Source organism: Pseudomonas sp. Irchel 3H9, assembly GCF_900187495.1.
GTDB lineage: Bacteria > Pseudomonadota > Gammaproteobacteria > Pseudomonadales > Pseudomonadaceae > Aquipseudomonas > Aquipseudomonas sivasensis.
In genome coordinates this window covers 167,677-283,019 of record NZ_FYDK01000008.1, presented here as the reverse complement: position 1 = coordinate 283,019, position 115,343 = coordinate 167,677, and the positions used below count along the sequence as shown (strand labels likewise).

General features: G+C 58.5%; 92 protein-coding genes, 2 tRNA genes, 1 other RNA gene and 4 pseudogenes (2 of these 99 only partly in view). 45 read left to right on the top strand and 54 right to left on the bottom strand.

Features of this window, described 5'->3' with window-relative positions; genetic code table 11:
• On the bottom strand, positions 1 to 706 hold the 5' portion of the coding sequence (locus CKW32_RS25235; protein ID WP_032884745.1) for a pyridoxal phosphate-dependent aminotransferase. 467 nt of this gene lie to the left of the window's left edge; 706 of the gene's 1,173 nt are visible here — the first part of the coding sequence; the start codon lies at positions 704 to 706; its stop codon lies off the left edge, out of view.
• Positions 707 to 1,024: 318 nt separating this feature from the next.
• On the opposite strand from CKW32_RS25235, the gene dksA reads away from it, so the two are divergent.
• The 14 genes from dksA (at position 1,025) to CKW32_RS25165 (ending at position 20,454) form a co-directional block, all read left to right on the top strand.
• A complete protein-coding gene (gene dksA, locus CKW32_RS25230; RefSeq protein ID WP_032884743.1) occupies positions 1,025 to 1,468 on the top strand; it encodes an RNA polymerase-binding protein DksA in 444 nt (147 codons plus the stop codon).
• A gap of 83 nt (positions 1,469 to 1,551) precedes the next feature.
• Entirely contained in the window at positions 1,552 to 2,439 is an 888-nt protein-coding gene (gene gluQRS / locus CKW32_RS25225) for a tRNA glutamyl-Q(34) synthetase GluQRS (RefSeq protein ID WP_032884742.1), read from the top strand.
• Between the two features lie 62 nt (positions 2,440 to 2,501).
• Complete coding sequence (locus CKW32_RS25220; protein WP_003176118.1) at positions 2,502 to 2,678, top strand: hypothetical protein; 177 nt, start codon at positions 2,502 to 2,504, stop codon at positions 2,676 to 2,678.
• Positions 2,662 to 5,616: a sensor histidine kinase gene (locus CKW32_RS25215; protein ID WP_163033263.1), complete on the top strand. Its 2,955-nt coding sequence runs from the start codon at positions 2,662 to 2,664 to the stop codon at positions 5,614 to 5,616. Before CKW32_RS25220 ends, CKW32_RS25215 begins: the two co-directional genes overlap by 17 nt.
• Positions 5,617 to 5,638: 22 nt before the next feature.
• A complete protein-coding gene (locus tag CKW32_RS25210; protein WP_032884739.1) occupies positions 5,639 to 7,069 on the top strand; it encodes a sigma-54 dependent transcriptional regulator in 1,431 nt (476 codons plus the stop codon).
• Between the two features lie 697 nt (positions 7,070 to 7,766).
• Positions 7,767 to 9,167: a polynucleotide adenylyltransferase PcnB gene (locus CKW32_RS25205; protein ID WP_032884738.1), complete on the top strand. Its 1,401-nt coding sequence runs from the start codon at positions 7,767 to 7,769 to the stop codon at positions 9,165 to 9,167.
• 2 nt (positions 9,168 to 9,169) lie between these two features.
• Positions 9,170 to 9,649 carry a 2-amino-4-hydroxy-6-hydroxymethyldihydropteridine diphosphokinase gene (gene folK / locus CKW32_RS25200; protein WP_095186257.1) on the top strand — a complete coding sequence of 160 codons (480 nt, stop codon included), beginning with the start codon at positions 9,170 to 9,172 and terminating at the stop codon, positions 9,647 to 9,649.
• Positions 9,650 to 9,894: 245 nt separating this feature from the next.
• A complete protein-coding gene (panB, locus tag CKW32_RS25195) occupies positions 9,895 to 10,695 on the top strand; it encodes a 3-methyl-2-oxobutanoate hydroxymethyltransferase (protein ID WP_095186256.1) in 801 nt (266 codons plus the stop codon).
• On the top strand, positions 10,692 to 11,543 hold the full coding sequence (panC, locus tag CKW32_RS25190) for a pantoate--beta-alanine ligase (protein ID WP_095186255.1): 852 nt from the start codon (positions 10,692 to 10,694) through the stop codon (positions 11,541 to 11,543). The genes panB and panC overlap by 4 nt, the downstream gene beginning before the upstream one ends.
• Positions 11,544 to 11,767: 224 nt before the next feature.
• Positions 11,768 to 13,432 carry a glucose-6-phosphate isomerase gene (gene pgi, locus CKW32_RS25185; RefSeq protein ID WP_095186254.1) on the top strand — a complete coding sequence of 555 codons (1,665 nt, stop codon included), beginning with the start codon at positions 11,768 to 11,770 and terminating at the stop codon, positions 13,430 to 13,432.
• Between the two features lie 105 nt (positions 13,433 to 13,537).
• Positions 13,538 to 15,475 carry an acetate--CoA ligase gene (gene acs / locus CKW32_RS25180; protein WP_095186253.1) on the top strand — a complete coding sequence of 646 codons (1,938 nt, stop codon included), beginning with the start codon at positions 13,538 to 13,540 and terminating at the stop codon, positions 15,473 to 15,475.
• 16 nt (positions 15,476 to 15,491) lie between these two features.
• Entirely contained in the window at positions 15,492 to 16,361 is an 870-nt protein-coding gene (locus CKW32_RS25175) for an oxygenase MpaB family protein (RefSeq protein ID WP_032884728.1), read from the top strand.
• Positions 16,362 to 16,416: 55 nt separating this feature from the next.
• Positions 16,417 to 17,433 carry a class I SAM-dependent rRNA methyltransferase gene (locus CKW32_RS25170; RefSeq protein ID WP_032884726.1) on the top strand — a complete coding sequence of 339 codons (1,017 nt, stop codon included), beginning with the start codon at positions 16,417 to 16,419 and terminating at the stop codon, positions 17,431 to 17,433.
• Between the two features lie 87 nt (positions 17,434 to 17,520).
• Positions 17,521 to 20,454 carry a DUF748 domain-containing protein gene (locus tag CKW32_RS25165; RefSeq protein ID WP_095186252.1) on the top strand — a complete coding sequence of 978 codons (2,934 nt, stop codon included), beginning with the start codon at positions 17,521 to 17,523 and terminating at the stop codon, positions 20,452 to 20,454.
• A 154-nt stretch (positions 20,455 to 20,608) separates the two neighbouring features.
• On the opposite strand, the gene CKW32_RS25160 is transcribed toward CKW32_RS25165, so the two are convergent.
• From CKW32_RS25160 to rlmE, 16 genes are all read right to left on the bottom strand, one after another.
• Complete coding sequence (locus CKW32_RS25160) at positions 20,609 to 21,229, bottom strand: BON domain-containing protein (protein ID WP_032884723.1); 621 nt, start codon at positions 21,227 to 21,229, stop codon at positions 20,609 to 20,611.
• Between the two features lie 294 nt (positions 21,230 to 21,523).
• Positions 21,524 to 23,629 carry a polyribonucleotide nucleotidyltransferase gene (gene pnp, locus CKW32_RS25155; RefSeq protein WP_095186251.1) on the bottom strand — a complete coding sequence of 702 codons (2,106 nt, stop codon included), beginning with the start codon at positions 23,627 to 23,629 and terminating at the stop codon, positions 21,524 to 21,526.
• 196 nt (positions 23,630 to 23,825) lie between these two features.
• Positions 23,826 to 24,095 carry a 30S ribosomal protein S15 gene (rpsO, locus tag CKW32_RS25150; RefSeq protein WP_003177875.1) on the bottom strand — a complete coding sequence of 90 codons (270 nt, stop codon included), beginning with the start codon at positions 24,093 to 24,095 and terminating at the stop codon, positions 23,826 to 23,828.
• 115 nt (positions 24,096 to 24,210) lie between these two features.
• A complete protein-coding gene (truB, locus tag CKW32_RS25145; RefSeq protein WP_032884721.1) occupies positions 24,211 to 25,128 on the bottom strand; it encodes a tRNA pseudouridine(55) synthase TruB in 918 nt (305 codons plus the stop codon).
• A gap of 3 nt (positions 25,129 to 25,131) precedes the next feature.
• Entirely contained in the window at positions 25,132 to 25,527 is a 396-nt protein-coding gene (gene rbfA / locus CKW32_RS25140) for a 30S ribosome-binding factor RbfA (RefSeq protein ID WP_003176137.1), read from the bottom strand.
• Positions 25,528 to 25,686: 159 nt separating this feature from the next.
• The gene (infB, locus tag CKW32_RS25135) at positions 25,687 to 28,212 is read right to left on the bottom strand and encodes a translation initiation factor IF-2 (RefSeq protein WP_032884720.1); all 2,526 of its coding nucleotides are present in this window, start codon (positions 28,210 to 28,212) and stop codon (positions 25,687 to 25,689) included.
• A gap of 27 nt (positions 28,213 to 28,239) precedes the next feature.
• Positions 28,240 to 29,721, bottom strand: a complete 1,482-nt coding sequence (gene nusA, locus CKW32_RS25130) for a transcription termination factor NusA (RefSeq protein WP_003212187.1) — start codon at positions 29,719 to 29,721, stop codon at positions 28,240 to 28,242.
• A gap of 47 nt (positions 29,722 to 29,768) precedes the next feature.
• The gene (gene rimP, locus CKW32_RS25125; protein ID WP_032884784.1) at positions 29,769 to 30,227 is read right to left on the bottom strand and encodes a ribosome maturation factor RimP; all 459 of its coding nucleotides are present in this window, start codon (positions 30,225 to 30,227) and stop codon (positions 29,769 to 29,771) included.
• 140 nt (positions 30,228 to 30,367) lie between these two features.
• Positions 30,368 to 30,444, bottom strand: a tRNA-Met gene (locus CKW32_RS25120).
• Positions 30,445 to 30,540: 96 nt separating this feature from the next.
• Positions 30,541 to 30,626 (bottom strand) — tRNA-Leu (locus tag CKW32_RS25115).
• A 22-nt stretch (positions 30,627 to 30,648) separates the two neighbouring features.
• Positions 30,649 to 31,032, bottom strand: a complete 384-nt coding sequence (gene secG / locus CKW32_RS25110; RefSeq protein WP_010206600.1) for a preprotein translocase subunit SecG — start codon at positions 31,030 to 31,032, stop codon at positions 30,649 to 30,651.
• 4 nt (positions 31,033 to 31,036) lie between these two features.
• Positions 31,037 to 31,792 (bottom strand): triose-phosphate isomerase, encoded by a 756-nt coding sequence (gene tpiA, locus CKW32_RS25105; RefSeq protein ID WP_032884719.1) that lies wholly within the window; start codon positions 31,790 to 31,792, stop codon positions 31,037 to 31,039.
• Between the two features lie 66 nt (positions 31,793 to 31,858).
• On the bottom strand, positions 31,859 to 33,196 hold the full coding sequence (glmM, locus tag CKW32_RS25100) for a phosphoglucosamine mutase (protein ID WP_032884717.1): 1,338 nt from the start codon (positions 33,194 to 33,196) through the stop codon (positions 31,859 to 31,861).
• Positions 33,197 to 33,212: 16 nt separating this feature from the next.
• Entirely contained in the window at positions 33,213 to 34,064 is an 852-nt protein-coding gene (gene folP / locus CKW32_RS25095; RefSeq protein ID WP_032884716.1) for a dihydropteroate synthase, read from the bottom strand.
• Between the two features lie 8 nt (positions 34,065 to 34,072).
• Positions 34,073 to 35,983: an ATP-dependent zinc metalloprotease FtsH gene (gene ftsH / locus CKW32_RS25090; RefSeq protein ID WP_027605365.1), complete on the bottom strand. Its 1,911-nt coding sequence runs from the start codon at positions 35,981 to 35,983 to the stop codon at positions 34,073 to 34,075.
• Between the two features lie 200 nt (positions 35,984 to 36,183).
• Positions 36,184 to 36,834, bottom strand: coding sequence for a 23S rRNA (uridine(2552)-2'-O)-methyltransferase RlmE (rlmE, locus tag CKW32_RS25085; RefSeq protein ID WP_003235041.1), 651 nt, complete (start codon positions 36,832 to 36,834; stop codon positions 36,184 to 36,186).
• A gap of 105 nt (positions 36,835 to 36,939) precedes the next feature.
• Here rlmE and CKW32_RS25080 point away from each other — a divergent pair, with 105 nt between their 5' ends.
• Positions 36,940 to 37,248 carry a YhbY family RNA-binding protein gene (locus CKW32_RS25080; RefSeq protein ID WP_017139256.1) on the top strand — a complete coding sequence of 103 codons (309 nt, stop codon included), beginning with the start codon at positions 36,940 to 36,942 and terminating at the stop codon, positions 37,246 to 37,248.
• A gap of 8 nt (positions 37,249 to 37,256) precedes the next feature.
• On the opposite strand, the gene CKW32_RS25075 is transcribed toward CKW32_RS25080, so the two are convergent.
• The 8 genes from CKW32_RS25075 to grpE form a co-directional block, all read right to left on the bottom strand.
• Positions 37,257 to 37,661, bottom strand: coding sequence for a hypothetical protein (locus tag CKW32_RS25075; RefSeq protein ID WP_032884715.1), 405 nt, complete (start codon positions 37,659 to 37,661; stop codon positions 37,257 to 37,259).
• 28 nt (positions 37,662 to 37,689) lie between these two features.
• Complete coding sequence (greA, locus tag CKW32_RS25070) at positions 37,690 to 38,166, bottom strand: transcription elongation factor GreA (RefSeq protein WP_032884714.1); 477 nt, start codon at positions 38,164 to 38,166, stop codon at positions 37,690 to 37,692.
• Positions 38,163 to 41,384, bottom strand: a complete 3,222-nt coding sequence (carB, locus tag CKW32_RS25065) for a carbamoyl-phosphate synthase large subunit (RefSeq protein ID WP_032884713.1) — start codon at positions 41,382 to 41,384, stop codon at positions 38,163 to 38,165. The genes greA and carB overlap by 4 nt, the downstream gene beginning before the upstream one ends.
• A 105-nt stretch (positions 41,385 to 41,489) precedes the next feature.
• A complete protein-coding gene (gene carA, locus CKW32_RS25060) occupies positions 41,490 to 42,626 on the bottom strand; it encodes a glutamine-hydrolyzing carbamoyl-phosphate synthase small subunit (protein ID WP_032884712.1) in 1,137 nt (378 codons plus the stop codon).
• Between the two features lie 259 nt (positions 42,627 to 42,885).
• Positions 42,886 to 43,692 carry a 4-hydroxy-tetrahydrodipicolinate reductase gene (gene dapB / locus CKW32_RS25055; RefSeq protein ID WP_032884711.1) on the bottom strand — a complete coding sequence of 269 codons (807 nt, stop codon included), beginning with the start codon at positions 43,690 to 43,692 and terminating at the stop codon, positions 42,886 to 42,888.
• Positions 43,693 to 43,702: 10 nt separating this feature from the next.
• Entirely contained in the window at positions 43,703 to 44,827 is a 1,125-nt protein-coding gene (dnaJ, locus tag CKW32_RS25050) for a molecular chaperone DnaJ (RefSeq protein WP_032884710.1), read from the bottom strand.
• Positions 44,828 to 45,145: 318 nt separating this feature from the next.
• Positions 45,146 to 47,062, bottom strand: a complete 1,917-nt coding sequence (dnaK, locus tag CKW32_RS25045) for a molecular chaperone DnaK (RefSeq protein WP_032884708.1) — start codon at positions 47,060 to 47,062, stop codon at positions 45,146 to 45,148.
• 102 nt (positions 47,063 to 47,164) lie between these two features.
• Positions 47,165 to 47,725: a nucleotide exchange factor GrpE gene (gene grpE, locus CKW32_RS25040; RefSeq protein WP_017139264.1), complete on the bottom strand. Its 561-nt coding sequence runs from the start codon at positions 47,723 to 47,725 to the stop codon at positions 47,165 to 47,167.
• A gap of 254 nt (positions 47,726 to 47,979) precedes the next feature.
• Between grpE and recN the strand changes: the two genes are divergently transcribed.
• Positions 47,980 to 49,653, top strand: a complete 1,674-nt coding sequence (gene recN, locus CKW32_RS25035; protein WP_032884707.1) for a DNA repair protein RecN — start codon at positions 47,980 to 47,982, stop codon at positions 49,651 to 49,653.
• A gap of 84 nt (positions 49,654 to 49,737) precedes the next feature.
• On the opposite strand, the gene fur is transcribed toward recN, so the two are convergent.
• On the bottom strand, positions 49,738 to 50,142 hold the full coding sequence (gene fur / locus CKW32_RS25030; protein WP_003194220.1) for a ferric iron uptake transcriptional regulator: 405 nt from the start codon (positions 50,140 to 50,142) through the stop codon (positions 49,738 to 49,740).
• Between the two features lie 98 nt (positions 50,143 to 50,240).
• Between fur and CKW32_RS25025 the strand changes: the two genes are divergently transcribed.
• Positions 50,241 to 50,768 carry an outer membrane protein assembly factor BamE gene (locus CKW32_RS25025; protein WP_017528805.1) on the top strand — a complete coding sequence of 176 codons (528 nt, stop codon included), beginning with the start codon at positions 50,241 to 50,243 and terminating at the stop codon, positions 50,766 to 50,768.
• Between the two features lie 63 nt (positions 50,769 to 50,831).
• Here the strand turns inward: CKW32_RS25025 and CKW32_RS25020 are convergent, their stop codons facing one another.
• Both CKW32_RS25020 and CKW32_RS25015 read right to left on the bottom strand, forming a co-directional pair.
• Complete coding sequence (locus CKW32_RS25020) at positions 50,832 to 51,134, bottom strand: RnfH family protein (protein ID WP_032884706.1); 303 nt, start codon at positions 51,132 to 51,134, stop codon at positions 50,832 to 50,834.
• Positions 51,127 to 51,561 (bottom strand): type II toxin-antitoxin system RatA family toxin, encoded by a 435-nt coding sequence (locus CKW32_RS25015; RefSeq protein ID WP_032884705.1) that lies wholly within the window; start codon positions 51,559 to 51,561, stop codon positions 51,127 to 51,129. The genes CKW32_RS25020 and CKW32_RS25015 overlap by 8 nt, the downstream gene beginning before the upstream one ends.
• A 168-nt stretch (positions 51,562 to 51,729) precedes the next feature.
• Here CKW32_RS25015 and smpB point away from each other — a divergent pair, with 168 nt between their 5' ends.
• Complete coding sequence (gene smpB / locus CKW32_RS25010; protein WP_003176160.1) at positions 51,730 to 52,212, top strand: SsrA-binding protein SmpB; 483 nt, start codon at positions 51,730 to 51,732, stop codon at positions 52,210 to 52,212.
• A gap of 37 nt (positions 52,213 to 52,249) precedes the next feature.
• Here smpB and CKW32_RS25005 read toward each other — a convergent pair whose 3' ends face one another.
• On the bottom strand, positions 52,250 to 53,017 hold the full coding sequence (locus CKW32_RS25005) for an FCD domain-containing protein (RefSeq protein WP_032884703.1): 768 nt from the start codon (positions 53,015 to 53,017) through the stop codon (positions 52,250 to 52,252).
• Between the two features lie 261 nt (positions 53,018 to 53,278).
• On the opposite strand from CKW32_RS25005, the gene CKW32_RS25000 reads away from it, so the two are divergent.
• The 9 genes and pseudogenes from CKW32_RS25000 (at position 53,279) to CKW32_RS24965 (ending at position 66,123) form a co-directional block, all read left to right on the top strand.
• Positions 53,279 to 54,973 carry a lactate permease LctP family transporter gene (locus tag CKW32_RS25000; RefSeq protein ID WP_032884701.1) on the top strand — a complete coding sequence of 565 codons (1,695 nt, stop codon included), beginning with the start codon at positions 53,279 to 53,281 and terminating at the stop codon, positions 54,971 to 54,973.
• Between the two features lie 106 nt (positions 54,974 to 55,079).
• Positions 55,080 to 57,890, top strand: a complete 2,811-nt coding sequence (locus CKW32_RS24995) for an FAD-binding and (Fe-S)-binding domain-containing protein (protein ID WP_095186250.1) — start codon at positions 55,080 to 55,082, stop codon at positions 57,888 to 57,890.
• A gap of 136 nt (positions 57,891 to 58,026) precedes the next feature.
• Positions 58,027 to 58,308 (top strand): hypothetical protein, encoded by a 282-nt coding sequence (locus tag CKW32_RS24990; protein ID WP_032884699.1) that lies wholly within the window; start codon positions 58,027 to 58,029, stop codon positions 58,306 to 58,308.
• A 94-nt stretch (positions 58,309 to 58,402) separates the two neighbouring features.
• Positions 58,403 to 58,799, top strand: a transfer-messenger RNA (tmRNA) gene (gene ssrA, locus CKW32_RS24985).
• 1,323 nt (positions 58,800 to 60,122) lie between these two features.
• Positions 60,123 to 61,055, top strand: coding sequence for a chemotaxis protein CheV (locus tag CKW32_RS24980; RefSeq protein ID WP_032884688.1), 933 nt, complete (start codon positions 60,123 to 60,125; stop codon positions 61,053 to 61,055).
• Between the two features lie 75 nt (positions 61,056 to 61,130).
• Positions 61,131 to 62,246, top strand: a complete 1,116-nt coding sequence (locus CKW32_RS24975; protein ID WP_095186249.1) for an HD-GYP domain-containing protein — start codon at positions 61,131 to 61,133, stop codon at positions 62,244 to 62,246.
• 131 nt (positions 62,247 to 62,377) lie between these two features.
• Positions 62,378 to 63,640, top strand: a pseudogene (locus tag CKW32_RS28945) (HAMP domain-containing protein); the annotation flags it as partial.
• Positions 63,635 to 64,540, top strand: coding sequence for a methyl-accepting chemotaxis protein (locus CKW32_RS28940; RefSeq protein WP_371260674.1), 906 nt, complete (start codon positions 63,635 to 63,637; stop codon positions 64,538 to 64,540). The pseudogene CKW32_RS28945 and the gene CKW32_RS28940, both read left to right, overlap by 6 nt.
• Positions 64,541 to 64,689: 149 nt before the next feature.
• Complete coding sequence (locus tag CKW32_RS24965; RefSeq protein WP_095186247.1) at positions 64,690 to 66,123, top strand: glycosyltransferase family 39 protein; 1,434 nt, start codon at positions 64,690 to 64,692, stop codon at positions 66,121 to 66,123.
• Positions 66,124 to 66,142: 19 nt separating this feature from the next.
• Here the strand turns inward: CKW32_RS24965 and CKW32_RS24960 are convergent, their stop codons facing one another.
• Entirely contained in the window at positions 66,143 to 66,631 is a 489-nt protein-coding gene (locus tag CKW32_RS24960) for a TIGR00645 family protein (RefSeq protein WP_005791582.1), read from the bottom strand.
• A 165-nt stretch (positions 66,632 to 66,796) separates the two neighbouring features.
• On the opposite strand from CKW32_RS24960, the gene CKW32_RS24955 reads away from it, so the two are divergent.
• Complete coding sequence (locus tag CKW32_RS24955) at positions 66,797 to 68,620, top strand: hypothetical protein (RefSeq protein ID WP_095186246.1); 1,824 nt, start codon at positions 66,797 to 66,799, stop codon at positions 68,618 to 68,620.
• A gap of 6 nt (positions 68,621 to 68,626) precedes the next feature.
• Here CKW32_RS24955 and CKW32_RS24950 read toward each other — a convergent pair whose 3' ends face one another.
• Both CKW32_RS24950 and CKW32_RS24945 read right to left on the bottom strand, forming a co-directional pair.
• A complete protein-coding gene (locus CKW32_RS24950) occupies positions 68,627 to 68,944 on the bottom strand; it encodes a hypothetical protein (protein WP_032884774.1) in 318 nt (105 codons plus the stop codon).
• 297 nt (positions 68,945 to 69,241) lie between these two features.
• Entirely contained in the window at positions 69,242 to 71,680 is a 2,439-nt protein-coding gene (locus CKW32_RS24945) for a Lon protease family protein (RefSeq protein WP_032884683.1), read from the bottom strand.
• A 267-nt stretch (positions 71,681 to 71,947) separates the two neighbouring features.
• On the opposite strand from CKW32_RS24945, the gene CKW32_RS24940 reads away from it, so the two are divergent.
• From CKW32_RS24940 to CKW32_RS24920, 5 genes are all read left to right on the top strand, one after another.
• On the top strand, positions 71,948 to 72,436 hold the full coding sequence (locus CKW32_RS24940; RefSeq protein WP_027605327.1) for a DUF3015 domain-containing protein: 489 nt from the start codon (positions 71,948 to 71,950) through the stop codon (positions 72,434 to 72,436).
• 92 nt (positions 72,437 to 72,528) lie between these two features.
• Positions 72,529 to 74,382 carry a DUF4105 domain-containing protein gene (locus tag CKW32_RS24935; RefSeq protein ID WP_095186245.1) on the top strand — a complete coding sequence of 618 codons (1,854 nt, stop codon included), beginning with the start codon at positions 72,529 to 72,531 and terminating at the stop codon, positions 74,380 to 74,382.
• 149 nt (positions 74,383 to 74,531) lie between these two features.
• The gene (locus CKW32_RS24930) at positions 74,532 to 74,837 is read left to right on the top strand and encodes a chorismate mutase (protein ID WP_032884681.1); all 306 of its coding nucleotides are present in this window, start codon (positions 74,532 to 74,534) and stop codon (positions 74,835 to 74,837) included.
• 159 nt (positions 74,838 to 74,996) lie between these two features.
• The gene (locus CKW32_RS24925; RefSeq protein ID WP_032884679.1) at positions 74,997 to 75,353 is read left to right on the top strand and encodes a hypothetical protein; all 357 of its coding nucleotides are present in this window, start codon (positions 74,997 to 74,999) and stop codon (positions 75,351 to 75,353) included.
• A gap of 70 nt (positions 75,354 to 75,423) precedes the next feature.
• The gene (locus tag CKW32_RS24920) at positions 75,424 to 75,921 is read left to right on the top strand and encodes a GreA/GreB family elongation factor (protein WP_032884678.1); all 498 of its coding nucleotides are present in this window, start codon (positions 75,424 to 75,426) and stop codon (positions 75,919 to 75,921) included.
• On the opposite strand, the gene gdhA is transcribed toward CKW32_RS24920, so the two are convergent.
• Positions 75,918 to 77,255, bottom strand: coding sequence for an NADP-specific glutamate dehydrogenase (gene gdhA, locus CKW32_RS24915; protein ID WP_032884677.1), 1,338 nt, complete (start codon positions 77,253 to 77,255; stop codon positions 75,918 to 75,920). The genes CKW32_RS24920 and gdhA overlap by 4 nt on opposite strands.
• Positions 77,256 to 77,604: 349 nt before the next feature.
• A complete protein-coding gene (gene ettA, locus CKW32_RS24910) occupies positions 77,605 to 79,269 on the bottom strand; it encodes an energy-dependent translational throttle protein EttA (RefSeq protein WP_032884676.1) in 1,665 nt (554 codons plus the stop codon).
• Between the two features lie 285 nt (positions 79,270 to 79,554).
• Here ettA and CKW32_RS24905 point away from each other — a divergent pair, with 285 nt between their 5' ends.
• Both CKW32_RS24905 and glyA read left to right on the top strand, forming a co-directional pair.
• A complete protein-coding gene (locus CKW32_RS24905; RefSeq protein WP_095186244.1) occupies positions 79,555 to 83,406 on the top strand; it encodes a bifunctional diguanylate cyclase/phosphodiesterase in 3,852 nt (1,283 codons plus the stop codon).
• Positions 83,407 to 83,627: 221 nt separating this feature from the next.
• On the top strand, positions 83,628 to 84,881 hold the full coding sequence (glyA, locus tag CKW32_RS24900) for a serine hydroxymethyltransferase (protein WP_032884674.1): 1,254 nt from the start codon (positions 83,628 to 83,630) through the stop codon (positions 84,879 to 84,881).
• A 185-nt stretch (positions 84,882 to 85,066) separates the two neighbouring features.
• Here glyA and yjiA read toward each other — a convergent pair whose 3' ends face one another.
• The 3 genes from yjiA to CKW32_RS24885 form a co-directional block, all read right to left on the bottom strand.
• Positions 85,067 to 86,026: a GTPase gene (yjiA, locus tag CKW32_RS24895; protein WP_095186243.1), complete on the bottom strand. Its 960-nt coding sequence runs from the start codon at positions 86,024 to 86,026 to the stop codon at positions 85,067 to 85,069.
• A 148-nt stretch (positions 86,027 to 86,174) separates the two neighbouring features.
• The gene (locus tag CKW32_RS24890; RefSeq protein WP_003176208.1) at positions 86,175 to 86,372 is read right to left on the bottom strand and encodes a YbdD/YjiX family protein; all 198 of its coding nucleotides are present in this window, start codon (positions 86,370 to 86,372) and stop codon (positions 86,175 to 86,177) included.
• A gap of 15 nt (positions 86,373 to 86,387) precedes the next feature.
• Positions 86,388 to 88,454, bottom strand: a complete 2,067-nt coding sequence (locus CKW32_RS24885; protein ID WP_095186242.1) for a carbon starvation CstA family protein — start codon at positions 88,452 to 88,454, stop codon at positions 86,388 to 86,390.
• 174 nt (positions 88,455 to 88,628) lie between these two features.
• Here CKW32_RS24885 and CKW32_RS24880 point away from each other — a divergent pair, with 174 nt between their 5' ends.
• Positions 88,629 to 88,997, top strand: coding sequence for a PilZ domain-containing protein (locus tag CKW32_RS24880; RefSeq protein WP_095186241.1), 369 nt, complete (start codon positions 88,629 to 88,631; stop codon positions 88,995 to 88,997).
• 4 nt (positions 88,998 to 89,001) lie between these two features.
• On the opposite strand, the gene CKW32_RS24875 is transcribed toward CKW32_RS24880, so the two are convergent.
• Genes CKW32_RS24875 through katB form a run of 4 tightly spaced genes read right to left on the bottom strand, consistent with a single transcriptional unit; the run spans position 89,002 to position 93,283 of the window.
• Entirely contained in the window at positions 89,002 to 89,727 is a 726-nt protein-coding gene (locus CKW32_RS24875; RefSeq protein WP_095186269.1) for a hypothetical protein, read from the bottom strand.
• Positions 89,728 to 89,743: 16 nt separating this feature from the next.
• Positions 89,744 to 91,111 carry a DNA repair protein RadA gene (gene radA, locus CKW32_RS24870; protein ID WP_032884669.1) on the bottom strand — a complete coding sequence of 456 codons (1,368 nt, stop codon included), beginning with the start codon at positions 91,109 to 91,111 and terminating at the stop codon, positions 89,744 to 89,746.
• Positions 91,112 to 91,146: 35 nt separating this feature from the next.
• The gene (locus tag CKW32_RS24865; RefSeq protein WP_032884667.1) at positions 91,147 to 91,686 is read right to left on the bottom strand and encodes an ankyrin repeat domain-containing protein; all 540 of its coding nucleotides are present in this window, start codon (positions 91,684 to 91,686) and stop codon (positions 91,147 to 91,149) included.
• A 55-nt stretch (positions 91,687 to 91,741) separates the two neighbouring features.
• The gene (katB, locus tag CKW32_RS24860; RefSeq protein ID WP_032884665.1) at positions 91,742 to 93,283 is read right to left on the bottom strand and encodes a catalase KatB; all 1,542 of its coding nucleotides are present in this window, start codon (positions 93,281 to 93,283) and stop codon (positions 91,742 to 91,744) included.
• Between the two features lie 287 nt (positions 93,284 to 93,570).
• Between katB and mscL the strand changes: the two genes are divergently transcribed.
• Positions 93,571 to 93,987 (top strand): large-conductance mechanosensitive channel protein MscL, encoded by a 417-nt coding sequence (mscL, locus tag CKW32_RS24855; protein ID WP_032884664.1) that lies wholly within the window; start codon positions 93,571 to 93,573, stop codon positions 93,985 to 93,987.
• Between the two features lie 46 nt (positions 93,988 to 94,033).
• On the opposite strand, the gene CKW32_RS24850 is transcribed toward mscL, so the two are convergent.
• Positions 94,034 to 94,810, bottom strand: coding sequence for a ferredoxin--NADP reductase (locus CKW32_RS24850; protein WP_095186240.1), 777 nt, complete (start codon positions 94,808 to 94,810; stop codon positions 94,034 to 94,036).
• A gap of 371 nt (positions 94,811 to 95,181) precedes the next feature.
• On the opposite strand from CKW32_RS24850, the gene CKW32_RS24845 reads away from it, so the two are divergent.
• On the top strand, positions 95,182 to 95,892 hold the full coding sequence (locus CKW32_RS24845; RefSeq protein ID WP_095186239.1) for a LuxR family transcriptional regulator: 711 nt from the start codon (positions 95,182 to 95,184) through the stop codon (positions 95,890 to 95,892).
• A 156-nt stretch (positions 95,893 to 96,048) separates the two neighbouring features.
• Positions 96,049 to 97,173, top strand: a complete 1,125-nt coding sequence (locus tag CKW32_RS24840; protein ID WP_095186238.1) for a methyltransferase — start codon at positions 96,049 to 96,051, stop codon at positions 97,171 to 97,173.
• A 69-nt stretch (positions 97,174 to 97,242) separates the two neighbouring features.
• Here the strand turns inward: CKW32_RS24840 and CKW32_RS24835 are convergent, their stop codons facing one another.
• The 3 genes from CKW32_RS24835 to CKW32_RS24825 are packed head-to-tail and all read right to left on the bottom strand — an operon-like array spanning position 97,243 to position 99,871.
• A complete protein-coding gene (locus tag CKW32_RS24835; RefSeq protein ID WP_081797589.1) occupies positions 97,243 to 97,410 on the bottom strand; it encodes a DUF2474 domain-containing protein in 168 nt (55 codons plus the stop codon).
• A 12-nt stretch (positions 97,411 to 97,422) separates the two neighbouring features.
• Positions 97,423 to 98,430, bottom strand: coding sequence for a cytochrome d ubiquinol oxidase subunit II (cydB, locus tag CKW32_RS24830; RefSeq protein ID WP_032884660.1), 1,008 nt, complete (start codon positions 98,428 to 98,430; stop codon positions 97,423 to 97,425).
• A gap of 1 nt (position 98,431) precedes the next feature.
• Complete coding sequence (locus CKW32_RS24825) at positions 98,432 to 99,871, bottom strand: cytochrome ubiquinol oxidase subunit I (protein ID WP_032884659.1); 1,440 nt, start codon at positions 99,869 to 99,871, stop codon at positions 98,432 to 98,434.
• Between the two features lie 317 nt (positions 99,872 to 100,188).
• Between CKW32_RS24825 and CKW32_RS24820 the strand changes: the two genes are divergently transcribed.
• The 4 genes and pseudogenes from CKW32_RS24820 to CKW32_RS28180 all read left to right on the top strand — a co-directional run.
• Entirely contained in the window at positions 100,189 to 101,436 is a 1,248-nt protein-coding gene (locus CKW32_RS24820) for an MFS transporter (RefSeq protein ID WP_095186237.1), read from the top strand.
• Between the two features lie 194 nt (positions 101,437 to 101,630).
• Positions 101,631 to 101,807: pseudogene (locus CKW32_RS28190) on the top strand (MFS transporter); the annotation flags it as partial.
• Between the two features lie 182 nt (positions 101,808 to 101,989).
• Positions 101,990 to 102,178 (top strand): annotated as a pseudogene (locus CKW32_RS28185) (MFS transporter); the annotation flags it as partial.
• Between the two features lie 182 nt (positions 102,179 to 102,360).
• Positions 102,361 to 102,549 (top strand): annotated as a pseudogene (locus CKW32_RS28180) (MFS transporter); the annotation flags it as partial.
• Positions 102,550 to 102,690: 141 nt separating this feature from the next.
• Here CKW32_RS28180 and CKW32_RS24815 read toward each other — a convergent pair.
• The 4 genes from CKW32_RS24815 to CKW32_RS24800 all read right to left on the bottom strand — a co-directional run bounded on the left by CKW32_RS24815 (position 102,691) and on the right by CKW32_RS24800 (position 106,906).
• Positions 102,691 to 104,874 (bottom strand): xanthine dehydrogenase family protein molybdopterin-binding subunit, encoded by a 2,184-nt coding sequence (locus CKW32_RS24815; RefSeq protein WP_095186236.1) that lies wholly within the window; start codon positions 104,872 to 104,874, stop codon positions 102,691 to 102,693.
• A complete protein-coding gene (locus CKW32_RS24810; RefSeq protein WP_032884656.1) occupies positions 104,871 to 105,860 on the bottom strand; it encodes a xanthine dehydrogenase family protein subunit M in 990 nt (329 codons plus the stop codon). The genes CKW32_RS24815 and CKW32_RS24810 overlap by 4 nt, the downstream gene beginning before the upstream one ends.
• Positions 105,857 to 106,363 (bottom strand): (2Fe-2S)-binding protein, encoded by a 507-nt coding sequence (locus CKW32_RS24805; protein WP_095186235.1) that lies wholly within the window; start codon positions 106,361 to 106,363, stop codon positions 105,857 to 105,859. The genes CKW32_RS24810 and CKW32_RS24805 overlap by 4 nt, the downstream gene beginning before the upstream one ends.
• A gap of 96 nt (positions 106,364 to 106,459) precedes the next feature.
• Positions 106,460 to 106,906 carry a DUF4879 domain-containing protein gene (locus tag CKW32_RS24800; RefSeq protein WP_095186268.1) on the bottom strand — a complete coding sequence of 149 codons (447 nt, stop codon included), beginning with the start codon at positions 106,904 to 106,906 and terminating at the stop codon, positions 106,460 to 106,462.
• 188 nt (positions 106,907 to 107,094) lie between these two features.
• On the opposite strand from CKW32_RS24800, the gene CKW32_RS24795 reads away from it, so the two are divergent.
• Together CKW32_RS24795 and trmA are read left to right on the top strand one after the other, a co-directional pair.
• A complete protein-coding gene (locus tag CKW32_RS24795) occupies positions 107,095 to 108,390 on the top strand; it encodes an NCS2 family permease (protein WP_032884654.1) in 1,296 nt (431 codons plus the stop codon).
• Positions 108,387 to 109,466 (top strand): tRNA (uridine(54)-C5)-methyltransferase TrmA, encoded by a 1,080-nt coding sequence (gene trmA / locus CKW32_RS24790; RefSeq protein ID WP_095186234.1) that lies wholly within the window; start codon positions 108,387 to 108,389, stop codon positions 109,464 to 109,466. Before CKW32_RS24795 ends, trmA begins: the two co-directional genes overlap by 4 nt.
• Positions 109,467 to 109,609: 143 nt before the next feature.
• Here the strand turns inward: trmA and CKW32_RS24785 are convergent, their stop codons facing one another.
• The 5 genes from CKW32_RS24785 to CKW32_RS24765 form a co-directional block, all read right to left on the bottom strand.
• Positions 109,610 to 110,926 (bottom strand): TolC family outer membrane protein, encoded by a 1,317-nt coding sequence (locus CKW32_RS24785; RefSeq protein ID WP_095186233.1) that lies wholly within the window; start codon positions 110,924 to 110,926, stop codon positions 109,610 to 109,612.
• Positions 110,923 to 112,242, bottom strand: coding sequence for an HlyD family type I secretion periplasmic adaptor subunit (locus CKW32_RS24780; RefSeq protein WP_095186267.1), 1,320 nt, complete (start codon positions 112,240 to 112,242; stop codon positions 110,923 to 110,925). The genes CKW32_RS24785 and CKW32_RS24780 overlap by 4 nt, the downstream gene beginning before the upstream one ends.
• Positions 112,243 to 112,244: 2 nt before the next feature.
• The gene (locus CKW32_RS24775; RefSeq protein ID WP_032884650.1) at positions 112,245 to 113,981 is read right to left on the bottom strand and encodes a type I secretion system permease/ATPase; all 1,737 of its coding nucleotides are present in this window, start codon (positions 113,979 to 113,981) and stop codon (positions 112,245 to 112,247) included.
• A gap of 176 nt (positions 113,982 to 114,157) precedes the next feature.
• Entirely contained in the window at positions 114,158 to 114,781 is a 624-nt protein-coding gene (locus CKW32_RS24770; protein ID WP_032884649.1) for a heme acquisition protein HasA, read from the bottom strand.
• A gap of 103 nt (positions 114,782 to 114,884) precedes the next feature.
• On the bottom strand, positions 114,885 to 115,343 hold the 3' end of the coding sequence (locus CKW32_RS24765; protein ID WP_095186232.1) for a TonB-dependent receptor. Its footprint extends 2,292 nt past the window's final position; only the last 459 of its 2,751 coding nucleotides appear in the window; the start codon falls outside the window, past its right edge; its stop codon occupies positions 114,885 to 114,887.

Below are 115,343 nucleotides of genomic sequence, written 5' to 3'. Positions count from 1 at the left end.
AATACTTCGAAAAACTATTCAGGACGAAGGCGTCATCATCGACCTCCAGCACGCTGGCGGCATCAGTGCCGTAGGTTAGGCCGTGATAGATCTCATCCACCACCAAATGGCCGTTACGCGCCTTGATTGCTTCGGAAAGCCCGGCTAATTCATCGCGCGTGAGGATCGTGCCGGTGGGATTTGCAGGGGAGGCAACCAACGCGCCCACGCTGTCTTGATCCCAGTATCTGGCCACTAGGTCAGCGGTCAGTTGATAACGCACTTCAGGGCCTACCGGCACCAGTTGCGCGGCGCCTTCCACCAAGCGCAGGAAGTGTCGGTTACAGGGATAACCCGGGTCTGCCAGCAGCCAATGCTTGCCTGGGTCCACCAGCAGGCTGCTGGCCAGCAACAACGCGCCAGAGCCTCCCGGAGTGATCAGAATACGCTCGGGATCTACATTCAACCCGTAGCGCTGCTGGTAGAAACCGCTGATGGCTTCACGCAATTCAGGCAGGCCTCGGGCTGCGGTATAGCGAGTCTTGCCATTGGCGAGCGCCGCCTGACCGGCCTGGATGATCGGCTCCGCCGTTGTGAAATCGGGCTCGCCGATTTCCAGGTGAATCACGTCATTGCCGGCGGCCTGCAGCTCATTGGCCCGCGCCAGCAACGCCATGACATGAAAAGGTTCGATGGCGCGACTGCGCGCACTGTAGGGCTGAGCCATTAGCCTTCCTTAACGGTGAGGATAAAATCGGGATTCTACCGAACCCGCGCGGTAAAACATGTTCTATTGCCTGCCCGGCCACCTGTGCGGTGCGGGCAAGCGCGCGCAAAACGACTAAAATCAACATTCGAGCCGAAACATACCCAGCCACGACGGGCCTCTGCAGTTTGCAACCCCGACGCGACAGGCTCGACAACCGGGAGTGGCGCACCCCGAATCTATCTGGTAAGTTCGCCCGCTTGCAGCCGCAGGGCCGGCAGGTGTCGGTGACGTTGCAATCCTGCGCAATGGATTAGAAGAGTGAGAGGCGGTCTATTCATGTCCACCCAAGCAAAGCAACAGCAGACTCAAGGCCTCAATGGCTTCGAACCTTACGTAGAGAAGAAAGGTGAGGAGTACATGGGCGAGCCCATGCGCGAGCACTTCACCAAGATCCTGAGCAAGTGGAAACAGGACTTGATGCAGGAGGTCGACCGTACCGTTGACCATATGAAGGACGAAGCAGCCAACTTCCCTGACCCGGCCGACCGTGCCAGCCAGGAAGAAGAGTTCGCCCTTGAACTGCGCGCCCGTGATCGCGAGCGCAAGTTGATCAAGAAGATCGACAAGACACTGCAACTGATCAAAGACGAAGAGTACGGCTGGTGCGAAAACTGCGGGGTCGAGATCGGTATTCGCCGCCTGGAAGCCCGCCCAACCGCGGACCTGTGCGTAGACTGCAAGACCTTGGCTGAAATCAAGGAAAAACAGGTCGGCAAGTAATCCTGTCGAGCTGAACGAATGGAGCGTGCAAACGCTCCATTTTTGTTTCTGGCGTTTGCCGATTTTCCAGTAGTATCCGGCCCATGACAGCCTCTACCTATATCGGGCGATTCGCCCCCACGCCCAGCGGCCATTTGCACTTCGGCTCCCTGGTCGCCGCCCTCGCCTCCTACCTTGATGCCCGCGCCAACCACGGCCGCTGGCTGATGCGCATGGAAGACCTCGACCCACCCCGCGAAGAACCCGGTGCCCAGGCGGCGATCCTGCATGCCCTGGAAAGCTATGGCTTTGAGTGGGACGGCGAACTGGTCCGACAAAGCGAGCGGCACGAGGCCTACGCCAAAGTGCTGAACGACATGTTCAACCACGGCTTGGCCTACGCCTGCACCTGCTCACGCAAGCAACTGGAACCCTACAATGGGATTTACCCAGGCTTGTGCCGCAACGCCGGTCACGAGCAACAAGATGCAGCCATCCGCTTACGTGTACCTGAGCTTTCGTACCACTTTACTGACCGTGTACAGGGTGAGTTCCGACAACACCTGGGGCGCGAAGCAGGCGATTTCGTCATCCGACGCCGCGACGGCCTTTATGCCTATCAACTGGCCGTGGTCCTGGATGACGCCTGGCAAGGTGTTACCGATATCGTGCGGGGTGCCGATTTGCTCGACTCCACCCCGCGCCAACTGTATCTGCAAGAACTGCTGGGCCTACGCCAACCGCGCTACCTGCACGTGCCCCTGATCATCCAGCCGGACGGTAACAAACTGGGTAAGTCTTACCGTTCGCCGCCGTTGACGCCCGACCAGGCCACGCCTTTGCTATTGAGAGCACTACGCGCCCTTGGCCAACAACCCGGCAGCGAATTGCTTCACGCCAGCCCTAGGGAACTGCTGGATTGGGGCATTCGGCACTGGGATGCCACACAGATCCCGCGCACACTCACCCTGGCCGAAGCGCAATTGAACTGACGGCGCTTGCAGCTTGCCAAGCATCCGTTACCATCGCCGCAGTTTTCTAATCAGAGGCCAACATGTACATCTATCGATTGGTCCTGCTGTTGGTCGTCGGGATCTACCTGTTTTCTCCCGCCATCATGGATTGGTGGATCGATGCCACGGGCGCTTGGTATCGCCCTTATCTGCTGTGGCTGATCCTGATCGTCGTGACCTTCATCCTGCAGAGCCAAAAAGATGCCGATGAGCTTTAGCCTCACTCAGATGCTGCTGATCAGCGCCGCCTACCTGGCCGCGCTGTTCGGGGTTGCCTGGATCAGTGAGCGCGGAATGATTCCGCGGGCGATCATTCGCCATCCGTTGACCTACACCTTGTCCCTGGGCGTATACGCCAGCGCCTGGGCGTTCTATGGCACCGTGGGCTTGGCCTATCAGTACGGTTACGGCTTTCTCTCCAGCTACCTGGGGGTATCCGGCGCGTTTCTGCTGGCGCCGGTATTGCTGTACCCGATCCTCAAAATCACCCGCACCTATCAGCTGTCGTCCCTGGCCGACCTGTTCGCCTTCCGCTTCCGCAGCACATGGGCCGGGGCATTGACCACGGTGTTCATGTTGATCGGCGTGCTGCCTCTGCTGGCTCTGCAAATCCAGGCAGTGGCCGACTCCATCAGTATCCTCACCCGTGAGCCGGTACAGCATCGGGTGGCTCTGGCGTTCTGTGCACTGATCTCCCTGTTCACCATCTTTTTCGGCTCACGCCATATCGCCACCCGCGAGAAACACGAAGGCTTGGTGTTTGCGATTGCTTTCGAGTCGGTGATCAAGTTGATCGCCATCGGCGGCGTCGGCCTCTATGCGCTGTATGGTGTGTTCGACGGTCCGCAACAGCTGGAACTGTGGTTGCTTCAAAACCAGACCGCCCTCGCCGCCCTGCACACTCCGTTGCAGGAAGGTCCATGGCGAACGCTGCTGCTGGTGTTTTTCGCCTCGGCGATTGTGATGCCGCACATGTATCACATGACCTTTACCGAGAACCTCAACCCGCGCTCGCTGGTAAGCGCCAGCTGGGGCTTGCCGCTGTTCCTGCTGTTGATGAGCCTCGCGGTGCCGCTGATCCTGTGGGCCGGCCTGAAACTGGGGGCCACCACCAACCCCGAGTATTTCACCCTGGGTATCGGTATCGCCGCCAATAGCCCTGCGTTGGCGCTGCTGGCTTACGTCGGCGGTTTGTCTGCTGCCAGCGGGCTGATTATCGTCACGACGCTGGCTCTATCGGGCATGGCCCTCAATCACCTGGTGCTGCCGCTGTACCAGCCACCGGCCGAAGGCAATATCTACCGCTGGCTGAAGTGGACCCGCCGCGCGCTGATCGTCGCAATCATCATGGCCGGTTACTGTTTCTACCTGCTGCTCGGCGCCGGGCAAGACCTGGCCAACCTGGGTATCGTCGCGTTTGTCGCCACCTTGCAGTTCCTGCCGGGGGTACTGTCGGTGCTGTACTGGCCGACGGCCAATCGCCGAGGTTTTATCGCGGGTCTGCTCGCCGGGATCCTGGTGTGGATCGTCACCATGCTGTTACCGCTGGTCGGCAACCTGCAGGGCTTCTACATCCCGCTGCTAAACATGATTTACGTGTTGGACGACACCAGTTGGCACATGGCCGCGATTGCTTCTTTGGCCGCCAACGTCCTGATGTTCACCCTGATCTCACTGTTCACCAATGTCAGCCCAGAAGAAACCAGCGCCGCCGAGGCTTGCGCGGTCGATAACGTACGTCGCCCGCAACGCCGCGAACTGCACGCGGCCTCGCCCCAGGAGTTCGCCACCCAACTGGCCAAGCCCCTGGGTGCCAAGGCCGCGCAAAAGGAAGTCGAGCAGGCGCTGCGCGACCTCTACTTGCCGTTCGACGAGCGCCGACCGTATGCGCTACGCCGTCTGCGTGACCGCATTGAGGCCAACCTGTCTGGCCTGATGGGCCCCAGCGTGTCCCAGGACATGGTAGAGACGTTTTTGCCCTATAAAGCCGGTGGCGAAAACTACGTCACCGAAGACATCCATTTCATCGAGAGCCGGCTGGAGGATTACCACTCCCGCCTCACCGGCCTTGCCGCCGAGCTTGATGCGCTGCGCCGCTACCATCGCCAGACGCTGCAAGAGTTGCCCATGGGCGTGTGCTCCCTGGCCAAGGATCAGGAGATCCTGATGTGGAATAAGGCCATGGAAGAACTCACCGGTATCGCCGCGCAACGCGTGGTGGGTTCGCGCCTCAACACACTCGGCGATCCGTGGAAAGAATTGCTGCAGGGCTTTATCAACCTGCCCGACGAACACTTGCACAAGCAGCACTTGGCCCTCGACGGTCAGACCCGTTGGCTCAACCTGCACAAAGCGGCCATCGATGAGCCACTGGCCCCCGGTAACAGCGGCTTGGTGCTGTTGGTGGAAGACCTGACCGAAACCCAGATGCTCGAAGACAAGCTGGTGCACTCCGAGCGCCTGGCCAGTATCGGGCGTCTAGCGGCGGGGGTGGCCCACGAAATTGGCAACCCGATCACCGGTATCGCCTGTCTTGCGCAAAACCTGCGGGAAGAGCGTGAAGAGGACGGGGAAATTACCGAGATCAGCGGGCAAATTCTCGAACAGACCAAGCGCGTATCGCGCATCGTGCAGTCATTGATGAGCTTTGCCCATGCGGGCGCCCATCAGAATCAGGACGAAGCGGTCTGCCTGGCCGAAGTGGCGCAGGACGCCATTGGGTTGCTCGCCTTGAACCGGCGCAATTTCGAAGTGCAGTTTTTCAATCTGTGCGACCCCGACCATTGGGTCGATGGTGACTCACAACGCCTGGCTCAAGTACTGATCAACTTGCTGTCCAACTCCCGCGACGCGACGCCGGCCGGTGGTGCGGTACGCGTCAAGACCGAGGCTTTCGAACATACGGTCGATCTGATCGTCGAAGATGAAGGTAGCGGTATTCCACAGAACATCATGGATAGATTGTTCGAACCCTTCTTCACCACCAAGGATCCAGGTGAAGGTACAGGTCTGGGCCTTGCACTGGTCTATTCCATCGTTGAAGAGCATTATGGACAAATCACCATCGACAGCCCGGCTGACACCGAAAGCCAACGCGGCACCCGTATTCGGGTGACCTTGCCGCGTCATGTCGAAGCGACGTCCGCTGTGAACTGAGACCGTCGAGAGAATTGAATCAATGCCGCACATTTTGATCGTCGAAGACGAAACCATTATCCGCTCTGCCCTGCGTCGCCTGCTTGAACGTAACCAGTACCAAGTCAGCGAAGCCGGCTCGGTGCAGGAAGCACAAGAGCGTTTCAGCATTCCCACGTTCGACCTGATTGTCAGTGACCTGCGCCTGCCTGGCGCACCGGGCACCGAGCTGATCAAGCTTGGCCAGGGCACCCCAGTGCTGATCATGACCAGCTACGCGAGCCTGCGCTCTGCGGTGGACTCCATGAAGATGGGCGCGGTGGACTACATCGCCAAACCCTTCGACCACGATGAAATGCTCCAGGCCGTCGCGCGCATCCTGCGTGACCGTCAGTCGGCCAGCAGCGCGCCTGCCGAGCAGCGCCCCGCCAGCAAAGCCGCCGACAAACCGGGTGTCGACAACAGCAATGGGGAAATCGGCATCATCGGCTCCTGCCCACCGATGCAGGACCTGTACAGCAAGATTCGCAAAGTGGCACCTACGGACTCCAATGTATTGATCCAGGGCGAGTCAGGCACCGGTAAGGAGCTGGTGGCCCGCGCCCTGCACAACCTCTCCAAGCGCGCCAAAGCACCGATGATCTCGGTGAACTGTGCGGCGATCCCCGAATCCCTGATCGAATCCGAATTGTTCGGCCACGAGAAAGGCGCGTTCACTGGCGCCAGCGCCGGACGCGCGGGCCTGGTGGAAGCGGCGGACGGTGGCACGCTGTTCCTCGATGAGATCGGCGAACTGCCGCTGGAAGCACAAGCGCGATTACTGCGCGTGTTGCAGGAAGGCGAGATTCGCCGGGTAGGTTCGGTGCAATCGCAGAAGGTCGACGTGCGTCTGATCGCGGCCACGCACCGAGACCTGAAGAGCCTGGCCAAGATCGGTCAGTTTCGTGAAGACTTGTACTACCGCCTGCATGTGATCGCGCTCAAATTGCCGGCCCTGCGTGAGCGCGGCGCCGACGTCAATGAGATAGCCAGTGCGTTCCTGCTGCGCCAGAGTGCGCGCATCAACCGTACCGACCTCAAGTTCGCGCCGGACGCCGAGCAAGCGATTCGGCATTACTCGTGGCCGGGTAACGTGCGGGAGCTGGAGAATGCGGTGGAGCGCGCGGTGATCCTGTCGGAGAGCCCAGAAATTTCCGCCGAGCTCCTGGGTATCGATATTGAACTCAGTGACTTGGAGGATGACGACTTCATCGGCCTCGCCCCGACACCGGGCGGCGGTAGCAATACCAGCCATGAGCCGACGGAAGATTTGTCACTGGAAGACTACTTCCAGCATTTCGTCCTTGAGCATCAGGACCACATGACCGAGACCGAACTGGCACGCAAACTGGGCGTGAGCCGTAAATGCCTGTGGGAACGGCGCCAGCGCCTGGGTATTCCACGACGCAAGACCGGTGTGGCCAGCGAAAGCTGAGGGTGCGCCCCCTTAGGTAACACCCAATGATGTGAAAAAACTGTTACCGCTGATTTTTTGCGTAACAAAAGCCGGGGCTTACGGTAACGAAGCCCCGGCTTTTTTTGGTCCGTCAAAAACCCGAAACCCCCTCAACCCCCCGGTTTTACTAGGCACTGCAAAAGTTGGCACGCACCCTGCTATATGCTTAGTACAAAAACAATAACAAGCTTTGTACAAGACAATAAAAATAAGACGAATCGACTCACGCATAATAAAAACAACACGGCGGAGGCGCAGCTAACTGATTCTTTTGGAGAGGCGTTGCATTTGGGGCTTGCCCCGCAACCAGGCCGAGAACAACAAAAACTGCCCTAAGGCAGAGCCTGAACTGGTTGGATCATAGATCAGCAACACAGCGACCAAAGCAATCCGTTTGCTCTTGACTCCCGATTGGGAGTGTCATGAAGGTGAAGCTTCGTGGCGAGGGCGATCAACAAAAACAAGAAGCCCGCAACCAATAATAAAAATAGAGCACGCAACTACTTCTGGGGGAGCTTCGGCTCCCCTTGTAGTTTCTGGAATTTGGTGCTCAAAGGCTTGTGGCGCAATGCCTGTAGCTTGTTCCTACACCATCCCCTGACTAAATGCTAGAATCCCGACCCATCATGCGGTCATTCTTCGTTATGGCCGAACATTCCTTCAAACAGTGCATCCCATGCTGAAGAAGTTGTTCCAGTCATTCCGTTCTCCCTTGCGTCGTACGCAACACATTCGCAGCACGCCTGAAGTGCTTAACAGCAATCAGCATTCATTGCAGCGCGCTCAATTCAGCCGTTATGCGGTGAACATCGTCGAACGTTTGCAGAACGCCGGCTACCAGGCTTATCTGGTGGGTGGGTGCGTACGCGACATGCTGCTCAATATCACGCCCAAGGACTTCGACGTCGCCACCAGCGCCACGCCCGAGCAGGTCCGCGCCGAGTTTCGCAATGCGCGCATCATCGGTCGGCGTTTCAAGTTGGTGCACATCCACTTTGGTCGCGAAATCATTGAAGTCGCGACATTCCGCGCCGGTCATCCGCAAAACGATGAAGAGGAAGATACCAATCAGTCTTCCCGCAACGAGAGCGGGCGCATTCTGCGCGACAACGTCTATGGCACTCTTGAAGAAGACGCGCAACGCCGCGACTTCACCATCAATGCCCTCTATTACGACCCGGTCAGCGAGCGCATCCTCGATTACGCCAACGGCGTACACGACATCCGCAACAACCTGATTCGCCTCATCGGCGACCCAACACAGCGCTATCAGGAAGACCCGGTGCGCATGCTGCGGGCCGTGCGTTTTGCCGCCAAGCTCAACTTCGGCATCGAAAAACACACCGCCGCGCCGATTCGGGAACTGGCACCAATGCTGCGGGAAATCCCTTCGGCACGTCTGTTCGAAGAAGTGCTCAAGCTGTTCCTCTCGGGCTACGCCGCCGACACCTTCGAGATGCTCGTGGACTTGGAGTTGTTCGACCCACTGTTCCCGGCCAGCGCCGAAGCACTGGAGTACAACCCTACCTATACGCACACGCTGATCAGCGAAGCGTTGATCAACACCGACCTGCGCATCAAGCAGAACAAACCGGTCACCCCGGCGTTCCTGTTTGCCGCCCTGTTGTGGCCAGCCCTGCCAAAACGCGTACTGCGCCTGCAGGACCGTGGCATGCCGCCGATTCCGGCAATGCAGGAAGCCGCGCACGAACTGATCACCGAACAGTGCCAGCGCATCGCTATTCCGAAGCGCTTCACCATGCCGATCCGCGAAATCTGGGACATGCAGGAACGCCTGCCCCGCCGCAGCGGCAAACGCGCCGACCTGCTGCTGGACAACCCGCGTTTCCGTGCAGGCTATGACTTCCTGCTGCTGCGCGAGAGTGCCGGCGAGCAGACTGACGGCCTGGGCGAATGGTGGACCGACTACCAGGACGCCAACGACAGCCAGCGCCGCGACATGATCCGCGACCTCGGCAGCAAAGGTGATGGAGCCAGCGAAGGGCCCAAAAAGCGTCGTCGCAGCGGCAGCAAGCGCAAACGCAGCGCCGATGCCTCGGGCGCCGCTGGCGAATAAACGTGGAACGTATCTACATAGGCATGGGCAGTAACCTCGCTGCCCCGGAGCAACAATTGCGCAGCGCTGTCGAAGCGCTCGCGCGTTTGCCAGACACCACCGTCTTCGGCGTCTCTGCCTTCTATCAAAGTGACTCCCTGCTCCCGGGCCAACCGCGCTACACCAATGCGGTCGCCGCCCTGGACAGCAGCCTGGCGCCCCTGGACCTGCTGGATGCGCTGCAAGCCATCGAGAATGACCACGGCCGCGAACGCCTTGAACGGTGGGGCCCGCGCACGCTTGACCTGGACATCTTGCTGTTTGGCGATCGCCTGATCGACGAGCCGCGGTTGAAGGTGCCGCACTACCAGATGCACCTGCGCGCATTTGTGCTCTACCCCTTGTCCGAATTGGCACCTGAGGCCCTGCAGCTACCCGATGGCAGGGCACTGCGCGATTTGCTCGAAGCCTGCCCATTCGTCGGCCTGGAACGCATTGTTTAATCCAGCTCACACAGCTGAAACGCGTCAGTAACAGCGGTAACACCCCACGCGTAACAATGCGGTAACACATCCAATTGACTTCCCGTGTCCTCCTCACGACTATAGGCGTCCCGCTGCCGCCAACCCGGCGCTAAAGGGCGCAATCCAGGCCTTATAAGCACTGCTCTCAAGACAGTGCGCCTGTATAAACGAAGACTCACGCGCGTAACTCGCTGTTTCCAAGCGCCTGAACGAGGACCCTTTTCATGCCAGACATTACCCTGACCACCTTGCAGAGCCTCAAGCTCAAAGGTGAAAAAATCACCATGCTGACCTGCTATGACGCCACCTTCGCCCACGCCAGCTGCCAAGCCGGGGTTGAAGTGTTGCTGGTAGGCGACTCGCTGGGCATGGTTCTTCAAGGGAATGACAGCACCCTGCCCGTTACCACCGATGAACTGGCTTACCACACTGCCAGCGTCAAGCGCGGTAACGACGGCGCCTTCATCATCGCCGACCTGCCGTTCATGGATTACGCCACCATTGAGCAGACCTTCCTCAACGCAGGCAAACTGATGCGCGCCGGCGCACACATGGTCAAAGTGGAGGGCGCACTGTGGCTCGCCGAGTCGATTCGCCTGCTGGCTGAACGCGGCGTGCCGGTGTGCGCACATATGGGCCTGACGCCACAGTCGGTAAACCTGCTCGGCGGCTACAAGGTACAAGGTCGCAACGAAGCCCAGGCACGCCAGATGCGTGCCGATGCCATCGCCCTGGAACAGGCCGGCGTTGCAATGATCCTGCTTGAGTGCGTGCCCAGCGAACTCGCCGCAGAAATCACCCAAGCCGTAAAAGTGCCGGTAATCGGCATTGGCGCGGGCTCGGCCACTGATGGCCAGGTGCTGGTGCTGCACGACATGCTCGGCCTGTCGATCACGGGTCGCGTGCCGAAGTTCGTGAAGAACTTCATGACCGGCCAGGACAGCATCCACGCGGCATTGAGCGCGTACGTTACCGAAGTCAAAGGCGTGACCTTCCCAGGCGCCGAACACGGATTCTCTGCATGAACACCGTAAGAACCGTACGCGAACTACGCGCCGCCGTCGCCCACGCCCGCAAGGCGGGTAAACGCATTGGCTTCGTACCCACCATGGGCAACCTGCACAGCGGCCATGCAACCCTGGTGACGAAGGCTGTTCAGCAAGCGGACTTTGTCGTCGCGAGTATCTTCGTCAACCCGCTGCAATTTGGCGCGGGTGAAGACCTGGACAAATATCCCCGCACCCTCGCCGCCGACCAGGAAAAGCTACTGCAAGCCGGCTGCAACCTGCTGTTCGCACCGACCGTCGAGGAAATGTACCCCGGCGGCATGACCGGCCAGACCCGCGTCAGCGTCCCGCAACTGTCCGAAGGCTTGTGCGGCGCCAGCCGTCCCGGGCATTTCGAAGGCGTGGCGACCGTGGTCAGCAAGCTGTTCAACATGGTCCAGCCGGACATGGCCGTGTTCGGTCAAAAGGATTACCAGCAACTGGCCGTGATTCGCGCCATGGTCCATGACCTGAACATGCCGATTCAGATCATCGGTGAGCCCACCGTACGCGCCGACGATGGCCTGGCGCTGTCGTCGCGCAACGGTTTTCTCAGCGAAGAGGAACGCGGGATCGCGCCGGTGCTGTATCGCAGCCTCAGCCAGATTGCAGCAGCCATCAAGGACGGTGACCACGACTTCGCCACGCTGCGCGCCGAACAGGTCAAGCAGATCGAAGCTGCCGGGCTGCGCGTGGATTACCTCGAAGTGCGCCAGGGCGTGCATCTGCGCCCGGCAACCCCTGAGGACAAGGACATCGTGATCCTGGTGGCAGCCTTCCTGGGCACGACTCGGTTGATCGACAACCTGCATTTGAGCCTCAATTAAACCTCGCTGAACACCCCGCCTGTTGCCCTGCTCGCTGTGCCGGTATAAAAAAGTACCGGCCACAGCGCAGACAAAGCCAAGACATATCGACACGCTAGGTTTAATGTAATCGCCCGGCGCTATAGTTAGCGCTGTCTGGAACCCAATGCTTGAGATAAGACTGGATGTTCCGGGCTATGAAGTGTCCTAAAGGCAGTCCCCGTAATAAAAGGAAACCCGCAGCGATGGCGTACTACCGCACCCCTCATGACGTTACCGCTCTGCCCGCCTGGCAAGCGCTCAATCAACATCGCCAAGCCATGCAGGATTTCAGCATGCGTGAAGCGTTCAATGCCGATCCTCAGCGTTTTTCCCAATTCACCTTGAGCAGCTGCGGACTTTTCCTCGATTACTCGAAAAACCTGATCACCAGCGAAACCCGCGACCTGCTGGTAGGGCTGGCGGAGGAAGTCGGCCTCAAGGACGCGATCAACTCGCTCTACGCTGGCGAACCGGTCAACTCGTCAGAAGGCCGCCCGGCCCTGCACACCGCCTTGCGCCGCCCAGTGGGTGACAAGCTGTCGGTCAATGGCGTGAACATCATGCCGGACGTGCACAAGGTACTGAACCAGATCACCGACCTTGTCGGCCGCATCCACGACGGCCTGTGGCGTGGCTACACCGAAAAGCCGATCACCGACGTGGTGAACATCGGCATCGGTGGCTCGTTCCTCGGCCCGGAGCTGGTCTCCGAAGCGCTGTTGTCCTACGCCCACAAAGGCGTGCGCTGCCATTACCTGGCGAACATCGATGGCAGCGAGTTCCACGAGCTGACCATGAAGCTGCGCGCCGAAACCACGCTGTTCATTGTTTCGTCGAAGTCCTTCAACACCCTCGAAACCCTGAAAAACGCCCAGGCCGCTCGTGCCTGGTACTTGGCCCAAGGTGGCTCAGAAGCTGAGCTGTATCGCCACTTCATCGCCGTGTCGAGCAACAACGCGGCAGCCGTGGCCTTCGGTATTCGCGAAGAAAACATCTTCCCGATGTGGGACTGGGTCGGCGGCCGTTACTCGTTGTGGTCTGCCATCGGCTTGCCAATCGCACTGGCCATCGGCATGTCCAACTTCAAGGAACTGCTGTCCGGTGCCTACACCATGGACCAGCATTTCCAGAACGCGCCATTCGAACAAAACATGCCGGTGCTGCTTGGCCTGCTGGGCGTGTGGTACGGCAACTTCTGGGGTGCGCAGAGCCATGCGATCCTGCCGTACGACCACTATCTGCGTAACATCACCAAGCACTTGCAACAGCTGGACATGGAATCCAACGGCAAGAGCGTGCGCCAGGACGGCAAACCGGTGTCCACCGACACCGGCCCAGTGATCTGGGGTGGCGTCGGTTGCAACGGTCAGCATGCTTACCACCAGTTGCTGCACCAAGGCACCCAACTGATCCCGGCCGACTTCATCGTGCCGATCGTCAGCTTCAACCCGGTGTCCGACCACCATCAGTGGCTGTACGCCAACTGCCTGTCCCAAAGCCAGGCACTGATGCTCGGCAAGACCCGCAGCGAAGCTGAATCCGAGCTGCGCGACAAGGGCATCCCGGAAGACGAAGTGCAGAAGCTGGCCCCGCACAAGGTGATTCCGGGCAACCGTCCGAGCAACACCCTGGTGGTGGAGCGCATCAGCCCGCGTCGCCTCGGCGCGCTGGTTGCCATGTATGAACACAAAGTGTTCGTACAAAGCGTGATCTGGGGCATCAACGCGTTCGACCAATGGGGCGTTGAACTGGGTAAAGAGCTCGGCAAAGGCGTCTACAACCGTCTGACCGGCGCCGAAGAAACCTTGGCTGAGGACGCTTCGACCCAGGGTCTGATCAACTACTTCCGCGGCCGTCACCGCGGCTGATGCAGGTATAGCAAGGCCAACGTCCTTTTGGACGTTGGCCTTGAACCCTCTCCACACAGGGTGCATCTTTATGACTTGTCGCAAAAACAAGAATAAGGATCGCTCATGTTCGATATCAGCACGTTTCCCATCGCCGATGCCGTCCGCCGGGCTGCGCAACTCAGTCAAGAGGACTATCACCGCCTCTATCGCCAATCCATCGAACAGCCGGACACCTTCTGGGCTGAACAGGCCAAGAGCTTTCTCGACTGGATGACCCCATGGCACACCGTTCAACACTCGGACATCAACACTGGCGCCGCCCAATGGTTTGCCGGTGGCCAACTGAACGTCAGCTACAACTGCATTGATCGTCACCTGGCGCAACGCGCCGATCAGCCGGCCTTCATCTGGGAGGGCGATGATCCGACAAAGTCTTCCAACATCACCTACCGCCAACTGCATCAAAACGTCTGCCGCCTGGCCAACGTGCTGAAAAGCCGTGGCGTGAAGAAAGGTGACCGGGTGTGCATCTACATGCCGATGATCCCGGAAGCGGCCTACGCCATGCTGGCCTGCACGCGGATTGGCGCGGTGCACTCGGTCGTGTTTGGTGGTTTTTCGCCGGACGCCCTGCGCGACCGCATTCTCGACGCCGACTGCCGTACCGTGATCACCGCCGATGAGGGCGTGCGCGGCGGCAAGCCCGTGGCTTTGAAACAGAATGTCGACAAGGCCCTGGCCAGTTGCCCGAATGTCAGCACCGTCTTGGTGGTGCAACGCACCGGTGCCGACGTGAACTGGAGCGAAGGCCGCGACCTCAAATACCAGCAGGCCGTTGACGCTGCGAGCGACGATTGCCCGCCAGAGCCGATGGACGCCGAAGACCCGCTGTTCATCCTCTACACCTCCGGTAGCACCGGTAAACCCAAGGGCGTGTTGCACACCACCGGCGGTTATCTGCTGCAGGCAGCGATGACCTTCAAGTACGTACTCGACTACCGTGACGGCGAGGTGTTCTGGTGCACCGCCGATGTAGGCTGGGTCACCGGCCATAGCTATATCGTGTATGGCCCGCTGGCCAATGGCGCGACCTCGCTGATGTTCGAGGGCGTGCCGAGCTACCCGGACAGCTCGCGGTTCTGGCAGGTGATCGATAAACACCAGGTGAATATTTTCTACACCGCGCCGACAGCCTTGCGCGCGTTGATGCGTGAGGGCCACGGACCACTGGAAAGCACCTCCCGCGCCAGCCTGCGTTTATTGGGCAGCGTAGGCGAGCCGATCAACCCGGAAGCCTGGGACTGGTACTTCAACGCCGTGGGCGAACAACGCTGCCCGATTGTGGATACCTGGTGGCAGACGGAGACCGGCGGCATCATGCTCAGCCCGTTAGTCAGCGCCCAGCGGATCAAGCCGGGCTGCGCGACCCAACCGATGTTTGGTGTGCAACCGGTGTTGCTGGATGAGCAAGGCAAGGTCATCACCGGTGCCGGCAGCGGCGTACTCGCCATTAAATCAAGCTGGCCGGGACAGATCCGCAGCGTGTACGGCGACCCGCAGCGCATGATTGACACCTATTTCAAACCCTACCCCGGTTACTACTTCACCGGAGATGGCGCGCGCCGCGATGAAGACGGCGACTACTGGATCACCGGGCGTATCGACGATGTGATCAACGTGTCCGGCCACCGTATCGGTACCGCCGAGGTGGAAAGTGCGCTGGTGTTGCATGACCAAGTGGCCGAGGCCGCTGTGGTGGGCTACCCCCACGACGTCAAGGGCCAGGGCATCTACGCCTTCGTCACGCCCATGAACGGCGTGGAACCCAGCGATGCGCTGAAACAACACCTGCTTGAGCTGGTCAGCAAGGAAATCGGCAGCTTTGCCAAGCCGGAACTGATCCAATGGGCACCGGCGCTGCCGAAAACCCGCTCAGGCAAGATCATGCGCCGGATCTTGCGCAAGATCGCCTGCAACGAACTCGACAGTCTTGGTGATACCTCGACCCTGGCCGACCCCAGCGTCGTGGACGGCCTGATCGACAAACGCCTGAACCGCTAGGAAAACCTGAGCCGCCATGGAATTTATCCGCAGCCGTATCGAAACCCAGCTGATGAGCCTCACCGGCTTGTCACTGGGGCAACTGGACCTGGAAAACCCCAAGGGCGATCCCGGCCTGTTCGGGCCAGACTCGGTCAGTTGGCAAGTCCATGGTGACTTCAGCAGCATGCTGATCGGCGGCATCAGCGCATTGATGCTGCAAGCCTTGCACCCACTGGCCCTGGCCGGCGTTTGGGACCATTCGAACTTTCGCCAGGACATGCTCGGGCGCCTGCGGCGTACCTCGCAGTTCATTTCAGGTACTACCTTTGGTTCGCGCAAAGACGCCGACTGGCTGATCGAAAAAGTGCGCACCATCCACCTGCAGGTGGTCGGGCATGCGCCGGATGGACGGCCTTATTCGGCGAGCGACCCCGAACTACTGACTTGGGTGCATGTAGCCGAGGTGAGCAACTTTATGGCCGCTCACTTGCGCTATCGCAACCCGACTCTGTCGAGCCGCGATCAAGATCGTTACTACAGCGAAATCGCCCTGGTGGCGGAGCGCTTGGGGGCGCGGCATGTACCGCGCTCGCGGCAGGAAATTTCCGATTATCTGGAGCGTATCCGTCCGCAATTGCTGTGTGACGAACGCAGCCGCGAAGTACTGCGCCTGCTGCTGAACGCCCCCTCGCCCAGTACTTTAGCCAAGCCGTTTGGCGTCTTGATGATGCAGGCCGGGATCGATCTGCTGCCAGACTGGGCCAGCACCATGCTCGATCAGCATCAGAACCCGCTGCAACGTCAGATGATCCGTGCAGGGGTCAAGCGTAGCGCGCCGTTATTGCGCTGGGCGATGCGCAATGGCTCGGTGCAACGGGCACACAGGCGGATGGGGTTGGTGTAGGCAAGGCGCCATAGCTGTTAAACTTCGCGCCCTCATTTACAGCCAGGCGCGCTCCATGTCTCCCTTGAATCAGGCGCTGCGCGCCGCCCTCGATCATCGCCAAGACCTGATCAACGAGCTGCATGCCCAGGGCACCGATTGCTATCGCCTGTTCCACGGCAGCCAGGAGGGCGCCGGCGGCCTGACCATTGACCGTTATGGCCCGCAGTTGCTGGTGCAAAGCTTCCACCAGTCGCTGGAAACCACAGACCTGCTGGACCTGCATCAACTGATTAACCAGTACCTGGGCCTGGAGTTGCTGCTCGTGTACAACGACCGCTCCCGCGGCAATTCGCGGATCGACCGCGAAGACACGGTATACCGAGCCGAACCCGCAGCACTGGAAGACATGGTCGGGCACGAATGGGGCCTCAATTACCGTGTTCGCGGGCGCCATGCCGGGCAGGATCCGTTGCTGTTCCTCGATCTGCGCAATACCCGCGGCTGGGTCAAAGATCACAGCGCCGGTAAAAGCGTACTGAACCTGTTTGCCTACACCTGCGGCGTGGGCCTGAGCGCCGCCGCTGGCGGCGCGCGTGAGGTGTGCAATTTGGACTTCGCTGAAGGCAACCTAGCGGTCGGGCGTGAAAACGGCCAGCTCAACCCACAGTTGCCGAGCATGGAGTTCGTGCAGTCGGACTACTTTCCGGCGATTCGCCAACTGGCCGGCCTGCCGATCACCCAGCGGCGCGGGCAGAAACTGCCGAGCTACCCGCGTCTTGAACAGCGCCAATATGACTTGGTGCTGCTCGATCCTCCGGCCTGGGCCAAGAGCGCGTTCGGCACCGTCGACCTGTTGCGCGACTACCAGAGCCTGCTCAAGCCCGCACTTCTCGCGACTGCCGACAACGGTGTGCTGATCTGCTGTAACAACTTGGCAAAGGTCAGCATGGAGGATTGGCGCGAGCAGGTCCTGCGATGCGCGGAGAAAGCCGGTCGCCCAGTGCGCGACTGGCAAATCATGACGCCGGGTGCGGATTTTCCCTCACAGGATCAGCAGCCCCCCTTGAAAACGCTGATACTCCAGCTGTAGGAAGCGTCCCAACGCCCCGGCTCTTCGGAACCGAAAACCCGTGCCATACTCCAAGGCACTCCTGTTCGATATAGATGGCGCCGCCCCATGCCCAAAGGATTGATTCGCGCCACTGGCGCCTTGTTGACCGCCCTTGCCCTGTACAGTTTGCTGGGCTTTTTGATTCTGCCGGGCATCGCCCTTCGCGTTGCCAACCAACAATTGGCCCATTACGCCACGGTGCCGGCGCGGCTTGAGCGCATTGAACTCAATCCCTTCAGCCTGGAAGTCACCGCATGGGGCTTAAAGATTGGCGAACCCGGCAAGGAACAGGTGGGTTTCGAGCGCCTTTACGCCAATCTGCAGATTGACAGCCTGTGGACCCGGGCACTGCATTTGGCCGATGTGCAAATGGATCAGCCCAAGACGGAGCTGCTGTTCGACAAGTCTGGCCAATTGAACCTGGCGCAGTTGTTCAAGCTCCCTGCAAGCGAACCCTCCCCTGCCGACCCCAATGCCAAGCCGTTCCCACTGCGTATCGACAGCATCAAGCTGGCAGGCGGCTATGTGCACTTTCAAGATCTGCGCCCCAGCGAACCTATCGAATTTCTCTACAACAAACTCGACTTCGAGCTGAAAAACCTCAGCACCTTGCCTGAAGACAACGCCGATATGACCCTGGTCGCGGCAGGCCCTGAAGGTGGTCAAATTGATTGGAAAGGCAACTTCAGCCTGGTGCCGATCACGTCCGAAGGTACGCTAAAGGTCACTGACGGCAAGATGAAAGCCTGGTGGCCATACGTGCGTGACGCGCTCCCCCTGGTACTCGAAGACGGTGTGCTCAACTTCAGCACCGACTACAAATTCAGCCTGGCCAAAGAAACCGAACTGAACTTGACCAACACCGCCGCCAGCATCGCGCCGTTCGCCTTAAAGGCACCAGATGGCCGCCCACTGGTGCGCCTGGAACGCCTGGACGTCAGCGAGACCACAGTGGACCTCGCCAAGCAGCAAGTGGTGGTCGGCAAGATCCGCAGTAATAAGCTGGAAACCTGGGCTGCTCGTGAGGCCGATGGGCAATTGGACTGGCAGAAACTGTTCGCCAGCCAACCGAGCAAACCAGCCAAGGCGCCGGAGCCTGCCACTGCGCCAGCTACAGCCGACTCTCCAAAGCCTGCCCCGACTGCGCCAAGCAAGCCTTGGCAAGTGCTGCTCAAAGACGTGCAACTGCGCAACTATCAAGTACATCTGGCCGACCGTCAGGCCAAACCTGCGGTAGCGCTGGAGCTGGGCCCGCTGAATGTGGATGTACAGAATTTCGACAGCCTCAACCAGAGTCCCTTTAACCTCAAGGTCGACAGCGGCTTGGGCAAGCAAGGCAAGATTCAGGCAACGGGCGTGGTCAACCTCAACCCAGTCAGCGCCAAGCTGAAGGTCACCACCAAAGATATTGACCTACGGGTTGCCCAGTCCTATATCAGCCCATTTATCCGTTTGGAGCTGCGTAGCGGCATGCTCGGCAGTGACCTCGACGTGAACCTGAAGAGCACCGAGCCCCTGGCGCTGCAGATTACCGGCCGAGCGCAGGTCGACCAGTTGCATACCCTGGACACCCTCAAGACACGTGACTTCCTGAAATGGCAGCGTCTGGTCGTCGAGGGCCTGAATTACCAGCACGGCGACAGCCTGTCGATCGACAAGGTCAACCTACTGCAGCCGTATGCGCGGTTCATGATCAACGATGACCGCACCACCAACGTCGATGACCTGCTGATCCCGCAGCCGGCCGACAGTGGCGCCAAGTCGGCCCCCAAGCCTGCGGCGAGCAAAGATAAACCCCTGGGCATTCGTATCGGGCAGATTGCGATCAACGATGGCTCGGCCAACTTTGCCGACTTCAGCCTGACACCCAACTTCGCCACTGCCATCCAACAGCTCAACGGGCAGATCGGCACGATTGACAGCCGTCAGGCCAAACCAGCCAGCGTCGACATCAAGGGCAAGGTGGACCGTTACGCGCCAGTGACGATCAAAGGCAGCGTGAACCCATTCGATCCGATGGCGGCGCTGGATATCGCCACCAGCTTCAAGCGTGTCGAGCTGACGACCCTGACGCCCTACTCAGGTAAGTTCGCGGGTTTCCGTATCCGCAAGGGACGCCTCAACCTCGACCTGCACTATGTGATCACCAAGGGCCAGCTGAAGGCCGAGAACAAAGTGGTAGTCGAGCAACTGCAACTGGGTGAGAAGGTCGACAGCGCCGATGCCGTGGACTTGCCGATTCGCTTGGCAATCGCCCTGCTTAAAGACACTGACGGCAAGATCTCCATCGAACTGCCGGTGACCGGTGACCTGAATAACCCGCAATTCAGCGTGATGCCGATTGTGTGGCAGACCCTGCGTAACCTGGTGGTGCGTGCAGCGACCGCACCGTTCAAGTTCATCGGCGGGCTGGTCACCGGCGGCGGAGCGGAAGATCTGAGCAACGTGTCCTTCGCTGCCGGCTCAAGTGAGTTGAACAAAGACGCCGAAAGCGCGCTAAACACCCTGGCTAAAGCGCTGAAGGAACGCCCTGCCCTACGCCTGGAAATTGAAGGCACGGCCGCTGCCAGCAGCGATGGCCCCTTCCTCGCAGCGCAACGTCTGGAACGTGAATACCAGTACAACTATTACAAAATCCTGCAGCGCCGTGGCGACAAGGTTCCTGCCCAGGCGTCCTTGCTGGAAGTCCCGGAAAGCGAAAAAGCGCCATTGCTCGAAGGCATCTACCGCATCCGCGTGAAACAACAGCCACCGGCGGAGTGGAAAGACCTGAGCCGCGATGACCGCACGGCCAAGCTGCGTGACGGCGTGATCAAGTTCTGGAGCAACAGCGACGTGCTACTGCGCCAACTCGGTCAGGACCGCGCAAGCACCATCAAGGACTACTTGGTGGATAAGGGCCAGTTGGAAGACGACCGCGTGTACTTCATTGATGCCCACCTGGGACAGGCGGAGAAAGATGGTCGCGTTGTAACGCCTATGCATCTGGATGCTGAATAACCATCGGCACCAGAAATAGAACAGGCCCCGACACAAGTGCCAGGGCCTGTAATGACCACATCCATATGGTCAGTCGCATGAACCTTAGAGGTGCATTTGAGTGGATATCTAACTCACTCGTGGCCGCCGCTTAATTCAAACGAACTGTCGAGCGTTACTCTGCTTTCAGGCCGTCGGCCGATACAGCTTTAACGCCTTTGATTTTCTTGGTGATTGCTACGGCGGTGGCTTTCTGTGCGTCGGTAACAGCTACAGTCGACGACAGGGAAACAACGCCTTTGTTGGTTTCGACTTTGATGTCGGTGCCAGGAATACCTTTCTCGGTAACCAGGTCAGCTTTTACCTTGGTGGTGATCCAAGTGTCGCTGGTGGTTTCTTTGGCGTCATGAGCGGCGCCTTTGGTTTTATCGATACCGTCTGCTTTGGTAGCACCGCCAGCCATCAGGCCATCAGCGGAAACAGCGGTTACGCCTTTGATCTTTTTGGTGATCGAGACAGCAGTAGCTTTCTGTGCGTCAGAGATAGCGACTGTCGAGGACAGGGAAACCACGCCTTTGTTGGTTTCAACCTTGATGTCCGAACCAGGAATGCCCTTCTCGGTCAGCAGGTCGGATTTAACTTTGGTGGTGATCCAAGTATCCGAAACGCTTTCCTTAGCCTTGGTAGCTTCGCCAGCCGCCAACGTCATAGGGGCTTGGGAAGTCTGAGCAAAGGCTACGTTAGCACCCATGGCCAGAGTCAGAGCGGTAGCAGTAGCGAGAGCGAACTTCTTCATACGAGTAACTCCTGTTTTATTAAAAGTCTGCAGTACGTAAACCTTGATGCTGCAGCGTTAACAGGGATATTGCAGGCAGTGTGCCAAGTCGAAGCTCTAAATTAAATCCTTATAAAACAATGACTTAACAATAATGCTAATTTCCGAAATCGTGCAACTTGCATGAAGCCCATCATGCCTGCATGCAAGTTGCGGCTTTTGCAGAGGGCTAAACGGCTGATTTCACTTCACTTTCCCTCGCCCATAAAAAAAGGACCCCGAAGGGTCCTTTTTTTCAGCATAAGCCAGGGGTAATTAAACGCCCGAAGCCTTAGCTGCTGCTACGTCTTTGATGGACAGCTTGATGCGGCCGCGGTTGTCCACGTCCAGCACCAGCACTTCCACTTCCTGACCTTCTTTCAGAATGTCGGTCACTTTCTCAACACGAGCGTCGCTCAACATGGAGATGTGAACCAGACCGTCTTTGCCCGGCAGGATGTTGACGAATGCGCCGAAGTCGACGATGCGCTCAACCTTACCGACGTAGATCTTGCCGATCTCGGCCTCAGCTGTGATACCCAGAACGCGCTGACGTGCTGCCTCAGCCGCTTCCTTGGTTTCGCCGAAGATCTTGATCGAACCGTCGTCTTCGATATCGATCGAAGCCTTGGTTTCTTCGCAGATCGCACGGATGGTCGCGCCACCTTTACCGATAACATCACGGATTTTGTCGGTGTCGATTTTCATCGCGATCATGGTCGGAGCATTTTCCGACAGCTCGGTGCGAGACTGACCAATGATCTGGTTCATCTGGCCGAGGATGTTCAGGCGCGCTTCCAGGGCTTGGCCCAGAGCGATCTCCATGATTTCTTCGGTGATGCCTTTGATCTTGATGTCCATCTGCAGCGCGGTAACACCTTTAGCGGTACCGGCTACTTTGAAGTCCATGTCGCCCAAGTGGTCTTCGTCACCCAGGATGTCGGTCAGGATGGCGAACTTCTCGCCTTCTTTAACCAGACCCATGGCGATACCGGCAACCGGTGCCTTCATCGGCACACCAGCGTCCATCAGTGCCAGGGAAGCACCACAAACGGAAGCCATGGAGCTGGAACCGTTGGACTCGGTGATTTCCGACACAACACGGATGGTGTAAGGGAACACGTCAGCAGCAGGCAGCATGGCCTGAACCGAACGACGCGCCAAACGGCCGTGACCGATTTCGCGACGACCAGCGCCGCCCATACGACCACACTCGCCCACCGAGAACGGAGGGAAGTTGTAGTGCAGCATGAACGGGTCTTTTTTCTCGCCTTCCAGGGTGTCCAGCAGTTGTGCGTCACGGGCAGTACCCAGGGTCGCGACTACCAGAGCCTGAGTTTCGCCACGGGTGAACAGTGCCGAACCGTGAGTTTTCGGCAGAACACCAACTTCGATATTCAGCGGGCGCACAGTGCGAGTGTCGCGACCGTCGATACGTGGCTTGCCGTTAACGATGTTCTCGCGAACGGTGCGGTATTCGATTTCACCAAATGCAGCTTTGACGTCGCTGGAAGATGGCTGACCTTCTTCGCCCGAAAGCTTGGCAACAACCTGGTCCTTCAGCTCGCCCAGGCGAGCGTAACGGTCGGCCTTGACGGTGATGGTGTAGGCGTCGGAAATGGCGGCGCCGAACTCGGAGCGGATAGCGCCCAGCAGTTCGGTAGCTTCGGCTTGCGGAGCCCAGGCCCAAGTAGGCTTGGCGGCTTCAGCAGCCAGTTCTTTAACGGCGTTGATCACAACCTGGAATTCGTCGTGAGCAAACAGTACAGCACCCAGCATCTGGTCTTCGGTCAGCTCTTTAGCTTCCGATTCAACCATCAATACGGCTTCCGAAGTACCGGCAACGACCATGTCCAGGCTCGATGCTTTCAGTTGCTCGTAAGTTGGGTTGAGCAGGTAGCCGGTGCTCTCGTGGAAAGCAACGCGGGCAGCCCCGATAGGGCCATCGAAAGGAATGCCGGAGATAGCCAGGGCAGCCGAAGTACCGATCATCGCAGCGACGTCCGGATCGGTTTTCTTGCTGGTGGAAACGACGGTGCAGACAACCTGCACTTCGTTCATGAAGCCTTCTGGGAACAGCGGACGGATCGGACGGTCGATCAGTCGGGAAGTCAGGGTTTCTTTCTCGGAAGGACGGCCTTCACGCTTGAAGAAACCGCCAGGGATCTTACCGGCAGCGTAAGTCTTTTCCTGGTAGTGAACAGAAAGAGGGAAGAAGCCTTTGCTCGGGTCAGCGGTCTTGGCGCCAACAACGGTCACCAATACGGTGACGTCGTCATCAACGGTAACCAGCACTGCGCCGGAGGCTTGACGGGCGATACGGCCTGTCTCAAGGGTAACGGTCGACTGACCGAACTGGAATTTTTTGATAACCGGGTTCACGGTGTCCTACCTTCTTTGTGGCTCTTGGGGAACTTGTTTTCTTACGAAATTCTTGGGCAATGTCGGGAATCGGCCCAACCCTTGTCCAGGGGGTAAAACGTGTATCCAGATAAAACTTGAGGCTGGGAGCCTACCATGGGCCAGCGGGAATCCCACTGACACACGGCAGACAACCAACCTCTAGCGCAATCGCTTATTAGCGACGCAGACCCAGGCGACCGATCAGAGTCTGATAACGACCCAGATCCTTGCCTTTCAGGTAATCCAGCAGCTTACGACGCTGGTTTACCATGCGGATCAGACCACGACGGGAGTGGTGATCTTTACCGTTGGCCTTGAAGTGACCTTGCAGCTTGTTGATGTTGTGGGTCAGCAGTGCAACTTGCACTTCTGGCGAACCAGTGTCACCAACAGCTTGCTGATAGTCAGCAACGATTTGTGCTTTTTCTTGAACGTCGAGAGCCATGAGGCAATCCTTTTTTCAGGAAACCACCCAAAGGGCAGTCTCAACAGGCCAGGGACAAATCCCTGTATCTAAAAATGAGTGTTGACCGTGCCTGTTAACAGCCACACTCGTTCGGTCATTCTGACCGAATCAGTCTACGTGGCGCGATGCGCCCGTCTTCGCTCACTTCACCGATACCGATAAAGCGACCGTTATGATCCTGTACTCGCACCATGCCGAACTTAGGGGCATCCGGGGCACGTACCGGCTGGCCGTTAAGCCAGTAGAACGCGCTGTGCTCCGAGAAGTGCAGCAATGGCCAATCCAGCAAACCACTGTCCGATGGCATCAGGAAGCGATCAACCGCTTCATTGCCGCCTTCGGCGTGTACCGCTTCCAACTCTTCCAGCGTAACCGTCTGGGCCAGGCTGAAAGGTCCGGCCTGAGTGCGTCGCAGTTCTGCTACGTACGCGCCGCAACCGAGCTGTTCACCAATATCTTCCACCAGGGTACGGATATAGGTGCCTTTGCTGCAGTCCACGGCCAGTCGTGCGGTTTCACCTTCACAAGCGAGCAATTCCAAGCGCGCAATAGTAACAGAACGCGGTTCACGCTCCACTACTTCGCCGGCACGTGCCAGCTTGTAAAGTGGCTGCCCGTCACGCTTGAGAGCCGAGTACATCGGCGGTATCTGACTGATTTGCCCACGAAAAGCGGGCAAAGCGGCTTCGATATCAGCACGACCAACGGTCACGTCGCGAACCTGTAAAACATCACCTTCAGCATCCGCCGTGGTGGTGGTCTTGCCCAGTTGCATCAGGGTTTCGTAACCCTTATCGGAATCAAGCAGGTATTGCGAGAACTTGGTCGCTTCGCCAAAGCACAGCGGCAGTACGCCAGTGGCCAGTGGGTCGAGGCTACCGGTATGCCCGGCCTTCTCGGCATTGAGCAGCCAGCGGACCTTCTGCAACGCCGCATTGGACGTAAAGCCAATGGGCTTATCAAGCAGAATGATGCCGCTGACGTTGCGACGGATACGTTTGACCTGAGCCACCGCTTACTCCTTGGCGTCTTCAGGTGTGGACGGATGCTGGCTGTCTTCAGCCACGGCGCGCTCGATCAATGCAGACAAGTGTGCGCCACGCACGACGCTTTCGTCGTAGTGGAAGTGCAACTGCGGAACACTGCGCAGCTTCATTTCGCGGGCCAACTGCATGCGCAGGAAGCCGGCAGCCGAGTTGAGCACTTTGATGCTTTGTGCGATTTCTTCGCTGTTGTCCTGGCCCATCACGGTGATGAAAATCTTGGCGTGACCCACGTCACGGCTCACTTCAACAGCGGTGATGGTGACCAGGCCAACGCGTGGGTCTTTGACTTCGCGACGGATCAGTTGGGCCAGCTCGCGCTGCATTTGATCGCCGATACGTTGGGTACGGCTGTATTCTTTTGCCATGTCTTGTTACCTGTTACTGCCACACGGTGAAACCCATGGGGTCTGAAAGCGGCAAACGCCCGGCCTGACAAAAGCCAGACCGGGCGTTGCGTTTAGAGTCCGTACGCTGCGCGAGGCATTTGCATGCCCACACGCGGCGTGGCTCCGGAAGTGCGCGAGTTAGAGGCTGCGAGCAACCTGAACCTTCTCGTAGACTTCGATCTTGTCGCCAGCCTTGACGTCGTTGTAGCTCTTGACGCCAATACCGCATTCCATGCCGGCACGTACTTCAGAAGCGTCATCCTTGAAGCGGCGCAGGGATTCCAGCTCGCCTTCGAAGATAACGATGTCTTCACGCAGTACACGGATTGGACGGTTACGGTACACAGTGCCTTCGACAACCATGCAACCGGCGATCGCGCCGAATTTCGGCGAACGGAACACGTCACGTACCTCGGCGATACCCAGGATATTCTCCCGAACGTCACTGCCAAGCATGCCGGTAAGGGCTTTCTTGACGTCTTCGATGATGTCGTAGATGACGTTGTAGTAACGCATGTCCAGGCCTTCCTGCTCGACGATCTTCCGTGCGCCAGCATCAGCACGCACGTTGAAACCGAACAGTACAGCGTTGGAAGCCAGTGCCAGGTTGGCGTCGGATTCGGTGATACCACCGACACCGCCACCGACAACACGCACTTGCACTTCATCGTTACCCAGGCCATTCAAGGCGCCGTTCAACGCTTCGAGAGAACCACGAACGTCAGATTTAAGGACGATGTTAAGCGTCTTCTTCTCTGCCTGGCCCATGTTCTCGAAGATGTTTTCCAGCTTGCCAGCGTGAGCGCGAGCCAGTTTGACTTCACGGAACTTGCCTTGACGGAACAGAGCCACTTCACGGGCTTTCTTCTCGTCGGACAGCACGCTCATCTCGTCGCCAGCGTCCGGGGTACCATCCAGGCCGAGGATCTCGACAGGGATGGAAGGACCCGCTTCTTTGATTGGCTTGCCGTTCTCGTCGAGCATGGCACGTACACGGCCATAGTTCGAACCGACCAGCACCATATCGCCTTGGCGCAGGGTACCGTCTTGAACCAGCACGGTCGCAACCGGGCCACGACCTTTGTCGAGACGCGATTCAACCACAACGCCACGACCTGGGGCCGATGGAGTTGCTTTCAGTTCGAGTACTTCAGCTTGCAGCAGGACCGCTTCGAGCAGTTCGTCCACGCCAGTACCGACTTTCGCCGAAACCGAAACGAATGGCGTATCACCGCCCCACTCTTCAGAGGTCACACCGTGAACCGACAGTTCGCTGCGGATGCGATCGAGATCGGCGCCCGGCTTATCGATCTTGTTCACAGCAACAACCAGTGGAACACCAGCGGCCTTGGCGTGCTGGACAGCTTCAATGGTCTGCGGCATCACGCCGTCGTCCGCTGCAACTACCAGGATCACGATATCAGTCGCCTTGGCACCACGGGCACGCATTGCGGTAAACGCGGCGTGACCTGGGGTGTCGAGGAAGGTGACCATGCCGCGCTCGGTTTCAACGTGGTACGCACCGATGTGCTGAGTGATACCACCGGCTTCGCCAGCAGCTACCTTGGCACGACGAATGTAGTCGAGTAGCGAAGTCTTACCATGGTCAACGTGACCCATTACGGTCACAACTGGCGCACGGGAGAACGTCTCACCTTCAAACTTCAGGGACTCTGCCAGGGAATCTTCCAGGGCGGTGTCGCTGACCAGGGTCACTTTGTGGCCCAGTTCTTCGGCTACCAGTTGAGCAGTTTCCTGATCAAGCACCTGGTTGATGGTCGCTGGAGTACCCAGTTTGAACATGAACTTGATGATTTCAGCAGCCTTGACCGACATCTGATTGGCAAGATCGCCAACAGTGATGGTCTCGCCAATCTGCACATCACGCACGACAGGACCGGTTGGGCTCTGGAAACCGTGGGCGTTGCGCTTCTTCAGCTTGGCCTTGCCGCGACCACCGCGACGGAAGCCATCGCTTTCTTCGTCGGTAGTACGTGGAGCAACGCGTGGAGCAGGCGCTTTCTCTTTGACCGAAGCACGATGCGGAGCGTTTTTGCGCTCGCCATCGCCACCACCACCGCGACGATTGTTATCGTCGGCACGTGGTTTGTCCGGACGACGAGGTTCCTCACGCTTACGGGCATCAGCAGCAGGTGCTGGTGCAGCGGCAACCGGAGCGGCCTCGCGCACAGCTTCCACAGGAGCGCTAGGCGCGGCGACCGCATCAGCCGAAGCAGTTTGCGCAGCAGCAGGCTGGCGACGCGCTTCTTCTTCGGCGCGACGCTTGGATTCTTCTTCAGCCTTCTGACGAGCAGCATTATCTACTGCGCGACGTTCATCCAGTTCACGCTTGCGCTCGGCTTCAATTTCTTCCGGGCTGCGCTGTACGAAGACTTTCTTCTTGCGTACTTCAACGCTGATGCTCTTGCTACCAGCAACACGCAGGGTGCTGGTGGTTTTGCGCTGCAATGTAATCTTGCGCGGTTCTTCCACTTTCGCCTTGTGGCTGCTCTTCAAGTGAGTCAGCAAAGACTGCTTCTCACTATCGCTCACACCTTCATCGGCGGCGGTGTGCGGCAGACCTGCCTCACGCATCTGCTGCAACAGGCGCTCTACCGGTGTTTTGACCTCATCGGCCAGTTGTTTCACCGTGACTTGCGTCATGCACTTCTCTCCTCAGGCCGCGCCTAATTACTCGAACCAATGGGCTCGGGCGGCCATGATCAACTTGCCGGCACGATCATCGTCAATGCCGTCGATGTCGAGCAGATCGTCAATAGACTGCTCGGCCAGGTCTTCGCGGGTAATTACGCCGCGCACCGCCAGTTCCATCGCCAAATCCTTGTCCATACCCTCAAGCGAGAGTAGGTCTTCGGCCGGATGGGCGTCTGCCAGCTTTTCCTCAGTAGCGATGGCTTTAGTCAACAAACGATCCTTGGCCCGAGCGCGAAGCTCGTTGACGGTGTCTTCGTCAAAGCCGTCGATGTTGAGCATTTCTTCCAACGGTACGTAGGCAATCTCTTCCAGGCTGGTGAAGCCTTCATCTACCAGCACCTGTGCCAGGTCTTCGTCGACTTCCAACTCGTCAATGAAGTTGCGCAGGATGTCACCGGTTTCAGCTTGCTGCTTAGCCTGGATGTCCGATTCGGTCATCACGTTCAGGGTCCAGCCGGTCAATTGGCTGGCCAGACGCACGTTCTGACCACCACGACCAATGGCCTGAGCCAGATTGTCTGCGCCAACGGCGATGTCCATTGCATGGGCATCTTCGTCAACGATAATTGCCGCCACTTCAGCAGGCGACATGGCGTTGATCACGAACTGCGCCGGGTTATCGTCCCACAGGACGATGTCCACACGCTCACCGCCCAATTCGCCCGACACTGCCTGGACGCGCGAACCGCGCATACCGATGCAAGCGCCTTGCGGGTCGATGCGTTTGTCCTTGGAACGGACCGCGATCTTGGCGCGCGAACCCGGGTCGCGGGACGCAGCCATGACTTCGATCAGGCCTTCGGCGATTTCCGGCACTTCGATACGGAACAGCTCGATCAGCATTTCCGGCGCGGTACGCGACAGGATCAACTGAGGGCCACGGTTCTCGGTGCGGATTTCCTTGAGCAGCGCACGCAAACGCACGCCGACACGGAAGGTTTCGCGAGAGATGATGTCTTCGCGGGCCAGCAACGCTTCGGCGTTGTTGCCCAGATCGACGATCACATTGTCGCGGGTAACTTTTTTCACAGTGCCGGAGATAATTTCTCCCAGCCGCTCGCGATAGGCGTCAACGACTTGAGCGCGCTCGGCTTCACGAACCTTCTGCACGATGACCTGCTTGGCGGTCTGTGCAGCAATGCGGCCGAACTCGATGGACTCGATCTTTTCTTCGACGACATCACCAACCTGGGCGCCTGGGTGCGTTTCGGCAACCTTGCTTGGCCAGGTTTCGATGGCCGGATCATCAAGATCGGCTTCTTCGACGACCGTCCAGCGACGGAAAGTCTCATAGGCACCGGTGTGGCGGTTAATTTCCACACGCAGATCAACTTCGTCTTCAAAACGCTTTTTGGTAGCAGTGGCCAGAGCCAACTCCAGCGCTTCAAAAATCACGTTTGCCGGTACGCCCTTTTCATTGGATACCGACTCAACAACCAGCAGTACTTCTTTGCTCATCGTACGCCTCGCCTTTCGCAAGCCATTGGATCCGCGGGATCCGCGTCTCAGTCAAAACTGGGAATAATGTTGGCCTTGTCGATCATATCGATCGGCAACAGGAACTCATGGTCTTCTACCTGCACCACGACATCCTGTTCTTCTACACCGCGCAGAAGGCCCTGAAAGTTGCGTCGTCCTTCAAAAGGAGATCGCAGCTTGATCTTCACTTGTTCACCGGCAAATTTTGCAAACTGATCAATAGTGAACAGTGGGCGTTCCATGCCTGGCGAGGAAACTTCGAGGGTGTATTCAACGGAAATTGGATCTTCAACATCCAGCACACCGCTGATCTGACGGCTGACAATGGCACAATCGTCCACCAGCACACCGCCCTCTTTATCGATATAAACGCGCAACATTGAGTGGCGACCTTGAGCCGAAAACTCAACACCCCAGCATTCATAGCCTAGGGCCACGACCACCGGGGCCAACAAGGCCTGCAACTCTTCTAGCTTGCTCGACACCTGAACCCCCTCGTGCATGTATGTGCATGCTGTGCAAAATAAAAAAATGGGCGAAACGCCCATCCTTGAAACGCCGTCGAACAGCGGCGTTGAAAGTGTCCAGCTAACAAAAAGCCCCTTAAAAGGGGCTCCGCTAAAACTGGTTGCGGGGGCCGGATTTGAACCGACGACCTTCGGGTTATGAGCCCGACGAGCTACCAGACTGCTCCACCCCGCGACAAAGCTGGGGCGGAAGTATACGACCGATCCCTTACAGGGTCAATGTAACCTTCCACCTACAAGAAAGCCCGCAACAGCGGGCTCTCCTGATAATTGGTACCGAGAAGGGGACTCGAACCCCTACACCCTATGGGCACAACCACCTCAAGGTTGCGTGTCTACCAATTCCACCACCTCGGCAATACAGCGCTTACAACCCTTCTTACTTCTGCTCTTGAGCTGGAGGTACGTCAGTCGCTGGAGTAGCCGACTTTTGCTCTTGAAGCACCGGGACATCATCAGAAGCCGGTTTTGCTTTTGGTACTTCCAACACTGCTGGGTTTGGCAAACCTACTTGAGTCAGCACATGAGCTTTCTCTTTAGCAAAGTAACCTAACCCTAAGCTGGTTATGAAGAAACCGGCGGCAAGTATAGCAGTAAACTTACTAAGAAAGGTAGAGGAACCTTGGCTTCCGAATACAGTATTTGAAGCACCTGCACCAAAAGACGCACCAGCATCCGCACCTTTACCCTGTTGCAACAAAACCAGGGCAACTACGCCCAGGGCTGCCAACAGATGAAAAACGACTACGACTGTTTCCAGCATTTTTTCAGTTTCCCGCGGCGCGACAAATCGCACCGAACTCATCTGCATTCAGGGAAGCTCCACCAATGAGCCCCCCATCGATATCCGGCATGCCGAACAGTTCGACCGCATTGGCCGCCTTCACGCTGCCGCCGTATAGAAGCCGCACACCTTGTGCGATTTCAGAATTCTCTGCCGCTAACTGCGCACGGATGGCTGCGTGCACATCCTGCGCCTGTTGCGGTGTAGCAGTCAGCCCGGTGCCAATGGCCCAGACCGGCTCGTAAGCAATTACCGCCTTTGCGAAAGCACCAACACCCAGCTCCTCGATGATGCTGCCAAGCTGACGCGAGACAACCTCAAGAGTCTTGCCAGATTCACGCTGCTCAAGGGTCTCCCCAATACACAGCACCGGAATCAAGCCACAAGCCTGTGCAGCTGCGAACTTGCGATTGAGTGTTCCATCACGCTCGCCCATCATCTGACGGCGCTCGGAGTGCCCAACAAGCACATAGGAACAACCCGCATCAACCAGCTGACTCGGTGCAATCTCACCGGTCAACGCACCTTGCATGGCTTCCACCGCAGAATTCTGCGAGCCGACCTGAATCGACTTACCTTTCAAGCCATCAACCACTTGGGTGATATGCAAGCAAGGCGGGAACACCGCGATGTCAACACCGCTAGGCAAGGCCAAGTGACGAAGGCCATTGATCAGCTCAGCGACACTGGCGCGGGTACCGTGCATCTTCCAGTTACCAGCTACCATAGTGCGACGCATGCTGTACCTCGTCGGTCAAAGTGGGCGCAGATGTTACCCAACCACATCATCACTGGCAAGCCGAATTCAGGCGCAAACTTCAGTTACCAGTTTTGCCAGGTCTTCGGCGTGGCCGCGAACCTGTATTTCATCGTCACCTTCGACCATAACGCGCACCAAAGGCTCTGTGCCGGACTTGCGTAGCAATACCCGTCCACGACCAGCCATTGCCAGGGTCGCGCGCTCGCAAGCCTCTTTGACAGCAGGGTGGTCGATCGGGTTTTCTCCACCTGCGAAACGCACGTTAAGCAATACTTGCGGGCATTTGCGCAAAGCCTGACGAGCCTGAGCCAGGCTCTCTTCGCGGCGACGCAAAGCCAATAGCACCTGCAACGCAGCAATAATCGCGTCACCGGTGGTGGTGTGCTGGAAGCACACCACGTGCCCGGAGTTCTCACCACCTACCTGCCAGTTACGCTCCAGCAGCTCGGCGATCACATATCGGTCACCGACATTGGCGCGAACAAAAGGAATACCCAGGTCTGCCAACGCAAGCTCAAGCCCAAGATTGCTCATCAGCGTACCGACGACACCGCCTTGCAGCTTGTTGCGCTCATGCAGGTCGCGGGCAATGATAAACAACAGATCATCGCCATCGACCACGGCACCCGTGTGGTCAACCATCAGCACGCGGTCGCCGTCACCGTCGAAGGCAATACCGAGGTCGGCATGCTCGGCCAGGACAGCAGCTTGCAGCTGCTCCATATGGGTCGAGCCGCAGTTCTCGTTGATGTTCAGTCCGTTGGGCTGAGCCGACAGCACAGTCACGTCTGCGCCCAGCTCCTTAAATACGCTTGGCGCGACTTTGTAGGTCGCACCATGGGCGCAGTCGACGACAACCTTCAGGCCGGCAAAGTTGGTACTGGTTGGCACACTGCTCTTGCAGAACTCGATATAACGACCGGATGCGTCATTGATGCGCGACACCTTGCCCAGCTTGCTGGACTCGACCACGGTCATCGGCGCATCCAACAGCTCTTCGATCATCAACTCAATCTCGTCCGGCAATTTGGTGCCCTGCCCCGAGAAAAACTTGATGCCATTGTCGTCATGAGGGTTGTGCGAGGCGCTGATCACAATACCTGCTTCAGCGTGAAACGTACGCGTCAGGTAAGCGATCGCCGGAGTCGGCATCGGGCCCAGCAACATCACATCAGCACCTGCGGCGGACAAGCCAGCCTCTAGCGCAGACTCAAACATGTACCCGGAAATCCGGGTGTCCTTGCCCACCAGGATGCGGCATGCGCCCATGCTGCGGAACGCCATGCCTGCCGCCCAACCCAGCTTGAGCATGAAATCTGGAGTAATCGGAAACTCGCCGACCCGACCACGGATCCCGTCGGTGCCAAAGTATTTTTTTGTCATAAGTGCTCCATCATTCTTATTCGGCAGATTCTACAGCGGCAATCATGCGCACCACATCCACGGTTTCTGCAACGTCATGCACACGCAAGATGCGTGCGCCTTTGGTCACTGCAAGTGCCGCCAGTGCGAGGCCACCATACAACCGCTCACCCACCGGACGGCTCAATGCCAGCCCTATCATGCTCTTGCGCGATACACCGACCAACAGGGGCCGACCAAGGGCATGCAAGGACTCCATGTGTTTGAACAAACTTAAATTGTGTTGCAGGGTCTTGGCGAAACCAAACCCCGGATCAAGGATGATCCTTTCCGGCGCAATACCTACCGCAGCGCATTGGGCAACGCGCTCTGAGAGAAAACCACTCACCTCACCAACCAGGTCATCATAGTGCGGACTGTCCTGCATATTGCCGGGCTCACCCAGCATATGCATCAAACACACCGGCAAACCGGTAGCCGCAGCTGCATCCAGAGCGCCGTCGCGCTGCAGGGACCGCACATCGTTGATCAAGCCGGCACCTAATCGCGCAGTCTCACGCATCACGGCCGGGGTGGAAGTATCAACCGAAATAATCACATCCAACTCTCGAGCGATGCGCTCGACAATCGGCGCCACGCGCTCCAACTCTTCCAGAGGAGAAACAACGCGAGCACCAGGCCGAGTTGATTCACCACCGACATCAATCAAGGTCGCGCCGGCCGCCACCATGGCTTCTGCGTGACGCAGTGCAGCATCAAGTTGGCTGAAGCGGCCACCATCGGAAAAGGAATCAGGGGTTACGTTAAGAATGCCCATAACATGTGTATGGGCCAAATCAAGAACCCGGTTGCCGCAAGGCAACCGGGGGGAGGACGAAGCAAAAGTCATTTCAAACCTTAGTGGTCAGCTGCCGGGCCACCGATTGGGGTTTCAGGGCGCTCGTTCTGAACCACAGGCGGGGTGCCCGAAGTACCCGAACCACCTTCCCAATCACGAGGCTCACGAGGTGCTCGACCGGCCATAATGTCGTCGATCTGGTCTGCATCGATGGTCTCGTACTTCATCAATGCATCAGCCATTGCATCGAGCTTGTCGCGATTATCGGTCAGGATTTGTTTGGCCGTGCCATAGCACTGGTCAATGATACTGCGCACCTCGGAGTCAATCAGCTTGGCTGTCTCACCGGAGAAACTGGCGTTTTGACCACCGCCGCCACGACCCAGGAATACTTCACCTTCTTCCTCGGCGTACATCAAAGGACCGAGCTTTTCCGACAAACCCCACTTGGTCACCATGTTTCGCGCAATCTGACTGGCGCGCATGATGTCGTTGGAAGCCCCAGTGGTCACGCCGTCGAAGCCCAATGTCATCTCTTCAGCGATTCGACCGCCGTACAGAGAGCAGATCTGACTGATCAGCGCACGCTTGGAGAGACTGTAACGATCCTCTTCCGGCAGGAACATGGTGACACCCAAGGCGCGACCACGAGGAATGATCGACACTTTGTAGACTGGATCATGCTCAGGCACGACACGCCCCACAATGGCGTGACCCGCTTCGTGATAAGCAGTGTTCTGTTTCTCTTTTTCGGACATGACCATGGATTTGCGCTCAGCGCCCATCATGATCTTATCTTTCGCCAGTTCGAACTCTTTCATTTCAACAATGCGCTTGCCGGTACGGGCCGCAAACAGCGAAGCCTCGTTCACCAGGTTGGCCAAGTCAGCACCGGAGAAGCCTGGAGTACCACGGGCAATCACAGCCGGAGCTACGTCGTCACCCATTGGGACTTTGCGCATGTGCACTTTCAGAATCTGTTCACGACCACGAATGTCCGGCAGACCAACAACAACCTGACGGTCGAAGCGACCCGGACGAAGCAGTGCAGGGTCAAGCACGTCTGGACGGTTGGTTGCGGCTATCACGATGATGCCGTCATTCATCTCAAAACCATCCATCTCGACCAGCAGTTGGTTGAGAGTCTGCTCACGCTCATCGTGGCCACCACCCATGCCGGCCCCACGATGGCGACCAACGGCGTCGATTTCATCGATAAAGATGATGCATGGCGCGTGCTTCTTGGCCTGTTCAAACATATCGCGAACGCGGCTGGCGCCGACACCAACGAACATTTCAACGAAGTCAGAACCGGAAATCGTGAAGAACGGCACCTTGGCTTCGCCAGCAATCGCCTTGGCCAGCAAGGTTTTACCGGTACCTGGAGGGCCGACCATCAGCACGCCGCGAGGAATACGACCACCCAGGCGCTGAAATTTGCCTGGATCGCGCAAGAACTCCACCAACTCGCCGACTTCTTCCTTCGCCTCATCGCAACCTGCTACGTCAGCCAGGGTGGTCTTCACCTGATCCTCAGAGAGCAGGCGCGCCTTGCTCTTGCCGAAGCTCATCGGCCCGCCCTTGCCCCCCGCACCGCCCTGCATCTGGCGCATGAAGAACATGAACACGGCAATGATCACCAGGATCGGGAAGCTTGCCACCAGGAGTTGAGTCCAAATGCTCTGCTGCTCAGGCTGCTTGCCTTCGACAACCACGTGGTTATCCACCAGGTCACCGATCAGACCGTTGTCCTGGATTGCCGGACGAATGGTCTTGAAGCTATCGCCATCGTTGCGTTTGCCGGTGATCACGTAGCCATCAACCGCTACGCGCTCGACCTTGCCATCCTTAACTTGCTGGATGAAGTCGGAATAGTTGAGGGTCTGCGGCTCGTTAGGACTGGAGAAGTTGTTCATCACCGTCACGAGGACAGCCGCGATGATCAACCACAGGATCAGATTCTTTGCCATATCGTTCAATTAACTACCCTCTGAAGCAAGCTCCGCTACTGGCGCGCGCTTCGCATGATATTCACCGGCCTAACTTACTACATTACCTACAACTCTGGCAGGCGCCGTCTGTAACCCTTTGTGAAACTTTGACTACATAATATTCGTAAAGCTTCGTGACGAAAGCGACATAAAAAAACCTATCGCCCTCCTCGAATAAATCAAAAACGCTCTTCGCTCGCCGCACCTTCAACCCCGCGGAACCCGCGGCACAGCAGATATTGCTCGCGAGACCGGTCACGGGAAGAGTCCGGCTTTCGCGTCTGCACCTTGTCGAACAGCTTGCGAATGTTCTTGTGATACTCGTCAAAACCTTCGCCCTGGAAGACTTTCACAAGGAAATCACCGCCCGGACGCAACACCCGGCCCGCCAAATCCAGTGCCAATTCACAGAGGAACATGGCCCGCGGCATATCGACGGCCGGTAATCCACTCATATTGGGGGCCATGTCGGAAATCACAAGGTCTACCTGCGAATTTCCCACGGCCTCCAGAATCTCGGCCAATACCGAGTCCTGGGTGAAGTCGCCGTGCACAAAGGTCACATCCGGGATGCTGTCCATCTCAAGGATGTCGGACGCGATCAATCTTCCCTGGCCACCAATCAGACGACTGGTCACTTGAGACCAGCCACCCGGCGCCGCGCCAAGATCAATCACGCTCATGCCCGGACGAATCAATTTGTCCTTGTCCTGGATCTCCAGGAGCTTGTAACTGGCCCGCGAACGGTAGCCGTCCTTCTGCGCCTTTTTGACGTAAGGATCGTTGAAATGCTCTTGCAGCCACTTAAGGCTAGTTTTGGAACGGGCCACGGGCCACCTCGAAAATAAAACGGGTCGTGATTAACTGGGCGGTCCCGGACTCGCTCGGGTAAACTGGCCGCCGCTTTTTACAAGATCAGACGCAGGGGTCAGATTATGCCGCTCACTCAAGAGCAGAAGAAACAGTACAAATCCATTGGCCACCATCTGAAACCAGTTCTGATTGTGGCAGACAACGGTTTGACTGAGGGTGTGTTAGCCGAACTTGAACGCGCATTGGGCGATCACGAACTGATCAAGATTAAGGTCAACATCCTTGACCGCGAAGCGCGCCTGGCCGCCATTGCAGAACTGTGCAAGGTTGGCAAAGCGGACCTGGTTCAGGTCATCGGCAAGATGGCGCTGCTGTATCGCAAGAACTTCAGCGTCAACAAACAACTGTCGAACGTTCATCGCTTCAAATGACACAAGGGTCACGGGCGTGCTTTGCGCGCCCTGCCACTCCATCCTGGCGCGGGCTGTACTACCAACACCAAGCCGGAGAACCCTAGCACAAGATAGCTGAATAGCTGCCAGCGCAACGCTTCCGGCAGCCACACATGCACGATGCAATACATTGCACACGCATACAGCGCCATCAACAGCAGTTGGCCGCGAATATCCCGCCACAAACTCACAAACCCCTCAGCCTTGACCAGCACCAATGCCTGAAGGGTCACGCACGCCGCTGCAAAACCCACCAGCAACGCACTCAGTAATCCATCGATCTCATCGATCAACAGCGGAGCCAGGCCAATAAGGCCCAGCACCGGGAGCACACCAATGTGCAGCAACCACAGGCCACCCACCCAAAGCATCTGGGAGAGCTGCCAAAGCATGGCGCCCGCACGAAGCGGGCGCCGCCTTTCAGACGTGACGAACTTCAACAATCTCGTACTCGATCACGCCACCAGGTGTTTTTACAGCGACCACATCACCCTCTTCCTTGGCAATCAAGGCGCGGGCCAGCGGCGAACCGACAGAGATCTTGCCGAGTTTGAAATCAGCTTCGTCTTCGCCAACGATGTGATAGACCACGCTTTCGTCCGTCTCGACGTTAGCGATTTCCACGGTCGTGCCGAAAATCACCTTGCCGGTTTTCGGAATGGTCGTGACATCGATGATGACCGCATTCTGCATGCGCCCTTCGATGTCACGGATCCGCGCCTCGACCATACCTTGCTGCTCGCGAGCAGCGTGGTATTCAGCGTTTTCCTTCAAGTCCCCCAGCTCGCGGGCCGTACCGATGTCCTGGCTTAACTTAGGACGTACGACCTTGGTCAGATGGGCGTGCTCCTCTTCCAGGGCCTTTGCGCCCTGGACGGTCATTGGGTATTTGATCATGCCTTCAATCCTGCGTGTAGATCCTGCAAGCGGCGCACGGTCTTTTCCGGACCGAACTTGAGCGCTTCACAGATAGCTTCGCCAGCAGCAATGGTGGTGGTGCAGTAGATCTTGTGCTGCAAGGCATTACGGCGAATAGAGTAGGAATCCGCGATCGACTGACGACCTTCGGTGGTGTTGATGATCAGAGTAACTTCGTCATTCTTGATCATGTCGACCACGTGCGGACGGCCTTCCGTCACCTTGTTTACGCGTCGCACCTTCAGGCCTGCCGCTTCGATCAGCTTGGCGGTACCTGCTGTGGCAACTACTTCAAAGCCCAAGCTGATCAGATCACGGGCAACGCCCGCAACTAGTGGCTTGTCGTCATCACGCACACTGATAAACGCAGTTCCGCCGGTCGGTAGCACTTCGCTGGCGCCCATCTGAGCTTTGGCAAATGCTTCACCGAAGGTATCGCCCACGCCCATCACTTCACCGGTGGACTTCATCTCTGGGCCTAGGATTGGGTCCACACCAGGGAATTTGGCGAATGGGAACACCGCCTCTTTCACGCTGTAGAAGTTCGGAATGATTTCCTTGGTGAAGCCGATTTCCTTCAGGGTCTTACCAGCCATCACACGGGCAGCGATCATGGCCAGGGACACACCGATGCACTTGGATACAAACGGTACGGTACGCGAAGCACGTGGGTTAACCTCAATGACGTAGATGTCTTCGCCTTGCAGCGCCAACTGAACGTTCATCAGGCCGACAACACCCAACTCAAGGGCCATTTTCTTGACCTGCTCGCGCATCTCATCTTGGATGTGCAGCGGCAACGAATATGGCGGCAGCGAGCATGCGGAGTCACCGGAGTGAACGCCTGCCTGCTCGATGTGCTGCATGATCGCGCCGATCACCACGTCGGTGCCGTCACAAACCGCATCCACGTCCATTTCGATGGCGCAGTTGAGGAAGTGGTCCAGCAGCACCGGGCTGTCATTGGACACTTTCACCGCATCACGCAAGTAACGCTTGAGCTCGTCCTCTTCGTAGACGATTTCCATCGCCCGACCGCCCAACACATAGGAAGGACGCACCACCAGCGGATAGCCGATCTTGCTGGCTGCACGGATGGCTTCATCTTCGCTGCGCACGGTAGCGTTTGGCGGCTGACGCAGGTTAAGGCGCTCAACCATTTGCTGGAAGCGTTCACGGTCTTCAGCGCGGTCGATAGCGTCCGGGCTGGTACCGATAATCGGCACTCCAGCAGCCTCAAGCGCACGCGCCAGTTTAAGCGGGGTTTGGCCGCCATACTGCACGATCACGCCTTTCGGCTTCTCAACGCGCACGATTTCCAGCACGTCTTCCAGTGTCACTGGCTCGAAGTACAGCCGATCAGAGGTGTCGTAGTCGGTGGAAACAGTTTCCGGGTTGCAGTTGACCATGATGGTCTCGTACCCGTCGGCGCGCAGAGCGAGCGCAGCGTGCACACAGCAGTAGTCGAACTCGATGCCTTGGCCGATACGGTTAGGACCGCCGCCCAGGATCATGATCTTGTCACGACCCGACGGCGCAGCCTCGCACTCTTCCTCGTAGGTGGAGTAAAGGTACGCGGTATCGGTGGAGAACTCGGCCGCACAGGTATCAACGCGCTTGTAGACCGGGAAGATGTCCAACTTATGGCGATGCGTGCGCAGGTTCTTCTCGGTCACACCCAGCAGTTTGGCCAGGCGCTGATCGGAGAAGCCTTTGCGCTTGAGGCGGAACATCATGTCGCGGTCGATGCTAGCCAGCCCCAGGGTCTTGACCTTCTCTTCTTCCTTGATCAGATCTTCGATCTGTACCAAGAACCATGGGTCGATCATGTTCATGCCGAAGATGTCTTCGACAGTCATACCGGCACGGAAGGCGTCAGCGACGTACCAGATACGCTCGGCGCCCGGCACAGTCAGCTCACGCTTGAGCACGCTCATGCTTTCCGGGTTGCTCAGGTCGAGCTTCTCGTCGAGGCCGCAAACCCCCACTTCCAGACCACGCAGAGCTTTCTGCAACGACTCCTGGAACGTACGGCCGATGGCCATAACTTCGCCGACCGACTTCATCTGAGTGGTCAGACGCGCGTCAGCCTTGGCGAATTTCTCAAAGGCAAAACGTGGAAGCTTGGTCACTACGTAGTCGATGGACGGTTCGAAGGACGCAGGGGTCTTGCCGCCGGTGATGTCGTTCGACAACTCGTCCAGGGTGTAACCTACAGCCAGCTTGGCCGCGACCTTCGCAATCGGGAAGCCGGTAGCTTTAGAGGCAAGGGCCGACGAACGGGAAACACGCGGGTTCATCTCGATCACGACCATACGACCGGTGTCCGGGCAGATGCCGAACTGGACGTTGGAGCCGCCGGTTTCCACACCGATCTCACGCAATACCGCCAGGGAGGCATTACGCAGGATCTGATATTCCTTGTCCGTCAGGGTTTGTGCAGGAGCAACAGTGATCGAGTCACCGGTGTGCACGCCCATCGGATCGAAGTTTTCGATGGAGCAGACGATGATGCAGTTGTCCTTCTTATCGCGGACAACCTCCATCTCATATTCTTTCCAGCCGATCAGGGATTCGTCGATCAGCAGCTCTTTGGTCGGAGACAGGTCCAGACCACGGGCGCAGATTTCTTCGAACTCTTCACGGTTGTAGGCGATGCCGCCACCGGTGCCGCCCATGGTAAAGGACGGACGAATGATGCACGGGAAACCGAGGGTTTCCAGAACCGCATAGGCCTCTTCCATACTGTGGGCGATGCCGGAACGCGGGCACGCCAGGCCGATGGATTTCATGGCCTTGTCGAAACGCGAACGGTCTTCAGCCTTGTCGATGGTGTCGGCATTGGCGCCGATCATCTCTACGCCGAATTTTTCCAGGACGCCTTCGCGCTCCAGGTCCAGGGCACAGTTCAGAGCGGTCTGGCCACCCATGGTTGGCAACAGGGCGTCCGGACGCTCCTTCTCGATGATCTTGGCAACGGTTTGCCATTTGATCGGCTCGATGTAGGTAGCGTCAGCCATGTCCGGGTCGGTCATGATCGTGGCCGGGTTGGAGTTCACCAGGATGACGCGGTAGCCCTCTTCGCGCAGGGCCTTGCAAGCCTGGGCGCCGGAGTAGTCGAATTCGCAAGCCTGGCCGATTACGATCGGGCCAGCGCCGAGAATCAGGATGCTTTTTATGTCTGTACGTTTTGGCATGGGTTTGTCACTCAAATCCGCAGGTCAATCGGCAAGCCGTCTTGAACAATCTTTGAAGAACCTGCGGGGGCCACCGGGTTTCGGGGCCGCCCGCAGGCCGCTCAGTCAGCGTCGCTTGGCCATCTCATTAATGAAACGGTCGAACAGCGGCGCTACGTCGTTCGGGCCCGGGCTGGCTTCAGGGTGGCCCTGGAAGCTGAACGCGCTTTTGTCGGTGCGTTCGATGCCTTGAAGGGAACCGTCGAACAGCGACTTGTGAATTGCCCGGACGTTGCCCGGCAAGGTCGCTTCATCCACCGCAAACCCGTGGTTCTGACTGGTGATCATCACAACGCCTGTATCCAAGTCCTGCACAGGGTGGTTGGCACCGTGATGGCCATGACCCATTTTCAGAGTCTTGGCACCGGAGGCCAACGCCAACAGCTGGTGGCCCAGGCAGATACCGAATACCGGAATCTCGGTTTCCAGCACTTCCTTGATGGCCTGGATGGCATAGTCGCAAGGCTCCGGGTCACCCGGGCCGTTGGACAGGAACACACCGTCCGGTTGCAGGGCCAGAACATCGCTGGCCGGGGTTTGCGCAGGAACAACGGTCACGCGGCAACCGCGCTCAACCAGCATGCGCAGGATGTTGTATTTAACGCCGTAGTCGTAAGCGACCACGTGATAAGGCAGGTCAGCCGCGTCGATGGTCTCGTGGCTATCGGTCTTCAAGTCCCAGACCGTAGAGCGCCACTCGTACTGCTCCTTGGTGCTGACGACTTTCGCCAGGTCCATGCCTTTCAGGCCTGGGAAGCCTTGCGCCGCGGCAATCGCCGCTTCTTCGGAAATATTGTCACCGACCATGATGCAGCCATTCTGCGAGCCTTTTTCACGCAGGATGCGTGTGAGGCGACGCGTATCGATACCGGCGATCGCCACGACGTTATTGGCTTTCAGGTAATCGGACAGCGACATCGTGTTACGCCAGTTGCTCGCAACCAGTGGCAGGTCACGAATGACCAGGCCGGCCGACCATACACGATCAGACTCGACGTCTTCCGGTGTGGTACCGGTATTGCCGATGTGCGGATAGGTCAGGGTAACGATTTGCTGGGCGTAGGAAGGATCGGTAAGGATTTCCTGATAGCCGGTCATGGCGGTGTTAAACACCACCTCTCCAACGGTTTGACCGTCGGCTCCAATGGCTTCGCCGCGAAAAATGCTGCCATCAGCAAGGGCGAGTATGGCTGGCTTAGTCAAGAAGACCTCCCGTAAATAAAGCCTGAAAGGGCGATCGCAGGTTGTAAAAAAGCGGAGTGACGTATGGACACGTCACCCCGCTTCTTCACTGAATTATTCTGCGCGCTTTTAGTGGACACACTAAAGCTGTAGCTTACAGAAAAAGGCTTTTTTGGTCCACCGCTAATGAGCCTTAAAGGCAGGAGAATGCGACAGGACGTCGCTTAGCGGGTAAAAACGGGGCCTTAGGATAATCCTGAGACCCCGTTTTAGCTACTGATTAGTGAAGATCCAGCACATCGCGCATGTCGTACAGGCCTGCTTCACGACCTTCCAACCAAAGCGCAGCACGCACCGCCCCCTTGGCGAATGTCATGCGACTGGAAGCCTTGTGTGTGATTTCCAGGCGCTCGCCCTCGGTAGCGAACAGCACGGTGTGGTCACCCACAACATCACCACCGCGAACGGTCGCAAAGCCAATGGTGTCACGCGCTCGCGCACCGGTATGGCCTTCACGACCGTAAACGGCCACTTTAGACAGGTCACGCCCCAGCGCATCAGCAATAGCTTCGCCCATGCGTAGCGCTGTGCCCGACGGCGCATCGATCTTGTGACGGTGATGCGTTTCGATAATCTCGATATCCGCCTCATCACCCAACACGCGCGCCGCCATATCCAGCAACTTGAGCGACAGGTTCACGCCAACACTGAAGTTGGCAGCGAAGACGACAGGAATATCCTTGCCTGCCTCCACCAACAACTGCTTCTGCTCGGCAGTCAAACCCGTGGTACCGATCACCATCGCCTTGCCCGCCTTACGGCAGAATGCGAGATTTTTCAGCATCACTTCCGGCAGCGTGAAATCGATCAGCACGTCGAATTCGTCAGCCACCTGCTCCAGGTTGCCGGACAACGACACACCGATACGCCCCAGCGAAGCCAACTCACCCGCATCCGCACCAATCAACGTGCTGCCAGGTCGAACAATCGCCGCCGTCAGCCCAGAGGCCGGCGAACGCTGCTGCACTGCTTCGACCAGCGTCTTGCCCATGCGCCCGGCAGCGCCCATTACGGCTATACGTCGCATACTCACTTCCTTACAGGTCGCCGAAGAAGCGCTTCACGCCTTCGAAGAAGCCAGTGGTTTTCGGCGAATGGGTGTCATCGCCCTCCAACGAACTGCGGAACTCTTCAAGCAGTTCACGCTGACGGCGCCCCAGATTGACGGGAGTTTCCACCGCCACACGACACATCAGGTCGCCAGCACCGCCACCGCGCACCGGCGCTACGCCCTTGCCACGGATGCGGAACTGTTTACCGGTCTGCGTCCCCTCAGGAATCTTGAGCTTGACTCGACCATCAAGGGTCGGAATCTCCAACTCGCCACCCAAGGCCGCATCGACAAAGCTGATCGGCACTTCGCAGAACAGATGCTTACCATCGCGCTGGAAGATCGAGTGCTCGCGCACATTGATCACCACGTACAAGTCACCCGTTGGTCCACCCTGCGTCCCGGCCTCGCCCTCGCCAGAAAGGCGAATACGATCACCAGTATCAACACCAGCCGGCACTTTCACCGAGAGGGTCTTGTACTCTTCGACGCGCCCCTCACCGTGACACGAATCACACGGATCGGAAATGATCTTGCCTTGGCCATGGCAGCGCGGGCAGGTCTGCTGCACCGAGAAGAAGCCCTGCTGCATACGAACCTGGCCGATACCGCCGCAGGTTGGGCAGGTAATCGGCGAAGAGCCTTTCTTAGCCCCCGAACCATCGCACGGCTTGCAGTTAACCAACGTCGGTACGCGAATATTGACGCTGGTGCCGCGCACGGCCTCTTCCAGGTTCAGTTCCAGGGTGTAACGCAAGTCGCTACCACGCTGGGCGCCACCACGCTGACCACCCCGGCCACCGCCGAAGAAGTCACTGAATACGTCACCGAAAATATCGGAGAAGTTCTGACCACCAAAACCAGCACCGCCACCACCCATACTTGGGTCGACACCCGCATGACCATACTGGTCGTAGGCTGCACGCTTGTTGGGATCAGACAGACATTCGTAGGCCTCATTGGCCTCTTTGAACATTTCTTCGGATTCTTTGCTATCCGGATTACGGTCCGGGTGGTGCTTCATCGCCAAGCGACGGTAAGCCTTTTTCAGGTCCGCCTCGCTGGAGCCGCGCTCCACACCCAATACTTCGTAATAGTCACGCTTTGCCATAAGTCTTTGCACTCTTAAGGACGTTCAGCCAGACCCTCCTGAGCCCGACTAAACTCGTTGAGCCCCAATACAGGCCCGGACCCAACTCACGTCAATTCAACGATCCTGGTCATTACTACTTTTTAGCCAGGGACCCGGCCAAAAACGCGGTATTTATTGATCGGAAAGCAGGAGCATTCCCGATCACACCGCCAGCATCCGAGCGTTGTCGCATGCTGTAAAAATTCACATACCCCAGACACGCCAACGCGGGAGCAAGCTCCCGCGCGGCGACATCCTACCAGTCACCGCTTGATAGCGGTCAACCGGGCGACCAACTTACTTGGTCTCTTTAACTTCTTCGAACTCAGCATCGACAACGTCGTCGTGCTTGGCTTCAGGCTCTGCCTGTTGCGCAGCAGCGTCAGCAGGCTGACCTTGTTCGGCGTACATCTTCTGAGCAACTGGCGCGGAGACTTTCGACAGCTCCTCAACCTTGGCATCGATAGCCGCCTTGTCGTCACCTTTTACAGCGGCTTCCAGCGCAACTACAGCGGCTTCAATTGCGGCCTTCTCTTCGGCGGTCACTTTCTCGCCAGCATCAGCGATCATTTTGCGCGTCGAGTGAACCAGTGCGTCACCCTGGTTACGAGCACCAGCCAGTTCCGCGAACTTGGCATCCGCATCAGCATTGGCTTCAGCATCACGAATCATCTGTTGAATTTCTTCATCAGACAGACCGGAGTTGGCCTTGATGGTGATCTTCTGCTCTTTGCCGGTAGCCTTGTCTTTCGCGCCGACGTGCAGGATGCCGTTGGCGTCGATGTCGAAGGTCACTTCAATTTGTGGCACGCCACGTGGTGCTGGTGGAATCTCAGCCAGATCGAACTTGCCCAAGGACTTGTTCTGAGCAGCCTGTTTACGCTCACCCTGCAGCACGTGAATGGTCACAGCACCCTGGTTGTCATCGGCAGTCGAGAACACTTGGGATTTCTTGGTAGGAATCGTAGTGTTTTTCTCGATCAGCGCAGTCATCACGCCACCCATGGTTTCGATACCGAGGGTCAGCGGACTAACGTCCAACAGCAGCACGTCTTTCACATCACCGGCCAATACCGCGCCCTGGATGGCAGCACCCATGGCAACCGCTTCGTCCGGGTTTACGTCTTTACGTGCTTCTTTGCCGAAGAACTCGGTAACCAACTTCTGAACCAGTGGCATACGGGTCTGACCGCCCACCAGGATTACGTCGTTGATAGCACCAACGTCGATACCGGAGTCCTTCAGCGCGATGCGGCAAGGCTCGATAGTGCGCTGAACCAGGTCTTCAACCAGCGCTTCCAACTTGGCGCGAGAGATCTTCACGTTCAAGTGCTTAGGACCGGTAGCGTCTGCCGTGATGTACGGCAGGTTAACGTCGGTCGACTGAGCGGAAGACAGCTCAATTTTGGCTTTTTCAGCGGCTTCTTTAAGGCGCTGCATCGCCAGCGGGTCACCTTTGAGGTTCATGCCGCTTTCTTTCTTGAATTCGTCAACGAGGTAGTCGATCAGACGAATGTCAAAGTCCTCACCACCCAGGAAAGTGTCGCCGTTAGTAGCCAACACTTCGAACTGGTGTTCGCCGTCCACTTCAGCAATTTCGATCACGGAGACGTCAAAGGTACCGCCACCCAGGTCATAAACGATCACAGTGTGGTCGCCTTTGGCCTTGTCCATACCGTAAGCCAGAGCAGCTGCGGTTGGTTCGTTGATGATACGTTTTACGTCCAGACCCGCGATGCGGCCGGCGTCTTTGGTCGCCTGGCGCTGGCTGTCGTTGAAGTAGGCCGGAACAGTGATCACCGCTTCAGTCACTGTCTCACCCAAGTAATCTTCGGCAGTCTTCTTCATCTTTTTCAAGATTTCAGCCGAGATCTGTGGCGGCGACATTTTCTGGCCGTTTACTTCAACCCAGGCGTCACCGTTGTCAGCCTTGGCGATTTTGTACGGAACCATCTTGATGTCTTTCTGTACGACTTCTTCGTCGAACTTACGACCAATCAGACGCTTTACCGCGTACAGCGTGTTATGCGGGTTAGTCACTGCCTGACGCTTGGCCGACTGACCAACCAGGATTTCACCGTCGTTGGCGTAAGCAATGATCGACGGCGTGGTACGCGCGCCTTCGGCGTTTTCGATTACTTTTGCTACGCCGTTTTCCAGCACGGAGACGCAGGAGTTGGTGGTCCCCAGGTCAATACCGATAATTTTGCCCATGATTTACTCTCCCGAAACTTGAATTTGGTTGCCGCAGCAGTGGTGGCTAACTGCGGTAGCACTTAAACGCTTGACTTATAGATGGGGGCCTTGCGGCGGATTTCAAGCCTGCTCATCAATAGAAGGTGCAACCGGTGCAGGAGCCTTGCTCACCACTACCATTGCCGGACGCAGCAGACGGCCGTTGAGCTGATAACCCTTCTGGAACACTTTCAACACACTATTAGGTTCCAGATCATGGCTTTCCTGCATGGCCATAGCCTGGTGATGCTCAGCATTGAACGGTTCGCCGCCTTGCGGATCGATGGCTTCAAGCTGATAACGCTTCAGAGTGTCCTGAAACATTTTCAAGGTCAGCTCAATACCTTCGCGCATCGGGCGGATGTTTTCGTCATCCGGATTAGACAATTCAAGACCACGCTCCAGGCTGTCGATGATCGGCAGCAAGTCATTGGCGAATTTTTCCAGCGCGAATTTGTGAGCCTTTTCTACATCCTGCTCGGCACGGCGGCGGACGTTCTGCAGATCGGCGGCAACACGCAACGACTGATCCTGCGCAGCGGCCAACTGCTCTTCGAGCACTTGCACACGAGTTGCCAGCTCATCACCGGCAGCCGAATTGGCATCTGGAGTTTGCGTATCCTGCGTCTGTTCGTCAGCCATAGATTTCTCCTTTCAAAATCATGCGCGAACTCAACTCGCGCTTCTGCTCCGGTATATGGGGCCACAATTTCAAGGTTCAAGGGCGCAGGCGTTACCAAAAGTCTTTCGCTTGCCATAGATCAATTCCCGCACCAACATTCTTCTTTGCGCTAAAAAACCTGCCGGACCGAGCAAATCGAGCTAAGCATCAGGATTGTCAGCCCCAAACAAAACACTGTATAAATAACCAGACCTAAAGCCTGGGAGCGGCCTTCATGCTCGTGCACCTGTCCGTACATAACTACGCCATCGTTGAACATCTGGATCTCGAACTGGATCGCGGGATGAGCGTAATCACAGGCGAAACCGGCGCCGGCAAATCGATCATGCTCGACGCATTGGGCCTGACCCTGGGCGACCGAGCCGATAGTGGCGTAGTGCGCCCAGGGGCGGACAAGGCCGACATCCTGGCCACCTTCGACCTCGCCGATATCCCCGAAGCCGAAGTCTGGCTAGCCGAGCGCGACCTCAATAATGACGGCCCATGTATCCTGCGCCGCGTCATCACTGCCGAAGGACGCTCGCGCGGCTATATCAATGGAACGCCCTGCCCCCTCGGCGACTTGAAAGCCCTGGGTGAACTGCTGATAGACATTCATAGCCAGCATGAGCACCAGTCCCTGCTCAAAACCGATACCCACCGCCGCCTGCTCGACGAATACGCCGGCGCCACCGACCTTGCCCGGCAAGTACAACTGGCTGCTCAGCGCTGGCGCCAGACTCGCCAGGAGCTGGAACGACTGTCCAACTCCGGCGACGAGCAGCGCGCTCGCCACCAACTGCTCAGCTATCAACTTGAAGAACTGGAAAGCCTGGGTCTTGGAGAAACTGAGCTCGAACAACTGGAGCAGGAACACAAGAACCTCACCAACGCCGAAACCCTGCTGGGTATCTGCCGCCAAGTGGTTGAGCAGTGCAGCGAGAGCGACTCCGGCAACGTGCTCAATGCGCTCACGGCGAGCCTAAACAGATTGTCCAGCGTTAACAGCGCTTCGGGCTCATTGAGTGAAGCCACAACCCTACTGACCAGTGCGCAAATCCAAGTAGAAGAAGCCGTGGGCGAGCTCAACCGCTTCCTGGATCATTTCGACGCCGACCCGGCGCGCCTGCAGGAAATAGAAGAGCGTCTTGACACCATCTACACCCTGGCGCGCAAACATCGAATCCAACCCACTGAAGTAGCAACCATGCAGCAAAAGCTGCTGGATGAAATCGAGACGCTGAACGCGAATGACGAATCCATCGAGCGACTAGGCGAAGAGCTCGGCTCTTTTGCCCGCCATTACCAGGAAAAGGCCCGCGAACTGAGCGAGCTGCGCCAACAGGCCGCCAGCAGTCTGGCAGATGCCGTTGAGCAGGAAATCCAGCGCCTGGGGATGCCGGGCGGGCGCTTCACCATTGAATTGCGCGCCAACACCACTACTGAGTTGCAGCCACACGGCCTGGAGCAGGTTGAGCTATTGGTCAGCGCCAACCCAGGGCAGCCGCTCAAGGCGCTTGCAAAAGTGGCGTCCGGTGGCGAGCTGTCGCGTATCAGCCTGGCGATCCAGGTGATTACTGCGCAAACATCCCGGGTACCTACGCTCGTGTTCGATGAGGTTGACGTAGGCATCGGCGGCCCTACCGCGGAGATTGTTGGCCAGTTGCTGCGTCGCCTGGGAGATCGAGGGCAGGTACTGACGGTCACTCACTTGCCACAAGTAGCAGCCCAGGGGCATCAACACTTATTTGTGCACAAGGTAAGAGGAAGCGATGCGACACACACAGCAGTATCTAAGTTGAGCAAGTCGGAACGCGTTGAAGAAGTGGCCCGAATGCTCGGGGGTATCGACCTGACTAAAGAGTCTTTAGCACACGCTAAGAAGATGGTCGTAACCACCAAGGCCTGACCAAGACTTTTCCTTATGTAGAAAGCACGAAGGCGACCCTAGGGTCGCCTTCAATCGTTTTGCAGAGCGAATCTGCATCGATTTTTACTTTTTCTTACGGATGTACAACACGAGATTGTGGTCAACCAAATCGAAGCCATGCTCCTCAGCAATCTTATGCTGCAGCGCTTCGATCTCTGGGCTAGTGAACTCGATAACCTCATTGGTATCCAGGTCAACCATATGGTCATGATGACCACCGTCGGCCAATTCGAACACTGCATGACCGCCGTCGAAATTATGACGAACCACCAGCCCTGCGGCTTCAAACTGGGTCAGTACACGGTAAACCGTGGCCAGGCCGACGTCCTCGTTAGACTCCATCAGCGCCTTGTAAACATCCTCGGCACTCATGTGGCGCTGCTCAGCAGAATCGAGCATTTGTAGAATCTTGACTCGTGGCAGAGTCACTTTAAGACCGGCTTTGCGTAGTTCGCTATTTTCAACCATGGTTAGCTTTCTCGCGGATGCTGCTTCGCAGCTTCTCTTAATACGGGTATGATCGGCGTTTACGTTGTCCCAGCCAAGATAGTGGAAGTCGCCCACCGATGCAAAACACCAAGCTCTTGCTAACCAGTTTCACCTTTGTGGGACTGCTCGCACTCGCCGGTTGTTCATTCCCCGGGGTTTACAAAATCGACATCCAGCAGGGCAATGTCGTCACGCAGGACATGATAGACCAGTTACGCCCGGGAATGACCCGACGGCAAGTACGGTTTATTATGGGCAACCCCCTGCTGACCGACACTTTCCACGCCGATCGCTGGGATTATCTCTACAGCCTGCAGCCTGGTGGCGGTGAACGCCAACAGGAACGTGTCAGCGTCATTTTCAATGGCAATGACCAGCTTGTCAGCCTGTCGGGTGACTTCATGCCTGGCGTAAGCCGAGATGAAGCCCTGCTAGGTAAAGACAACGGCACCAACGTGACTGCACCTGCGCAGGAAAGCGAGAAGCCGAAATCCGAAGTGCCAGCGAAGCCAGGCTCGTTGCTCGACAAGATCCAGAAGGACGTCGACGGAGTGGAAACCGTTCCGGTACCGACGCCTCAGCCACTGGACACCAGCCCGCAGTAACATTGCGGCACCTACAAAAAAGCCCGGCATGCCGGGCTTTTTGTTGCCTGATGATTAGCAATCTTATGAGTTCTGCTGCTTGATCAACGCCGCCTTGGCGGCACGCAGCCTTCGCACCTCTTTAGGGTCGACGAGCAAAGGGCGATAGATCTCAATGCGATCACCCGATTGCACAACGCGCGCTTCAGCGTCCGCGACAACCTTACCGAATATCCCCAAAGGACAATCAGCCAGATCCAACTCGGGAAACCGCACTGCAATTCCTGACGCCTGTACCGCCCCTCGCAGACTGGTACCCGAAGCCACCGTTACCGCCAGCAAGACCTGCTGATCTAGGGCAGCGTATACCACCTCAATCTCAACCATGCAGTTGCTTGGCCCGCTGACAGAACGCATCTACCAGCGTATTGGCCGCCTGATTGAACAATGGCCCCAATGTCGCCCGCACAAGCGGGCCAGCGTAATCAAACGACAGGTCCAAGCTGATCTTGCAGGCCTTGTCGGTCAGCGCCTTGAATACCCAGATACCGTGTAACTGGGTAAAAGGGCCTTCCTGCAGATTCATTTCAATGGACTTGCCCGGCACCAACACATTGCGCGTGACAAAGTGCTGGCCCAGCCCACCTTTCGCCACACCGACACTGGCGACCATGTGCTCATCAGTGCTTTCAAGCACCTCAGCCGTTGAACACCAAGGCAGGAATTCCGGGTAACGCGCCACGTCGTTGACCAGGTCATAGAGCGCCTGCGCCGGATAGGGCAGCAGGGCCGAACGTTGAATATGCGTCGTCATGTGCGCGTTATTTCCACAGCTGAGCGGCAAACATCGCGAAAGAACAGCTCGTTCCGCGAGAGAAAAAAAGCAAAGAACTGCCAGCATTGTCCGGGATTCGACCAACACGCTCAAGCACGTAGGTTGACCGTAGCCGACACGCTCGCAACTCCCTATAATGCCGCCCCTATGGCTAAACAAAAGAAACACCCCACAGGGACCATCGCGCAAAATAAAAAGGCGCGACACGATTACTTCATCGAACATCGGTTCGAGGCTGGTCTGGTCCTGGCCGGCTGGGAAGTAAAAAGTCTGCGTGCCAGCAAGCTGCAACTGGTCGACAGCTACGTATTGCTCAAGGATGGCGAGGCATGGCTGCTGGGCAGTCATATCACCCCGTTGACCACTGCGAGCACCCACGTAATTGCCGACCCGGTGCGCACGCGCAAACTATTGCTCAACGCACGCGAACTGGAAAAGCTCGCCGCTGCCGTGCAGCAGAAAGGCTACGCCTGCATCTGCCTGTCCTGGTACTGGAGCAAGCATCTGGTCAAGTGCGAGATCGCACTGGGCAAGGGCAAGAAGGAATACGACAAGCGTGATACCGAGCGCGAACGCGATTCCAACCGGGAACTGCATCGCGCTGTGCGCAACAAGGGCAAGGAAGAGTAACCCTTGTGACGATGTAGCCTCGGAATAAATCCCCCGGCTACATCCCTTTACGCCGCTCCGCTCGCGCCACGCGCTGAACCTCCTGACGCACTTCCGCCAACACTTCCTGCACGTATTCCAAATGACGCGTTGAGACTTCTCGCGCCTGCTCTGCCCGCCCCTCAATAATTGCCAGGTACAACTCCCGATGCTGACTGATCAGCATGTCGCGAGTTTCCGTACGCTGCTGATACATGCCGCCAATATTGGTCACCACGTTACGCTTGAGCAGGTCGAACAGGCCGCGAATGGTGTGCAGCAACACGGCGTTATGACTGGCCTCCGCAATGGCCAGATGAAATCTTGCATCCGCAGCACCCTCCTCGACCCGACTCACTTCATCAACGCGGCCATAGCAATCCTGCAGCGCCTCGAATGCAGCGGTCAGCCGCTCGCGATCGACCTCGGTGGCACGCAACGCAGCGTAGTAAGCACAGGATGCTTCGAGGGTCTGGCGGAACTCCAGCAGGTCACGCTGCGCCTCGGGGTTGTTTTCCAACAGGTGTAGCAACGGATCACTGAACGTCGAGCCCAGTGACTCGGCAACATAATTGCCTCCGCCCTGCCGACTCACCAACAACCCCTTGGCCGCCAGTTTCTGAATGGCCTCCCGCAGCGACGGACGCGACACGCCAAACCGCTCAGCCAAAGCGCGCTCAGCCGGCAAGCGCTCACCCGACTTCAGCGTGCCCTCAAGGATCATCCCCTCAAGCTGCTCGACAATATCGTCAGACAAACGGCGCTGACGCACCTGATCAAACCCCATAACTCACTCTCCACCATCCCGACCACTCGCCGGGCCCTCTATTCTGGCCTATCGCCGCCCTTCCAGCACCTATCAGAACAGCTTCGATTCAACCGATCAGATGGTCTTACCCAATGACCTACGACCAAAGTTTCGCGAGCGGCAAATTGACACATCCCCTGAAGGCTTTTAACCTACCCTCCAGCGATTGTAAATTGGTAATACCAATTATCCAGATCGACTAAAAAGTGCCTGACCAACAACAATTAGGGGCCACCCCATATGCAAACCTGGCAACAGCTTTACAGCCCGCTCGGCAGCCTCGGCCTGTCCGCATTGGCCGCCGTTATTCCGATCGTATTTTTCTTCCTGGCCCTGGCCGTGTTTCGCCTCAAAGGCCACGTGGCCGGCAGCATCACGTTGGCGCTGTCGATACTGGTGGCAATCTTTGCCTTCCAGATGCCAGTAGATATGGCGCTGGCCGCTGCTGGCTACGGCTTCGCCTACGGTCTTTGGCCTATTGCCTGGATCATTGTCGCGGCGGTGTTTCTCTACAAACTAACGGTCAAGAGTGGCCAGTTCGAGATCATCCGCAGCTCGGTGCTGTCGATCACCGATGACCAACGCTTACAGGTGCTGCTGATCGGTTTCTGCTTTGGCGCGTTCCTGGAAGGCGCTGCCGGTTTCGGTGCCCCCGTGGCAATTACCGCCGCATTGCTGGTAGGCCTGGGGTTCAACCCGCTGTACGCAGCCGGCTTGTGCCTGATTGCCAACACCGCGCCCGTTGCCTTTGGCGCCCTGGGGATTCCGATCATCGTTGCCGGGCAAGTGACCGGTATCGATGCCTTCAAGATCGGCGCCATGACCGGACGCCAGTTGCCCTTGTTGTCGCTGTTCGTGCCGTTTTGGCTGGTATTTATGATGGATGGCCTGCGCGGTGTGCGCGAAACCTGGCCGGCTGCGCTGGTCGCTGGCTTGAGCTTTGCCATCACTCAATACTTCACGTCCAACTTCATCGGCCCGGAACTGCCGGACATCACCTCGGCTTTGGCCAGCCTGATTTCCCTGACCCTGTTCCTGAAAGTCTGGCAACCCAAGCGCACCGCAGGCGCGCAGATTGCGGGCGCAACCTCCGGCGTAGCCATTACCGCCAGTGTTGGCGGCTTCGGCTTGCCACGCAGCACCGTCGCCTCGCCTTATAGCCTGGGGCAGATCTTCAAGGCTTGGTCGCCATTCCTGATCCTCACCGTGCTGGTCACTATCTGGACGCTCAAACCGTTCAAGGCGATGTTCGCCGCCGGCGGCTCTATGTACAGCTGGGTATTCAACTTCGCGATCCCACACCTGGACCAACTGGTGGTCAAGGTCGCACCCATCGTGACCAACCCGACTGCCATTCCAGCGGTATTCAAGCTGGACCCAATTTCAGCCACTGGTACAGCGATTTTCTTCTCCGCACTGATTTCGATGCTAGTACTGAAGATCAACATCAAGATTGGTCTTACCACTTTAAAAGAGACGTTCTACGAACTGCGCTGGCCAATCTTGTCGATCGGCATGGTGTTGGCCTTTGCCTTCGTCACCAACTACTCCGGCATGTCGTCGACCATGGCGCTGGTATTGGCTGGTACCGGTGCAGCCTTCCCGTTCTTCTCGCCGTTCCTTGGCTGGCTGGGCGTTTTCCTGACGGGCTCCGACACTTCGTCCAACGCCCTGTTCAGCTCGCTGCAAGCCACTACAGCGCACCAGATCGGCGTCAACGACACCCTATTGGTAGCCGCGAACACCAGCGGCGGCGTCACCGGCAAAATGATCTCGCCGCAATCGATCGCAGTGGCCTGCGCCGCAACCGGCCTGGTGGGCAAGGAATCCGATCTGTTCCGCTTCACCCTCAAGCACAGCCTCTTCTTCGCCACAATCGTCGGGCTGATCACGCTGGCTCAGGCCTACTGGTTTACCGGCATGCTGGTGCACTAAAGCCACAAGCAATAGGGTAATAGCCGACGCCGGGCGGTAACCTCGGCGTCGGCATTGCGCATTCGTGTCAATACGGCGCCCTGGGGGTGCTGATCCTGGAGGCCCCATGAGTCTGCCTGCCGCTTTCTTAGCTGACGTCGCACAGCTGATCCCAAAAGATCGGCGTTTCGACGATCCACTTTCCACCCTCGCATTCGGCACCGACGCCAGTTTTTACAGATTGGTCCCACAACTAGTGATCCGCGTGGAGTCGGAAGGTGAAGTGGTAGCTCTGCTGCAACTGGCCCAGCGTGAGCGCGTGCCAGTGACCTTCCGCGCGGCCGGCACCAGTTTGTCCGGTCAAGCGATCAGCGACTCCGTACTGATCGTGCTGGGAGACAATTGGAACGGCCGCGAGATTCGCGGGCACGGGACTCAGATCCGCCTGCAACCCGGCGTAATCGGTGCCCAGGCCAACGCCTGGCTGGCGCCGTTCGGGCGCAAGATCGGCCCGGATCCCGCATCGATCAATGCCTGCAAGATCGGCGGAATCGTCGCCAACAATGCCAGCGGCATGTGCTGCGGCACCGCGCAAAATACCTATCACACCTTGGCTGGCATTCGTCTGGTGCTGGCCGACGGCAGTTGCCTGGACACCGAAGATGCGGCCAGCGTCAGCGCCTTTCGTGAGCGGCACGGCGCGCTGCTTGAACGCCTGGCGACACTGGGTCGCGAGACGCGGGCAAACGCCGAACTCGCCGCGAAAATCCGCCACAAATATCGTCTGAAAAACACCACAGGACTGTCACTCAATGCCCTGGTGGATTTCGATGAACCACTGGATATTCTTAGCCATCTGCTGGTCGGCTCCGAGGGGACGCTGGGCTTTATCAGCGCAGTGACCTACGACACCGTGATCGATCATCCCAACAAAGCCTCGGCATTGATTGTGTTCCCCAATGTGGAGACGTGCTGCAACGCAGTAACCGTGTTGAAAACCCAGCCGGTCTCAGCCGTAGAGCTGCTGGATCGACGCAGCATGCGTTCGGTCCAGAACAAACCCGGCATGCCCGCCTTCGTACAACACCTGTCGGAAAATGCCTGCGCGCTGCTCATCGAATCCCGCGCGGCATCACCTTCTTTGCTGCATGAGCAAATGGCGCTGATCATGGCGTCCCTGGCCGTTTTCCCCGTCGAGAAACAGGTCGATTTCACCGAAGACCCTGTAGAAAACGCCCGACTGTGGGCGATTCGCAAGGACACCTTTCCTGCCGTCGGCGCTGTGCGCAAAACCGGCACCACGGTGATCATCGAAGACGTAACCTTTCCCGTCGAGCAACTCGCCATCGGCGTAAACCGTCTGATCGAACTGTTCGACAAACATCACTACGACGAAGCCATCCTTTTCGGACACGCCCTGGAAGGCAATCTGCACTTTGTGTTCACCCAAGGCTTCAACAGCGCCGAAGAAGTCACACGCTACCAAGCGTTCATGGATGACGTGGCGCAACTGGTGGCCGTCGAGTTCGGCGGCTCACTGAAAGCCGAGCACGGTACCGGACGCAATATGGCGCCATTCGTCGAGTTGGAATGGGGCAGCGATGCCTACCAACTGATGTGGCAGCTCAAGCGCCTGCTCGACCCCAACGGCATTCTCAACCCCGACGTAGTGCTCAGCAACGACCCGCAGATTCACCTCAAGCACCTCAAACCACTGCCTGCAGCCGACGAGCTTGTGGATAAGTGCATCGAGTGCGGCTTCTGCGAGCCTGTGTGCCCCTCAAAAGGCCTGACGTTGAGCCCACGCCAGCGCATCGTGATCTGGCGCGACATTCAGGCGAAGAAACGCGCCGGCGTCGACACCACCGAACTGGAAGCCGCCTACCACTACCAAGGCATCGACACCTGCGCAGCCACCGGGCTATGCGCCCAACGCTGCCCTGTGGGAATCAATACCGGCGACTTGGTGAAAAAGCTGCGCAGTCGTGACGCCGACCGTACGAAAACAGCCGAATGGCTCGCCACCCATTTCGCCACCGCACTGCAAGGTGCTCGCTTTACCCTGCATGTCGCCAATGGTGCTCGCATGCTGCTCGGCGCTCCTCGCCTGGCGAAGCTGTCTGCCACCGTGACCAAGCTGTCCAAGGGACAAATTCCGCAGTGGAGCAGCGCTATGCCACAGCCGGAAAAGGCGATTCGTTTCAGCCCGGCTGTGACGGATGAGCGGCCTCGAGTGGTCTACCTGGCGGCGTGCGTCTCACGCGCCATGGGCCCGGCGTCCGGCGATAAAGAGCAGATGTCGCTGTACGACAAAACCCGGGGCCTGCTGGAAAAGGCTGGCTACCAGGTCGTCTTTCCCGACAACCAAGACAGCCTGTGCTGCGGCCAGCCGTTCGCGTCCAAAGGCTATGCCGAACAGGCAGAGCACAAGCGCCAGGAGTTGATCGGCGCCCTGCTCCACGCCAGCCGCGGCGGCCTCGATCCGATCTATTGCGACACCAGCCCGTGCACACTTCGTTTGGTGCAAGACCTGGGCGAAACCCGCCTGGACCTCTACGACCCAGTACGCTTTATCCGCACGCACCTGATGGACCGCCTTGATTTCATGCCGCAGGAAGCACCGATCGCCGTACACGTCACCTGCAGTACCCAACACCTGGGAGAAAGCCAGGCGCTGATCGACCTAGCCCGTCGCTGCGCCAAAACCGTCGTGATTCCAGAAGGCATCCACTGCTGCGGGTTTGCCGGCGACAAAGGCTTCACCACGCCAGAACTCAATGCCCACTCACTGCGCACCCTCAAGGATGCCGTGCAATATTGCAGCGAAGGCATCTCCACCAGCCGCACCTGCGAAATCGGCTTGAGCCAGCATGGCGGCATTGATTATCACGGGCTGGTGTACCTCGTGGACCGCGTCACCCAGGCCCGCGCCCAATAATCCTGCAAAAAAAACAGAACCCCTGCACGCCAGCGTAGTCACTTGAATAGGCCTCGACGAACGAGGCCAATCAGTGATGTCGCTGGCAGCGCTTGAAGGCCAGCAGCGTCGAGCCCTTTGCGCAAGGAGATACCCTATGAAGCGTTCCGCTCTTGCTGGCTTGTTCGTTACCGCTGCGATGCTGGCGTCCCCGGTCTTCGCGGCCGACAGTGAAAAAGACCTGTGCCAGATCAACATAGACAAAATTAACAACGCCAAAGCGACACTCGCCACCGACACCACCGGCAAGAGTGGGGAAATCGACACGGTTGTCTCCCAAGCCAAGGCATTTCACGCGTCTGGTGATGATAAGCAGTGCATCGAAGTCACCAACAAAACCCTGCAAGACCTGCAAAACAGCAACAAAGGCGGCAAGTAAGCAGTAAGGCCAACCTTCGGGTTGGCCTTCGGTGACCGTATGGCGTACACTGCACAGGCTTGTCACTCACTATGAAACAACGAGTTACAAGCACGGGGCCGTTTAGGATTCGACGCCGGTCGCGAAACTTTAGGTGCATGCCGAGTTGGTAACAGAACTCGTAAATCCACTGTTGCAACTACTTATAGTTGCCAATGACGAAAACTACGGCCAGGAATTCGCTATCGCTGCGTAAGCAGCCTTAGACCTGAGCTTCTGGTACCTTCGGGTCCAGCAATCACAAGGGGATGTCTGTAAACCCAAAGTGATTGTCATATAGAACAGAATCGCCGTGCAGTACGTTGTGGACGAAGCGGCTAAAACTTACACAACTCGCCCAAAGCACCCTGCCAGTCGGGTCGCTGAGGGTTAACTTAATAGACACGGCTAAGCATGTAGTACCGACAGCGGAGTACTGGCGGACGGGGGTTCAAATCCCCCCGGCTCCACCACTTCATCATCTAAAGACGTCCACGGACGTCTTTTTTTGTGCCTGAAATCCACTGAGTTCAAGCATTACAGCACTTGCGACACCCGCCCAATACCCACTCCGCAAGCTGCAGCGTTCAATTTCCCACAGATCATTCGATCCATACGGGTACCGGTGAACACAGCTACGCCTTTCCCCCGTTAACCCTCCACAACAATTCCACAAACCCGTAGATCTTTTACGCCTATCAGACGGTGCCATACCCGTCCCAAAGCAACGCTCTCTCAACTGGCTCTTTGGCCAATACAAAACGGTGCCAGCCCCCCAAATCACCTTCGATTGGACGAGTGAAAAGGATTTCGTATGAAGCACCAACGGTGACGTGGTCCCGGCGTTGTGGCTCGAAGCCTCGGAAGACATTCCCGGCGACCTGACGGATAAGAACGTCAGTCAACATGCCGTCGTTTTGTACCCCCGAGTAAATAGAAAGCGACCGGTTCGCTCATCATCCATACCGTACCGGACAAACGCCTTGCAGTTGGTATGAGAGTGAGGGCTGCGCGGCCTTCTTAATGGATCCCGGTCTAAATCTCACCCGTCGGTTGCCTCCGACTCCGATTTATTGAATCGCGGCCGTTTCGGACATAGGCGGACGAACCATCCGTGATGTCACTTCCGTCAACCGAGCCAACAAGTGATGCCCCCTGACAATATTTACGCGCTGACTATGCACTGGGGCCGAGTCACCACCGGGTGACTGTCTAAGAGAAGAAAGGGCTGGCCGGTAGACCTTTCCACGCAATGGAGGTGTTGGAAAATACGCCTTGTGGCCGCTGTGCATGGGGCATTTTCGGATTCGCCGGACTCGTTGATTATTGGTCTGGCAACCCGCGTACGGTCGCCACTCCTTTCGTTTAGGAGCGTTGCATGGCGACTCCATCAATCAAGGAGGGTGCGCCATGAAAAAACTCCCCTATCCCCTTAATCCCCCTTCACCACCCTCCCCTCACTAAACACCATGACCACCAGCCAGCCCTTCGAAATCGAAGGTACTCACCGCCACGCGCCACACGCCGCTAGCCGAAAGCTGGACGCGGAACACATAAGGCGCCGTAACTTTGCTGAATCCTAGCTTCCAATCTTAATCATTCTCAACACTTAAACTAGCAAGTTAGCCAACTAACTAATTTCAAACATCCACTTGAATAGCTCATCATCCGCTTGGCTATCGCTTTAACGATTAACCTAAAAAGTATTTCGCTTTCACATATATTTTACATTCCCCTACATATGATAATGTCATTACGACATCAACGCTATTCCAACCAGAATCAAAGGGGTGTGTATGGCAGGTGTAATGGCATCCGTTAACAGCCGTACACAACTGGTCGGTCAGAACAGACTGGAATTATTGCTATTCCGCTTTAACGACCAACAGCTGTATGGCATTAACGTCTTTAAAGTCAGAGAAGTTATTCGCTGCCCCAAGCTATCTCTACTACCAAAGTCTAATAACAACATTTGTGGCGTTGCGAATATCCGTGGTGCTTGCATCCCCATTCTAGACCTTGCAATGGCTACCGGGCTGCCCGGCATCACAGATAAAGAAAGCGCTTTTATCATACTTACGGAGTACAACAACCGAGTTCAAGGTTTCTTGGTGTATGCAGTTGAACACATCGTTAACTTGAACTGGGAAGACATTCATCCGCCTCCCAAGGGCAGCGGTGACAACAATTACCTGACGGCGGTTACCCGTACCGATGATCGTCTGGTTGAAATCATCGATGTAGAAAAGGTGCTGACGGAAATCTCGCCCTCGTCCGAAGAAATCTCCATCGGCGTGGTGGATGACGCGGTCAATCAACAGGCTCGACACCTGCGAGTGCTGACCGTGGATGACTCGATGGTTGCGCGTAAACAGGTGACCCGCTGCCTGGAGACAGTGGGTGTCGAGGTCGTCGCCTTGAACGATGGTCGCCAGGCGCTGGATTACCTTCGGGCCATGCTTGACGAGGGGCGCAACCCGGATGAGGAGTTTCTGATGATGATTTCAGATATCGAAATGCCGGAAATGGACGGTTATACGCTGACCGCCGAAATCCGCAGCGACCCACGCATGGCCAAGTTGCATATCGTGCTGCACACGTCCCTATCGGGCGGTTTCAACCAGGCCATGGTCAAGAAAGTCGGGGCCGATGACTTCCTCGCGAAGTTTCGCCCGGATGACCTGGCAGGTCGTGTAGTCGCACGTATCAAGGCCGTGAGCCCTACCTGAAAGGCAAAACGACACTGCTCAAGCCAAGGAGGCTGATGAACAACGTATAAAAAGACCATCAACAGAGGGCATACCATGTTGAAGTGCAATGAACTCGATCTTCAGGCGCCTGATGGCGAGGCAAAGCCATTCTGGCGGGGCGGTGAGCCGTCGCAGGTGCCGTGCGCCTTGGGCTGCGGCGCTCAACCGGCCGCTACGGCCCCAGCGGCTGCGCCAGGCGTCCCAGCCATCCCCACATCCATGCAAAACGAATTAGTCGCCGCACAGGAAATCTGTAGTCGCGCTAAAACCGCCGTTGTCGAGATGTTCGGCCATGCCCGCATGGGCCGGGCCCTGGAGCTTGAGCACATCAGTGCATTGGTGGACGACATTTCGAGCTCTATCGCCCGCCACCCTAATGCCTTTATCAGCCTGGCACGCCTGAAAAGTATCGACGACTACACCTACATGCATTCAGTCGCCGTGTGTGCGTTGATGATTGCCCTCGGCAATCAATTGGGCCTCTCTACCGCACTGATTCGTCGCGTCGGCATGGCCGGGCTGTTGCACGACATCGGCAAAATGGCCATACCGGGCGCCATTCTCAACAAGCCTGGCCGGTTGAGCACTGACGAATTGCAGTTGGTGCGTACCCATCCACTGGAAGGGGAAAAAACCCTGCAAGCGACCTCGCAGATGTGCGAAATGGTCGTGGATGTGTGCCTGCATCACCACGAAAAAGTCGACGGCACCGGCTACCCCCATCAGTTGGTAGGGGACCAGATCAGTCTGGTGGCTCGAATGGCTGCGGTGTGCGATGTCTACGACGCAATCACCTCGGACCGCTCCTACAACCAAGGCTGGGACCCCGCCGTCGCCATCCAGCAAATGTCCACATGGGAAGGGCATTTTGATGACGAGGTATTCCGCGCGTTTTTAAAGTCCGTGGGTATTTACCCGGTCGGTTCTATCGTTCAATTGAAAAGTGGCAGTATCGGTGTAGTGATAGAACAACATCCCGAGTCGTTACTGACACCAAAAATCAAAGTGTTCTTTCTGCCCGTTCTAAATATTTATGTAACGCCGAAAATAATAGACCTGAGTGATCCCGAACAACCCGACCGAATTGTCGCGCGGGTACCGCCCCAGCGTTACGGTTTTAAAAACACCGAACGTTTATGGCTCGACGAAGAGATGCCCAAAGAGCATTAAGTAACTCCAAGCGCTGTACAGCATGCCATGCCTAAGCAGCCAATGATAAAACACCGTGCCTTGTGCAAAAGAAGTACCGAAATGTCGACATTCGATGATGTTGGCGACTATTAGCATGGGCAGGAAATATCATGAAATTCAACTCATTGCAGACTCGAATTTGCTTCACCGCCGGACTCTGCCTGTTTATCTCGTGTGCGAGCCTGGTCTCATATGGCCTTTATTCTTCAAGCGCCAATCAAGCGTATGTCGGCACTGAAGTTTCAACCCTGATTGAAAGCGCTACTATCCGCGAAGTGCAAAACCTGGCTGAGTCGCGTGCCAATGCCATCCAGGCAAAACTGCAGAACGCCTTGGACTCGGCACGCACAATGGCCAATACGCTGGGAGCGAGTAAAAGTGCGCAGAGCCCACTGACCCTCAGTCGTGAGCAGATCAATACGATGCTGCTCAGCGTGCTCAAGGACAACCCCGACTTCAACGGCACGTATTCATGCTGGGAACCGGATGCGCTGGACGGCCAGGACCAAGCCTTTCGTATCAATGAGGGCGGTAACAACCCGTTGACGGGTCGCTTCACCCCCTATTGGACACGCAGTTCAGATGGCCATATCGCCGTGCAACCGCTAGTTGAGTACGACTCCGATGCCCGCCACCCCAATGGCGTGTTGAAGGGCGGCTGGTACTCAGGCCCACGGGACACCCAGAAAGAAAGCGTGCTGGACCCACTTCCCTACGTGGTGCAAGGCAAAAATGTGTGGCTGACCACGCTATCGGTACCTATCACTGCCAATGGCAAGTTCTACGGCGTGGTCGGGGCTGACTTCGATATCTCGTTTATCCAGAAACTCAGCGAGCAAATGTCCGCAGATCTGTATGGCGGCAAAGGCTCCGTGTCGATCCTGAGCAATCAAGGGCTCGTGGTGGCTGACAGTAAACGCCCGGAATTCATTGGCCAGTCACTGAAAGGCTTGTTGCCAGGCACTTGGGAAAAGGTGTTGGCGAATGTGCAAAAAGGCCAGGGAGACAGCCGGCTCAATCAGGACTCCCAGGAAATCGAAGTACAGATGCCGATCAATCTGGGGCGCACCGGCAAGCCGTGGGCGATTTTGATCCACCTGCCCAAGGCGGTGGTCATGAGCCAGGCCTTGGCCCTGGAGCAGGAACTGCAGTCACGCGGCGTCAAGAGCAGCATCTGGCAGGTCTCGGTCGGCGTAGGTGTCTCCTTGCTGGCATTGCTGGCGCTGTGGTTTGCCACAGCGAAAATCGTCGGCCCGATTCGTGAAGCTGCCGCTCTGGCCGCGAATATCAGCCTGGGTGATTTCTCTCGCCGGCTGGTGCAGAAATCTGATGACGAAGTCGGCCAATTGTCCTTTGCCTTGAACGATATGTCGGAAAGCCTGCAACGCCAGGTGCGTGTGGCCGAGCGTATTTCCGAAGGGGACCTGGATTTGGAAGTACGCCTGTCCTCCCCCAACGACACCCTCGGCAAATCGTTGGAAAAAATGGTCGGTAACCTGAACACCCTCATTTCCCAAGTGCAGGCCAGCGCCACGCAAATCACCGGCAGTTCCGCGCAGGTCACCGAGTTGAGCCAGTCGCTTTCCGACGGCGCGTCCAATTCTGCATCGTCCATCACCGAAATCAGTGCCGTGATGACCCAGATGGCAGCGCAGACTACCGACAACGCCGCCAATGCGAAGAAGGCAGACGAGCAATCCCAAGCCTCGCGCGCCGACGCCGGGGAAAGTGACAAGTTGATGAGTGAATTGATCGCGGCCATGGCGGAAATCGACAATTCGGGCAAAGACATCACCGCGATTATCACCACCATCGACAACATCGCCGCTCAAACCAACCTGCTGGCGTTGAACGCAGCGATCGAGGCCGCACGTGCCGGAGAACTGGGGCGTGGTTTTGCGGTGGTCGCCGACGAAGTCAGAAGCCTCGCCGCCCGCAGCGCCGAAGCCGCCCAGCAAACCGCCGCGCTGATTGCCGACTCCTCGACCAAAACGCAACGCGGCATGATCATCGCCGGCCGCACCGCCGACTCGTTGAGAAATATCGTCACCGGCACCAGCACGGTTTCCAGCCTGGTGTCGTTGATCTACCAAGCCTCCAGCGAACAGGCTTCCGGCCTGCAACAGGCGAGCATCGGCCTGGAGCAGATCGACGAAGTCACCCAGCAGAATCAGGCAAACTCCCAGCAATGCGCAGTGGCGGCCAAGAACCTGTCGGAACGGGCCAACTCCATGCAACAGGGCCTGAGTCGCTTCAAAGTCAAAGCCTCGTAATGCCTCACGCGAAGCCAGGGGGTCGTCAACCTCCTGGCCCAGCGACATAACCCACGCCCATTCATGAAATATTAAGAATCATCTCCCTATACTCATCGATTGTGAGCCGTTCCCTCAAACGATCCCCCGTCTCTCGGTAGCCAGACTCCATGACGCGTCCCGCTCCTCTGCTGCTCCTGCTTGCTGGTCTGCTGTTCTTCTTGGCCCTGGGTAACCATGAACTGCAAGGCTCCACCGAGGCCCGTGTCTCGGGCATTGCCATGGCCATGCACTTGGACAATGACTGGGTCGTACCGCAACTGTTTCGTGAGCCCTTCCTGGAAAAGCCGCCCCTGAGCCTGTGGCTGGACGCCGGAGCGATTCGCCTGTTTGGCGGCACACCTGGGGCGGTACGGCTGGCTTCGGCATTTGCCGGTCTGTTCAGCGTGATGCTGCTCTACGGAATGCTGCGCAGGTTCGGACGCCCAAAGACACTGGCGTTTTGCGCAGCGCTGATCCTGGCGACCATGGCCAGTTACTGGGGCAATGTGCGCGGCGTGGGTGAAGATTCACTGCTCAGCCTAGGGGTGACCACCGCGCTGCTGGCGTTCTACCAAGCCGTGCGACCCGGACGTGAGGGTTCCAGTGCGTGGGCATGGATGCTGTTTACCGCCGGCATGGTGATCGCCACCCTGAGCAAAGGCGTGCTGGGCCTCGCGTTGCCGGGCATCGTGATCTTTGTGTACCTGACCAGCATCAGCCTGATGGACAAGCGCCTGCGTATCGGCGAGTGGCTCAAACCGGGCGTGTTCACCGTGCTGGCGTTGGTGCCGTTGATGATCTGGCTGGGCTTCCTGTTCCAGCGCGGCGGGATGCAGGCCGTGGGCGAAGTGCTGTGGACCAACAGCGTCGGGCGGTTCAGCGGGTCGTTCGTCGAGGCTGGGCATTACGAGCCGTTTTACTACTACTTCGCGAAGCTGCCGCAAGCGTTCCTGCCCTGGAATATCCTCGTGTACCTGGGCCTGTGGCACTTTCGAAAAAGCCTGGTGCGCGATCGCTACCGCCTGTTTTTCAGTGTCTGGCTGGTGGCGCAGTTCACTCTGCTGACTCTGGCGTCCAGCAAGCGCACCGTTTACCTGATGGCACTCACGCCAGCCGCCGCCGTGCTCGCAGCAGAATATGCAGGTGTGCTGTTGGAATGGCTCAAGGTGCGCAAGCCGGCGCTGTACCGCTACCACCGGGGGGTGATCATCGGCGTGTTCAGCCTGGCAATGGTCAGCTACCTGACGGCTGCGTTCTGGTTCGCACCCAAAGCAGACAAGCGCGAGTCTTTCGTACCCGTGATCAGTCAGGCCAGGGCGTTTCAAACTGAAGGTAAGAATGTGGTGATGTTCCAGCCCAATGAGCGCATCGCCGGGGCGAGCGTGTTCTATCTGCAGGCCTACTTGCCGATCCTGCAGACCGAAGCTGAATTACACAGTTTTCTGACGGCCAAGCCCGGCAACATTGCATTGCTGGACAACACCCGCCAACTGAGCGGGAAGATCACCGTGATCAAGGAGATGAAGATCGGTCGCCAGCCTTACTACTTCATCGAGCAGTAAGGCCAGCGCACCCAGGGCATCAGTGCTTGGTGAGCTTGTCTAAGTAGCCCATGGCAAAGGCCGAGACTACGAAGGTCATGTGGATGATCACGTACCACATCAGGTGCTGGGGATCGACGTTCTTGGCGTCCATGAAGATGCGCAGCAGGTGGATCGAGGAAATCGCCACGATGGACGCCGCCACTTTCATCTTCAGCGACGAAGAGTCCATGGTGCCCAGCCAGTTGAGCTTTTCCTTGTTTTCATCGATATCCAGCTGCGACACGAAGTTCTCGTAGCCGGAAATCATCACCATCACCAGCAAGCCACCCACCAGCGCCATGTCGATCAACGACAGCAGCAGCAGGATCACTTCCGCTTCCAGCATGGTGAAAATGTTGGGAATCACGTGAATGATTTCCTGGAAGAATTTCAGCGCCAGGATCAATAAACCCAGGGATAACCCCAGGTAGATCGGCGCCAGCAGCCAGCGTGAAGCGTACATAGTGTTTTCGATAAAGCGTTCCATGGGGTCTCACACAGCTTGGCTAAAAATGGCGGCGAGTATACCAGCCGCTACAAGACACCTGTAAGCGCGAGAAAACTGACCCAGGCGGCATCTGTAAGAGAATTTTTCTGCTAGTGTCGAGCCCATCTCAACTCGGCTCGATGACGTCGGACAGGAAAAACTCAGATGATGGATGTGCGATCCCCTTTGGCCAGCATTGGCCTGTGCGCGGCATTGCTGCTGGCCAGCGGCTGCTCCCCCAGCGACGAGCAGAAGCAGACGACCCTCGAAGAGAAAACCGCCAAATTCGAACAGTCCCTCGACAGCATCCAAGACCCCAAACTGCGTGACGCCGTCGCCGACCTCGGCGGTTCGCTGCTATTGCTGGAACGGGCGCGGGTCAAGCTGGCCACCAAGCCCATCGAGGCCGAGTACGGCGAAGACAACCTGGCCCTGCTCAAGCACTACCCCACGCCCCAGGCGCTGGTGGATACCTATATCAATGGCCTGTTCGTACTGCGCAAGACTTCACACTCCGACTACCTGACGGATTTGCAGCCGGTCTTCCCGTTCAGTTTCAACATGCCCGACCAATTCCCCTTCCCCCATGGCCTGGAATGGCAGTCGGTCACCTTGAGCAACAACAAAGTCATCCCCTTCCAGCCGGAATGGTCGGAGACAGACCCCGGCATTCAGTTAAGCCCCAGCAGCTCCAACCTGACCAACCCCGATGACCTGACGGTGACCTACCCCTTCATCGACGGCATCGAGACGGAAAACAAGAGCCAACCCCAGCCTGTCACCCTAAAAGGCGCGGTCGAAGTCATCGCGCCGGGCAAGGTGCTAACGTTCGACCTGTCGAAAAAGGACGTGGGTCACAAACGCACTGAGGGCAATATCACCCTCAATTTGCTGCTGCTGGAGAAGAACTACGCCGAAATCGAGCTGACCAACAGCGGGCCACTGGCCCCGCAAGTCGGCGACGAGTCGCCAAACCCTCTGCTGGTGCAGGCGCGCGACACTACCGGGCAATTCCTCACACGCTCAGGTTCGATCAACGAAAGTGCCGCGCAAGTGGCGTTCTACGAGAAACAGTTGGCCGAGATGCAAAAGCAGAAGGCCTGGTCGGAGGGATTCGAAAAACAACTGACGGATGAACAGAAAGCTTTCGAGCATAAGCAGGGCAGTCATTACGCCAAGGTGTATTTCAACGGCCTGATCGATACCCTGCAGGTCAACGTGATGGACTTTTCCACGGCGTCCGTTACCCGCAAGGACCTCGACTTGCCGGTGTTGCGCTTCGACAAAAACAGCCTGGAAAAGACCGTACAAGCCTTGCCGATGCCGGTCACCGTGTACGACGACAGCGCTGCCAGCTGGCTCAAAGACTCGGCAATGACCGAAGAACAACTGAAAAACAGCGTCAGCATCAGCCAGTCTGTCGAAGACGCCAGTGCCGCGCATATCGTGTTCGACCACCCGTTCACCTTTAATGACGACCTGGTCGGTGCAGAGCGCAACAGCAGCGAATCGCCGATTACCTTTTTTACGGCGGACGAAAAAGGTGAGCGCGGCGACCCCATTGAGCTGCCGACCGAAGCGTTCGAGCTGAATCCGGCCCGTGGCACTCTCACCTACGACCTCACCCTGTTCCCGGAAAACCCGGCGTTTGTGGTGGGCTCAATCCCGCTGTTTTTGGCGACTATCGAGAAAGGTGAGTTAGACGTGGCCAAGCTGCCCAAGGGCTTGTCGCTCAAGGACAATGCGCTGATCGTCGATCAGAAAGAATTCCCGGCCGACAGCTGGCGCTTCTACGCCAAGGACGCCAGTGGCCAGTACCTCAAGGAAATCCTTGGGGTGAGCCACCGCGCCGAGGAATACGGCACGGCGATGTTTGACGTGCATTATTTCTACGGCCGACCGACTGCACTGGAAAGCTACCAGCGCACCGACCTGAACACCGTGCAGTACGGCTTCGAGGTCAAACTGGACAAGCCCGACAGCAAGTGACCGCCACTACAGCGCAAGCGGCTCATGGTTGCCATTGAGCTGCCGCAGATGGGCTTGCATATGCAGGCACCAGATCTGTGGGTCGCCCGCCACTTCATAGCCGTGCATGGTCAGGCTATCCACAATCGATTCCAGGATGGTTTGCGCCGCAAAAGGCCCATGAAACGGGCCTTGGGACTTGATGGTGGACGGCTGTTCACCGGACATTCCGGCGGCAAATAACAAGGTCCACATCCCGTTATCCCCCGCGAGAGGGCGAATGGAGCATTCGATACGGGTGACCAGGCCAAAGCACTGGCGGGTAAGGCAAAGGTTGCGCGGCATGGCGGCGACCCTCGGCAGATCGGTGTTCAGCCCGGCCTGGGGCAAGGCTGTTTCTATCCAGCGACTCCTGTGAATATCCCTAAAGCAGAGAATAGAAGAAAAACCCGACAAACCAAGGCCGTAGGGACCAACGGACATTAGCCCCTCAGAAGAAAGTCAATTTAGTGACGCAAGCAGTTCCAAATGTGGAAGGGGGCTTGCCCCCGATGCAGTGTGTCAGTCGACATCTACATGACTGACCTATCGCAATCGGGAACAAGCCCCTCCCACATGTTTGACCCGGCCTGGCCTCAGAACTCAGGTGGGCTTGGCTTCGGCCAGCGCCTGCTGCGCCAACTCCTTCTCCGCCTCTTTCAAGTCTTCCTCGCTGATCATCTCGGCAATCGCACGCAAACGCTCGACCACTCGCGCATTGACGGTCCCTTCCGGGAACTGCCCTTCGGCGTCCGGCTCACCCGCGTCTTCACCCACCAACAGGCTCAACGCCTCATCCGCCTGGCGCACCGCGTAGATATGGAACTGCCCGGCGCGCACAGCCTGCAAGACCTTCTCATCAAGCATCAACGTGGCCACGTTGGCCTGAGGAATGATCGCCCCTTGCTCACCGGTCAAACCGCGCGCTTCACAGAGACGGAAGAAGCCTTCAATCTTCTCGTTGACCCCACCTACCGCCTGCACTTCACCAAACTGGTTGATCGAACCGGTGATGGCAAAACATTGCTTGAGCGGGGTTTTCGACAGGGCCGAGATCAAGGTGCACGCCTCGCCCAGGGACGCACTGTCGCCATCCACATAACCGTAGGATTGCTCCAGCGCGATGCTCGCCGAAATCGCCAGCGGGAATTCCTGGGCATAACGGCTGCCCAGGTAACCCGTGAGGATCATAACGCCCTTGGAGTGAATCGGCTGACCGAGGTTAACCTCACGTTCGATGTCGACAATGCCGCTGCCGCCCGGGTACACCGTGGCGGAAATCCGCGCCGGTACGCCGAATGCCGAGTCACCGACTTCCAGCACCGTCAGCCCGTTGCACTTGCCCACGGCCGCACCGGCGGTGTCGATCAGGATCACCCCGGCGAGCATGTCGTCGAGGATCCGTGCCGACACGCGGCCGGTACGGGTGGCCTTGGCTTTGAGGGCGCGCTCGATATGGCCGGCATCGGTCATCTCATCACCGGCCAGGTGGCGGATAAAGTCCGCCTCGCTCACCAGTTGAAACAAGTCACCAATACGCGCCGACAAACGGCCCTGATGCTCCGCCAGCCGCGCGCTGTAAGTCGCCAGCCGCGCCACCGCGTCCGAGGTCAACGGCGCCATGCCCTCTTCCGAGGTCCGGGTTTTGAGCAACTGGGCGAACTGCTCCAGGCTTTCGTCGACCATCGGGATGTCTTCGTCGAAATCCACCAGCACCCGGAACATCTCCTGGAAGTCCGGGTCGGCGTCCTGCAACGCGTAGTAAAGCTGGCGCGAACCGATAATGATCACCTTGACCTGCAACGGAATCATTTGCGGGTTGAGGGTCACGGTAGCCAGACGGCCCAGCTCGCCCAGAGGCGATTCCATCTTCAACTTGCGCGATTGCAGGGAGCGCTTGAGGGCGTCCCACACGAACGGCTCGCTGAGCATTTTTTCGGCTTCGAGGATCAGGAACCCGCCATTGGCACGGTGCAAGGCACCCGGTCGCAGTTGGCGATAGGTGGTGTAGAGCGCGCCCTGGTCGGTGCTGTACTCGATACGGCCAAACAGGTTGTCGTACGTCGGGTGCGGTTCAAACACCACTGGGGCGCCGCCGTTGACCGGGTGCCCAACCACCAGGCTCGGGCAGTATTGCTCTTCGAGCAGCTTGCGGGCCTGGGCGTCGGTCTTGGCGTCGTCGACCAATTGCTCGACCACAGTTTTCAGCAGGTAGACCTGCATCGCCTGCAAGTAACCGCAGACAGCTGCGTTCTCGGCGTATTTTTCCGACAGTGGCGCAAGCAAAGGTTGCAGGGCCAAGGTGATGGTTTCTTCGTTGAACTGGCGCAGTTGGTTGTTGGACTCACGCTTCCACTGCGGCAGGCTGGCCAACTCCTCGTTGAGGCGCTCTTCCAGCTCGGAAATATCTGTGTGGAAACGCTCGCGATCTACTTCCGGCAGTTGCGAAAACTCGGCTTCGTCCAGCGCCTTACCGTCGAGCATCGGCGTGAACGCGATGTTGGAACTGTCGCGGTACAGCGCCACGTCCTTTTCCAAAGCCAGGCGTTCGATCACATCGAGGGCCTTGTCGTAACGCTGGTTGAACGCGCGGTCGATGGCGCTTTTGCGCTGTTGATAAGTCGGGTGCTCAAAGACCGCCGGGAAGGTGGCCACCAGGTTGTCGACCAAGCCGTTGATATCGGCAATGAACGCCGCCGCAGCACCGCCTGGCAGTTCCAGGGCGCGTGGTTCGCGGGGTTCATCGAAATTATTCACATAGACCCAGTCCGCCGGGGTCTGCAGGCGCTTGCCTTCGGCCTTCAGGTAGCGTTTGACGAACGAGAAGCGACCGGTGCCCGGCTCGCCCATGACAAACACGTTGTAACCGGGGCGTGGCATGGCCACACCGAACTGCAACGCTTCAACTGCGCGTTCCTGGCCAAGCACACCGCGAAAGGGCTCCAAATCATTGGTGGTCGAGAAGCTGAACTGTTCAGCGGAAAAAGGACGAGTCAGCGCTTCGGGCGCTAGACGCAGGCTGGCAGCAACAGGATCAGGCATCGGGCTTCCTTACATCAGGCGGGGCAGATGACGGCATTCTGGCTCCCCGTTGCGCGCTCTGGCAAGGCGAGCCTTTGTGAAAGCGTAGACACCGAATGAGTCCTACAAAAAAATCGCGACATCTCTGATTGTTTTATAAAAACACACGGAACCCTTGGAACGTGCCTAAACTCCAAACTGCGCGGGTTGGACTAATAACCGATCCCTAGGGCGCTATGAAGTGCCTGAACCCTTGTCCATTGGTTTGCACACAAAGAGAACAAAGCTATGAAACGGATCCTTCTCGGTACTCTCTTCACCGTCGTCTCCCTCAATGCAATGGCTGAAGCACCAGGTGGCCCGAACTGCGGTTGGGGCAACATGTTGTTCGAAGGCCAGCGCGGCACTCCGGCTCACTTCCTGGCTTCCACCACCAACGGTACTTCGGGTAACGCCACCTTCGGCATGACCTCGGGCACCAACGGTTGCAGCACCAACAGCGCGCTGACCTACGGCGGCAAGTCCTGGATTGCCATGAATGGCATGATGAACGAGCTGTCCGAAGACATGGCCAAGGGTAATGGCGAAGCACTGACCACTTACGCGGTGGTACTGGGCGTTGCTCCGGAAGATCGCGAACACTTCGCTGCAGTGGCTCACGAACACTTCCAGCAAATCTTCAGCAAGGCCGATGTGACCGCTGAAGACGTACACAACAACACTCTGGCTGTACTGAAAGGCGATGCCCGTCTGGCGAAATACGCTACCCAGGCTTAAGCTCGACCTGCCCGCGCCTCCCCAGGCGCGGGTTTTATTTTTGGACCTGCTTCCCCTTTGGGTCTCTCTAATTTCCGACTTAAGTTGCCCCTATGCTCAAACGCTTTGCCTGGATGGCACTCCTCGCCTGCGCCCCGCTGTACGCGGCACCGCACCTTGATGATCAACGTTTGCAGCAATTGGCCAACGATCCGTTCTGGCTTTCGCTGGGCCATTACGAAGCCGGCAAAATCAGTGGCTGGCGCAGTTATGTCAGCGAGCAGAAATTTTTCCTCGCCCCCGATGGTGCCCACCACCCGGATGCCGAACTCAAGGCCACCGTTGAAGCACTCTATGCTCCGGCCAGCCTGGGTGAAAAACACGCCCAATGCGTCTACCCCGCACGTACCCGCTGGTTAAAGGATCAGTTGCACCTGACTGACCTGCCCGCCGTGGACTGCACCGAATTCAAGCAATGGTTCAAGGACGTCTCGCCCCATAGCGCGGTGATGATCTTCCCGGCGGCCTACCTAAACAGCCCGTCCTCGATGTTCGGCCACACCCTGCTGCGTATCGACCAGGCCGACGTGCAGAGCAACAAGACCGCGCTGCTCAGCTACGCGATCAACTTCGGCGCCTATATAGAAGGCTCGGACAACAGCATTCTCTACGCCTGGAAAGGCCTGATGGGCGGCTACCCCGGTCTGTTCGCGCTGGTGCCTTACCAGGAAAAACTCTCCGAGTACCGCAGCCTCGAAAACCGCGACCTGTGGGAATATCGCCTTAACCTCACCCAGGTCGAGACCGAGCGCATGGTCGAGCACGTGTGGGAGCTCAAGCAGATCCAGTTCGACTATTTCTTCTTCGACGAAAACTGCTCCTATCGCCTGCTGGAACTGCTGCAAGTGGCCCGCCCCGGCCTGCGCCTGACCGAGCAATTCCCGCTGACCGCCATTCCTACCGACACCGTCAAGGCAGTGAAGGACGCGGGCCTGGTCGAGAAGATCGACTACCGACCGTCCCGCGAGCGCGAGTTGCTGGAGCGCGCAAAGCCGCTGGACAGCGACGAGCAGCAATGGGTACTCAAGGTCAGCGATGACCAGCAGCAACTACAAGAGCCTGCTTTTAAAGCATTACCCCGCGAGCGTCAGGCCCTGATCATCGACGCCGCCTATCGCCTGGGCCGCTACCGTGCCAATGGCCTTGAACGGGACACCGCACGCTCCCAACGCAGCTTCGAACTGCTGCGCGCGATCAACCAGAACCCCGCGCCCGATCTAAAGATCACGCCTCCCGGCCTGCCGGAAAACGGCCATGAGTCGCGTACCTGGCAAGCTGGCATCGGCACCCGGGGCGACAAAGCCTTCGGTGAATACGGCCTGCGCATGGCCTACCACGACCTCAACGACAACGCCGAAGGCTTCCCCCTCGGCGCCCAGATTGAAATCCTGCAAATGAAACTGCGCCAGTACGAAGGTAACCACTGGCAATTGCAGCAACTGGACCTGGCTACCATCCGCTCCCTGACCCCACGCAACGCCCTGCTGCAACCCTGGTCCTGGCAAGTCACCGGTGGCCTGGAACGCGTGCCGGGCAAACACGACGACGAAACCCTGGTCGCCCACGTCAACGGCGGTGCCGGCGGCACCTGGCAACTACGCGACGACATGCTCGGCTTCGCCCTCGGCACCGTGCGCGTGGAACACAACAACGACTTCAACGAAGCCATCTCCCCCGCAGCCGGCTTCAACACCGGCGTGCTGTGGAAAAACCCGCTGGGCAACTTGAGCCTGGAAGCCAAGGGCGATTTCTTCACCAATGGTGAAGTGCGGCGCAGCATCAGCCTCAACCAACAGTGGGAACTGTCCCGTAACCTGGGCCTGCGCCTGAGCGCACAGCGCGAGTACAGCCACCTGTCGACGCCAGTGAATGAAGTGATGCTTGAAGTGAAGTGGTATCACTACTGACCAAAGCCTGGTGAAAATCAAAAATGTGGGAGCGGGCTTGCCCCCGATGGCGGTGTTTCAGTTAAGCATTGACTGACACTCTGCTATCGGGCGCAAGCCACCTCCCATATTTTGTTAGCATTGCCCGCACAATCAGGAGTTCACTCGACATGGCCGTTACCTGCACCACCCTTGAAGACGTTCGAAACAACATCGACCGCCTCGACCAGCAAATCGTCACCCTTCTGGCCGAACGAGGCCGCTACGTATCACAGGCAGCACGCTTCAAAAAAGACACCGATGGCGTCAAGGCCCCACAGCGGGTTGAGCAGGTGATCACCAAGGTGCGGGAATTATCGGAGACCGTGGGCGCAAACCCCGAGGTAACCGAGCAGGTCTATCGCGCAATGATTGCGGCATTCATTGAGCAGGAATTGGCGGAACACAGGGCTTTGGCGAACAGCCAGGCCACATAGTCTTTTGTGATGAGGGAGCCCAGCTTCCTCATCACCGGTTCGGCACTCACCGACCGATCTCATCGTGCTCCACACCTTTCTCACACCCCTTTCACACCTCCCCGACAAATCCCTATCTAGACTTGCCCTATCAGCCGTTAAACGGCCAGGGAGCAAGCAATGTGGCGGTATGCAGTAATACTGTGTGCGATGGTGTGGCTGGCGGGTTGTCAATCGACTCATCAGGAATTGCTGGCCAGAGGTTATCCACCGGCCTTCGCCGATGGATTTGACGATGGCTGCAGCAGCGGTCGCCAGGCCGCCGGGGTGATTTCCGGGGAGTTTCGCAAAAATGTCCCGCGCTACCTGAAAGACCGGACATACGCCGAAGGCTGGGAGGACGGCTTTCGCCAGTGCAAGGCCATGCGTGAAAACGAAGAACTGCGCGACTACAAGGACAATCACTGGGACGACCGTGAGCGCGCCTGGCAGCACGAGAAGGATCGCGATGCCGCTCGGGCCTATCGCTCGCAATAGGTCGCTTTCAGACATCCATCGAAACTAAAGCGCAGCGAACATGGCCCAAGCTCCATAGAGGGAGAACGTCATGAGCCGAGCTTTTGTAAATGAGGATAACGCCGCCGCCCAAGCTGATCAGCCAGTGGAGCGTCAGGTCAGTGAGCAACCCAATCACTTGACCGCGCAAGGGCTGGCGCAGTTACAGGCCAAGGTTGCGCAGTTGAAGGCTGAGCACAGTGCCGAATCTGCCAAGGGTGAGCAGGCCGATAAGCAGCGCCAGGCCGATCTTGAGCGGGATTTACGCTACTTCAACCAACGCGTCCAGAGCGCCCAGGTCGTGGCGCTGGCCACCGGCACCGACAAGGTGCAGATCGGCAGCTGGGTGACCTTCGCCAATGAGCATGACGAGCAACAGCGCATCCAGTTGGTCGGTGAAGACCAGGCCGACGCCAGCACAGGCCTGATCAACTGGGGTTCACCCCTGGGCCGCGCGTTGCTGGGCGCCCAGGTGGGTGATGAGGTGCTGTGGAAGCGCCCCGTTGGCGATCAGCTGATCGAAGTGCTGCGTATCGAAGCCGAGACCTAGACGATGCCTTGGGCCAGCATCGCGTCGGCGACTTTCACGAAGCCTGCGATGTTCGCGCCCTTCACGTAGTTGATGCGGCCGTTTTCTTCGCCGTAGTGCACGCAAGCGTGGTGGATCGACTGCATGATGTTGTGCAGCTTGCTGTCCACTTCACCAGCGGTCCACAGCAAGCGCATGGCGTTCTGCGACATTTCCAGGCCACTCACCGCAACGCCGCCGGCATTGGATGCCTTGCCCGGTGCGAACAGAATGCCCGCCTCGATAAAGATATCCACAGCCTCAAGCGTTGTAGGCATGTTGGCGCCTTCGGCCACGCAAATACAGCCGTTGCGCAGCAAGGTGCGGGCGGCGTCGGCGCCGAGTTCATTCTGGGTGGCGCATGGCAGGGCGATATCGCAAGCCAGGTCCCACGGCGTTTGCCCCTTGCGGAACTCCAGGCCGAAACGCTCGGCCAGTTCGCTGATGCGCCCACGCTGAACGTTTTTAAGCTCCAGCAGCGCCGACCATTGTTCCTCGGTCAAACCACTTTCGGCGTACAGGGTGCCTTCGGAGTCAGACAGGGAAATCACCTTGCCGCCCAGGTCCATAACCTTGCGCGCCGCGTATTGGGCGACGTTGCCTGAGCCGGAGACCGCCACACGCTTGCCCTCGACCCGTTTACCGTCGCGCTTGAGCATCTCTTCGGCGAAGTACACGCAACCAAATCCGGTCGCTTCCGGACGGATCAGACTCCCGCCGTAGGTCATGCCTTTGCCGGTCAACACGGAGGTGAACTGGTTGCTCAGGCGCTTGTACTGGCCAAACAGGAAGCCGATCTCACGTGCACCCACGCCGATATCGCCAGCCGGCACATCCACATCCGCACCGATATGGCGGTACAGCTCGCTCATGAATGCCTGGCAAAAACGCATGACTTCGGCGTCGCTCTTACCTTTTGGATCAAAGTCCGAGCCGCCTTTGCCGCCGCCCATTGGCAACGAAGTCAGGGAATTCTTGAAGGTCTGTTCGAAGGCGAGGAATTTCAGCACGCCCAGGTTCACCGACGGGTGGAAACGCAGGCCACCTTTGTAGGGGCCGATGGCGCTGTTCATCTGGATACGGAAACCGCGATTGACCTGGACCTTGCCGTGATCATCGACCCACGAAACCCGGAACGTTATCGCTCGTTCCGGCTCGCAGATGCGCTCCAAAATACCCGAGGTCAGGTAATGGGGATTGGCTTCAAGAAACGGCCACAGACTGCGTAGGACTTCTTCTACAGCCTGGTGGAATTCTGGCTGGTCTGGGTCGCGTTTTTTGAGGCGGGCAAGGAAGGATTCGACGGATTCGATCATGAAAAGTCTCGGCAAATTGATTGTTTTTAAGGGAGATTGAGCCGGACTTTATCAATTCATGTCGCACCGCGACAGGGCAAAATGTCGCCTTTGTGAATTTAAATGGTGCATTGGATATAAATAAACACAGGAAACAGGGATTTTTTGCACTTAAAAGAGGATTACCAAGGCAGGTTACGCACCAGCAGGGAAATAGCTATCGGGGGCAAGCCCCCTCACACATTTTGGATGTGTTCACAAATCAAATGTGGGAGGGAGCTTGCTCCCGATAGGGCCATCAAAAACACTGCAAAACCCCAGCGCAAAAAAAAGCGGAGCCCGAAGGCCCCGCTTTTTTCAACCAGCCGGATCAGGCCAGTTTTTTGTGCCGTACACGGTGCGGCTGGGCAGCAGCTTCGCCCAAACGCTTTTTACGGTCCGCTTCGTACTCGGTGTAGTTACCTTCGAAGAACACCGCTTGTGAGTCGTCTTCGTACGCCAGGATGTGGGTCGCGACGCGGTCAAGGAACCACCGATCGTGAGAGATCACAATGGCGGCGCCAGGGAAGTCCAGCAGGGCTTCTTCCAGGGAACGCAGGGTCTCAACGTCGAGGTCGTTGGATGGTTCGTCGAGCAGCAGCACGTTGCCGCCCTCTTTCAGAGTCAGGGCCAGGTGCAAGCGACCGCGCTCACCACCGGACAGGTCCTTGACGAACTTCTGCTGATCGCCGCCTTTGAAGTTGAAGCGGCCAACATAGGTGCGCGACGGAATTTCATAGTTGCCGATGCGGATCTGGTCAGAGCCGTCGGAGATTTGCTGGAACACGGTCTTGCTGCCGTCGAGGTCATCACGGCTCTGGTCCACACAAGCCAGTTGCACGGTTTCGCCGATCTCGATGCTCCCCGAATCCGGCGTTTCCTTGCCCATCAGCATGCGGAACAGCGTGGATTTACCCGCACCGTTACCGCCGATAACGCCGACGATCGCGCCTTTTGGCATGGAGAACGACAGGTTGTCGATCAACACGCGGTCGCCATAGCCTTTGGAAACGTTCTTGAATTCGATGACCTTGTCACCCAGGCGCGGACCGGCCGGGATATAGATCTCGTTGGTTTCGCTGCGCTTTTGGAATTCCTGGGACTGCATTTCTTCGAAGCGTTGCAGACGTGCCTTGGATTTGGACTGGCGGGCCTTGGCGCCTTTGCGCACCCACTCCAGTTCTTCCTTCATGGCTTTTTCATGGGCCGATTGCTGCTTGGATTCGGCGGCCAGACGATCGGACTTGGCTTCCAGCCAACCGGAGTAGTTGCCCTCGTACGGGATACCGGCGCCACGGTCGAGCTCAAGAATCCAGCCGGCCACGTTGTCCAGGAAGTACCGGTCGTGCGTGATCGCAACCACGGTGCCCGGGAAATCGTGAAGGAAATGTTCCAGCCAGGCGACGGAGTCGGCGTCCAAGTGGTTGGTTGGTTCGTCGAGCAGCAGCATGTCGGGGGCCGACAGCAGCAGACGGCACAGGGCCACACGACGCTTTTCACCACCGGACAAGAATTCGACCTTGGCATCCCAAGCCGGCAAGCGCAGCGCATCGGCGGCGACTTCCAGTTGGCGTTCCAGGTTATGACCGTCACTGGCCTGCAGAATGGCTTCGAGCTTGGCCTGTTCGGCGGCCAGCTTGTCGAAGTCGGCATCCGGCTCGGCGTAGGCGGCGTAGACTTCGTCCAGGCGCGCCTGGGCGTTTTTGATCACGCTGACCGCTTCCTCGACCACTTCACGCACGGTCTTGGTTGGGTCCAGGATTGGTTCCTGCGGCAGGTAACCGATGTTCAGTTCCGGCATCGGGCGAGCTTCGCCTTCGAACTCGGTGTCGACGCCGGCCATGATTTTCAGCAGCGTGGACTTACCCGAACCGTTGAGGCCGAGCACGCCGATTTTGGCGCCGGGGAAGAAGGACAGCGAAATATTTTTCAGGATTTCCCGCTTCGGCGGAACAACTTTTCCCAGCCGATGCATGGTGAAGACGTATTGAGCCATGGTGAACCTAGCGTCAGTGACTGATGAATTAAGCGGGCGAAGCCCGTGCCAAGCCATGCGCCGCGCGGGCCGTTGACTATCATCAATGCCAGCGAGCGAAAAAAGCCTGAGTATCTGGGGCTGGAACGCCCCCGCGTAACCGGCAAAGCTACCTCAATGCGCTTGGTCAGTCCAGCCAAGCAGGGCTGGCACTTTGCCACAAGTCAAGGCATGCTAGCCGCCCTCCGGGCGTCCGGCTTATAGTGCACGTCGCGCGCCAGTCCAGCCAAACCGCAGGATCACAGCTTGTCCAAAGTCACGCCGCCAACTCCCTTGCGCGCCGCTCATATAGCGCCGGGAGCGCCCCTGCACGGCACCCTCAAAGGCGCATTGGCGACGCTCGTCCTCATGCTGCTCGCCTTATTGTTCTGGCAACTGCTGGACCAACTGCAGCAAAACCAGAAAAACCAGCAGCAATACACCATCGACTACAGCGCCGACCTGGCTGAGCAGATCAGCCTGAACATGGCCCTGAGCGCAAAAATCGCCTTGAACCTGCTACCGATGGTCGAGCCGCCGCGCGACATTGAACAGCAACAGGCCCTGACGCGCACGCTGCAGCGCTCGCTGCCGGAGCTGCGCAGTATCGCCCTGCTCGCGCCCAGCGGCGCGATGATCAGTGACAGCGCCAACGACAGCCAGGACAGCGCCTGGCTGGAAGAACTGGTGCAGCGCAGCCACGGCCAACCGTATTACCTGAGCAATAACGAAGACGGCACCATCATCTATCTGCTGCTGCACCAGCCCAGCGGCGGCTCAAGAATGTACTGGGCGCTGCGCCTGGCACCTAACTACTTGGTCAACCTGACCCGCCAGGACAGTCAGGGCCAGCGCCCCATGTGGGCCATCGAGAACAGCCTGAACCACCGCGTCGTCAGCCGTGACAGTGGCATGCCGGCGCAATGGTCCAGTGCCCTGACCCCGGATGACTTGAATAAAAGCGTGCTGGTCACCCCCCTGAGCAAAAGCGACTGGCAGTTGCGCGGCATGTTTGACCGCGCAGCCGTGCTGGAACAACTGCTGCCGGCGTTTATCGGCAAATGCCTGTTGGGCCTGGCCTTCTCGCTGATCCCCGTAATCGTGCTGCTGAATATGCGTCGCCGCCAGCGCCAGGTGCATGAAGGCCGGCGGCGTTATCAGGATATTTTCGAAGGTACCGGCGTCGCCCTGTGCGTCCTGGACCTGTCAGGCCTGAATGCGTTTTTTGCCAAGACGCACTTGCAGACCCGCGAACACCTTCACGCCTGGCTCCAAAACAAACCTGAAGAATGCAGGCAACTGCTCGCCGAGCTGCGCATCACCGAGATCAACCAAGTGGCGGTGCGCCTGCTCAACGTGGACTCGTGCGAGAAGGCTTGGGAGCGGCTGATCGATGATTGCCCACACAACAGCACGTCCATCGGCCATCAAATACTCGAAGCGGTCCTGACCCAGCAGAGCCAGCTTGAACTGGAGATCCAGCTCAATGATGTGGTCGGCAACGAGCAATACCTGTGGCTGGTGATGCGCCTGCCGGAGCAGCAGGACGATTTCAAGGCGGTGATCCTCAGCATCAGCGACATCACCAGCCGCAAGCTGATCGAACTGTCGCTGGTGGAGCGTGAGAGTTTCTGGTCGGACGTGGTGCGCACCGTGCCTGATCACCTGTATGTGCAGGACGTGGTCAGCCAGCGCATGATTTTCAGCAACCACCATTTGGGGCAAACCCTCGGCTACGTAAAGGCCGAACTGCAGCAAATGGGCGAGTACTTCTGGGAAATCCTGCTTCACCCTGAAGACGCCGAGTATTACCACGATTTGCGCCAGCAACAGCGTCAGGCCGGCTACGCGACGCAGTTGCACTGCCAGTTGCGCTTCCGCCATCGCAATAACCAATGGCGGCGCTTTGATATTCGTGAGCAGGCCCTGGCCCGTGATAAAACGAGCCAAGTCACCCGCATCATTGGCGTCGCCAAAGACATCACCGACCAGATCGAAGCCAGCGAATCCCTGCGCGACAGCGAACAGCGCTATCGCATGCTCGCCGAAAGCATCAGTGACGTGATCTGCTCCACCGACAGCAAACTGGCCCTCAACTACATCAGCCCGTCGGTCAGTGCGGTGCTGGGGTATGAAGTGGACTGGGTGTTCAAGAATGGCTGGCAGTCGATCATCGCCAACCCAGCGCAATTGGCGGGTATTTACAGCCTGATGGAACAGGTCAGCCGTGCGCTGGGCGACACCGATGCGCTCAATAAGCTGCGCGATGAAGTGCAGACCCAGCTGTTCCTGTTTGACTGCCTGCGCGCCGACGGGCGTAAAGTGCCGATCGAACTGCGCCTGGTACTGGTGTGGGACGAGCATGGCGCCTTCGAGGGCATTCTGGGCGTCGGCCGCGATATCAGCCAACAACGCCGCGCCGAGAAAGACCTGCGCATGGCGGCCACGGTATTTGAGCATTCCACCTCGGCGATCCTGATCACTGACCCGGCGGGCTATATCGTGCAGGCCAACGAGGCATTCAGCCGAGTCAGCGGCTACGAAGTGGCGGACGTACTCGACCAGTTGCCGAACATGCTGACCGTGGATGAACAGCAGGAAGCCCACCTGCGCTACGTACTCAAGCAATTGCACCAGCACAGCACCTGGGAAGGCGAAGTGTGGCTCAAGCGCCGCAACGGCGAGCACTACCCGGCGTGGGTCGGCATTACCGCCGTGTTCGACGACGAAGGCGACCTCGCCAGTTACGTATGCTTCTTCAGTGATATCAGCGAGCGCAAGGCCAGCGAGCAGCGTATTCACCGCCTGGCGTATTACGACGCCCTGACCCACCTGCCCAACCGCACACTGTTCCAAGACCGCCTGCACACCGCGTTGCAGTCTGCCGAGCGGCAGAAGTCGTGGGTCGTGCTGATGTTCCTCGACCTTGACCGCTTCAAGCCGATCAACGACTCCCTTGGCCACGCCGCCGGCGACCGCATGCTCAAGGAAATGGCCACTCGCCTGCTCGGCTGCGTGGCCGAAGACGACACTGTCGCGCGCATGGGCGGTGACGAATTCACCTTGCTCCTGCAACCACGGGTCAGCCGTGAAATGGCGCTGAACCGCGCGATTCACGTGGCCGAACAGATCCTCGCCAGCCTGGTGAAACCCTTTGTGCTGGAAGGCCGCGAGTTCTTTGTGACCGCCAGTATCGGCATCGCCCTCAGCCCTCAGGACGGCAACGAGCTGAGCCAACTGATGAAAAACGCCGACACCGCCATGTATCACGCCAAGGAACGCGGCAAGAACAACTTCCAGTTCTACCAGGCCGACATGAACGCCAGCGCCCTGGAACGCCTGGAGCTGGAAAGCGACCTGCGCCACGCCCTGGAGCAGAACGAATTCGTGCTTTATTACCAGCCGCAGTTCAGCGGTGATGGCAAACGCCTGACCGGCGCCGAAGCCCTGCTGCGCTGGCGCCATCCGCGTCGCGGGCTGGTGCCGCCGGGGGACTTTATTCCGGTGCTGGAAGAGTTGGGCCTGGTGGTGGACGTGGGCGACTGGGTGATCAGCGAAGCCTGCCGCCAGCTCAAGACCTGGCATCAAAACAAGGTGCGCGTGCCGAAAGTCTCGGTGAACATCTCGGCGCGGCAGTTCTCCGACGGCCAACTGGGCACTCGCATTGCCACCATCCTCAAAGACACAGGCCTGCCGCCGGCGTGCCTGGAGCTGGAGCTGACCGAAAGTATCCTGATGCGCGAAGTCAATGAAGCCCTGCACATCCTCGACAGCCTGAAAAACCTGGGCTTGAGCATTGCGGTGGACGATTTTGGCACGGGCTATTCATCGCTCAACTACCTCAAGCAGTTCCCCATCGATGTGTTGAAAATCGACCGCACCTTCGTCGATGGCCTGCCGTCCGGCGAACAGGACGCGCAGATCGCCCGGGCGATTATTGCCATGGCCCACAGCCTCAACCTGGCGGTAATCGCCGAGGGCGTGGAAACCCATGAGCAGTTGGATTTCCTGCGCGAGCATGGCTGCGATGAGGTGCAGGGTTATCTGTTCGGACGACCGATGCCGGCGAATCGGTTCGAGGCGCAGTTCAGCAATGATGCCCTCTTCATGTTCGACTGATGGTTTGTGGTGAAGCCACTGGCCTCATCGAGGGCAAGCCCCCTCCCACAGGGGAATGCGTTTCAAATGTGGGGGGACTTACCCCCGATTAGGCCGGCAATGACACCGCTCATCCCTAAGTGAATCCCACTTGTCCGCGACTTGATGTCCTTTCATATGCCATCTAAAACCCATTGGGTTAGAATGCCCTCCTTTTCTGCCCCCGATCCTTGAGGACCGCCATGTTCAGCCGTGATTTGACCATTGCCAAGTACGACGCCGATCTCTTCGCCGCCATGGAGCAAGAAGCCGTGCGCCAGGAAGAGCACATCGAGCTGATCGCTTCGGAAAACTACACCAGCCCTGCGGTCATGGAGGCTCAAGGTTCGGTTCTGACCAACAAGTACGCCGAAGGCTACCCAGGCAAGCGCTACTACGGCGGTTGCGAGTACGTCGACGTGGTTGAGCAACTGGCCATCGACCGTGCAAAAGAACTGTTCGGCGCCGATTACGCCAACGTCCAGCCACACGCCGGCTCCCAAGCCAACAGCGCCGTGTACCTGGCCCTGCTGCAAGGCGGCGACACCATTCTGGGCATGAGCCTGGCACACGGCGGTCACCTGACCCACGGCGCCAGCGTTTCCTCCTCCGGCAAGCTGTACAACGCCGTTCAATACGGTATCGATGCCAACGGCCTGATCGACTACGACGAAGTTGAGCGCCTGGCGGTTGAACACAAGCCAAAAATGATCGTGGCCGGTTTCTCTGCCTATTCGCAGATCCTGGACTTCCCACGCTTCCGTGAAATCGCCGACAAGGTTGGCGCCTACCTGTTCGTGGACATGGCTCACGTGGCCGGTCTGGTCGCCGCGGGCGTCTACCCGAACCCGGTTCCATTCGCTGATGTGGTAACCACCACCACCCACAAGACCCTGCGCGGTCCACGTGGCGGCCTGATCCTGGCTCGCGCCAACGCCGAGATCGAGAAGAAGCTGAACTCCGCTGTATTCCCAGGCGCCCAGGGTGGCCCGCTGGAGCACGTGATCGCCGCCAAAGCGATCTGCTTCAAGGAAGCACTGCAGCCTGAGTTCAAGACCTACCAGCAACAAGTGGTCAAGAACGCCCAGACCATGGCCAGCGTGTTTATCGAGCGCGGCTTTGACGTAGTGTCCGGCGGTACTGAAAACCACCTGTTCCTGCTGTCGCTGATCAAGCAGGACATTTCCGGCAAAGATGCTGACGCTGCCCTGGGCAAAGCCTTCATCACCGTGAACAAGAACTCGGTACCGAACGACCCACGCTCTCCGTTCGTCACCTCGGGCCTGCGCTTCGGCACCCCTGCTGTGACCACTCGTGGCTTTAAAGAAGCAGAGTGCAAGGAACTGGCCGGCTGGATCTGCGACATCCTGGCAGACCTGAACAACGAAGCCGTGATCGACGCGGTCCGTGAGAAGGTCAAGGCCATCTGCAAAAAACTGCCGGTATACGGCGCTTGATTGCAGTTGCTTGAATAAAAAGCCCGGCTCTTGAGCCGGGCTTTTTTATACCAATTGTCCAGTTTGAAATGCGCCCAAGTGTGGGAGGGGGCTTGCTCCCGATAGCAGTGTATCGGTCACATATGGGTTTACTGATCCACCGTCATCGGGAGCAAGCCCCCTCCCACCGTTGACTGCATTACAAGTCAGGGTTGGTAAACCTTGGCAAAGCCTTCGCGGATTTTGTCTTCCGGCAATTCATCGGCAATAAACACGATCACACTCTCCCGCGCTTCCCCCTCGGCCCATTCGGTGTCCCAATCGAACCCGTAGAGCTTCAGCACGCCCTGAAACACCATGCGGCGGTCTTCGCCGGCAATGTTCAGCACGCCCTTGTAGCGCAGCAGTTGCTTGCCGTGGTCTTCCAACAGCTCATTCATAAACTCGCTGAGGCGGTCGATATCCAGCGGCTGGTCGGTGCGCAGCACCAGGCTGGAAATACGGTCGATGGACGGGGCCTTGCTCACCGGGCGCAAGCTCATGCCGGCGTTGAGGTTGAAACCACGAACATCGAGCAGTTCGGCCAAATCAATCTTGCCGTGCTCGACCACGCGAATCGGCGCGCGGCGGTTGATGCGGGTGAGGCGATCACTCAGCGCCTCGAAGGTGGCGTCGTCCACCAAATCACGCTTGCTCACCAGCAGCCGGTCGGCAAAACCGATCTGGGCCTGGGCGATGGTCTGGGTCAGGTGGTGCTCGGCGTGGGCCGCGTCCACCAGGGTGATGATGCCGTCGAGGATGTAGCGCTCGCGCAGTTCTTCATCGATGAAAAAGGTTTGGGCCACCGGCGCCGGATCGGCCAGGCCGGTGCACTCGATCACCAGGCGATCGAAGGCGATCTCGCCGCTGTCCAGGCGCTCAAGCAGCAGATAGAGAGCCTTGGTGAGGTCGGTGTGGATGGTGCAGCACACGCAGCCGTTGGACAGGGTCATGACTTGCACCGGTTCTTCGCCCAACAACTGGGTGTCGATACCGGCATCGCTGAATTCGTTTTCGATCACGGCGATTTTCAAGCCGTGCTCGGCCTTGAGCAGATGGCGCAGCAAGGTGGTCTTGCCGGCGCCGAGAAAGCCGCTGAGTACGGTCACTGGAATGGGAGAGGACAAAAAATTCTCCTTGAAGGAACACTGAAACAAATGTGGGAGGGGGCTTGCCCCCGATAGCGGTGTGTCAGGCACTTATCTGTCACTGACACACCGCTATCGGGAGCAAGCCCCCTCCCACAGTAGATCACCACCAGCCCGAACTAACGGGTCAGCAGCACTTGGGCCCACCCTTGCCGCCGTATCGGGCCTCCTGACGTTCCCGGAAGAACGCCTTGTAGTCCATCATCGGCTTGTCTGGGTGCTTGGTTTGCATATGCTCGACGTACGTGTCGTAGTCGGGCATGCCGACCATCAAGCGCGCGGCCTGACCGAGGTATTTACCGAGGCGACTGATGTCATTGAACATGTTTGCAATCCTCGGTTATGCGTCGGGTACTGCCTGGAACGGGGCTTCTTTATCCGTACGCTCTTTGTTGCCCCAGGCGGCGACGCCAACCTTGAGCGCATAGAACAGGATGCTGAACACCACGAACAGGAACAGCGCCGTCAGCGTTGCGTTGGTGTAGGCGTTCCAGATCACGTGCTGCATCTGGTCGATGCTCTTGGCCGGGGCCAGGATCTGACCGTTAGCCAGCGCGTCACTGTACTTCTTGGCCAGCGACAGGAAGCCAATCGCCGGGTTGGCGTCGAACAGCTTGATGAAGCCTGCGGTGGTGGTGCAGATCAGCAGCCATACCGCCGGCAGCATGGTCACCCAGATGTAGCGTTGGCGTTTCATTTTGATCAGCACAACCGTCGCCAGCATCAGCGCGATACCGGCCAGCATCTGGTTGGAGATACCGAACAGCGGCCACAAGGTATTGATACCGCCCAGTGGGTCGATCACGCCTTGGTACAGCAGATAACCCCACATCGCCACGCAACCGGCGGTCGCGATCAGGTTGGCGGTCCAGGATTCGGTGCGTTTGAGCGCCGGCACGAAGGAGCCAAGCAAGTCTTGCAGCATGAAGCGACCAGCTCGGGTACCTGCGTCAACAGCCGTCAGAATGAACAGCGCTTCGAACAGGATCGCAAAGTGGTACCAGAACGCCATGGTGGTTTCACCCGGCAGTACGCTGTGCAGGATCTGCGCGATACCCACCGCCAACGTCGGTGCACCGCCGGCACGGGCCAGGATGGTGGTTTCACCGATGTCATGGGCCACGGCCGACAGTGCCTCAGGGGTAATTGCAAAACCCCAGCTGCTGACGGTTTGTGCCACGGTAACCACATCGCTGCCGACTACGGCGGCTGGGCTGTTCATAGCGAAGTAGACGCCAGGCTCGATCACCGAAGCGGCAACCATGGCCATGATGGCAACGAACGACTCCATCAACATGCCGCCGTAACCGATGTAGCGGGCGTGGCTTTCATTGGCCAGCAACTTGGGCGTGGTGCCCGAGGAGATCAGCGCATGGAAACCCGAGACCGCGCCACAGGCGATGGTGATGAACAGGAACGGGAACAGGCCGCCCTTCCACACCGGGCCGGTGCCGTCGATGAACTGGGTCAGGGCCGGCATTTTCAGGTCTGGCATGGTGACCAGGATGCCGATTGCCAAGGCGATGATGGTGCCGATTTTCAGGAAGGTTGAGAGGTAGTCACGCGGCGCCAGGATCAGCCACACCGGCAGTACCGCCGCGACAAAACCGTAACCGATCAGCATCCAGGTGATCTGGATCCCAGTGAACGTGAAGGCCTTGGCCCAGACCGGATCAGCGGCAATTTGCCCGCCCAGCCAGATCGAGCCGAGCAGCAACAACACGCCGATGATCGAAATTTCACCAATGCGGCCCGGGCGGATGTAGCGCATGTAGATGCCCATGAACATCGCGATCGGGATGGTCGCCATCACCGTGAAGATGCCCCATGGGCTCTCGGCCAGGGCCTTGACCACGATCAGCGCCAACACCGCAAGGATGATGATCATGATCAGGAAGCAGCCGAACAGCGCGATGGTCCCCGGAATACGGCCCATCTCTTCACGAACCATGTCCCCCAGGGAACGGCCGTTGCGACGGGTCGACAGGAACAGAACCATGAAGTCCTGGACCGCGCCGGCCAGCACCACGCCGGCAATCAGCCAGAGCGTGCCGGGCAGGTAGCCCATTTGCGCCGCCAGTACCGGACCGACCAGCGGGCCCGCACCGGCAATGGCCGCAAAGTGGTGACCGAAAAGGATGTGTTTGTTGGTCGGCACATAGTCCAGACCGTCGTTGTTGATCACTGCGGGGGTAGCCCGCCGTGGATCGAGTTGCATCACGTTGTTAGCGATGAACAGGCTGTAGTAGCGATAAGCAACCAGGTAGATGGCCACAGCAGCGACCACAATCCACAAGGCGTTGATCGCCTCGCCTCGGCGCAAGGCCACTACGCCCAGGGCGCACGCTCCTACGATTGCCAGCACCAGCCAGGGTAGATGGCGTAGCAGGCTATTATTATTTTTCATTTTTATATTCCAGCCAGGGTGGACAGAAAGGACAGCCGTTCGGAGTTTAGCGCTGTTGGCCTTAAAGGCCACCCCCCTACGTTGGTCTAGAGCCTTGCAACGAAGAAAAAACCAGAAAAAACGGCCCAATGATGGCGCAGGGCTACAATCCTTTTATCCACAGAGGGTTTCACCATGACCGAGCAAGCGTCTGATCGTCGCCGTTTTCGCCGGATTGCCTTTGATGCCAAGACCGAACTTCGGCAAAACGGCAACGAATGGCCTGTGCAATTGGTGGATTTATCGCTTAAGGGCCTGTTGGTGCAACGGCCTGAAGAGTGGAAGGGAAATAAGGCGCTGCCGTTCGCGGTCGACATACGCCTGGATCCCAAGGCGCATATAAAGATGCAAGTACGGCTAACCCACGAAGCAGCAGGTCAACTGGGGTTTGTGTGCACAGACATCGACCTGGACTCGATCAGCCACTTGCGGCGGCTGATCGAGTTGAACCTAGGCGATCAGGAGGAACTGGAGCGAGAGCTGGGCGCGCTGCTGGAAGTGTGATGGCTCAGGGGAACGCACTACGTGCGGGAAAATCACTTTCCATGTCCCAGTAACCCTTCTTCTGACTTGAGGCGCCGTGCCACTGCCCGTCGACAAACCGATAGGTCTGATAACGGGTGGCAAAGTCATCCTCACCGTCACCGTCCATAAATGATGACACCTGCAGCAGTTCATCCGCGCCGCCGTTGGCTGGCGTTGCGATCATCCACGCAGCCTTGCCGGTATGAGCCAGGGTCAGCGCATGGACTTTGCCGTCGGCGCCCTGGTAACTCAACGGCTTGAGTTGCTGCTTGCCGGGCAGCAGTAACTGCGTGGCAGGCCCGCTGTAGCTGCCCATGGGGGCGGTCTGATCGATGGTCAAAAAATACACAGGCTCGGGCAGCCCTTTGAGCGGGGCTTTCTTGACCTCGGCCAAGGGGTAGCCGAGGTCTTCGTGAGCTATCACCTCGCCAGAGGCCGATACCCACCGCACCTGGGCTTCGAGTAGCGGGTTTTCGACCAAATCGCCGGGCTCGTCGAACGAGTCTTCATCCAGCCCACTGCCCCAACTGTCCTTGTGCAGTTGGGGGCTGATGCGCTGGTCTTCGAGCACCTGCAGCACACTGCCCTCTGGCGTCACCAGCGTTTGCGCCAGGCGATAGCCCGTTGGCAGCTCCGCCCAGGCCATGGCGGGCAAGCTGGCCAAGGCGATAAACAGGGCGACTACACCCCAGTGATTCGATCGTTGCATCGCGTCCATCCCTGAATTATTCGAAAAGTGCATCCAATGCCTGTTCCAGGCGCGTGACCCCAATCACCTGCAATCCTGGCGGCATTTCCTTCGGCGCGTTGCCCTTGGGCACAATCGCGCGTTTGAAGCCGTGCTTGGCCGCTTCCTTCAAGCGCTCCTGACCGCTCGGCACCGGACGCACTTCGCCGGACAGGCCGACCTCCCCAAATACCAAGAGGTCGTGCGGCAGAGGCCGGTTACGCAAGCTGGACATCACCGCCGCCATCAAGGCCAGGTCGGATGCGGTCTCCAGCACCTTGACCCCACCCACCACGTTGAGGAACACATCCTGATCGTGGGTCGGAATGCCGCCATGACGGTGTAACACCGCCAGCAACATCGCCAGGCGGTTCTGATCCAGCCCCAGCGTGACCCGGCGCGGGTTGGCCAAATGGCTGTCATCCACCAATGCCTGGACTTCCACCAACATCGGTCGGGTGCCTTCCCACGTCGCCATCACCACACTGCCTGGGACTTCTTCCTGGGCACGGGTCAGAAAAATCGCCGAAGGGTTGGAGACTTCTTTCAGTCCCCGGTCAGTCATGGCGAATACACCCAGTTCGTTCACTGCGCCGAAACGGTTTTTCACCGCCCGCAGCAAGCGCAGTCGACCATCGGACTCGCCTTCGAAATACAGCACGGTGTCGACCATATGCTCCAACACTCGCGGCCCGGCCAGCGCGCCTTCTTTGGTCACGTGGCCGACCAGGAAGATCGCCGTGCCGCTCTGCTTGGCATACCGCACCAGTAGCGCTGCACTTTCGCGCACCTGGGACACACCACCCGGCGCCGATTGCAACTGCTCGGTGAAAATCGTCTGGATCGAGTCGATCACCATCACCTTTGGCTTTTCGATACGGGCCGTGGCGATGATGCTTTCGATGCAAGTCTCGGTCATGACCCGCAACTGATCCTGAGGCAAGCCAAGACGGCGTGCGCGCATGGCCACTTGTTGCTGGGATTCTTCACCGGTCACATATAACGCCGGCATGCGGCTGGCAATGCTGCACAGGGTTTGCAGGAGGATGGTCGATTTACCGATGCCAGGGTCGCCGCCGATCAGCACCACCGAGCCGTCCACCAGGCCGCCGCCCAGCACACGGTCCAGTTCACCTGAGGCGGTGGAGAAACGCGGGATTTCTTCGACGCTGACTTCGGCCAGGGTCTTGATCTGCGCCTGCTGCCCAGTCCAGCCGGCGCGGCCCGTGGGCGCCGCAGCGCCGCCGCTTTCGATCATGGTTTCGGTCAGGGTATTCCACGCACCGCATTCGCCGCACTGGCCGGCCCACTTGGGAAAGGTCGCGCCGCACTCCGTGCAGCCGTACATGCGCTTGGCCTTTGCCATTTGAGAACCTCCAACCGAAAAACCGCGATGATAGCTCAGCGCGGCGCCGGGGTCCGGATTTCACCGCTGGCCAATCGCGAAGCACTGTTGCCGATCGGGTCTTCGGCGTTGAGGTCAGCGCCTTTGGCTTTCAATTCATCAAGCAATTCGACGCGCTTGAACAGGCCTGCATACATCGCGGCCGTCTGCCCGGCGCCGTTGCGTTGGTCGGGGTTGCAATCGGTGGCCAGCAGGCGCTGGGCAATGTTCAGCTCGCCTTTGAAGATCGCGCCCATCAGCGCGGTGTTGCCACGCTTGTCCTGTACACAGGCGTCGGCACCGGCACTGAGCAAACGCTCCACAAACCGGCCCTGGCCGTGATAGGCGGCGAGGATCAACGCGGTGTAGCCCTTTTCGTCCTGGGTGTTGAGGCTGTAGCCAGACTCAATAAAGGTGTTGAGCATATCGAGGTCACCACGGCGGGCGGCGTCGAAGTAATAATCCTGCAACTGTGCCTTGAGTGCTGCCGGTTCGGGGGATTCGGCATGGGCGACAAAAGCCAGCATGGCCATCAGCAAACCGATAGAAATACGCATGGGTTTCTCCTGCCATGGGTCGACGCCCCAACCGGCGCGTCGACCGTCACCAATGTCAGTCAGTCAATTTTTCAGCCAGCGCCTTGACGCGGGCCAGGTCACCCTTCGCGACCTTGGCCACGCCGGTGCCGTATGCCGGGTCCGCTTTGTAGAGGAACGAGAGGATGATGTGCTTGCTCTCGTCATCCGTGGTGGCCAGTGAGCCGCCGAAGTTGTCGATCAAGTCCTGCTGCTCTTTTTTGGTGTATGAGCGATACAGATCACCGGCCTGCTTGAAGTTCTGCTCGCGCTGAATCTTCGCCTGCTGGGTGCTACCAGACAGTGCCGTCTGGCTGTAGCGCGCGGTTTGCGGCTCTTCGCGGTTTTCCAGGCGGCTTGGCTGGTAGTTCACGCCGCTGGTGGTCTTGCCGAAGTTCATCGCGCCGTCCTGGTTACCGTTGTTGACGGTGACCCGTGGGGCATTGATCGGCAGTTGCAGTGCATTGGCACCCAGGCGGTACATTTGGGTGTCGGCGTAGGAAAACACCCGGCCTTGCAGCAGGCGGTCTTCCGACGGTTCGATGCCGGGCACAAGGTTGGCCGGGGCCATGGCGACTTGCTCGGTTTCCTGGAACACGTTCGCCGGATTGCGGTTCAGCACCATCTGCCCAACTTTGCGCTCAGGCACGTTCGGCCAGATCTTGGTGGCGTCCAACGGGTCGAACTCAAACTTGGCCAAGTCTTCGGGCTTGAGCACTTGCACATACAAGTCCCACTTGGGGAAATCGCCCTTGTTGATATGGGTGACCAAGTCATTAGTCATATGGCTGTAATCACGACCTTGCACTTCGGTGACTTGCTTTGGATCAAGGTTCTTAATGCCTTGCAGGCTCTTCCAGTGGAACTTGACGTAATGCACTTCGCCTTTGGTATTAATCAATTTGTAGGCATGTACGCCATTACCGTCCATTTCCCGATAACTGGCGGGCGTGCCAGAGTCCGAATACAACTCGGTCAGCGTGCGCGTGGCCTCGGGTACATGTGAGAAGAAGTCAAAGCGACGGGAGTCATCATCCAAGTTCGTGCGCGGGTCAGGCTTGAACGCATGCACCATGTCCGGGAACTTGATGGCGTCACGAATAAAGAAAGTTGGGAAGTTATTGCCGACCAAGTCCCAGTTACCGTCAGCGGTGTAGAACTTGGTGGCAAAACCGCGCGGGTCACGCAGGGTTTCCGGGGAATGGTTGCCGTGAACGACGGCCGAGAATCGCACAAATACCGGGGTGGCTTCGCCAGCGGCGAAAACTTTGGCCTTGGTCAGGTCGCTCAGGTTATCAGTCACCGTAAACGTGCCGTGGGCGCCGGTGCCCCGGGCGTGCACCACGCGCTCCGGAATGCGTTCGCGGTCGAAGCGCTGCAACTTCTGAATGAGCTGCACGTCTTGCAGCAGCACCGGGCCATTGGCGCCGGCGGTTTGCGAATTCTGGTTGTCGCCGACGGCCGCGCCGTTATCTCGCGTCAGGTTGGCGGCTTGCACCGAAAGAGAAAGCAGACTGGCAGTCGCCAGCAACAGCGCATGTCGCGCCAGCACTGGACTGCGGCTCATTGGGTTGTTCATCGAGGTTTCCTCTGGTTTTTTTAGTGCACATTCAGTTGTGCTTGCCAGAGGCTAGTGACCTGGGAGTCAGAAGATAAATAGAAAAACCCCACCAGGGCGATTAAGAAATTAATGTGGTAACCCACTGAAACAGCGAGTATTTCGCGCGCGATTGGTGGCACTTTGCAAACTATTTGCGTTTTAATGTGTCGATTAAAATTAACAGTATTAACAGTTGTGTCGCACAAGCCCTATACGACTGACTTACACTGTGCTTCACCCTTCTCATCTGTAACAAGGAATAACCTATGAGCGTGATCAGTGAGTTCAAGGCCTTCGCGGTCAAAGGTAATGTGGTCGACATGGCCGTCGGTATCATCATCGGCGCAGCCTTCGGCAAAATTGTTTCCTCGTTTGTCGGCGACGTGGTGATGCCGCCCATTGGTCTGTTGATCGGTGGTGTGGACTTTGGTGACCTGGCGGTCACCCTCAAGGCGGCCCAAGGCGATGTTCCCGCCGTCGTGCTGGCCTACGGCAAGTTCATCCAGAGCGTGATCGATTTTGTCATCGTCGCCTTTGCGATCTTCATGGGCGTGAAGGCCATCAACCGCCTCAAGCGCGAAGAGGCCGTAGCACCTAGCCTGCCGCCGACGCCGACCAAGGAAGAACTGCTGCTGGGGGAGATCCGCGATCTGCTCAAGGCACAGAACGACAAGCCGCTTTAACCCGAATCGGCTTAAAAAAAGGCGCCTGCTTGAGGCGCCTTTTTTATTACCAGTAGTTTTCCACCGCCACCTGCCCAGGCCTGCGGCTCAGGCTCAGTTGCATGTCACGCTGCTTGAGCAACTGGCGGGTGTCATCAACCATCTGCGGGTTGCCGCAAATCAGCACGCGGGAATGCTCCGGGCTCAGCTCTACGCCCGCTGCGCGCTCCAGCTCACCGTTTTCAATCGAGGTAGTAATGCGCCCGCTCAATGCGCCTGGATGGTGCTCGCGGGTAACGAGTGGGATGTAGGTCAGTTTGTGCGCGTACTCGGCAAGGTACTCACGCTCACCCAGTTCCTTGATCAGCGACTGATAGGCCAGTTCCTTGGCTTCCCGTGCGCTGTACACCAGCACGATCCGCTCGAATTTCTCCCAGACTTCGAAGTCCTGCAGGATCGACAAAAACGGCGCGACTCCGGTCCCTGTCGCCAACATCCACAAGTCACGGCCATCGACGAACCGGTTCAAGGTCAGGAACCCCGTAGCCTGGCGTTCCACCATCAAGGTATCGCCCACGCGCAGGCGGCTCAGCTCGCTGGTGAACTCGCCTCCAGGGACCACAATCGAGAAGAAGTCCAAGTGCTCATCAAACGGCGAGGAAACTATCGAGTAAGCGCGCCACACCGTAGTACCGTCCGCCTTGGTCACGCCCAGACGCACGAACTGACCCGCAGTAAAACGGAACCCAGGGTCGCGAGTGGTTCGCAGCGTAAACAGGCTGGGGGTCAGCGATTGCACATCGAGCAAGGTCTGGCGGGTAAATTTCTCAGCACTGGCCGTCATGGGGGGCTCCGTTCTACAGGTGCCCTAGTGTCCCTCAAAGTCGCGCACGGAAACACCGGTGGTTTGTAGTGGCATCGCGCAGCCCCTAAGTAGTGGCAATTTAGTAGCAACCCAACCCATTGGCTATTAGTCCCTCTGCTCTAGCTACAAGCCCACTCTAAGTTGATCATTCAACTCACTAAAAAATCGAAAAAAACCAACTAAGCGCCGTTACACCCCTTTTGCCGTCCTTAAAAAATCTTCTTAACCCCCCTGCGTTCAAGAGCGAAATTTTCCTCTTGCACCGTAAGTAATGTCCTACACTCCTTTCCGTGCATTTGGGAGTTCAGGAGGTATCCCATGTCTTGTAGACCCCACATGGAGAGTTACCAATGGTTAACTGGCGTAATACACGTCTTCCCAAACTGGAAGGTGAAAGCGAGGCCACCACTCTTTTCGAGATAGCCCTCAACCACACCTTCGCACTCGGCTTCCAATACTGTTCCTTTACGATGAGTTCACACCTACCCAACAATCGAACGAAGCCCGTTCGCTTCAATAACTATCCAGATGAGTGGAACAATCTTTACAACCAAGCGCACTTCTTTGAAGTTGATCCTGTGGTAACGCATTGCAAACGCTCTGTATTACCCATCGTCTGGGAGGAAAAAACGTTTAAAGACTCACCCAACTTATGGTCTTTGGCTCAGTCGTTTGGTGTGCATCTGGGTTGGACCCAAGCAGTGCATGATTTCCAGGGTGTGTTCAGCATGCTTACCCTGGGTCGCAGTAAAGGTGCCGTGACTCCGGAAGAGCTCTACGAAAAAGCTGGCCAGGTCCTGTGGCTTTGCCATGCGATGCATGCGGCTGTGGCGCAGACTTACGCGGCCAGCCCCAGCATCAACCCTGCGAAAAAATTGACCTCGCGCGAGACCGAAATCCTCAAATGGTCAGCCATGGGCAAAACTGCCGCAGACATTGCCACCATCCTGTGCCTTTCCGAACGTACCGTGGGCTTTCACATCTGCAGTTGCTTCAAAAAGCTGGGGGTCAACAACAAGATCGCCGCCGTGCTCTGTGCCTCGAAAGCAGGGCTGTTTTAACCGCCCTTGAAACACCGCATGTAATCCCCGTAGAAAAAAAGTAACATTTACGCCCAATTCTGAGTGCAGGGCCCCTTGGGGGCCCGCCTGTAGTTCACTCAGACGGTTGCGCAGGTCACTGCCGCCGCCCATCGATTACCCAGAGCCTCCCCCGCCATGCCCCTGCTCGACAGCCCCTTCGCCCAGCTCGATCTGATCCGCCAGCCAGAGCAACATAACGATCCGCTGCAAGCCTTCGATGCGGCCGACGAATACCTGCTCAGCCACCTGGCCGGACAACAGCCGAGTGCAGCGACACGCGTGCTGGTACTCAATGATAGTTTCGGTGCCTTGGCGGCCAGTCTTGAAGGCCAGATGCAGGTCACCTCCAGCGGCGACTCGTTTCTCGCCGCCCAGGGCCTGGAGAAAAACCTGGTACGCAATGGCAAGGCGTTTGATGGCGTGACTTTCGTGCCTGCCCACCAAGTGCCGACCGGCCCCTTTGAACGAGTTCTGATCCGCGTCCCCAAAACCCTGGCACTGTTGGAAGAACAGCTGATCCGCCTGCAAGGCCAACTGGCACCGGGCGCAGAGGTCATCGCCGGGGCGATGGTCAAGCACCTGCCCCGTGCGGCCGGTGAGTTGCTGGAGCGTTACATCGGGCCGATGCACGCCTCCCTTGCGGTAAAGAAGGCACGGTTGCTGATTGCCACTCTGGAAGATCGCCCCGCGGCAGTCTCGCCCTACCCAACGCGCTATCAGCTTGAAACTCCCGCTATCGAACTGCTCAACCACGCCAACGTATTCTGCCGCGAAGGCCTGGACATCGGCACCCGCGCCTTCCTGCCGCACCTGCCCAAAGGCCTGGGCAGTGCGCGCGTCGCGGACCTGGGCTGCGGCAACGGCGTGCTGGCGATTGCCAGCGCGCTGCAAAACCCGGACGCCCATTACACCTTGCTCGACGAGTCGTACATGGCCGTGCAATCAGCCCTTGAGAACTGGCAAGCCGCCCTCGGCGAACGGGAGGTGACCGTGCGTGCTGCCGATGGCCTGGCCGGCCAGGCCTCGGACTCTCTGGATGTGGTGCTGTGCAACCCACCGTTCCACCAACAACAAGTGGTCGGCGACTTCCTCGCCTGGCGCATGTTCCAGCAAGCGCGGGAAGCGCTGGTGGTGGGCGGCGCGCTTTATATAGTCGGCAACCGCCACCTGGGTTATCACAGCAAATTGGCGCGACTGTTCCGCGGTGTCGAGCAAGTGGCCGCCACGCCGAAATTCGTCATCCTCAAAGCGCGCAAATAAAAAAAGCCCTGCCTCTCCAAAGGAAAAAGCAGGGCTTGAAAACCGGGCCGCAAAGCCCGGATCGGGATGTCAGTGGGTGGTCAGGCCGGCCGCATTCATGAACATGCGCATCAGGCTGGCCACGACGAACAGTGCCAGCACACTGCCGGTCCAGATCATCGCCAGCCACCCCAGACGCCGCCACAACGGCTGTTTCTCGCCCTCTTCAATCTCGTGCAACGTAGGTTTGCCGGACATGCCACAACCCTCCTAGTGATAGCCGTCTTCGTGGGTGACCTTGCCGCGGAACACGTAGTAGCTCCAGAAGGTGTAGCCCAGGATGAACGGGATGATGAACAGCGTACCCACCAGCATGAAACCCTGGCTTTGCGGCGGTGCGGCCGCGTCCCAGATCGATACGGATGGCGGAATGATATTTGGCCACAGGCTGATCCCAAGGCCGCTGTAGCCGAGGAAAATCAACACCAGCGTCAACAGGAACGGCGTGTAGTGGGCATTACGCGCCACCGCGCGGATCAACCCGTACATGGTCACCAGCACCAGGATCGGCACCGGCAGGAACCAGAACAGGTTCGGCAGGGTGAACCAGCGCGTCGCGATTTCCGGGTGCGCCAGCGGCGTCCAGATACTGACGATGCCAATTACCGCCAACACAACGAATGCCAAGGGCCGCGCCAGGTTGTGCATCTTCTCCTGCAACGGGCCTTCGGTTTTCATGATCAACCAGGTGCAGCCGAGCAAGGCATAGGCCACGATCAACGCCACGCCGCAGAACATCGTGAACGGTGTGAGCCAGTCCAGTGAGCCACCGGCAAACTGGCGGTCCACCACCGGAATCCCGTCGATAAACGCCCCCAACGCTACGCCCTGGAAGAACGTGGCCGTCAGCGAACCGCCGATAAACGCCTTGTCCCACAGGTGGCGCTTGTGGTCCTTGGCCTTGAAACGGAACTCGAAGGCCACGCCACGGAAGATCAGCCCGATCAGCATCAGGATCAGCGGCAGGTATAGCGCCGACAACACCACCGAATAGGCCAGCGGGAAGGCGCCAAACAACGCTGCGCCACCGAGTACCAGCCAGGTTTCGTTACCGTCCCAAACCGGGGCGACGGTGTTCATCATCACGTCGCGGTCGACTTTGCCCGGAATAAACGGGAAGAGGATGCCAATGCCGAGGTCGAAGCCGTCCATCACGACGTACATCATGATGCCGAAGATGATGATCACGGCCCAGATCAGCGGAAGATCAATACCCATCTCAATGCCCCTTGTGCTGGATGTCGACGTGGTCGTCATCGTTGCCGTCATCGGCAGCCGACAACGGACGGGCCGGTGTGCGTTTCTGGCCAGGGCCACCGTGGGTCGGTTCAGTACTTTCGTGGGTCACAGGGCCTTTGCGTACCAGGCGCATCATGTAGCCCAACCCGGCGCCGAACAGCGCGAAGTACACCACCACGAACAACACCAGGGTAATCGTCATCTGCGCCAGGCTATGCCCGGATGAAGCATCCGCCGTGCGCATCAACCCGTAGACCACCCAAGGCTGGCGGCCGATTTCGGTGGTGAACCAACCGGCAAGAATCGCGATCAGGCCGGACGGGCCCATCCACAGCGCCAGGTACAGGAACGGCTTGGACGTGTACATCTTGTCGCCGCGACGCAGCCACAGGCTGAACAGACCGGTGAAGATCATCAGGAAACCCAGGCCGACCATGACCCGGAACGACCAGAACACGATGGTCGAATTGGGGCGGTCTTCAGGCGGAAACTCCTTGAGCGCTGGCACTTGTTTGTCCAGGGAGTGGGTCAGGATCAGGCTGCCCAGGTAAGGAATTTCCACCGCGTATTTGGTTTTTTCGGCCTTCATGTCGGGCCAGCCAAACAGAATCAGCGGGGTCGGCTCATTGCCTTTGTTTTCCCAGTGGCCCTCAATCGCCGCGATTTTTGCCGGCTGATGCTTCAGGGTGTTGAGGCCGTGGAAGTCACCGATCACCGCCTGGATAGGCGCCACGATCAGCGCCATCCACATCGCCATCGAGAGCATTGTGCGGATCGCCGGGTTGTCCTTGCCGCGCAGCAAGTGCCACGCCGCCGAGGAACCGACAAAGAAGGCCGTGGCAACAAAGGCCGCTGTGGCCATGTGCGCCAAGCGGTAAGGGAACGATGGGTTGAAGACAACGGCGAACCAGTCGGTTGGAATCACCCGGCCATCGATGATTTCAAAGCCTTGTGGCGTCTGCATCCAGCTGTTGGACGACAGAATCCAGAAGGTCGAGATCAACGTGCCCACGGCCACCATCACGGTGGAGAAGAAGTGCAGCTTGCGCCCGACCTTGTTCCAGCCGAACAGCATCACCCCAAGGAAACCGGCCTCAAGGAAGAAGGCGGTGAGCACTTCGTAGGTAAGAAGCGGCCCGGTGACGGCGCCGGCAAAGTCCGAGAAGCGACTCCAGTTGGTGCCGAACTGATACGCCATGACCAGGCCCGAGACCACGCCCATGCCGAAGTTGACCGCAAAGATCTTCGACCAGAAATGGTAGAGGTCGCGGTAGGTGTCGTTGTGGGTCTTGAGCCACAAGCCTTCCAGCACCGCGAGGTAACTGGCCAGGCCGATGGTGATCGCCGGGAACAGGATGTGGAACGAGATGGTGAACGCGAATTGAATTCGGGCGAGATCTAGCGCCTCCAAACCGAACATAAGTCTTCCTCTGTCAGGTAATACCGGCTGCTGGCGGAAGCCTGCACCCACTGCCCCCACGGATATGGAGTGTGGCGAATTTCAATTCGTTTCTTTTTTTACCAGCCACGTAGGGATTCTGGCCTTGCGGCCGCCAGATCAATCCCCACGGAGGTTTTGATCTGGATCAAGCATTACTGAAAGAGTAGTCCCATTTTCTGTGTCCAGTTATGTGGTCTTTTGCCGCGTGACAGACTGCCTCAGCCCAGCTCTAGCAACTATCTGTTACAACTTAATGCTAATCTCGCAGCTCCCTCTCGCCTCGACCCGAATTCCCGATGCCTAGTGAACCCGTGTTGCTGTTGCGTCATCACCGCCCTTTCATCGCGTTCTGGCTGGCACGGATTTTCACTGCCAGCGGCTTCCAGATGCTCACCGTGGCCATCGGCTGGAACCTGTACCAACTGACCGGCAATGTGCTGGACTTGGGTCTGGTCGGGTTGGTGGAGTTCGTGCCACGGGTGCTGTTCATGCTCCACACCGGACACGTGGCCGACCGCTACGAGCGGCGCAAAGTCGCAGCCATCTGCCAGACCGTACAGGCGCTGATTGCCCTGTCCCTGGCCATCGGCGGCCTGACCGGCAACGTGACCCGCGAGATGATTTTTATCCTCGCCTTCCTGCTCGGTGCCGCGCGCTCGTTTGAATTGCCCACCACCCAGGCGCTGCTGCCGAGCATCGTGCCCAGTGCGCTGTTCCCGCGTGCGGTGGCGTCTTCACAGTCGGCCCAGCAACTGGCCACCATCGTCGCCCCGGCGCTCGGCGGTTTGCTTTATGCGTTCGGCAGCGTCTGGGTGTATGGCACCACGGTGGTGCTGTACATCATCGCCTGCGTGCTGACCCTCAACCTGCCGGCCCGCCAGACCCCGCTGAACAAAGGCAAGGCCACCCTGGATTCGCTGCTGGCCGGCATCCGTTTTATCCGCAGCCGCCCGGACATCCTCGGCGCTATTTCCCTGGACCTGTTCGCCGTGCTGCTGGGCGGCGCCACCGCGTTGCTGCCGGTGTTCGCCAAGGACATCCTGCTGACCGGCGCCTGGGGCCTGGGCCTGTTGCGTTCGGCACCGGCGGTGGGCGCACTGTTGATGTCGTTGTGGCTGGCGCGCTTTTCGGTGGACCGCAAAGTTGGCAGGGTAATGTTCACCGCTGTCGGCGTGTTCGGTGTGGCGACCATTGCTTTCGGCCTGTCCACCTCGTTCTGGTTTTCCCTGGCAGTGCTGGTGGTGCTGGGCGCGGCGGACATGATCAGCATGGTCATTCGCGCCTCCTTCGTGCAGTTGGAGACGCCGGATGAAATGCGCGGCCGGGTCAGTGCGGTCAACGGGCTGTTTATCGGCGCGTCCAACCAGTTAGGCGAGTTCGAGTCCGGTATCACTGCGCACTGGTTCGGCACCGTGCCCGCCGTGGTCATGGGCGGAATCGGTACGCTGGTGGTAACCGGAGTGTGGATAAAACTGTTCCCGACACTGGCGAATCGGGATCGTATGCATGTGCCGGTGGAGGAAAGCATCAAGCCCGCTGCATGATTCAATGTGGCAATAAGGTCAATGTGGGAGGGGGCTTGCTCCCGATAGCGGTGGATCAGCCAACTTATGCTTGGACTGAAACTCCGCCATCGGGAGCAAGCCCCCTCCCACGTTTGGATCTTCAATGCTTGCTGGACCGCGTCAGAGCACCTTATCCAGGGTGATCGGAAACTCCCGCACCCGCTTGCCGGTGGTTAGGCGAGTTCGAATCCGGTATCACTGCGCACTGGTTCGGCACCGTGCCCGCCGTGGTCATGGGCGGAATCGGTACGCTGGTGGTAACCGGAGTGTGGATAAAACTGTTCCCGACACTGGCGAATCGGGATCGTATGCATGTGCCGGTGGAGGAAAGCATCAAGCCCGCTGCGTGATTCAATGTGGCAATAAGGTCAATGTAGGAGGGGGCTTGTTCCCGATAGCGGTGAATCAGCCAACTTATGCTTGGACTGAAACTCTGCCATCGGGAGCAAGCCCCCTCCCACGTTTGGATCTTCAATGCTTGCTGGACCGCGTCAGAGCACCTTATCCAGGGTGATCGGAAACTCCCGCACCCGCTTGCCGGTGGTTAGGCGAGTTCGAGTCCGGTATCACTGCGCACTGGTTCGGCACCGTGCCCGCCGTGGTCATGGGCGGAATCGGTACGCTGGTGGTAACCGGAGTGTGGATAAAATTGTTCCCGACACTGGCGAATCGGGATCGTATGCATGTGCCGGTGGAGGAAAGCATCAAGCCCGCTGCGTGATTCAATGTGGCAATAAGGTCAATGTAGGAGGGGGCTTGCTCCCGATAGCGGTGGATCAGCCAACTTATGCTTGGACTGAAACTCCGCCATCGGGAGCAAGCCCCCTCCCACGTTTGGATCTTCAATGTTTGCTGGACCGCGTCAGAGCACCTTAGCCAGGGTGATCGGAAACTCCCGCACCCGCTTGCCGGTGGTTAGGCGAGTTCGAGTCCGGTATCACTGCGCACTGGTTCGGCACCGTGCCCGCCGTGGTCATGGGCGGAATCGGTACGCTGGTGGTAACCGAAGTGTGGATAAAACTGTTCCCGACACTGGCGAATCGGGATCGTATGCATGTGCCAGTGGAGGAAAGCATCAAGCCCGCTGCGTGATTCAATGTGGCAATAAGGTCAATGTGGGAGGGGGCTTGCTCCCGATAGCGGTGGATCAGCCAAGTTATGCTTGGACTGAAACTCCGCCATCGAGAGCAAGCCCCCTCCCACGTTTGGATCTTCAATGTTTGCTGGACCGCGTCAGAGCACCTTATCCAGGGTGATCGGAAACTCCCGCACCCGCTTGCCGGTGGCATGGTAAATCGCGTTGGCTACCGCCGCCGCTACCCCGACAATGCCGATCTCGCCAACACCCTTGGAACCCAGTGCATTGACGATCTCGTCGTGCTCTTCGACAAATACCACGTCAATCTCGCCGATATCGGCATTCACCGGGATGTGGTACTCGGCCAGGCTGTGGTTCATGTAGCGCCCCAGTTGATGGTCGATCTGGGTTTCTTCGTGCAATGCCATGCCGATTCCCCACACCACCCCGCCGAGAATCTGGCTGCGGGCCATCTTCGGATTGACCACGCGCCCGGCCGCAATCGCGCTGACCACACGCCGCACTTTGATTGTTCCCAGGTCTTCGTCGACCTGGACCTCGACGAACACCGCCGAGTGGGTGGCGGTGGCGTAACCCTCGCGTTTTTTGTCCGGCTCGCTGTCGACCTGCACTTCCAATGCGTCTTCGCCACTGTCCTTGACCAACTGCGCCAGCGACACACTCACGTCACCGGTGTGCAGTTGGCCGTCTTCAAAGCGAACGGACTCGGCGTCCTTGAACACCGGGTAAGTCTGGCGGGCAATGCTCAGCAGTTTGGCCGTCAACGCTTCGCAGGCTTGCTGCACGGCAGTGCCCACTGAAGACACGGTAAACGATCCACCCTGCAACGGCGCGGTGGGTAAAGACGAGTCACCGAGTAGAAAATTGACATCGTCGACAGCCACGCCACTGGCCTGGGCCGCGATCTGAGTCATCACCGTGTACGTACCGGTGCCGATGTCGGTGGTGGCGCTGCTGACCGTCAATTTGCCCAGCGAATCGATGCGCGCCTTAGCGCTGGCCTTCATTTGCATGGCCTCCCACACCCCGCCGGCCATGCCCCAACCAATCAACTGGCGGCCGTCGCGCATGCTGCGCGGCTCCGGGTTGCGCTGCTTCCAGCCGAAACGCTCGGCGCCTTCGCGGTAACACTCGCGCAGGGCTTTGCTCGACCAGGGTTTATCTTCGTTCTGGTTGCGTTCGGCGTAGTTGATCAGCCGCAGTTGCACCGGGTCCATGCCCAGCGCGCAGGCCAGTTCATCCATGGCGCATTCCAGGCCAATCACGCCCAACGCGGCGCCTGGCGCGCGCATGTCCAGGGGCGTGAAGACATCCAGCGGCACCAACTTATAAGTAAGCTGCACGTTGTCGCAGTGATAGAGCATGCCGCTCCATTCCACCACGTGTTCACTGAAGTCCTCGAAGCGCGAGGTCTGGCCAATCGCGGTATGCCCCAGCGCCAGCAAACGGCCGTTGGCGGCGGCGCCCATCTGCAAACGCTGCAGGGTGCGCGGGCGGTAGCCAAAGGTGAACATCTGCTGGCGCGTCAGGGTGACCCGCACCGAACGCTTGAGCGCCAGAGACGCCATCACCGCCAAAGGCAATTGGTACTGCGGGCGCAGACCAGAGCCGAAGGCGCCCCCGACGAACGCAGCAAAGATGCGCACCTGACTTTTATCCAGGCCGAAGACTTTTTGCACATAGGCCTGGCAGTTCTGCGGGCCCTGAGTCTTGTCATGGATGTGCAGGGTGCCATCCGGCTGATACAGCACGGTGCTGGCGTGGGGCTCCATCGGATTGTGGTGTTCGATGGGTGTGCTGTAGTGCAGATCGAGGCTGATGGCCGCGCCGGACCATTCAGCCTGGAAGTTACCGCGCGGCTTGGGCGGGGTTTGCGGCGAGGGATAGGCCAGTTCCTGCTGGGCGAGCAGATCGGTCTCGAAGTCCTCGCACTCATAGTCGATATGCACCAGCGAGCCGGCGTGTCGCGCTAACTCCAGGTTATCGGCGATGACCAATGCCAGGGGCTGGCCGCTGTAGAGCACGCGGTCGTTGTACAGCGGGCGAAACGGCGAGCCATCCGCCGCATCGTCATCGGCGAAGGCGTCGTCATAGCTGGCGATTTTCGGGCGGTTGAGATGATGGATAACATCCACCACACCCGGCAGCGCTAACGCTTTGGACGCGTCGATGTTGATAACACGGCCTTTGGCGATGGTGCTGGACACCACGCTGCCATGAAGCAGGCCAGCCTCAGGAAACTCACCGGCGTAACGCGCCTGGCCTGTGACCTTGAGCAGACCGTCGACACGGTTCAAGGGTTTACCGATAGCGGTCATGGCTGTTCTCCTGCAACGGCGGCGTCGCTCAGCGCGCGGATAATTGCGCGGCGCGCGAGCTTGATCTTGAAGCCGTTATGTTCCAGCGGCTCGGCGTCTTGCAGCAGCACGTCGGCGGCGTTGCTGAAGGTTTCGCGGCTGACGGTCTGACCAATCAGCGCGGCCTCTACCGCGCGGTCACGCCAGGGTTTGTGGGCCACGCCGCCGAGGGCCAGGCGAGCGTCAACGATAGTGTCGCCGTCCAGTTCAAGGGCGGCGGCGACTGAGACCAAGGCAAACGCGTAAGACGCGCGATCGCGAATCTTCAAATAGTGGCTGTGACGTGCCAGATGGTCGGCGGGCAATTCAATTGCAGTGATCAGCTCATCGTCGGCCAGCAGGTTGTCGCGCTGCGGCGTATCGCCAGGAAGACGATGGAAGTCGGCGAACTCGATGACCCGTGCGCCGCCGCGTCCCTCCACATGCACCCGCGCCTCCAACGCAGCCAAGGCGACGCACATGTCCGACGGATGAGTGGCCACGCACTGCGCGCTGGCGCCAAGAATCGCATGGATACGGTTCAACCCGCTGCGGGCCGGGCAACCACTGCCGGGTTCGCGTTTATTGCACGGCACCGTGGCGTCGTAGAAGTAGTAGCAACGGGTGCGCTGCAGCAAGTTACCGCCGGTACTGGCCATGTTGCGCAGTTGCGGCGAAGCACCTGCGAGGATGGCTTGGGACAGCAGCGGGTAACGCTCTTCAATCAGCGGGTGCCAGGCCAGGTCGGCGTTGCTCACCAGCGCGCCGATCCGCAGGCCGCCATCGGCGGTTTCTTCAATTCCATGCAGTGGCAGGCCGGTGATATCGATCAGGTGTTCGGGACGGCTGATGTTTTCTTTCATCAGGTCCAACAGGTTCGTACCACCGGCAATAAAACGCGATGCGCCGCTGGTCAGGTGCACGGCCTCCTGTACGTCGACAGGTTTGCTATAGTGGAAGGGATTCATTGCTCACCTCCCAGGCCGTCTTTGATGGCATCGCGGATATTGGTATAGGCACCGCAGCGGCACAGGTTGCCGCTCATCAATTCCTGGATTTGTGCAGTGTCGTGGGCACGGCCTTCATTGGCCAGGCCGACGGCGGAGCAGATCTGGCCCGGCGTGCAGTAGCCGCACTGGAAGGCGTCGTGTTTGATAAAGGCTTGCTGCATCGGGTGCAACTGATCGCCGCTGGCCAAGCCTTCGATGGTGGTCAGCTCGGCGCCATCGCACATCACGGCCAGGGTCAGGCAGGCGTTTATGCGCTTGCCATCGCGCAGGACGGTGCAGGCACCACATTGGCCGTGGTCGCAGCCTTTTTTACTGCCGACCAGGTCGAGTTGTTCCCGTAGCAAGTCCAACAACGTGGTCCAGGGCAATACGTCCAACTGACGATCCTGGCCATTGAGGGTCAAGCGTATGGAGTGGGCGACGAACGGTTGGGCCGCCGCGCCATTGGGGGTCGCGCTCATAAACACCTCACGGGTTGGTGTACATCCGCGGCGTTCAGGAAAGTCGCCGTCTCAGGGGTACGACTTCCCGGGGTTTTGAGCGTTCAAGATGATTGATCAGCGGATATTGAGCAGGGTCTTCAAGGTGTTTCGCGGGGGATTGATCGATGAGTTGCTGTATTCGAACCAGCCCTGGGCTTCCACATTCAGGTCAAACACATAGATGTAGCCCATCAAGGTGCCCCCGCCAGCGCAGGCCTGGCTGACGTTGCCGACCTGGCACACCGGCGTGCGCTGGCCGTTGAGCACCGCGCCGTTGAAGAGGCCGACCGGGTTGTTACCCAGGCCTACTTCCATCACCGACACCTTGGTCGGCCCTCGGTGCGTGCACATCTGCGTGGTGCTGGTGCGCTCTGGAATGGTTTCGGTGCACTTGGCCGATTCGACCTTGAACACGCGCACTTCGCTCAAGGCCGGTGCAGTCGCGCCCCAGACCGGTGCCGCACCCAGCCACAGGCCGAGACAAGGGATCAGGGCTAGACTCCACGCGTTGGCTTTTTTCATGCTGTCGATGACCCGGTATTGAACGTCGGCGCAGTATGCCTCAAGGCCATGCGCCATACAGCCTCGGCTGCTGGTATGATGCGCCGCTTTTTCCGATCCTCTCTGAAACCACAGGCGTTTGGCGCAGTTTGTGCTTTGACTTAGAGGTCAACAAATCACGACGCAAGATAGCGTCACAGGGAGCAGGCATGCTGGAAAAGCTGTTTCAACTCAAGGCACATAACACGAACGTGCGCACCGAGATTCTCGCGGGCATCACGACATTCCTGGCCATGGCCTACATCCTGTTCGTGAACCCGAGCATCCTCGGCGAAACCGGCATGGATAAGGGCGCGGTATTTGTCGCGACCTGCCTCGCGGCGGCCATCGGCTCGACCGTGATGGGCCTGATCGCCAACTACCCGATCGCACTCGCGCCGGGCATGGGCCTCAACGCCTTCTTTACCTATACCGTGGTCCTGCACATGGGCCACACCTGGCAAGTGGCGCTGGGTGCGGTGTTTATTTCGGCGGTGCTGTTCTTCCTGCTGTCGATCTTCCGCATCCGTGAGTGGATCATCAACGCCATCCCGCTTCCCCTGCGTTCGGCGATTGCCGCCGGTATCGGCCTGTTCCTGGCGTTGATCGCCCTGCACAACGCCGGAATCGTGGTGAGCAACCCGGCCACCATGGTAGGCCTGGGCGACCTGACAAAAGCGGCCCCGATCCTCGCCACCCTCGGTTTTGTGCTGATCGTCGCACTGGAAGCCCTGGCCGTGCGCGGCGCGGTGCTGATCGGCATTCTTGCGGTCACTATCGCGTCCATCGTCCTGGGCGTGACCCCGTTTGGCGGCGTGACCTCGATGCCCCCTTCGCTGGCCCCGACCTTCCTGCAGCTGGATATCAAAGGCGCACTGGACATCGGCCTGGTCAGCGTGATCTTCGCGTTCCTGTTCGTTGACCTGTTCGACAACTCCGGCACCCTGATCGGCGTCGCCAAGCGCGCCGGCCTGATGAGCAAGGACGGCCACATGCCGAAAATGGGCCGCGCCCTGATCGCCGACAGCACCGCCGCCATGGCCGGTTCGCTGCTGGGCACTTCGACCACCACCAGCTACATCGAATCCGCCGCGGGCGTGAGCGCCGGTGGCCGTACCGGTTTGACCGCCATCGTGGTGGCGATCCTGTTCCTGTTGGCGCTGTTCTTCTCGCCGCTGGCCGCCAGCGTACCGGCGTTTGCCACGGCGCCGGCACTGCTGTTCGTGGCGGTGCTGATGACCCAGGGCCTGGCAGAAATCGACTGGGATGACATTACTGTTGCAGCGCCGGTGGTGGTCACCGCCCTGGCGATGCCCTTCACATACTCCATTGCCAACGGCATCGCCTTCGGTTTCATCGCCTGGACCGCCATCAAGCTGCTTTCGGGCCGCTACCGTGAGCTGAACCCAGCGCTGGTGATTCTGTCGATTCTGTTCGTGATCAAGCTGGGCTGGTTCAACGCATGACTTTTGACGCCGCAAGCTACACCGTTCAACTGCAAGACAAGGTCACGCGCTTGCGTGACCTGCTGGCGCCGTTCGACGCGCCCGAGCCACAGGTATTCGACTCACCGCTGCAGAACTTCCGCCTGCGGGCGGAGTTCCGCCTGTGGCGCGAAGGCGGAGATCGCCACTACGCCATGTTCTCCCAGGACGACAAGCGCACGCCGATCCTGATCGAAGAATTCCCGATTGCCAGCCAACGCATCAATCAGTTGATGCCGCAACTCAAGGCCGCCTGGCAGGCCAGCGCCGCCCTGAGCCACAAGCTGTTCCAAGTGGAGTTCCTCACCACCCTGGCCGGCGATGCGATGATTACCCTGTGTTATCACCGCCCGCTGGACGAGCATTGGCACACGGCGGCGAACAAGCTGGCAGCTGATTTGAATGTCAGCATCATCGGCCGCTCCAAGGGCAAGCGCGATGTGATCGGCCACGACTACGTGGTGGAAAAACTCGACGTGGGCGGGCGCACTTTCAGCTACCGCCAACCCGAAGGCGCGTTCACCCAGCCCAACGGCACGGTGAACCAGAAGATGCTCAACTGGGCATACGAAGCCTTGGGCGATCGCCCGGATGACTTGCTGGAGCTGTACTGCGGCAACGGCAACTTCACCCTGCCGCTCGCCACCCGCGTACGCAAAGTGCTGGCCACCGAAATCAGCAAGACCTCGGTGAATGCGGCCCTGAGCAACCTCGATGAAAACGCGGTGGATAACGTCACGCTGGTGCGACTCTCTGCCGAAGAACTCACCCAAGCGCTGAATGAAGTGCGCCCGTTCCGTCGCCTGCAGGGCATCGATCTGAAGAGCTACGAATTCGGCAGCGTCTTCGTCGACCCGCCCCGCGCCGGCATGGACCCGGACACTTGCGAATTGACCCGTCGCTTCGACAACATTCTGTACATCTCCTGCAACCCGGAGACGTTGGCGGCGAACATTGCGCAGTTGCATGACACGCACCGCATTACGCAATGCGCGATGTTTGACCAGTTCCCGTGGACGCACCACATGGAATCGGGGGTGTTGCTGACTCGTCGGTAATCCCAAGGCTGGTAGCAGTTCAACATGTGGGAGGGGGCTTGCTCCCGATGGCGGTGGGTCAGTTGAAGGTTTGCTGATTGACGCACTTCTATCGGGGGCAAGCCCCCTCCCACATTGGCTTGGTGTATTGGCAAATAGCGTTGTCAGGCCGACGGTTGGAAATACCCCGCCAACGCCCGCAAGTCCTGCTCGCTGAGCAGTCCCGCGTAATACTTCAACTGAATCCTGGCCAGCAAATACGCATGTCGAGCGTTCGCCAGGTCGCGGCGGGCGGTGAACAGTTGCTGTTCGGCGTCGAGCACGTCGAGGTTAACGCGCTCGCCACCGCTGACGCTTTTCTTCGTCGCGGTGACCAGCGCCGTGGCGGAACTGACGGCCATTTCATAAGCCCGCACTTTTGCCGCGCCGCTGGTATTGAGGTTGAACTGCTTGCGCAACTCCACCAGCGTGGCCGAGGTTTGCGCGTCCAGTTCGTACTGGGCCTGGCTCAATTGATTGCCCGCCTGACGAGTAGAAGCCGACACCGAACCGCCGGCAAACAACGGCAAGCTGACCTGAATGCCGACGCTGTTGGTATCGTACTGCTGGTTGTAGCTGCTTTCCGAATCGGAACGGGTCTGGCGGCTGCTGGCGTACAGGCTGACCTTGGGCATGTGCCCGGCGCGTTTGCGCTCCACTTTGTAGGACGCCACGTCCAACGCGTAATGCTGGGATTTAAGCTCCGGATTGTTGGCCATGGCCATTTCCCGCCAGGTCTCGAAACGGTTCGGCTCCAGGGGCGGGATATCGAATTGACGGGTCAGCGGCGCCAGTTCTTCGATCTGCAGCGGTTGGCCGACGATGGCTTCCAACTCTCGCAGGGCGCTGTCCTGGGCATCCAGGGATTCGATTTCTTCAGCCTGGGCCAGGCTCAGGCGCGCTTGGGTTTCCAGGACATCGGTACGTGTCCCCTCGCCACCTTTGAGCAGGCGATCGTTGAGTTGCAGGCGTTCGGCAAATGCGCGTTTCTGCGCGCGGCTCAACTCGATGCGTTCCTGGGCCAGCAACGCCTGGCTATAAGCGCTGAGTACCCGCACCGCAAGTTCCTGGCTTTTGCCGCGAAAGCGCTCATCGGCCATCAGCGCCTGGGCCGTGCCTTGGCGAAACCGCGCGTAGGCTTCGTAGTCCAGCAGTGGTTGCTGCAAGGTCAGGGTCGAGGCATAGCTGCGGTAGTCGCGGTCGCTGGTGACATCACCTGCGGTCACCTGCGACTCGTTGCGCGAATTGTTGTAGCTCCACGACAGATTCGGCAGCAACGCCGCCCGACCTATCACGCGATTCTCTTCACCGGCCTCACGCGCCTGGATGGCGGCCTGAAAGGTCGGGTCATTGCGCAGCGCCAGGTCGTACGCATCCAACAACCCCAGGGCTTGCGCAGCCGGTGTAAAGCTCACGCACAAGGTAAACAGCAGCGCCTTCATTCTTCCACCAAGGCCATATGGGTGCGGTCCAGCAAAGGTTTGAACAGGTAGTTGAGCATCGACCGTTCACCGGTCTTTATGAACGTTTCCACCGGCATGCCGGGACGGATCTGTGCGCCGGCGAGTTGCTGCATACCCGCCGTGCTGACTTGGGCACGCAACGTGTAATAAGGCTCATCGGTGCGTTCATCGACCTGGCGGTCGGCGGATACCAATGTCACCTCACCCGCCACCCGCGGCGTGGTGGCCTGGTTGAAGGCCGAGAACAGCAGTTCCACCGGTAAACCGGGGTGCACTTTGTCGACCATCTGCACCGGCACCCGCGCTTCCACCAACAGCGGCTCGCCCTGGGGCACGATGTCCATCAGCGCCTGACCGGGCTTGATCACGCCGCCTTCGGTGTACACGTCCAACCCCACCACCACGCCGGACGCCGGGGCGCGGACCAGGCTGTTGGCCAGTTCGAACTCGGCCGACGCCAGGCGATTACGCAGGTCGTCGCTGCGGGTGCGGGTTTCGGCCAACTGGCTGCGCAGGTCTTTCTGGAAGTCTTCGCCGAGCTGGCGGATACGCAGGCGCAGCTCTAAAACCTGACGCTGCAACTGGCCGATGCGGCCATAGTCCTCGGCGATGGTGCCGTCGATCTGCGAGTAAAGGCGCTCGCTGTCGAGCAGGCGATTGCGCGGGATATAACCGTCCCGCGCCAGTTCGCGCAGGCCTTGCAGTTGCTCATTGAGCGCCGCCCGTTGCTGCAGTTTGCTCGCTTGGGAATCCCGCGTGCCGCGCAACTGCGCTTCGGCCCCGGCGATGGTTTCGCGCAGGCCTTGTTGCTCGGTGGCCAGCGACTGGGCGCGGCTGTTGAACAGTTGCCGTTGCAGATTCAGGGTGTTGGTCGCCTGCGGCTCATTCAGCAGTTCAGGGCCGAAGGTGATCGCAGGCAACCCTTCGCTTTCGGCATTCAACCGCGCCTCGGTGGCCAAGGACGCCAGGTACTGGCTGCGCAGCGACTGCATCTGCCCGCGCAACGGGGTTTCTTTCAAGCGCAGTAACACTTGGCCGGCGTTGACCACCTCACCGTCGCGCACTTCGATACGCTCGACGATGCCGCCGGTAGGGTGCTGAACGGTTTTTCGATGGCCCGAAACCATCACCTTGCCCGACACCGCGACGCCCTTGTCCAGGGGGGCCAGCGCAGCCCAGCCGATAAACCCGACAAATCCGCCGAGCACCAGCAGCCAGCCCAGGCGCGAATATTTTTTGTCATCCAGCGCCAGCACGTTATGGGATGCGTCGCTGATCAGCATCGGTTTGCTCATGCTCATGCCTGTTTTCCTTCGCCGAGGCGGTAACTCATGCTCATGGTCGACACCGGTTTGCTGACTGCCGGTTTCTGCCGCGCCTCCAACACCCGCGCCGTTGGACCGAAGGCCTGCAACTGGCCGTCCTTGAGGATCAGCAATTGGTCAGTGAGGCTCAGCACATTGGCTTTGTGGGTAATCAGGATCACGGTGCGACGCTGCTGCTTGAGCTGGGCGATGGCCTGGAGCAGGGCCTGCTCGCCCACTTCATCGAGGTTGGCGTTGGGTTCATCCAGCACGATCAGCGCGGGCAAACCGTACAGCGCACGCGCCAGGGCCACCCGTTGTTTCTGGCCGCCGGACAGGCCTGCGCCGCCCTCCCCCAACTGCGTGTCATAGCCTTGGGGCAGTTGCAGGATCAGGTCGTGTACGCCGGCCATTTGCGCGGCGGCGAGGACCTTGTCCGCATCCAGCTCGGTAAACCTCGCGATGTTGTCGGCGATGCTGCCGGCAAACAGTTGGATGTCCTGGGGCAGATAACCGATGTGCGGGCCGAGTTGCTGCTTGTCCCATTGGGTCAGGTCGGCGCCGTCCAGGCGCACCTTGCCGGCCAGTGGAGCCCAGGCGCCCACCAGCACCCGCGCCAGGGTTGACTTGCCGCAGCCTGACGGCCCGATCACCCCCAGCACGTCACCCGCTGGCAGGTTGAAGCCCAGATTGGCCAACGCCGGCCGACGGCTGCCGGGTGCGCAGGCGCTGAGTTGCTCGACGCTCAATTGCCCCTTGGGCGCCGGCAGGCTCATGCGCGCCGGGCGCGCGGGGTTGTCCGCCAACATCTTCGATAGCCGATCAAAGGCCAGGCGCGCCGAGCCCCATTGCTTCCACACGCCGATCAGTTGGTCGATGGGGGTGAGCACCCGGCCCATCAGAATGGAACCGGCAATCATCATCCCCGGCGTGATGTCGCCCTGCACCGCCAGCAACGCGCCCAGGCCCAGCACCAGCGACTGCAACGCCAGGCGCACGCCCTTGGACCAGGCACTGACAGCGGCGGTCTTTTCACTCGCCAGGTTCTGCTGCGCGAGAAACGCCTGGTGCTGGTTGAACCAACGCCCGCGCAACGTAGCAAGCATGCCCATGGCTTCGATGGTGTCGGCATTGCGCAGGTTGGCGGTGGCTTGCTGGCTCGCGCTGATAGACAGTTGGCTGGCCTGGGCCATCGGCGCCTGGCTCACATGATGGTTGATCCACGCCAGCGCGATCAAAATCACCGCGCCGCCCAACGCCAGCATTCCGAGCCAGGGATGGAAGAGGAAGATCACCAGTAGGTACACCGGAAACCACGGCGCATCAAAGAACGCGAACAACGCCTGTCCGGTAGCGAACTGGCGCAGCGTCGTCAGGTCATTCAGTGCCTGCCCCGCCGCCTGGGTGCCGCCCTTGAGTTGCGCCTCGAACGCGGCGTCGTACACCCGCTGGTTCAGGCGCATGTCCATCTGCGTGCCGAGGCGGATCACCACTTGGCTGCGCACCCACTCCAATGCGCCCATCAGGCCGAACAGGCCGAGGATCATCAGCGTCAGCATCAACAGGGTCATCTGATTGCCTGAAGCCAGCACTCGGTCGTACACCTGCAACATGTAAAGCGCCGGGGCCAGCATCAGCAGGTTGATCACCGCCGAGAACAGGCCGATGTTGAAGAAGCCACTTTTATAGGCCGTGAGGGCGGCCAGGGTTTCGTTGCCGGCGTGGCGCATCTGGAGGTTCTCGTGGGGTTAAACGTGCAAGGTCGCCGCGTTGACAGGCGATACGACGCTGCGCAGAATTTGGCACCGCCGTCGCCGGAAGAGTTAGAAGGCTTGGGCGACGGCGGTGTGTCATGCGGCGAATGGGAGAGCGATCTTCCATTCGCTTTTTTCATGCAGCAAAGGCGTTAGGCGGCGAGTGCCCAGTCCTGTGCCACGTCTTGCACACCCACCAGCGCAACGTCGGTGGTGGCCGAGGATGCGGCATGGCTGGCGACAGCGGCGCTGATCTCGTCGAAGGTGCTGTTGAGGTCTTCGCCGATTGCGCCCAGCAGGTCAGCGAGAACGGTTTCCAACGCGGACGTGTTGCCCTGCATCAGGCCGTAGATCACGCTCTGGACCTCGTTACCGACGCGACCGGCATCCGACGCTGCGCTCAGGTCGAGGCCGTTGAAGGCGACCTTGAAGTCGGTCAGGCTGAAGTCGCTGCCGCTACCGCCGCCCAGACCAGTGCCCAGTTGAACGTTATCCAGCTCACCCCACAGGAAGTGGTTTTGGTTGCTGCTCGCTGGCAGCAGTGGATTGAATACATAGTGCAGGCCATTGCTGGTGTCGCTGTCGGCAATGAAGGCGTAGTCGGAGCTGTTGGCGCCGTGGGTAGCGTACTGGTCACCGGCGAGTGAGCCATTGCTGAAGCCACCGGTGTTGCTGTTGCCGTGACCGGCTGTGTTGAAGCCCAGGGCCCAAGCGCTCAGGTATTCCGAGACGGTTACATCACTCAGGATCGAATCGTAGCTAACAGAAATAGTCATCACTAAACCTCGTTAAACAACGCTATTGATGAGTACGCACAAGCGGCGCACTTTTTTACCCACTGTTGGGTAAAACCATTGATCACGTACCGCTGCACGTAGATCAGAACTTGTATTCCAACATCCCGCTCAACGTCCGGCCGCGCGCCAGGCTCAAGTTGTTGGCGTCGCCCATGGCGACGAAATAGGCTTCATTGGTGGCGTTTTCCAATGCCAGCGAAATGTTCAGGTGGTCAGTCATCCAGTAACTGCCGTATAGGTCATACAGGGTGTATTGAGGCCAGAGCGCCTGGTCGATCAGGTCGTAACCCTGCTGATTGAGGTTTTCCCCATTGCCCGCGCTGTAGCGCACACGCACACCGGTATCCAGGCGCTTGTCCAGGAAGCGCGCACCCAGGGTCAAGGAGCCACGGTCGGCGGGCATGTAGGTGGCGTTGCCCATGATCCGGCCACAGCTTTCCCGATTGTTGGCGACGTCATCGTCGAGTACTTCATAGCGGGTCACGAGGCGGATTCGTGAAACGCCGTTTGCATCCACATAGCGCTCGATACGCGTTGTGCT

What these genes read in the sequence shown, in the direction of transcription:
- CKW32_RS25215 (WP_163033263.1), top strand. Translation starts at nt 2,662, where the DNA reads ATGCCGATGAGCTTTAGCCTCACTCAGATGCTGCTGATCAGCGCCGCC.
- CKW32_RS24780 (WP_095186267.1), bottom strand. Translation starts at nt 112,242, where the DNA reads ATGAGCAAACCGATGCTGATCAGCGACGCATCCCATAACGTGCTGGCG.
- CKW32_RS25210 (WP_032884739.1), top strand. Translation starts at nt 5,639, where the DNA reads ATGCCGCACATTTTGATCGTCGAAGACGAAACCATTATCCGCTCTGCC.
- greA (WP_032884714.1), bottom strand. Translation starts at nt 38,166, where the DNA reads ATGATCAAATACCCAATGACCGTCCAGGGCGCAAAGGCCCTGGAAGAG.
- katB (WP_032884665.1), bottom strand. Translation starts at nt 93,283, where the DNA reads ATGAACAACCCAATGAGCCGCAGTCCAGTGCTGGCGCGACATGCGCTG.
- CKW32_RS25080 (WP_017139256.1), top strand. Translation starts at nt 36,940, where the DNA reads ATGCCGCTCACTCAAGAGCAGAAGAAACAGTACAAATCCATTGGCCAC.
- CKW32_RS24800 (WP_095186268.1), bottom strand. Translation starts at nt 106,906, where the DNA reads ATGAAAAAAGCCAACGCGTGGAGTCTAGCCCTGATCCCTTGTCTCGGC.
- glyA (WP_032884674.1), top strand. Translation starts at nt 83,628, where the DNA reads ATGTTCAGCCGTGATTTGACCATTGCCAAGTACGACGCCGATCTCTTC.
- pgi (WP_095186254.1), top strand. Translation starts at nt 11,768, where the DNA reads ATGGCGTACTACCGCACCCCTCATGACGTTACCGCTCTGCCCGCCTGG.
- CKW32_RS24785 (WP_095186233.1), bottom strand. Translation starts at nt 110,926, where the DNA reads ATGAAGGCGCTGCTGTTTACCTTGTGCGTGAGCTTTACACCGGCTGCG.
- glmM (WP_032884717.1), bottom strand. Translation starts at nt 33,196, where the DNA reads ATGACAAAAAAATACTTTGGCACCGACGGGATCCGTGGTCGGGTCGGC.
- rbfA (WP_003176137.1), bottom strand. Translation starts at nt 25,527, where the DNA reads ATGGCAAAAGAATACAGCCGTACCCAACGTATCGGCGATCAAATGCAG.
- CKW32_RS24975 (WP_095186249.1), top strand. Translation starts at nt 61,131, where the DNA reads ATGTTGAAGTGCAATGAACTCGATCTTCAGGCGCCTGATGGCGAGGCA.
- folP (WP_032884716.1), bottom strand. Translation starts at nt 34,064, where the DNA reads ATGACTTTTGCTTCGTCCTCCCCCCGGTTGCCTTGCGGCAACCGGGTT.
- mscL (WP_032884664.1), top strand. Translation starts at nt 93,571, where the DNA reads ATGAGCGTGATCAGTGAGTTCAAGGCCTTCGCGGTCAAAGGTAATGTG.
- CKW32_RS24935 (WP_095186245.1), top strand. Translation starts at nt 72,529, where the DNA reads ATGCTCAAACGCTTTGCCTGGATGGCACTCCTCGCCTGCGCCCCGCTG.
- ftsH (WP_027605365.1), bottom strand. Translation starts at nt 35,983, where the DNA reads ATGGCAAAGAATCTGATCCTGTGGTTGATCATCGCGGCTGTCCTCGTG.
- CKW32_RS24955 (WP_095186246.1), top strand. Translation starts at nt 66,797, where the DNA reads ATGATGGATGTGCGATCCCCTTTGGCCAGCATTGGCCTGTGCGCGGCA.
- CKW32_RS24945 (WP_032884683.1), bottom strand. Translation starts at nt 71,680, where the DNA reads ATGCCTGATCCTGTTGCTGCCAGCCTGCGTCTAGCGCCCGAAGCGCTG.
- CKW32_RS24960 (WP_005791582.1), bottom strand. Translation starts at nt 66,631, where the DNA reads ATGGAACGCTTTATCGAAAACACTATGTACGCTTCACGCTGGCTGCTG.
- CKW32_RS24850 (WP_095186240.1), bottom strand. Translation starts at nt 94,810, where the DNA reads ATGACGGCCAGTGCTGAGAAATTTACCCGCCAGACCTTGCTCGATGTG.
- CKW32_RS25220 (WP_003176118.1), top strand. Translation starts at nt 2,502, where the DNA reads ATGTACATCTATCGATTGGTCCTGCTGTTGGTCGTCGGGATCTACCTG.
- CKW32_RS24810 (WP_032884656.1), bottom strand. Translation starts at nt 105,860, where the DNA reads ATGAATCCCTTCCACTATAGCAAACCTGTCGACGTACAGGAGGCCGTG.
- CKW32_RS24775 (WP_032884650.1), bottom strand. Translation starts at nt 113,981, where the DNA reads ATGCGCCACGCCGGCAACGAAACCCTGGCCGCCCTCACGGCCTATAAA.
- CKW32_RS24885 (WP_095186242.1), bottom strand. Translation starts at nt 88,454, where the DNA reads ATGAAAAATAATAATAGCCTGCTACGCCATCTACCCTGGCTGGTGCTG.
- secG (WP_010206600.1), bottom strand. Translation starts at nt 31,032, where the DNA reads ATGCTGGAAACAGTCGTAGTCGTTTTTCATCTGTTGGCAGCCCTGGGC.
- CKW32_RS24815 (WP_095186236.1), bottom strand. Translation starts at nt 104,874, where the DNA reads ATGACCGCTATCGGTAAACCCTTGAACCGTGTCGACGGTCTGCTCAAG.
- CKW32_RS24805 (WP_095186235.1), bottom strand. Translation starts at nt 106,363, where the DNA reads ATGAGCGCGACCCCCAATGGCGCGGCGGCCCAACCGTTCGTCGCCCAC.
- nusA (WP_003212187.1), bottom strand. Translation starts at nt 29,721, where the DNA reads ATGAGCAAAGAAGTACTGCTGGTTGTTGAGTCGGTATCCAATGAAAAG.
- CKW32_RS25015 (WP_032884705.1), bottom strand. Translation starts at nt 51,561, where the DNA reads ATGACGACGCATATTCAACGTTCGGCCCTGCTGCCCTATCCGGCGCAG.
- CKW32_RS25005 (WP_032884703.1), bottom strand. Translation starts at nt 53,017, where the DNA reads ATGGGGTTTGATCAGGTGCGTCAGCGCCGTTTGTCTGACGATATTGTC.
- CKW32_RS24920 (WP_032884678.1), top strand. Translation starts at nt 75,424, where the DNA reads ATGAGCCGAGCTTTTGTAAATGAGGATAACGCCGCCGCCCAAGCTGAT.
- dapB (WP_032884711.1), bottom strand. Translation starts at nt 43,692, where the DNA reads ATGCGACGTATAGCCGTAATGGGCGCTGCCGGGCGCATGGGCAAGACG.
- ettA (WP_032884676.1), bottom strand. Translation starts at nt 79,269, where the DNA reads ATGGCTCAATACGTCTTCACCATGCATCGGCTGGGAAAAGTTGTTCCG.
- CKW32_RS25205 (WP_032884738.1), top strand. Translation starts at nt 7,767, where the DNA reads ATGCTGAAGAAGTTGTTCCAGTCATTCCGTTCTCCCTTGCGTCGTACG.
- CKW32_RS28940 (WP_371260674.1), top strand. Translation starts at nt 63,635, where the DNA reads ATGTCGGAAAGCCTGCAACGCCAGGTGCGTGTGGCCGAGCGTATTTCC.
- CKW32_RS24795 (WP_032884654.1), top strand. Translation starts at nt 107,095, where the DNA reads ATGCTGGAAAAGCTGTTTCAACTCAAGGCACATAACACGAACGTGCGC.
- CKW32_RS24825 (WP_032884659.1), bottom strand. Translation starts at nt 99,871, where the DNA reads ATGTTCGGTTTGGAGGCGCTAGATCTCGCCCGAATTCAATTCGCGTTC.
- smpB (WP_003176160.1), top strand. Translation starts at nt 51,730, where the DNA reads ATGGCTAAACAAAAGAAACACCCCACAGGGACCATCGCGCAAAATAAA.
- dksA (WP_032884743.1), top strand. Translation starts at nt 1,025, where the DNA reads ATGTCCACCCAAGCAAAGCAACAGCAGACTCAAGGCCTCAATGGCTTC.
- dnaK (WP_032884708.1), bottom strand. Translation starts at nt 47,062, where the DNA reads ATGGGCAAAATTATCGGTATTGACCTGGGGACCACCAACTCCTGCGTC.
- CKW32_RS24925 (WP_032884679.1), top strand. Translation starts at nt 74,997, where the DNA reads ATGTGGCGGTATGCAGTAATACTGTGTGCGATGGTGTGGCTGGCGGGT.
- CKW32_RS24880 (WP_095186241.1), top strand. Translation starts at nt 88,629, where the DNA reads ATGACCGAGCAAGCGTCTGATCGTCGCCGTTTTCGCCGGATTGCCTTT.
- CKW32_RS24875 (WP_095186269.1), bottom strand. Translation starts at nt 89,727, where the DNA reads ATGCAACGATCGAATCACTGGGGTGTAGTCGCCCTGTTTATCGCCTTG.
- CKW32_RS24990 (WP_032884699.1), top strand. Translation starts at nt 58,027, where the DNA reads ATGAAGCGTTCCGCTCTTGCTGGCTTGTTCGTTACCGCTGCGATGCTG.
- CKW32_RS24995 (WP_095186250.1), top strand. Translation starts at nt 55,080, where the DNA reads ATGAGTCTGCCTGCCGCTTTCTTAGCTGACGTCGCACAGCTGATCCCA.
- rpsO (WP_003177875.1), bottom strand. Translation starts at nt 24,095, where the DNA reads ATGGCTCTCGACGTTCAAGAAAAAGCACAAATCGTTGCTGACTATCAG.
- CKW32_RS25025 (WP_017528805.1), top strand. Translation starts at nt 50,241, where the DNA reads ATGCAAAACACCAAGCTCTTGCTAACCAGTTTCACCTTTGTGGGACTG.
- carB (WP_032884713.1), bottom strand. Translation starts at nt 41,384, where the DNA reads ATGCCAAAACGTACAGACATAAAAAGCATCCTGATTCTCGGCGCTGGC.
- CKW32_RS25165 (WP_095186252.1), top strand. Translation starts at nt 17,521, where the DNA reads ATGCCCAAAGGATTGATTCGCGCCACTGGCGCCTTGTTGACCGCCCTT.
- CKW32_RS24820 (WP_095186237.1), top strand. Translation starts at nt 100,189, where the DNA reads ATGCCTAGTGAACCCGTGTTGCTGTTGCGTCATCACCGCCCTTTCATC.
- recN (WP_032884707.1), top strand. Translation starts at nt 47,980, where the DNA reads ATGCTCGTGCACCTGTCCGTACATAACTACGCCATCGTTGAACATCTG.
- acs (WP_095186253.1), top strand. Translation starts at nt 13,538, where the DNA reads ATGTTCGATATCAGCACGTTTCCCATCGCCGATGCCGTCCGCCGGGCT.
- CKW32_RS24840 (WP_095186238.1), top strand. Translation starts at nt 96,049, where the DNA reads ATGCCCCTGCTCGACAGCCCCTTCGCCCAGCTCGATCTGATCCGCCAG.
- CKW32_RS25175 (WP_032884728.1), top strand. Translation starts at nt 15,492, where the DNA reads ATGGAATTTATCCGCAGCCGTATCGAAACCCAGCTGATGAGCCTCACC.
- CKW32_RS24770 (WP_032884649.1), bottom strand. Translation starts at nt 114,781, where the DNA reads ATGACTATTTCTGTTAGCTACGATTCGATCCTGAGTGATGTAACCGTC.
- CKW32_RS24930 (WP_032884681.1), top strand. Translation starts at nt 74,532, where the DNA reads ATGGCCGTTACCTGCACCACCCTTGAAGACGTTCGAAACAACATCGAC.
- dnaJ (WP_032884710.1), bottom strand. Translation starts at nt 44,827, where the DNA reads ATGGCAAAGCGTGACTATTACGAAGTATTGGGTGTGGAGCGCGGCTCC.
- trmA (WP_095186234.1), top strand. Translation starts at nt 108,387, where the DNA reads ATGACTTTTGACGCCGCAAGCTACACCGTTCAACTGCAAGACAAGGTC.
- CKW32_RS25170 (WP_032884726.1), top strand. Translation starts at nt 16,417, where the DNA reads ATGTCTCCCTTGAATCAGGCGCTGCGCGCCGCCCTCGATCATCGCCAA.
- CKW32_RS25075 (WP_032884715.1), bottom strand. Translation starts at nt 37,661, where the DNA reads ATGCTTTGGCAGCTCTCCCAGATGCTTTGGGTGGGTGGCCTGTGGTTG.
- CKW32_RS24980 (WP_032884688.1), top strand. Translation starts at nt 60,123, where the DNA reads ATGGCAGGTGTAATGGCATCCGTTAACAGCCGTACACAACTGGTCGGT.
- gluQRS (WP_032884742.1), top strand. Translation starts at nt 1,552, where the DNA reads ATGACAGCCTCTACCTATATCGGGCGATTCGCCCCCACGCCCAGCGGC.
- CKW32_RS24835 (WP_081797589.1), bottom strand. Translation starts at nt 97,410, where the DNA reads ATGTCCGGCAAACCTACGTTGCACGAGATTGAAGAGGGCGAGAAACAG.
- CKW32_RS24890 (WP_003176208.1), bottom strand. Translation starts at nt 86,372, where the DNA reads ATGTTCAATGACATCAGTCGCCTCGGTAAATACCTCGGTCAGGCCGCG.
- panB (WP_095186256.1), top strand. Translation starts at nt 9,895, where the DNA reads ATGCCAGACATTACCCTGACCACCTTGCAGAGCCTCAAGCTCAAAGGT.
- CKW32_RS25020 (WP_032884706.1), bottom strand. Translation starts at nt 51,134, where the DNA reads ATGGTTGAGATTGAGGTGGTATACGCTGCCCTAGATCAGCAGGTCTTG.
- gdhA (WP_032884677.1), bottom strand. Translation starts at nt 77,255, where the DNA reads ATGATCGAATCCGTCGAATCCTTCCTTGCCCGCCTCAAAAAACGCGAC.
- radA (WP_032884669.1), bottom strand. Translation starts at nt 91,111, where the DNA reads ATGGCAAAGGCCAAGCGCATGTACGGCTGCACGGAGTGCGGCGCGACC.
- CKW32_RS24950 (WP_032884774.1), bottom strand. Translation starts at nt 68,944, where the DNA reads ATGCCGCGCAACCTTTGCCTTACCCGCCAGTGCTTTGGCCTGGTCACC.
- panC (WP_095186255.1), top strand. Translation starts at nt 10,692, where the DNA reads ATGAACACCGTAAGAACCGTACGCGAACTACGCGCCGCCGTCGCCCAC.
- cydB (WP_032884660.1), bottom strand. Translation starts at nt 98,430, where the DNA reads ATGGGTATTGATCTTCCGCTGATCTGGGCCGTGATCATCATCTTCGGC.
- CKW32_RS24965 (WP_095186247.1), top strand. Translation starts at nt 64,690, where the DNA reads ATGACGCGTCCCGCTCCTCTGCTGCTCCTGCTTGCTGGTCTGCTGTTC.
- grpE (WP_017139264.1), bottom strand. Translation starts at nt 47,725, where the DNA reads ATGGCTGACGAACAGACGCAGGATACGCAAACTCCAGATGCCAATTCG.
- fur (WP_003194220.1), bottom strand. Translation starts at nt 50,142, where the DNA reads ATGGTTGAAAATAGCGAACTACGCAAAGCCGGTCTTAAAGTGACTCTG.
- infB (WP_032884720.1), bottom strand. Translation starts at nt 28,212, where the DNA reads ATGACGCAAGTCACGGTGAAACAACTGGCCGATGAGGTCAAAACACCG.
- CKW32_RS24940 (WP_027605327.1), top strand. Translation starts at nt 71,948, where the DNA reads ATGAAACGGATCCTTCTCGGTACTCTCTTCACCGTCGTCTCCCTCAAT.
- CKW32_RS25160 (WP_032884723.1), bottom strand. Translation starts at nt 21,229, where the DNA reads ATGAAGAAGTTCGCTCTCGCTACTGCTACCGCTCTGACTCTGGCCATG.
- CKW32_RS25000 (WP_032884701.1), top strand. Translation starts at nt 53,279, where the DNA reads ATGCAAACCTGGCAACAGCTTTACAGCCCGCTCGGCAGCCTCGGCCTG.
- CKW32_RS24845 (WP_095186239.1), top strand. Translation starts at nt 95,182, where the DNA reads ATGGTTAACTGGCGTAATACACGTCTTCCCAAACTGGAAGGTGAAAGC.
- tpiA (WP_032884719.1), bottom strand. Translation starts at nt 31,792, where the DNA reads ATGCGTCGCACTATGGTAGCTGGTAACTGGAAGATGCACGGTACCCGC.
- CKW32_RS24865 (WP_032884667.1), bottom strand. Translation starts at nt 91,686, where the DNA reads ATGCGTATTTCTATCGGTTTGCTGATGGCCATGCTGGCTTTTGTCGCC.